The organism is Streptomyces sp. NBC_01198 (assembly GCF_036010485.1).
Classification (GTDB): Bacteria; Actinomycetota; Actinomycetes; order Streptomycetales; family Streptomycetaceae; genus Actinacidiphila.
In genome coordinates this window covers 6,597,989-6,710,434 of the sequence record NZ_CP108568.1, presented here as the reverse complement: position 1 = coordinate 6,710,434, position 112,446 = coordinate 6,597,989, and the positions used below count along the sequence as shown (strand labels likewise).

100 protein-coding genes and 1 pseudogene (2 of these 101 only partly in view) are annotated in these 112,446 nt (G+C 73.1%); 28 read left to right on the top strand and 73 right to left on the bottom strand.

Going from position 1 to position 112,446, the window contains the following annotated elements; genetic code table 11:
- From OG702_RS29845 to OG702_RS29835, 3 genes are all read right to left on the bottom strand, one after another.
- Positions 1 to 48, bottom strand: partial view of a phosphotransferase family protein gene (locus tag OG702_RS29845; RefSeq protein ID WP_442814748.1) — the 5' end (the start) only. The gene continues 834 nt to the left of window position 1, outside the view; the window shows 48 of its 882 coding nt (coding positions 1–48); its start codon is at positions 46 to 48; its stop codon lies beyond the left edge, outside the window.
- 406 nt (positions 49 to 454) lie between these two features.
- Positions 455 to 637, bottom strand: coding sequence for a hypothetical protein (locus tag OG702_RS29840; RefSeq protein ID WP_442814747.1), 183 nt, complete (start codon positions 635 to 637; stop codon positions 455 to 457).
- A gap of 245 nt (positions 638 to 882) precedes the next feature.
- On the bottom strand, positions 883 to 1,137 hold the full coding sequence (locus OG702_RS29835) for a hypothetical protein (protein WP_327292043.1): 255 nt from the start codon (positions 1,135 to 1,137) through the stop codon (positions 883 to 885).
- 250 nt (positions 1,138 to 1,387) lie between these two features.
- Between OG702_RS29835 and OG702_RS29830 the strand changes: the two genes are divergently transcribed.
- From OG702_RS29830 to OG702_RS29820, 3 genes are all read left to right on the top strand, one after another.
- Entirely contained in the window at positions 1,388 to 2,611 is a 1,224-nt protein-coding gene (locus tag OG702_RS29830) for a serine/threonine-protein kinase (RefSeq protein ID WP_327292042.1), read from the top strand.
- A 342-nt stretch (positions 2,612 to 2,953) separates the two neighbouring features.
- Entirely contained in the window at positions 2,954 to 4,144 is a 1,191-nt protein-coding gene (locus OG702_RS29825; protein ID WP_327292041.1) for an acyl-CoA dehydrogenase family protein, read from the top strand.
- Positions 4,141 to 5,292, top strand: a complete 1,152-nt coding sequence (locus tag OG702_RS29820; RefSeq protein WP_327292040.1) for an acyl-CoA dehydrogenase family protein — start codon at positions 4,141 to 4,143, stop codon at positions 5,290 to 5,292. The genes OG702_RS29825 and OG702_RS29820 overlap by 4 nt, the downstream gene beginning before the upstream one ends.
- Positions 5,293 to 5,311: 19 nt before the next feature.
- On the opposite strand, the gene OG702_RS29815 is transcribed toward OG702_RS29820, so the two are convergent.
- The 5 genes from OG702_RS29815 to OG702_RS29795 all read right to left on the bottom strand — a co-directional run bounded on the left by OG702_RS29815 (position 5,312) and on the right by OG702_RS29795 (position 13,623).
- Entirely contained in the window at positions 5,312 to 6,139 is an 828-nt protein-coding gene (locus OG702_RS29815; RefSeq protein WP_327292039.1) for a TrmH family RNA methyltransferase, read from the bottom strand.
- A complete protein-coding gene (cobA, locus tag OG702_RS29810) occupies positions 6,132 to 7,379 on the bottom strand; it encodes a uroporphyrinogen-III C-methyltransferase (RefSeq protein WP_327292038.1) in 1,248 nt (415 codons plus the stop codon). The genes OG702_RS29815 and cobA overlap by 8 nt, the downstream gene beginning before the upstream one ends.
- 450 nt (positions 7,380 to 7,829) lie before the next feature.
- Positions 7,830 to 11,216 carry a nicotinate-nucleotide--dimethylbenzimidazole phosphoribosyltransferase gene (cobT, locus tag OG702_RS29805; protein ID WP_327292037.1) on the bottom strand — a complete coding sequence of 1,129 codons (3,387 nt, stop codon included), beginning with the start codon at positions 11,214 to 11,216 and terminating at the stop codon, positions 7,830 to 7,832.
- 292 nt (positions 11,217 to 11,508) lie between these two features.
- Complete coding sequence (gene cbiE / locus OG702_RS29800; protein ID WP_327292036.1) at positions 11,509 to 12,753, bottom strand: precorrin-6y C5,15-methyltransferase (decarboxylating) subunit CbiE; 1,245 nt, start codon at positions 12,751 to 12,753, stop codon at positions 11,509 to 11,511.
- Between the two features lie 165 nt (positions 12,754 to 12,918).
- Positions 12,919 to 13,623, bottom strand: coding sequence for a GNAT family N-acetyltransferase (locus tag OG702_RS29795; protein WP_327292035.1), 705 nt, complete (start codon positions 13,621 to 13,623; stop codon positions 12,919 to 12,921).
- A gap of 187 nt (positions 13,624 to 13,810) precedes the next feature.
- On the opposite strand from OG702_RS29795, the gene OG702_RS29790 reads away from it, so the two are divergent.
- On the top strand, positions 13,811 to 14,611 hold the full coding sequence (locus tag OG702_RS29790) for a class I SAM-dependent methyltransferase (protein ID WP_327292034.1): 801 nt from the start codon (positions 13,811 to 13,813) through the stop codon (positions 14,609 to 14,611).
- A 61-nt stretch (positions 14,612 to 14,672) separates the two neighbouring features.
- On the opposite strand, the pseudogene OG702_RS29785 reads toward OG702_RS29790, so the two are convergent.
- Positions 14,673 to 14,981: pseudogene (locus OG702_RS29785) on the bottom strand (NIL domain-containing protein); the annotation flags it as partial.
- Positions 14,982 to 15,474: 493 nt separating this feature from the next.
- Here OG702_RS29785 and OG702_RS29780 point away from each other — a divergent pair.
- Positions 15,475 to 15,843: a hypothetical protein gene (locus OG702_RS29780; protein WP_327292033.1), complete on the top strand. Its 369-nt coding sequence runs from the start codon at positions 15,475 to 15,477 to the stop codon at positions 15,841 to 15,843.
- 34 nt (positions 15,844 to 15,877) lie between these two features.
- The gene (locus OG702_RS29775; RefSeq protein ID WP_442814746.1) at positions 15,878 to 16,366 is read left to right on the top strand and encodes a hypothetical protein; all 489 of its coding nucleotides are present in this window, start codon (positions 15,878 to 15,880) and stop codon (positions 16,364 to 16,366) included.
- A 73-nt stretch (positions 16,367 to 16,439) separates the two neighbouring features.
- Here the strand turns inward: OG702_RS29775 and OG702_RS29770 are convergent, their stop codons facing one another.
- The 3 genes from OG702_RS29770 to OG702_RS29760 form a co-directional block, all read right to left on the bottom strand.
- On the bottom strand, positions 16,440 to 16,946 hold the full coding sequence (locus OG702_RS29770) for a GNAT family N-acetyltransferase (RefSeq protein WP_327292031.1): 507 nt from the start codon (positions 16,944 to 16,946) through the stop codon (positions 16,440 to 16,442).
- A 203-nt stretch (positions 16,947 to 17,149) separates the two neighbouring features.
- A complete protein-coding gene (locus OG702_RS29765; protein ID WP_327292030.1) occupies positions 17,150 to 17,680 on the bottom strand; it encodes a sigma-70 family RNA polymerase sigma factor in 531 nt (176 codons plus the stop codon).
- Positions 17,681 to 17,800: 120 nt separating this feature from the next.
- Complete coding sequence (locus OG702_RS29760; protein WP_327292029.1) at positions 17,801 to 18,970, bottom strand: glycerophosphodiester phosphodiesterase; 1,170 nt, start codon at positions 18,968 to 18,970, stop codon at positions 17,801 to 17,803.
- Between the two features lie 188 nt (positions 18,971 to 19,158).
- Between OG702_RS29760 and OG702_RS29755 the strand changes: the two genes are divergently transcribed.
- Entirely contained in the window at positions 19,159 to 19,827 is a 669-nt protein-coding gene (locus OG702_RS29755) for a lysophospholipid acyltransferase family protein (RefSeq protein ID WP_327292028.1), read from the top strand.
- A 36-nt stretch (positions 19,828 to 19,863) separates the two neighbouring features.
- Here OG702_RS29755 and OG702_RS29750 read toward each other — a convergent pair whose 3' ends face one another.
- The 9 genes from OG702_RS29750 to OG702_RS29710 form a co-directional block, all read right to left on the bottom strand.
- Positions 19,864 to 20,010 (bottom strand): hypothetical protein, encoded by a 147-nt coding sequence (locus tag OG702_RS29750; RefSeq protein ID WP_327292027.1) that lies wholly within the window; start codon positions 20,008 to 20,010, stop codon positions 19,864 to 19,866.
- 127 nt (positions 20,011 to 20,137) lie between these two features.
- Positions 20,138 to 21,565, bottom strand: coding sequence for an argininosuccinate lyase (argH, locus tag OG702_RS29745; RefSeq protein WP_327292026.1), 1,428 nt, complete (start codon positions 21,563 to 21,565; stop codon positions 20,138 to 20,140).
- The gene (locus OG702_RS29740; protein ID WP_327292025.1) at positions 21,562 to 22,758 is read right to left on the bottom strand and encodes an argininosuccinate synthase; all 1,197 of its coding nucleotides are present in this window, start codon (positions 22,756 to 22,758) and stop codon (positions 21,562 to 21,564) included. Before OG702_RS29740 ends, argH begins: the two co-directional genes overlap by 4 nt.
- Positions 22,759 to 22,914: 156 nt before the next feature.
- Positions 22,915 to 23,448 carry an arginine repressor gene (locus tag OG702_RS29735; RefSeq protein WP_327292024.1) on the bottom strand — a complete coding sequence of 178 codons (534 nt, stop codon included), beginning with the start codon at positions 23,446 to 23,448 and terminating at the stop codon, positions 22,915 to 22,917.
- Between the two features lie 58 nt (positions 23,449 to 23,506).
- Entirely contained in the window at positions 23,507 to 24,730 is a 1,224-nt protein-coding gene (locus OG702_RS29730) for an acetylornithine transaminase (RefSeq protein ID WP_327292023.1), read from the bottom strand.
- A complete protein-coding gene (gene argB / locus OG702_RS29725) occupies positions 24,727 to 25,674 on the bottom strand; it encodes an acetylglutamate kinase (RefSeq protein ID WP_327292022.1) in 948 nt (315 codons plus the stop codon). Before argB ends, OG702_RS29730 begins: the two co-directional genes overlap by 4 nt.
- Positions 25,671 to 26,825: a bifunctional glutamate N-acetyltransferase/amino-acid acetyltransferase ArgJ gene (argJ, locus tag OG702_RS29720; RefSeq protein ID WP_327292021.1), complete on the bottom strand. Its 1,155-nt coding sequence runs from the start codon at positions 26,823 to 26,825 to the stop codon at positions 25,671 to 25,673. The genes argB and argJ overlap by 4 nt, the downstream gene beginning before the upstream one ends.
- Positions 26,822 to 27,850 carry an N-acetyl-gamma-glutamyl-phosphate reductase gene (gene argC / locus OG702_RS29715; RefSeq protein WP_327292020.1) on the bottom strand — a complete coding sequence of 343 codons (1,029 nt, stop codon included), beginning with the start codon at positions 27,848 to 27,850 and terminating at the stop codon, positions 26,822 to 26,824. The genes argJ and argC overlap by 4 nt, the downstream gene beginning before the upstream one ends.
- An 81-nt stretch (positions 27,851 to 27,931) precedes the next feature.
- Entirely contained in the window at positions 27,932 to 28,387 is a 456-nt protein-coding gene (locus OG702_RS29710) for a winged helix-turn-helix transcriptional regulator (RefSeq protein ID WP_327292019.1), read from the bottom strand.
- Positions 28,388 to 28,468: 81 nt separating this feature from the next.
- Here OG702_RS29710 and OG702_RS29705 point away from each other — a divergent pair, with 81 nt between their 5' ends.
- On the top strand, positions 28,469 to 29,524 hold the full coding sequence (locus OG702_RS29705) for a GlxA family transcriptional regulator (RefSeq protein WP_327292018.1): 1,056 nt from the start codon (positions 28,469 to 28,471) through the stop codon (positions 29,522 to 29,524).
- 39 nt (positions 29,525 to 29,563) lie between these two features.
- On the opposite strand, the gene OG702_RS29700 is transcribed toward OG702_RS29705, so the two are convergent.
- Positions 29,564 to 32,644 (bottom strand): multifunctional oxoglutarate decarboxylase/oxoglutarate dehydrogenase thiamine pyrophosphate-binding subunit/dihydrolipoyllysine-residue succinyltransferase subunit, encoded by a 3,081-nt coding sequence (locus tag OG702_RS29700; protein ID WP_442814577.1) that lies wholly within the window; start codon positions 32,642 to 32,644, stop codon positions 29,564 to 29,566.
- On the opposite strand from OG702_RS29700, the gene OG702_RS29695 reads away from it, so the two are divergent.
- Together OG702_RS29695 and OG702_RS29690 are read left to right on the top strand one after the other, a co-directional pair.
- The gene (locus tag OG702_RS29695; RefSeq protein WP_327292017.1) at positions 32,643 to 33,086 is read left to right on the top strand and encodes a DUF6884 domain-containing protein; all 444 of its coding nucleotides are present in this window, start codon (positions 32,643 to 32,645) and stop codon (positions 33,084 to 33,086) included. The genes OG702_RS29700 and OG702_RS29695 overlap by 2 nt on opposite strands.
- Before the next feature lie 123 nt (positions 33,087 to 33,209).
- Positions 33,210 to 34,418 (top strand): low temperature requirement protein A, encoded by a 1,209-nt coding sequence (locus OG702_RS29690; RefSeq protein WP_327292016.1) that lies wholly within the window; start codon positions 33,210 to 33,212, stop codon positions 34,416 to 34,418.
- Here OG702_RS29690 and OG702_RS29685 read toward each other — a convergent pair.
- Positions 34,411 to 35,127 carry a class I SAM-dependent methyltransferase gene (locus OG702_RS29685; protein ID WP_327292015.1) on the bottom strand — a complete coding sequence of 239 codons (717 nt, stop codon included), beginning with the start codon at positions 35,125 to 35,127 and terminating at the stop codon, positions 34,411 to 34,413. The two genes, OG702_RS29690 and OG702_RS29685, sit on opposite strands and share 8 nt — an antisense overlap.
- 71 nt (positions 35,128 to 35,198) lie before the next feature.
- Between OG702_RS29685 and OG702_RS29680 the strand changes: the two genes are divergently transcribed.
- Together OG702_RS29680 and OG702_RS29675 are read left to right on the top strand one after the other, a co-directional pair.
- Entirely contained in the window at positions 35,199 to 35,789 is a 591-nt protein-coding gene (locus tag OG702_RS29680) for a TetR/AcrR family transcriptional regulator (protein ID WP_327292014.1), read from the top strand.
- A gap of 218 nt (positions 35,790 to 36,007) precedes the next feature.
- Positions 36,008 to 36,454, top strand: a complete 447-nt coding sequence (locus OG702_RS29675; RefSeq protein ID WP_327292013.1) for an SRPBCC family protein — start codon at positions 36,008 to 36,010, stop codon at positions 36,452 to 36,454.
- Between the two features lie 26 nt (positions 36,455 to 36,480).
- On the opposite strand, the gene OG702_RS29670 is transcribed toward OG702_RS29675, so the two are convergent.
- The 5 genes from OG702_RS29670 to OG702_RS29650 all read right to left on the bottom strand — a co-directional run bounded on the left by OG702_RS29670 (position 36,481) and on the right by OG702_RS29650 (position 42,618).
- Positions 36,481 to 37,650 (bottom strand): methyltransferase, encoded by a 1,170-nt coding sequence (locus OG702_RS29670; RefSeq protein ID WP_327292012.1) that lies wholly within the window; start codon positions 37,648 to 37,650, stop codon positions 36,481 to 36,483.
- Between the two features lie 532 nt (positions 37,651 to 38,182).
- Entirely contained in the window at positions 38,183 to 39,697 is a 1,515-nt protein-coding gene (locus OG702_RS29665) for an MFS transporter (protein ID WP_327292011.1), read from the bottom strand.
- A gap of 5 nt (positions 39,698 to 39,702) precedes the next feature.
- Positions 39,703 to 40,170: a TetR/AcrR family transcriptional regulator gene (locus OG702_RS29660; protein WP_327292010.1), complete on the bottom strand. Its 468-nt coding sequence runs from the start codon at positions 40,168 to 40,170 to the stop codon at positions 39,703 to 39,705.
- 121 nt (positions 40,171 to 40,291) lie between these two features.
- Complete coding sequence (locus OG702_RS29655; protein ID WP_327292009.1) at positions 40,292 to 41,191, bottom strand: aromatic prenyltransferase; 900 nt, start codon at positions 41,189 to 41,191, stop codon at positions 40,292 to 40,294.
- Positions 41,192 to 41,352: 161 nt separating this feature from the next.
- Positions 41,353 to 42,618: a glycoside hydrolase family 10 protein gene (locus OG702_RS29650; RefSeq protein ID WP_327292008.1), complete on the bottom strand. Its 1,266-nt coding sequence runs from the start codon at positions 42,616 to 42,618 to the stop codon at positions 41,353 to 41,355.
- 170 nt (positions 42,619 to 42,788) lie between these two features.
- On the opposite strand from OG702_RS29650, the gene OG702_RS29645 reads away from it, so the two are divergent.
- Positions 42,789 to 43,646: a 3-hydroxybutyryl-CoA dehydrogenase gene (locus OG702_RS29645; protein ID WP_327292007.1), complete on the top strand. Its 858-nt coding sequence runs from the start codon at positions 42,789 to 42,791 to the stop codon at positions 43,644 to 43,646.
- Positions 43,647 to 43,666: 20 nt separating this feature from the next.
- Here the strand turns inward: OG702_RS29645 and OG702_RS29640 are convergent, their stop codons facing one another.
- Positions 43,667 to 44,506, bottom strand: a complete 840-nt coding sequence (locus OG702_RS29640) for an ABC transporter ATP-binding protein (RefSeq protein ID WP_327292006.1) — start codon at positions 44,504 to 44,506, stop codon at positions 43,667 to 43,669.
- Positions 44,499 to 45,371, bottom strand: coding sequence for an ABC transporter permease (locus tag OG702_RS29635; RefSeq protein ID WP_327292005.1), 873 nt, complete (start codon positions 45,369 to 45,371; stop codon positions 44,499 to 44,501). Before OG702_RS29635 ends, OG702_RS29640 begins: the two co-directional genes overlap by 8 nt.
- 104 nt (positions 45,372 to 45,475) lie before the next feature.
- On the opposite strand from OG702_RS29635, the gene OG702_RS29630 reads away from it, so the two are divergent.
- On the top strand, positions 45,476 to 46,084 hold the full coding sequence (locus OG702_RS29630) for a TetR/AcrR family transcriptional regulator (RefSeq protein WP_327292004.1): 609 nt from the start codon (positions 45,476 to 45,478) through the stop codon (positions 46,082 to 46,084).
- Here OG702_RS29630 and OG702_RS29625 read toward each other — a convergent pair.
- The 8 genes from OG702_RS29625 to infC all read right to left on the bottom strand — a co-directional run bounded on the left by OG702_RS29625 (position 46,021) and on the right by infC (position 55,156).
- A complete protein-coding gene (locus tag OG702_RS29625) occupies positions 46,021 to 47,229 on the bottom strand; it encodes a PP2C family protein-serine/threonine phosphatase (protein WP_327292003.1) in 1,209 nt (402 codons plus the stop codon). The two genes, OG702_RS29630 and OG702_RS29625, sit on opposite strands and share 64 nt — an antisense overlap.
- A gap of 490 nt (positions 47,230 to 47,719) precedes the next feature.
- A complete protein-coding gene (gene pheT, locus OG702_RS29620; protein WP_327292002.1) occupies positions 47,720 to 50,203 on the bottom strand; it encodes a phenylalanine--tRNA ligase subunit beta in 2,484 nt (827 codons plus the stop codon).
- Complete coding sequence (gene pheS, locus OG702_RS29615; RefSeq protein WP_327292001.1) at positions 50,203 to 51,324, bottom strand: phenylalanine--tRNA ligase subunit alpha; 1,122 nt, start codon at positions 51,322 to 51,324, stop codon at positions 50,203 to 50,205. Before pheS ends, pheT begins: the two co-directional genes overlap by 1 nt.
- A 161-nt stretch (positions 51,325 to 51,485) precedes the next feature.
- On the bottom strand, positions 51,486 to 52,667 hold the full coding sequence (locus tag OG702_RS29610; RefSeq protein ID WP_327292000.1) for a sensor histidine kinase: 1,182 nt from the start codon (positions 52,665 to 52,667) through the stop codon (positions 51,486 to 51,488).
- 42 nt (positions 52,668 to 52,709) lie between these two features.
- The gene (locus OG702_RS29605; RefSeq protein ID WP_327291999.1) at positions 52,710 to 53,570 is read right to left on the bottom strand and encodes a TrmH family RNA methyltransferase; all 861 of its coding nucleotides are present in this window, start codon (positions 53,568 to 53,570) and stop codon (positions 52,710 to 52,712) included.
- Between the two features lie 141 nt (positions 53,571 to 53,711).
- Complete coding sequence (gene rplT, locus OG702_RS29600; protein WP_033178180.1) at positions 53,712 to 54,095, bottom strand: 50S ribosomal protein L20; 384 nt, start codon at positions 54,093 to 54,095, stop codon at positions 53,712 to 53,714.
- Between the two features lie 98 nt (positions 54,096 to 54,193).
- The gene (gene rpmI, locus OG702_RS29595; protein ID WP_327291998.1) at positions 54,194 to 54,388 is read right to left on the bottom strand and encodes a 50S ribosomal protein L35; all 195 of its coding nucleotides are present in this window, start codon (positions 54,386 to 54,388) and stop codon (positions 54,194 to 54,196) included.
- 108 nt (positions 54,389 to 54,496) lie between these two features.
- On the bottom strand, positions 54,497 to 55,156 hold the full coding sequence (gene infC, locus OG702_RS29590; protein ID WP_327293428.1) for a translation initiation factor IF-3: 660 nt from the start codon (positions 55,154 to 55,156) through the stop codon (positions 54,497 to 54,499).
- Between the two features lie 355 nt (positions 55,157 to 55,511).
- On the opposite strand from infC, the gene OG702_RS29585 reads away from it, so the two are divergent.
- Positions 55,512 to 55,862: a DUF1844 domain-containing protein gene (locus OG702_RS29585; RefSeq protein ID WP_327291997.1), complete on the top strand. Its 351-nt coding sequence runs from the start codon at positions 55,512 to 55,514 to the stop codon at positions 55,860 to 55,862.
- Positions 55,863 to 55,931: 69 nt separating this feature from the next.
- Here OG702_RS29585 and OG702_RS29580 read toward each other — a convergent pair whose 3' ends face one another.
- The 4 genes from OG702_RS29580 to OG702_RS29565 form a co-directional block, all read right to left on the bottom strand.
- Complete coding sequence (locus OG702_RS29580) at positions 55,932 to 56,726, bottom strand: MIP family channel protein (RefSeq protein WP_442814745.1); 795 nt, start codon at positions 56,724 to 56,726, stop codon at positions 55,932 to 55,934.
- 139 nt (positions 56,727 to 56,865) lie between these two features.
- Positions 56,866 to 57,600 (bottom strand): SseB family protein, encoded by a 735-nt coding sequence (locus OG702_RS29575; RefSeq protein ID WP_327291995.1) that lies wholly within the window; start codon positions 57,598 to 57,600, stop codon positions 56,866 to 56,868.
- The gene (gene mycP / locus OG702_RS29570) at positions 57,591 to 58,832 is read right to left on the bottom strand and encodes a type VII secretion-associated serine protease mycosin (protein WP_327291994.1); all 1,242 of its coding nucleotides are present in this window, start codon (positions 58,830 to 58,832) and stop codon (positions 57,591 to 57,593) included. The genes OG702_RS29575 and mycP overlap by 10 nt, the downstream gene beginning before the upstream one ends.
- Positions 58,829 to 60,334 (bottom strand): hypothetical protein, encoded by a 1,506-nt coding sequence (locus OG702_RS29565; protein WP_327291993.1) that lies wholly within the window; start codon positions 60,332 to 60,334, stop codon positions 58,829 to 58,831. Before OG702_RS29565 ends, mycP begins: the two co-directional genes overlap by 4 nt.
- 131 nt (positions 60,335 to 60,465) lie before the next feature.
- Between OG702_RS29565 and OG702_RS29560 the strand changes: the two genes are divergently transcribed.
- Positions 60,466 to 61,668, top strand: a complete 1,203-nt coding sequence (locus OG702_RS29560; protein ID WP_327291992.1) for an amino acid deaminase/aldolase — start codon at positions 60,466 to 60,468, stop codon at positions 61,666 to 61,668.
- A 115-nt stretch (positions 61,669 to 61,783) separates the two neighbouring features.
- Here the strand turns inward: OG702_RS29560 and OG702_RS29555 are convergent, their stop codons facing one another.
- A complete protein-coding gene (locus OG702_RS29555) occupies positions 61,784 to 62,761 on the bottom strand; it encodes a DUF2510 domain-containing protein (RefSeq protein WP_327291991.1) in 978 nt (325 codons plus the stop codon).
- 86 nt (positions 62,762 to 62,847) lie between these two features.
- Positions 62,848 to 63,606, bottom strand: a complete 759-nt coding sequence (locus OG702_RS29550) for a helical backbone metal receptor (RefSeq protein ID WP_327291990.1) — start codon at positions 63,604 to 63,606, stop codon at positions 62,848 to 62,850.
- Positions 63,607 to 63,681: 75 nt separating this feature from the next.
- Between OG702_RS29550 and OG702_RS29545 the strand changes: the two genes are divergently transcribed.
- From OG702_RS29545 to OG702_RS29535, 3 genes are all read left to right on the top strand, one after another.
- Entirely contained in the window at positions 63,682 to 64,575 is an 894-nt protein-coding gene (locus OG702_RS29545; protein WP_327293427.1) for a 5'-3' exonuclease, read from the top strand.
- Positions 64,576 to 64,726: 151 nt separating this feature from the next.
- Positions 64,727 to 65,539: a polysaccharide deacetylase family protein gene (locus OG702_RS29540; RefSeq protein ID WP_327291989.1), complete on the top strand. Its 813-nt coding sequence runs from the start codon at positions 64,727 to 64,729 to the stop codon at positions 65,537 to 65,539.
- 90 nt (positions 65,540 to 65,629) lie between these two features.
- Positions 65,630 to 66,331 (top strand): FadR/GntR family transcriptional regulator, encoded by a 702-nt coding sequence (locus tag OG702_RS29535; RefSeq protein ID WP_327293426.1) that lies wholly within the window; start codon positions 65,630 to 65,632, stop codon positions 66,329 to 66,331.
- A gap of 49 nt (positions 66,332 to 66,380) precedes the next feature.
- Here OG702_RS29535 and OG702_RS29530 read toward each other — a convergent pair whose 3' ends face one another.
- The 4 genes from OG702_RS29530 to OG702_RS29515 all read right to left on the bottom strand — a co-directional run bounded on the left by OG702_RS29530 (position 66,381) and on the right by OG702_RS29515 (position 75,383).
- Positions 66,381 to 70,529, bottom strand: coding sequence for a carboxypeptidase regulatory-like domain-containing protein (locus tag OG702_RS29530; RefSeq protein ID WP_327291988.1), 4,149 nt, complete (start codon positions 70,527 to 70,529; stop codon positions 66,381 to 66,383).
- Between the two features lie 169 nt (positions 70,530 to 70,698).
- Positions 70,699 to 71,697, bottom strand: a complete 999-nt coding sequence (locus OG702_RS29525) for a helix-turn-helix transcriptional regulator (protein WP_327291987.1) — start codon at positions 71,695 to 71,697, stop codon at positions 70,699 to 70,701.
- 170 nt (positions 71,698 to 71,867) lie between these two features.
- Positions 71,868 to 73,559, bottom strand: a complete 1,692-nt coding sequence (locus OG702_RS29520; protein ID WP_327291986.1) for an MFS transporter — start codon at positions 73,557 to 73,559, stop codon at positions 71,868 to 71,870.
- A gap of 174 nt (positions 73,560 to 73,733) precedes the next feature.
- A complete protein-coding gene (locus OG702_RS29515; RefSeq protein ID WP_327293425.1) occupies positions 73,734 to 75,383 on the bottom strand; it encodes a cellulase family glycosylhydrolase in 1,650 nt (549 codons plus the stop codon).
- Between the two features lie 356 nt (positions 75,384 to 75,739).
- Here OG702_RS29515 and OG702_RS29510 point away from each other — a divergent pair, with 356 nt between their 5' ends.
- A complete protein-coding gene (locus OG702_RS29510; RefSeq protein ID WP_327291985.1) occupies positions 75,740 to 76,588 on the top strand; it encodes a siderophore-interacting protein in 849 nt (282 codons plus the stop codon).
- A 113-nt stretch (positions 76,589 to 76,701) separates the two neighbouring features.
- On the opposite strand, the gene OG702_RS29505 is transcribed toward OG702_RS29510, so the two are convergent.
- From OG702_RS29505 to OG702_RS29495, 3 genes are all read right to left on the bottom strand, one after another.
- On the bottom strand, positions 76,702 to 77,481 hold the full coding sequence (locus tag OG702_RS29505) for an ABC transporter permease (protein ID WP_327291984.1): 780 nt from the start codon (positions 77,479 to 77,481) through the stop codon (positions 76,702 to 76,704).
- Positions 77,478 to 78,512, bottom strand: a complete 1,035-nt coding sequence (locus OG702_RS29500) for an ATP-binding cassette domain-containing protein (protein ID WP_327291983.1) — start codon at positions 78,510 to 78,512, stop codon at positions 77,478 to 77,480. Before OG702_RS29500 ends, OG702_RS29505 begins: the two co-directional genes overlap by 4 nt.
- Positions 78,513 to 78,702: 190 nt before the next feature.
- Complete coding sequence (locus OG702_RS29495; RefSeq protein ID WP_327293424.1) at positions 78,703 to 79,401, bottom strand: PadR family transcriptional regulator; 699 nt, start codon at positions 79,399 to 79,401, stop codon at positions 78,703 to 78,705.
- A gap of 315 nt (positions 79,402 to 79,716) precedes the next feature.
- On the opposite strand from OG702_RS29495, the gene OG702_RS29490 reads away from it, so the two are divergent.
- Positions 79,717 to 81,273: an amino acid permease gene (locus OG702_RS29490; protein ID WP_327291982.1), complete on the top strand. Its 1,557-nt coding sequence runs from the start codon at positions 79,717 to 79,719 to the stop codon at positions 81,271 to 81,273.
- A gap of 218 nt (positions 81,274 to 81,491) precedes the next feature.
- Here OG702_RS29490 and OG702_RS29485 read toward each other — a convergent pair whose 3' ends face one another.
- Both OG702_RS29485 and OG702_RS29480 read right to left on the bottom strand, forming a co-directional pair.
- Positions 81,492 to 82,019, bottom strand: coding sequence for a GNAT family N-acetyltransferase (locus tag OG702_RS29485; RefSeq protein ID WP_442814575.1), 528 nt, complete (start codon positions 82,017 to 82,019; stop codon positions 81,492 to 81,494).
- Positions 82,016 to 82,378: a hypothetical protein gene (locus OG702_RS29480; protein ID WP_327291980.1), complete on the bottom strand. Its 363-nt coding sequence runs from the start codon at positions 82,376 to 82,378 to the stop codon at positions 82,016 to 82,018. The genes OG702_RS29485 and OG702_RS29480 overlap by 4 nt, the downstream gene beginning before the upstream one ends.
- 489 nt (positions 82,379 to 82,867) lie before the next feature.
- Here OG702_RS29480 and OG702_RS29475 point away from each other — a divergent pair, with 489 nt between their 5' ends.
- Positions 82,868 to 84,928 (top strand): alpha-L-fucosidase, encoded by a 2,061-nt coding sequence (locus OG702_RS29475; RefSeq protein ID WP_327291979.1) that lies wholly within the window; start codon positions 82,868 to 82,870, stop codon positions 84,926 to 84,928.
- A gap of 91 nt (positions 84,929 to 85,019) precedes the next feature.
- On the opposite strand, the gene OG702_RS29470 is transcribed toward OG702_RS29475, so the two are convergent.
- From OG702_RS29470 to OG702_RS29460, 3 genes are read right to left on the bottom strand one after another with little or no spacing between them, the layout of a single operon-like run.
- The gene (locus OG702_RS29470) at positions 85,020 to 85,634 is read right to left on the bottom strand and encodes a TetR/AcrR family transcriptional regulator (RefSeq protein WP_327291978.1); all 615 of its coding nucleotides are present in this window, start codon (positions 85,632 to 85,634) and stop codon (positions 85,020 to 85,022) included.
- A 26-nt stretch (positions 85,635 to 85,660) separates the two neighbouring features.
- Positions 85,661 to 86,095, bottom strand: a complete 435-nt coding sequence (locus OG702_RS29465; protein WP_327291977.1) for a hypothetical protein — start codon at positions 86,093 to 86,095, stop codon at positions 85,661 to 85,663.
- Positions 86,096 to 86,110: 15 nt separating this feature from the next.
- Positions 86,111 to 86,236, bottom strand: coding sequence for a hypothetical protein (locus OG702_RS29460; protein ID WP_327291976.1), 126 nt, complete (start codon positions 86,234 to 86,236; stop codon positions 86,111 to 86,113).
- Positions 86,237 to 86,377: 141 nt separating this feature from the next.
- Here OG702_RS29460 and OG702_RS29455 point away from each other — a divergent pair, with 141 nt between their 5' ends.
- The 5 genes from OG702_RS29455 (at position 86,378) to OG702_RS29435 (ending at position 93,707) form a co-directional block, all read left to right on the top strand.
- Positions 86,378 to 87,172: an urea amidolyase associated protein UAAP1 gene (locus tag OG702_RS29455; RefSeq protein ID WP_327291975.1), complete on the top strand. Its 795-nt coding sequence runs from the start codon at positions 86,378 to 86,380 to the stop codon at positions 87,170 to 87,172.
- Positions 87,172 to 87,798 carry an urea amidolyase associated protein UAAP2 gene (locus OG702_RS29450; protein WP_327291974.1) on the top strand — a complete coding sequence of 209 codons (627 nt, stop codon included), beginning with the start codon at positions 87,172 to 87,174 and terminating at the stop codon, positions 87,796 to 87,798. Before OG702_RS29455 ends, OG702_RS29450 begins: the two co-directional genes overlap by 1 nt.
- The gene (gene uca, locus OG702_RS29445; RefSeq protein WP_327291973.1) at positions 87,795 to 91,343 is read left to right on the top strand and encodes an urea carboxylase; all 3,549 of its coding nucleotides are present in this window, start codon (positions 87,795 to 87,797) and stop codon (positions 91,341 to 91,343) included. The genes OG702_RS29450 and uca overlap by 4 nt, the downstream gene beginning before the upstream one ends.
- 79 nt (positions 91,344 to 91,422) lie before the next feature.
- On the top strand, positions 91,423 to 93,054 hold the full coding sequence (locus tag OG702_RS29440; protein ID WP_327291972.1) for an allophanate hydrolase: 1,632 nt from the start codon (positions 91,423 to 91,425) through the stop codon (positions 93,052 to 93,054).
- A 74-nt stretch (positions 93,055 to 93,128) separates the two neighbouring features.
- Complete coding sequence (locus OG702_RS29435; RefSeq protein ID WP_327291971.1) at positions 93,129 to 93,707, top strand: hypothetical protein; 579 nt, start codon at positions 93,129 to 93,131, stop codon at positions 93,705 to 93,707.
- Positions 93,708 to 93,740: 33 nt separating this feature from the next.
- Here OG702_RS29435 and OG702_RS29430 read toward each other — a convergent pair whose 3' ends face one another.
- The 12 genes from OG702_RS29430 to OG702_RS29375 all read right to left on the bottom strand — a co-directional run bounded on the left by OG702_RS29430 (position 93,741) and on the right by OG702_RS29375 (position 105,843).
- The gene (locus OG702_RS29430) at positions 93,741 to 96,566 is read right to left on the bottom strand and encodes a DEAD/DEAH box helicase (protein WP_327293423.1); all 2,826 of its coding nucleotides are present in this window, start codon (positions 96,564 to 96,566) and stop codon (positions 93,741 to 93,743) included.
- Positions 96,567 to 96,663: 97 nt separating this feature from the next.
- Positions 96,664 to 97,551, bottom strand: coding sequence for a diacylglycerol kinase (locus OG702_RS29425; RefSeq protein WP_327291970.1), 888 nt, complete (start codon positions 97,549 to 97,551; stop codon positions 96,664 to 96,666).
- A gap of 17 nt (positions 97,552 to 97,568) precedes the next feature.
- A complete protein-coding gene (gene tatC, locus OG702_RS29420; protein ID WP_327291969.1) occupies positions 97,569 to 98,492 on the bottom strand; it encodes a twin-arginine translocase subunit TatC in 924 nt (307 codons plus the stop codon).
- 96 nt (positions 98,493 to 98,588) lie between these two features.
- On the bottom strand, positions 98,589 to 98,873 hold the full coding sequence (gene tatA, locus OG702_RS29415) for a Sec-independent protein translocase subunit TatA (RefSeq protein ID WP_327291968.1): 285 nt from the start codon (positions 98,871 to 98,873) through the stop codon (positions 98,589 to 98,591).
- A gap of 238 nt (positions 98,874 to 99,111) precedes the next feature.
- The gene (locus OG702_RS29410; protein WP_327291967.1) at positions 99,112 to 99,315 is read right to left on the bottom strand and encodes a hypothetical protein; all 204 of its coding nucleotides are present in this window, start codon (positions 99,313 to 99,315) and stop codon (positions 99,112 to 99,114) included.
- A gap of 11 nt (positions 99,316 to 99,326) precedes the next feature.
- Positions 99,327 to 99,572: a hypothetical protein gene (locus OG702_RS29405; protein WP_327291966.1), complete on the bottom strand. Its 246-nt coding sequence runs from the start codon at positions 99,570 to 99,572 to the stop codon at positions 99,327 to 99,329.
- Between the two features lie 10 nt (positions 99,573 to 99,582).
- Positions 99,583 to 100,539, bottom strand: a complete 957-nt coding sequence (locus OG702_RS29400; RefSeq protein WP_327291965.1) for a helix-turn-helix transcriptional regulator — start codon at positions 100,537 to 100,539, stop codon at positions 99,583 to 99,585.
- Between the two features lie 66 nt (positions 100,540 to 100,605).
- Positions 100,606 to 101,544: a helix-turn-helix transcriptional regulator gene (locus OG702_RS29395; RefSeq protein ID WP_327291964.1), complete on the bottom strand. Its 939-nt coding sequence runs from the start codon at positions 101,542 to 101,544 to the stop codon at positions 100,606 to 100,608.
- 79 nt (positions 101,545 to 101,623) lie between these two features.
- The gene (locus OG702_RS29390; protein ID WP_327291963.1) at positions 101,624 to 101,995 is read right to left on the bottom strand and encodes an FKBP-type peptidyl-prolyl cis-trans isomerase; all 372 of its coding nucleotides are present in this window, start codon (positions 101,993 to 101,995) and stop codon (positions 101,624 to 101,626) included.
- A 40-nt stretch (positions 101,996 to 102,035) separates the two neighbouring features.
- Positions 102,036 to 103,064, bottom strand: a complete 1,029-nt coding sequence (locus OG702_RS29385) for an FKBP-type peptidyl-prolyl cis-trans isomerase (RefSeq protein ID WP_327291962.1) — start codon at positions 103,062 to 103,064, stop codon at positions 102,036 to 102,038.
- Positions 103,065 to 103,224: 160 nt separating this feature from the next.
- Positions 103,225 to 104,586 carry a Pup--protein ligase gene (pafA, locus tag OG702_RS29380; RefSeq protein ID WP_327291961.1) on the bottom strand — a complete coding sequence of 454 codons (1,362 nt, stop codon included), beginning with the start codon at positions 104,584 to 104,586 and terminating at the stop codon, positions 103,225 to 103,227.
- 9 nt (positions 104,587 to 104,595) lie between these two features.
- Positions 104,596 to 105,843 carry an MFS transporter gene (locus tag OG702_RS29375; protein WP_327291960.1) on the bottom strand — a complete coding sequence of 416 codons (1,248 nt, stop codon included), beginning with the start codon at positions 105,841 to 105,843 and terminating at the stop codon, positions 104,596 to 104,598.
- Between the two features lie 117 nt (positions 105,844 to 105,960).
- On the opposite strand from OG702_RS29375, the gene OG702_RS29370 reads away from it, so the two are divergent.
- Positions 105,961 to 107,013: a LacI family DNA-binding transcriptional regulator gene (locus OG702_RS29370; protein WP_327291959.1), complete on the top strand. Its 1,053-nt coding sequence runs from the start codon at positions 105,961 to 105,963 to the stop codon at positions 107,011 to 107,013.
- Between the two features lie 237 nt (positions 107,014 to 107,250).
- Here the strand turns inward: OG702_RS29370 and prcA are convergent, their stop codons facing one another.
- The 5 genes from prcA to arc all read right to left on the bottom strand — a co-directional run.
- Positions 107,251 to 107,997, bottom strand: a complete 747-nt coding sequence (gene prcA, locus OG702_RS29365) for a proteasome subunit alpha (protein ID WP_327291958.1) — start codon at positions 107,995 to 107,997, stop codon at positions 107,251 to 107,253.
- Between the two features lie 65 nt (positions 107,998 to 108,062).
- On the bottom strand, positions 108,063 to 108,908 hold the full coding sequence (gene prcB / locus OG702_RS29360) for a proteasome subunit beta (RefSeq protein WP_327291957.1): 846 nt from the start codon (positions 108,906 to 108,908) through the stop codon (positions 108,063 to 108,065).
- A 107-nt stretch (positions 108,909 to 109,015) separates the two neighbouring features.
- Positions 109,016 to 109,234 carry a ubiquitin-like protein Pup gene (locus OG702_RS29355; RefSeq protein ID WP_327291956.1) on the bottom strand — a complete coding sequence of 73 codons (219 nt, stop codon included), beginning with the start codon at positions 109,232 to 109,234 and terminating at the stop codon, positions 109,016 to 109,018.
- Positions 109,235 to 109,356: 122 nt separating this feature from the next.
- Complete coding sequence (gene dop / locus OG702_RS29350) at positions 109,357 to 110,868, bottom strand: depupylase/deamidase Dop (RefSeq protein WP_327291955.1); 1,512 nt, start codon at positions 110,866 to 110,868, stop codon at positions 109,357 to 109,359.
- A gap of 93 nt (positions 110,869 to 110,961) precedes the next feature.
- Positions 110,962 to 112,446 carry the 3' portion of a proteasome ATPase gene (gene arc, locus OG702_RS29345; protein WP_327291954.1) on the bottom strand. It continues 282 nt past the right edge of the window, so the window shows 1,485 of its 1,767 coding nt (coding positions 283–1,767); the start codon falls outside the window, past its right edge; it ends in the stop codon at positions 110,962 to 110,964.

Here is a 112,446-nt window from a genome sequence, read left to right as displayed (position 1 = left end):
GACGCCGCCGACCCTGACCACCGTCCCGTCGGGCCGGTCGGCCAGCACGGTGGTGGCGGCGGGCACGGTGGGCGGGGCGGCGACGGGGTCGGCCGCCCCGGCGGGGCGGTCGCCGCGCTGGACGCGGCGGGCCGCCGCGGCCGCGGCGGCGGCCAGCGCGGTGACCAGGGCGTCGTCGGCCGGCGGCCGGGCCGTACGGCGCACGGTCTGCGGGTCGATGCGGACCGTGCCGCTCGCCTGAGTGCCGGACTGCTCCCCCGTGGTCGTCATCGGGCCAGTCAAGCATCTGTCCGGCCGCCCGGCCCTTCGGGCAGCCGGACGGGGTCCGGACAGCGCAATGCCCGGGCGTCGAGTGACACCCGGGCAAACGCAGTCGTCCGCCGTACCCCCGTCCCCACGGGGTTCTACCGGTGAGTCCCTGGCCCGGACCGCTCTTCCAGGCCTGGCACGCCTCTCAGCGCCCCATCAGGCCGGCCACGGACGACGCTTGTGTGACCACCGCATCCACCCCTCCGAAGGCGTAGGCGAGCAGTGCGGCCAGCGGCAGCACCATGGCCGCCGCCACCAGCGGATGGCGGGTCCCGGGCCGCCCTCCGCCGCGCATGGCTCGTGCGGTGCGGGTCACCGTCTTCGCCATGCTCGCCATGTGCCTCTCCCTGAGGTCCTGAGGTCTGCTGTGTGGTCGCTCTGATGTGCAGTTGTGGGGCGGCGGGCGCTTGACCTCGGGGGGACGAGTGCTCCGCCCGCCGCTTGATCTCTACGTTAGGTGCGCGTCGGGCCCGGGTCGTCAGGCCCTGGTACCCCTTTGCAGGCCTCCCGGAGGATGACGGCGGCCGTCCCGGATACTCCCCTGGGTGGACGCCGCCGCCCGTGTCCCCAGGGTCATCCCTGAGCCGCCGGCAGCCGCCCGGCCTGCTCGTCGTCCCGCGGGATCGGCTGTTCGACCAGGGCGAGCACCCGGGTGGCCATGAAGCGGGCGGTGCGCACGACGGTGCCGCTGCGGGTGACTTCACTCACTTCCACCACCCCCCGGCGCACTGCCGTCTCGACCCGGCGGCCGGCCCGGGTGGCGATGACCTCATAGGTGCGGGTGGTGTCCCCCGCGTCGACGACTATTTCCACTCGATCACCTTTCACGGCGTCATTCCCCTTTGGCAGACGGACCGTTGGCGGATCGGGGCGCGGTAGTGACAGCCCGTCGGACGGGCCCCTCGCCACACCTCCAGGATCCCACCGGGCACTGACAATTCACGGCCCGTCGCCTGCGGGCCTTCACCGCGCGGCGGGACTTGAGTCCGTAAGCTGTGGGCGGCCGACCACCCGGCCGTCGGTGCAGGCACCGGAAGCAGCAGTGGGGTACTCGCCCACCGGAGGTAGGGGAACGGACATGGCGATGATGCGGCTCCGGCGCGAGGATCCGCGGGTCGTCGGCGCGTTCCGGCTGCACCGGCGGCTCGGCGCGGGCGGCATGGGCGTGGTCTACCTGGGCGCTGACAAGCGCGGCCAGCGGGTGGCGCTCAAGGTGATCAGGCCCGAGCTGGCCGAGGACCAGGAGTTCAGGTCGCGGTTCGCCCGCGAGGTCTCGGCGGCCCGCCGGATCCGCGGCGGCTGCACCGCCCGGCTGGTCGCGGCCGACCTGGAGGCCGACCGCCCCTGGTTCGCCACGCAGTACGTCCCCGGCCCCTCGCTGCACGACAAGGTCGCGGAGAACGGCGTGCTGGCCGCCGCCGAGGTCGCCTCGATCGGGGCGGCGCTCGCCGAGGGCCTGGTCGCGGTGCACGAGGCCGGTGTCGTCCACCGCGACCTCAAGCCCTCGAACATCCTGCTGTCGCCCAAGGGCCCGCGGATCATCGACTTCGGCATCGCCTGGGCCACCGGGGCGAGCACGCTGACCCACGTGGGGACCGCGGTCGGCTCGCCCGGCTTCCTCGCGCCCGAGCAGGTCCGGGGCGCGGCCGTCACGCCGGCCACCGACGTCTTCGCCTTCGGCGCCACGCTGGCGTATGCCGCGACCGCCGACTCCCCCTTCGGGCAGGGCAGTTCCGAGGTCATGCTCTACCGGGTGGTGCACGAGGAGCCCGACCTGGCCGGGGTGCCGGACGCGCTGGCGCCGCTGGTCCACGCGTGCCTGGCCAAGGATCCGGAGGAGCGGCCGAGCACGGTGCAGCTGTCGGAGCGGCTGGCCGAGATCGCCGCGCGCGAGGCACGCGGCATCGGGGCGCCGCGGCGCGAGGCGCTGCCGAAGACGGCGGGACCGCGGCCGGAGCGCCCGGTCGGGCGGCGGGCCGAGGAGTACGCTCAGCAGCGGACCCGGCGGACCGCGCAGGGCGCCGACCCGTCCGGCACCGGCGGCGGGCGGACCGCCTCCTCCCGCAGCCCCGCGGTGCCCCCGGCCCGGACGCCGGTGCGTACCGGCGGGGCGCGGCGGCCCGGCGCCCAGGCGCGGGGGCGGCGGCTGCTGCGGCAGCGGCTGGTGGTCTTCGTGATCGTCACGCTGCTGGCGGCGGTCTGCATCGCGGCCGTGCAGGGCTGCCACCGTTTCTCCCGGGGCACGGGCTCCCCCACCACGCCTTCGGTGGCCCCCCTGACCCCGGGCGTCCCGGGGCCCTGAGCCGGGCCGCACGGCTGTCCCGTCACCGGCTGCCCGGGGCGCGACCACGGAGCGGCCCGGGCGTCCCGGGGCCCTGAGCCGGGCCGCACACCGGCCGGCCGGGGCGCGGCCCCGGAGCGCGCGGCCGCCGCCCCACTTGACCGCGGCGGCGAGGTCGAACACGCCTGCCACCCGGGCCTCCCGCCTGGCGAGTACGCCGGCGTAGCGGCCTGGCCACGCGTCGCCCTCTGCGAGCCGGCTGCCCGGGACCACCGCGTACCCGCCGAGGGCTGGCGGAGGAGGCGGCGGGTCGGTAAGTTACCAAGCGCTTGCTTAGGGCTCGACAGAGGAGGGCGCGCGGGTATGGGAAGCGTGAGCGCGGCGGATGTGCGGGGGCGGGTGCGGGTACTGCTCGCCGAGCACGACCCGGCCGGGACGGAGCCGCTGGAGTTCCTGCGGGCCCGCTTCGACGCGGGCCTTGCGTGGGTGCACTTTCCGGTGGGGCTCGGGGGGCTCGACGCGCCCCGCGCGCTGCAGGCGGACGTGACCGCCCGGCTGGCCGCCGCCGGCGCCCCGGACAACGACCCGCGCCGCATCGGCATCGGCCTGGGCATGGCCGCGCCGACCATCCTGGCGTACGGCACCGCCGAGCAGCAGGCCCGCTTCCTGCGGCCGCTGTGGACCGGCGAGGAGGTCTGGTGCCAGCTGTTCAGCGAGCCGGGTGCGGGCTCCGACCTGGCGGGCCTGCGCACCAGGGCGGTGCGCGACGGGGACGACTGGGTGGTGGACGGCCAGAAGGTGTGGACGTCCAGCGCCCACACCGCGCGCTGGGCGATCCTGATCGCCCGCACCGACCCGGACGTGCCCAAGCACCGCGGCATCACCTACTTCGTCTGCGACATGACCGACCCCGGCGTGGACGTCAGGCCACTGCGGCAGATCACCGGTGAGGCGGAGTTCAACGAGGTCTTCCTGACCGGCGTCAGGATCCCCGACGCGCACCGGCTGGGCGCGGTCGGCGACGGCTGGCGGGTGGCGCAGAGCACGCTGATGAACGAGCGGGTCGCGATCGGCGGCGGCTCCTCCGTGCCCCGGGAGAGCGGCATGATCGGCCCGGTGGCCGCGACCTGGCGGGAGCGCCCGCAGGTGCGCACCCCCGAACTGCACGACCGGCTGCTGCGGTTGTGGGTGGACTCCGAGGTGGCCCGGCTGACCGCGGAGCGGGTGCGCCAGCAAATGGCCGCGGGCGCGCCGGGCCCCGAGGGCTCGGGCCTGAAGCTGTCGCTGGCCCGGCTCAACCAGCAGCTCAGCGGCCTCGAAGTGGAGATGCTCGGCGAGCAGGGACTGCGCTACGGCGACTGGACGTTGGTCCGCCCCCGCAGCGTCGACTTCTACGGCCGCGACGCCGGCTACCGCTACCTGCGGGCGAAGGGCAACTCGATCGAGGGCGGTACGTCCGAGATCCTGCGCAACATCGTGGCCGAGCGGGTGCTCGGGCTGCCCGGGGAACCGCGCAACGACAAGGACGCCGCCTGGAAGGACCTGCCCCGATGACCACGCTGCCATCCCCCGCCATCCCCGACCTGCTCTACTCCGACGTGGAGGACGACCTGCGGGCCGCGGTCCGTTCGGTGCTCGCCGACCGCTGCGGCCCCGCCGCGGTGCTGGGCCGGATCGAGACCGCGGAGCCGTACGACCCGGCGCTGTGGCGGGTGCTGGCCGTGGAGCTCGGCCTCGCCGGGCTGCTGGTGCCGGAGAAGCTGGGCGGCCAGGGCGCCTCGGCCCGGGAGGCGGCCGTGGTGCTCGAGGAGCTGGGCGGCGCGGTCGCCCCCGTGCCCTTCCTGGGCAGCGCGGTGCTCGCCACCTCCGCGCTGCTGGCCTGCGACACCGCGGCCCCGGCGACGGCCGCGCTGCTCGGCCGCCTCGCGGCCGGCGAGGCCACGGCCGCGCTCGCCGTGCCGCTGTCGGCCGCGCCCGGCGACGGCTTCCCCGAAGGCGTACGCGCGGACGCCGGCGGGCGGCTGACGGGTGCGGTGACCAGCGTGGCGGACGCGCTGACCGCCGACGTCCTGGTCGTTCCCGCGCTCGGCCCGGAAGGGCCAGGCCTCTACGAAGTGGCCGCGGAGCAGGCGGTGGTGGAGCGGCCGGTGTCGTTGGACCTGACCCGCCCGCTGGCCGACCTGCGGCTTGAGGGCGCGGCGGGGCGGCTGCTCGCGGACGGCGAGGCGGCGGCCGCCGCCCTGGAGCGGGCGCTGCTGACCGGGGCGGGGCTGCTGGCGTCGGAGCAACTGGGGCTGGCCCAGTGGTGCCTGGACGAGACGGTCCGCTACCTCGGGCAGCGGCGGCAGTTCGGCCGGGCCGTCGGGTCGTTCCAGGCGCTCAAGCACCGGCTGGCCGACCTGTGGCTCGAAGTGGTCTCGGCGCGAGCCGCGGCACGCAACGCCGCCGGTGCGCTGGCGGGTTGGCCGTCGGATCCCGCCGAGGCGGCGCTGGCGGTGGCCGTGGCGCAGGCGTACCTGTCCCCCGTCGCGGTGCACGCGGCCGAGGAGGCGGTGCAGTTGCACGGCGGTATCGGCATGACCTGGGAGCACCCCGTGCACCTGTACCTCAAGCGCGCCAAGGCCGACGAGATCGCGCTCGGCACCGCCGGCCGGCACCGGCGGGCGCTGGCCGACCGGGTGGAGTTGCCGGCCGCCGGGTGAGCTCCTCCGCCGGGTCGGCTCACCCGCCGCCGGGGCCGCCTCCCGCGGCGACCGAGTAGAAGGCGACCGCCGCCGCCGCGCCCACGTTCAGCGAGTCGATGTCGTGCGACATCGGGATGCGGACCAGGGTGTCTGCGGCGGCGAGCGCCCGCGGGCTCAGGCCCGGGCCCTCGGCGCCCAACAGCAGCGCCAGCCGCGGGATCTCCCGCACGGCCAGGTCCGGCAGCGGCACCGCTCCGGCCGCCGGGGTGAGCGCGAGCAGCTGGAAGCCGGCCTCCTTCACCGTCCCGTACAGGTCGCGCGGCCACGCGGTGAGCCGGGCATAGGGCACCGAGAAGACCGCGCCCATCGAGACCTTCACCGAGCGGCGGTAGAGCGGGTCCGCGCAGTCCGGCGACAGCAGCACGGCGTCCATGCCGAGCGCGGCCGCGCTGCGGAAGATCGCCCCGATGTTGGTGTGGTCGTTGACCGCCTCCATGATCACCACGCGGCGGGCGCCGGCCAGCACGTCGCCGGCTTCCGGCAGCGCCTTGCGCTGCATCGCGGCGAGCGCGCCACGGTGGACGTGGTAGCCGGTGACGCGCTCGGCCAGCTCGTCGGTGACGACGTACACCGGTGCGGGCACCTCGTCGATCACGTCCCGCAGCGCGTCCACCCACTTCTCGGTGAGCAGCAGCGAGCGCATCGCGTAACCCGCCCGCAGGGCACGCCTGACGACCTTCTGGCCCTCGGCGATGAAGAGGCCCTCGGCCGGTTCGCGGCGGCGGCGCAGCTCCACGTCGGTCAGCGCGGTGTAGTCGCGCAGGCGCGGGTCGTCCGGGTCGCCGACGGCGACCGGCTCAGCCACCGTAGGGGCCGGTCACGCCCGGCCGGCCCACGGTCACGACGTCGCCGACGACGATGACGGCCGGCGGGCGCATGCCCTCCTCGGTGACCGTGCGCGCCACCGACGCCAAGGTGGCGTCCACCCGGCGCTGGGCGGCCGTGGTGCCCTCCTGGACCACCGCGACCGGGGTGCCGGCCTGGCGGCCGCCCGCGATCAGGGTCTCCGCGATCGCGCCGATCCGCTCCACGGCCATCAGCAGCACGAGGGTGCCGCGCATCCGGGCCAGCGCGGACCAGTCGACCAGCGAACGCGGGTCGTCCGGCGCGACATGGCCGCTGACCACGGTGAACTCATGGGCGACCCCCCGGTGCGTGACGGGGATGCCGGCCGCGCCCGGCACGCTGATCGAGCTGGAGATGCCCGGCACGACGGTCACCGCGATGCCCGCGGCGGCCAGCGCCTCCGCCTCCTCCATGCCGCGGCCGAAGACGTACGGGTCGCCGCCCTTGAGCCGCACGACGGCCTTGCCGGCCTTGGCGTGCTCGATCAGCGCGGCGTTGATGGCCTCCTGGGCCATCGCCCGGCCGTACGGGATCTTCGCCGCGTCGATCACCTCGACGTGCGGCGGGAGCTCGCCCAGCAGGTCGCGCGGGCCGAGCCGGTCGGCGATCACCACGTCCGCCTCGGCGAGCAGGCGCCGGCCGCGGACGGTGATCAGGTCCGGGTCGCCGGGGCCGCCGCCGACCAGCGCGACGCCGGCCGTACGCGCCCGGTGCTGCGGCGCCACCAGGCTGCCGTCCCGCAGCCCCTCGACGACCGCGTCCCGCACCGCGGCGGAGCGGCGCGGGTCCCTGCCGGTCAGTACGGCCACCGTCACGCCCTCGGTACGGCCGGTGGCCGGCGTCCACGCGGTCGCCGCGTCGGCGTCGTCGCTGCGGACGCACCAGACGCGGCGCTGCTCCGCCTCGGCGGATGCCGCCGCGTTCGCGGCCGGGTCGGTGGACGCGACCAGGACGTACCACGCCTCGGCCAGGTCGCCCGGGCGGTACGCCCGGCGCTCCCAGCGCAACTCGCCGGCGTCGGCCATCGCCTCGACCGACGCGGTCGCCTCCGGCGACACCACGATGATGTCCGCGCCCGCGGCCACCAGCGCGGGCAGGCGGCGCTGGGCGACCTGGCCGCCGCCGATCACCATGACCTGGCGGCCTTGCAGGCGCAAGCCGACGGGGTAGGCGGGGGGGTCGACGTCCTTCCGATCCATCCGGCTCGGGCTCCCTCTCGACGGTTTCCGATTGCTCGGCCTTGATCCTACGTTCCGCCCGGTCCGGTCCCCCGGGGGTCGGGGTGCGCCCCCGGGCGCCGGTTCGCTGCCGCGTGGCTGTGGCCTCGTCCCTGGCCCAGTCGTGGCTGGTCGCGCCGTTCCCCGCGCCCCTGGGTGGCTGCCACTTGCGGTGGGCCGTCGCCTCCCGCGCCGATGTGGCTGAGCGCGCAGTTCCCCGCGCCCCTGGGTGGCTGCCACCTGCGGTAGGCCGTCGCCTCCCGCGCCGTCGTAGCTTGGCGCGCCGTTCCTCGCGCCCCCAGGTGGCTGCCACCTGCGGTGGGCCGTCGGCCGCCGCGCCGTCGTGGTTGCGCGCGCGGTTCCTCGCGCCCCTGGGACGCTCACCCTCTCCCCCGGGGCTCGGGGGGCTGCGAATCGGTGAGCGGTGAGGGGCTAGGCCTTTTCTGTGACGCCCGCCGCGTCGAAGGTGGCGACCTCGTGCATCACGCGGGCGGCGCTTTGGACCAGGGGGAGGGCCAGTAGTGCGCCCGTGCCCTCGCCGAGGCGGAGGTCGAGGTCGACCAGGGGGCGCAGGCCGAGGGTGGTGAGGGCGGCCACGTGGCCCGGTTCGGCGCTGCGGTGGCCGGCGATGCAGGCCGCCAGCACCTCGGGGGCGATCGCGCGGGCGACGAGTGCCGCCGCACCCGCGCTGACGCCGTCGAGGATCACCGGCGTGCGGAGGGCCGCCGCGCCGAGCAGCAGGCCGACCATCGCGGCGTGTTCGAGGCCGCCGATCGCGGTGAGGACGGCGATCGGGTCGGCCGGGTCGGGCCGGTGCAGGTCGAGCGCGCGGCGGACGACCTCCACCTTGCGGGCGTGCATCTCGTCGTTGATGCCGGTGCCGCGGCCGGTGACCTCCGCCGGGTCGGCGCCGGTGTAGACGGCGATCAGGGCGGCCGACGTCGTGGTGTTGGCGATGCCCATCTCGCCGGTGAGCAGCGCCTTGTTGCCGGCGGCCACCAGATCGCGGGCGGTCTCGATGCCGACGTCGATGGCGCGCAGCGCCTCCTCGCGGGTCATCGCGGGGCCCGTGGTGAAGTCGGCGGTTCCGGCCCGTACCTTGCGCGGCAACAGCCCGGGGGTGCTGGGCAGTTCGGAGGCGACGCCGACGTCGATCACGCAGATCTCCGCGCCGACCTGGTTGGCGAAGGCGTTGCAGACCGCCCCGCCGCCGAGGAAGTTGGCGACCATCTGCGCGGTGACCTCCTGCGGCCACGCGGTGACGCCCTGGGCGTGCACCCCGTGGTCGCCGGCGAAGATCGCCACCGCCGCGGGTTCGGGAATGGGCGGCGGGCACTGCCGCGACAACCCGCTGAGCTGCGCGGAGATGATCTCCAGCATGCCCAGCGCGCCGGCCGGCTTGGTCATCCGCTTCTGGCGTTCCCACGCCTCGCCGAGCGCCTTGGCGTCCAGCGGGCGGATGCCGCGCAGCGTCTCCTCCAGCAGGTCGTGCGGCTCCTCGCCGGGCAGTGCCCGGTTGCCGTACTCCTCGTCGTGCACGACCCAGGACAGCGGGCGGCGCTGGGACCAGCCGGCCTGCATCAGCTCGGGCTCTTCCGGGAATTCGTCGACGTAGCCGACGCAGAGGTAGGCCACGACCTCCAGGTGCTCGGGCAGGCCGAGTTCGGCGACCATCTGGCGCTCGTCGAAGAAGCTGACCCAGCCGACGCCGAGTCCTTCCGCGCGGGCGGCCAGCCACAGGTTCTCCACCGCGAGGGCCGAGGAGTACGGCACCATCTGCGGCTGGGTGTGCCGCCCGAGGGTGTGCCGGCCGCCGCGGGTCGGGTCGGCGGTCACCACGATGTTCACGGGGGTGTCGAGGATCGCCTCGATCTTGAGCTCGCGGAACTGCCGGGCGCGGCCCTTCGGCAGGGACTTCGCGTACGCCTCGCGCTGGGCCGTCGCCAGCTCGTGCATCTTCTCGCGGGTCTTCTCCGAGCGGATCACCACGAAGTCCCACGGCTGCGAGTGCCCGACGCTGGGCGCGGTGTGCGCGGCCTCCAGGACGCGCAGCAGCACGTCGTGCGGGATCGGGTCGGAGCGGAAGCCGTTGCGGATGTCACGGCGCTCCCGGATGACCCGGTGCACCGCGTCGCGTACGGCGGGCTCGTAGGCCTCGGCGGGCTCCGACACCTCGGCCTCGGCTGCTCTGGCCTCTGCGCGGCGGGCCGCGCGGCGGCCGGTCGGCGGGGTGTCCGCTGCTGCCGCTTCCGCCTCGGTGTCGGCGGGCGTGCCGCCGTCCTCGGTCTGCGGCGGTGCGGCCGCGTGCGCGCGCGCTGCGCGCCTGACCGTACGGCCGTTGGGTACCGCGGTCGGCGGCGCCTGCGCGGCGGCGATGCCCTCGGCGGGCGTGCCGGCCGGCAGGGGCACCTCGGCGGGCACCGCGGCGGGCGGCTCGACGGTGCTCTCGACGGGGGGTTCGGCCACCGGCGGCGTCGGGGCGACGGCGAGCGCTTCCCCGGCAGGCGTCTCGGGGACGGCACTCTCGGGGACGGCACTCTCGGGGACGATCGGCGAAGGGACGCTCGGTGCGGGGACGCTCGGCAGGGGCGACGGCGAACCGGCGCCCTGGCTGTGGTCGTTGCCCGCGGCGGCCACCAGCGCGGCGAGGTTCGCGGTACCGGTCGCGGACACGAAGGCGTCGTCGCCCGCGGCGACCGGGTCGGCCGGGTCGCCGAAGGCCGGTCCCGACGGCGGGCTCGCCAGGTCGAGGCCGATCGGCGGCGGCGGGGCCACCGCCTGGAGGGCGCCAGCCAGTGCGGCCGCGGGGCCCGACAGGGCAGGCGCCGCCGGGTCCTGAGACGCGGGGGGGCCGGCGGTCTGGCCGGACTCCGCCACCGCCACCGCAGGCGCGGGCGGCGCGAAGGTGTCCGCCGGCACGGCGGGGTGGGCCGGCTGGTCGGCGCCGGACGCAGGGCTGACCGTATCGACGGCAGGAGGCACCGGCTCGGCGGCCGGCAACTCGTCGCCGGGCAGCGGCGGGCCCGCGGGCTCGCCGGCCGGGGCCGGCGGGGCCGGGTCGCCGGCGGACTCCGGCGGCAGCGGCGCGGGCGCCGGCGCGACCGGCTCAGCGGCCGGAGGCGCGGCCTGCGCCGGCGGGAAGGCCAGGATCGGCTCGGGCGCGTACTGCGCGGGCATCACGCTGTCGGCGTGCGGGATCAGCGACTGCTGGGAGGGGGTCTGCGCGGCGGGCCAGGCGCTGCCCGGGGCCGGCGTCGCCGGTTCCGCGGGCTCGCCCGGCTGCTGGGCGGGGATGCCGGCAAGGTCGTCCTGCGGCACGTCGAGGTATTCGGGACCCGAGGTCGGCGGCCCCTGGAGCCTGCCGGGCGGCGGGACGGGACCGCCGCCCTGGGCGGGGCCGCGGTCGGCCAGGGAGCGTACGGAGACGCCGCCGCTGGGCGTGTCGTGGACCGGCGGGCCCATGTGCAGCGGGCGGCGGGGCGCGGCGGGTGACGGCGCGTCAGCTACGGTGCCGTAGTCGGGCGCTGCCACGTCCGGCACCGGGGACGGCTGCGGCGGCACCGGCTGCGGGTCGCTCCAGGTGCCCTGCGGGCCCGGCATGAGCAGCACGTCGTCGTCATCGTCGAGCCCGGCGTCGGGAGAGGCGGGCTGGTCGAGGTAGGTGTAGGCGGGGGCGCCGAGTTCGGCGGGCGCCTCCGTGCCCCAGCCGGGGGCGGTGGCCTGCAGTGCGCCGAGTGCGTCGGTGTGCGGCTGCGGAGCCGCGTCACCGACCGCGTTCTCCGGCAGCCCCTCGCCGGGGATCTGACCGGTGTCCGTCATGCGTGCCCCTCGCCCATCGGTTTCGCTCCTTCCAGCCGCTGCACCGCGCGCAACCCACCCCCCACGGACTCCAACGAGCGTGCATGGGATGCGGCACGTCGGCCGCGGGACGCCGGAGGTTTCGACGGCCCGTCAACGCACGACGACGGCACAACGATCCGTCAGCCTACCCCCCGGGGCACCGGCGGCCGTGCCGAAGTCCGCACCTCGGGACGTATCTCACACGGCCTGCCGCGACGGCGCTCCGACGTGCGCGAACACCGCCGGGCGCGACTCTTTGATCATGGACAGGTCAGTGCCGGGTGCCGCACAGCACGAAGTCGTACGAGCGGTCCCGCTCGTCCCACCCGGCGTCCAGCGCGACGGACTGGAGCAACATGCGTTCGACGGTGTAACCGCCCTCGGTGAGCGCCCTGTCGACCGCTTCCGCGCCGTCCCTGGTGGCCGCCGCGGCGACGATCCGCTCGGGGCGGCGGGCGGCGCAGGCGGCGACCACGGCGGCGTCCGCGCAGCCGATCCTGACGACGTCGGGTTCCGGCAGGTCCTCCAGTGCCTGCGGGGCGGTGCCGTGCACGACCTGGAGTTGGACGCCGCTGCGGCGGGCGGTGGCGGCTATCCAGTCGCAGGCGTCGGCGTTGCTGTCGACGGCGATGACGGCGGCGCCGAAGCGCGCGGCCTCCACCGAGACCGCGCCGTCGGCGGCGCCGATGTCCCACAGCAGGTCACCGGTTCGCGGGCCGAGCCGGGCGAGTTGGACGGCGCGGACCCCGGCCGGGACGTGGCCGCCGTAGTCGGCGGCGGGAAGTGCCCAGCCGCGTACGGGTCCGGGGAAGCCGGGGTCGCGGCCGGCGATCCAGCCGCCGCCGTCCGGCCTGGTGGTGCCGACCGACGGCAGCGAGGCGGCGCCCAGGCCGGCGATCCCGGGGATGGCCGAGGTGCCGCCGACGACGAGCACGACGTTGGGGTCGCGCCATATGTGGTCGGCGACCTTGTCCGAGGTCAGGATGGTGATCTGCTCCTGCTCGGTGCCGAGCGCCTCGCAGATGACGAAGGTGCGGTGCACCCCGGTGAGCAGCAGCGCCACTTCCGCGGGGCCCGCGCCGGGCGCGGTGAGGACCGCGACCTTGGGGTAGGAGCGGCAGACGTTGACCGCGCGGCGCAGGGTGCGGCTGGTGGCGACGACCACCCGGGCGTCGTCCCAGGGCATGCCGGCCCGGGCGAAGGCCCGGGCGACGGCGGAGACGCCGGGGATGACCTCGACCTCCAGGCCGTGTTCCGGGTGGCGCAGGGCGCGGACCACGCCGAAGAAGCCGGGGTCGCCGTCGGCGAGTACGACGGCGGTGCCGCGGTGCCCGGCGATGCGGCGGGCGGCGATGTCGATGCTGCCGAGCACGATGTGCTCAGCCTGCGCGGGGACGTAGGGCAGGGCCAGGTGCTGCCGGGTGCCTGCCACGAGGGTGGCGGCGTCCAGTGCGGCACGGGCGGCTTCCGACGGGGGTGAGCCGTCCCATCCGATCACGGTGACCCGGTCGGCCATCGTTGTCTGCCCTCCATGCCGTGGGTCGCTGGGGTCCCGGTGGAGCCCTCGCGGCGGGGGCGGAGGGAAGGCCCGGGTGAGAACCCTAACCCGGCAGCGTGTACGACGGTGTGCCGAGTGCGGAGCGTATGTGCGAACGCCCGGTTGCGGGGCGTTCGGCGCTGGTCAACGGCGGTGGGCGGCCGCGCTGTAGCCGGCGTAGTCGCGGTAGGCGGCGTATCCGGTGTCGTAGCCGTCACCCACGGCGGAACGGGCCGCAGGGTCGTCGGGATCGTCGGCGTCGTCCACGTCCTCGGGGAGCAGACTCCACACCAGCAGATCGGTGCGGGTCTCGGCCCAGCGGCCCTGCGGTTCGTCGTCGGGGCGGCTGCGGATGATCCCGGCGTTGCGCAGGACGCCTTCGCTGATGCAGCCGACCTTCTGCGCGACCTGCTGCGAGGCGGTGTTGTCCGCGGCGGTGCGCACCTCGACGCGTTCGAAGCCCTGGGTGCCGAACAGCCAGCGGACCACCGCGAGCACCGATTCGCCGGCGTATCCCTCGCCGCGCGCCCAGGAGGCGGTCAGGTAGCCGATCTCGGTGCCGCGGATCCGCCAGTCGGTGTTCTGCAGTTGAACGGTGCCGACCAGCCGCTGGGTGAGCAGTTCGGTCACCGCGAGCACCAGGCCGCGGCCGCTGCGCCGTTCCGCCGGGCCCGTGGTGGTCACGAACGTCCGCGCGGAGGACTCGGTGTACGGATACGGCACACCGGTCCACGCCGTCACCAGATCGTCGTTCATCATCTCCACGAGCTCGGGGATGTCGGCCTCGTCGTACGGGCGCAGCACCAGCCGCTCCGTACTGAGTGAGATGTCCGGAAAGGTGGAGGTCATTCACTGCTCCGTAACCAGGGCATGGGTGGATTGCACAGCATGCAGCATCGCGCGCGGCATCCGCCGGGCAGGGTCGCCGCGGGCGGCCGCGGGCGCACCGAGCGGCGAACGCCCTTCCAGAGTAGGGCGGATGCCGGTCAGGGCGGGTATCCGTGGACGCCATCCGATCCTGCTACCGTCAGCCCGCGTGACGGTGCACCACGCAGCAGGAGTCGGTTATCAGCGGGCCGCGGGGGTCTACGAGCGCTCCCGGCCCTCCTATCCGCTCGCCGCGCTCGCCGCGCTCGCCGACGCGCTGCCGCTTGAGGCGGGCCGTACGGTGGTCGATCTCGGCGCGGGGACCGGCAAGTTCACCCGGCTGCTGGCGCTGACCGGCGCCGAGGTGCTCGCGGTGGAGCCGGTCGCGGAGATGCGCGAGACGCTGGCGGAACTGCTGCCCGGGGTGGCGGTGACCGCGGGCACCGCCGAGGCGACCGGGCTGCCCGACGGTTGTGCGGACGCGGTGGTCGCCGCCCAGTCCTGGCACTGGTTCGAGGAGGGGGCGGCGCTGGCGGAGGTGGAGCGGCTGCTGCGTCCGGCCGGCGCGCTGGCGCTGGTGTGGAACACCTACGACACCTCGGTGCCGTGGGTGCGGGACTTCCAGGACATCTACTTCCGGCTGGCGCCGAGCGACCTGCCGAGCCCGCCACTGACCTCGGCGCTGGGCGACGCCGGTCCGGGCGGCGGCTGGCGCAAGGCGTTCGAGGCGCGGACGGCGGGCTGGGGCGAGATGTCGGAGCGGCACTGGCCGAACCCGTACTCGACGACGGTGGCCGACGTGGTGGAGCGGATGATGTCGTCCAGCCACATCGCGGTGCTCGACCCGGACGCGCAGGCCCGGGTGCGCGCCGAGGTCGAGGCGGTGCTCGGCGCGCACGACGCGACCCGGGTCAGCGGGGCGATCGAGATGCCGTACACCACGGACGTCTACTGGGTGCGGCGCGGCTGACGCCGGTGCGGGACGCGGGCGCCCGCCGCCGGGGCCGGCGGACGGGGTGTCCCCGGCCTGGTCACTCGGTCACCGCCACCGGTGCCCGGGCGGGCTCGGCGATGTCGACCTGGAGGCCCTGCTCGCGCAGGAAGCCGATGGGGACGACGTTGTCCTCGAAGCAGCCGGGCAGTTCGATCCGCATCCGGCCGATCTGCCGGCCGTCGTAGGTCTCCATGGCGGCGCCCAGGATGGACACGTCGACGTTGTAGGTGCGGGCCAGCTGGGAGATGATCGGCCGGGTCACGCTCTCGCCGTGGAAGGTGAGGTCGACGACGGTGCGGTCCGGGCCGGAGGCCAGGCCGCCGATCGGGAAGAGCTCGTCTGCCAGTGCGGCGACCTCGCGGTCGCGGGGGCGGGAGGCGTTGCGCAGGTCGGTGGTGGTGATCACAGGCGTGTCCATCGTGGTCGGGCGGGCGGCGCGGGCCGTCGCACCAGGCGTGTGCGGGGGAAGCGTGGGGCGGGGCTGTGTCCGTACATCGCTTCGGATCTCGGCGGCGCGACGCGGCGCTGCACCGGGGTGGTGACGCGGGGCACGGCGGTCCGGGTGGGACCTGCCGCTCAGGGCCTCGGGTCAGGCACGCATTCGACACATACGACGGACACCGGGCGTGGTCGCCTCGGTCGCGCGGATGCGGCGGTTCGTCGTGGTCATGGATCCCAGTAAAGCAGACATCCCGCCCGGTTCCGAAATCCGGCAGGACCGTCCACCATGCGGACGCCACTGTCGTCACGGCGGCCGCGGGATCAGGGCCGCAGCCGGTGCGGCGGCCGGGGGCGGGGGTGGCGGACCGGCGGCCGGGGGCCCGTAATAAAGTCGGCGCATGCTCGACGCGGTCACCCTCACGGTCACGGTCACAGCGCTGCTGCTCGCGGCGTGGTGCGCCTTCGCCGCGTATCGTGACGAACCGACCAACGACCACCACTTCATCGGCATGGCGGTGGTGACGCTCGCGGCGCTGGTGCAGCTGGTGGTGTCGCTGGTGCGGCTCGGGCACGGCGACCGGCCGGACCACGGGGTGGCCGTCTTCGTCGGCTATCTGGTCGGCGCGGCCTGCACGATCCCGGCGGCGGCCTTCATGTCGCTGGCCGAGCGCAGCCGCTGGGGTTCGGCGATCGTGGCGGCCGGCGGGGTGATCCTGGCCGTGCTTGAACTGCGGCTGCACGAGATCTGGGGAGCCGGACATGGCTGAGGACCGCACCACGGACGGCACGGAGGACACGGCGATGGCACAGCAGCAGACACCGGCGCAGGCGGCTGCCGCTGCGGGGACATCCGCCCCGGCCGGCGGCCGGCCGCTCGGGCAGGGGCCCGGACGGCTGCTGCTGTGGTTCTACGGCGTCTTCACGGTGGCCGCGCTGTCCCGCTCGATCGTGCAGATCAGCACCAAGTTCAGCGACGCGCCCCTCGCCTACGTGCTCTCCCTGGCCGCCGGCGTCGTCTACGCGGTGATCACCGTCGCGCTGTGGCGGGGCGGCGACCAGGCACGCAAGGTCGCGCTGGTGTCCTGCTCGGCGGAACTGCTCGGGGTGATCGCGGTCGGCGTGCTGACGGTGGCGGACTCCTCGGCCTTCCCGGACGCGACGGTCTGGTCGGACTTCGGCGTCGGCTACGTCTTCCTGCCGCTGATCCTGCCGGTCATGGGCCTGCTGTGGCTGCGCAGGGCGGGACAGCCGGAACGCGGCACCGCGGAGGGTGCCGCGCCCCGGCCGTGACGCCCGGGCCGCGAGGCTCAGGCCCCGACGGTCACGCCCTGGTCCGCAGGACGTGGAGGTCGGGCCGGGCCGCTCACGCGGTGGCGGCGTAGCGGGTGGTCTCCGCGGACTTCTCCATGGTGACCAGGCTCAGCCTGCGGCTGACCGGCTCGGCGACGCCGACCTGCTCGTAACCGAGCTTGCGGTACATCCGCAGGTTGACCTCGCTGCGGTGGCCGGTGAACAGCCGGTACCGCTTGGCCTCCGCCTCGGCCGCGAGCCGGTCCTCGACGGCGTGCAGCAGCCGTCCGCCGAGGCCGTGCCGCTGCAGGCGCGGATGGACGATGAGCTTGCCGATCCTGGCGGTGCCGTCATCGTCGACGACCCCGCGCACCGAACCGACGACCTCCTGGCCGAGACGTGCCACCAGCACGCACCCCTCGGACAGTTCGGCACGCAGATGGTCCAGGGTCTGGGTCAGCGGTTCGATGCCGTAGTCGCCGTAGAGCTCGGCTTCGCTTTGATAGCAGAGGTATTGGAGTTTCAGGATCTTCTCGGCGTCGCTCGACTCCGCCGTAGAGATGGTCACGCTCATGCCCATGCGCGCAGGCCTCCCCTTCGAATCCGTCCGGGCAGCTTGAGGGTGAGGTGTGCCCGGGACGCGTGCCTGACCGGAGTTGGTGCGGGTGTGCGCCGCCTCCGTGGCGCCGATGATCGCACATGCCTTCCGGTCGGGTACCGCCTGCGCGCTACCCGTGCCAGACCTGTTCCGGCGTGCCGAAGGTGCCCACCGCCGCTGACTGTTTACCGTGCATTACCCCGTCCCACCGGGGATCCAACCCTCGAATTCAGCACGGATCGCAGACATCCCAGGCACCGCGAGCGCAGCGGGCCGACGCTGCCCTGTGAGATTCCCAACTCCCGCGAGATCTCGTGGTAGGTGGGGTCGGCACCGGACAGCAGCGCCCGCACCAGTTGCGGGCAGCGTCCCGGCAGCGCGCGGACCGCCGCCAGCACCGCGTGCCGGGTGTCGGCGGCGATCACCTGGTCCTCGATGTCCCGCGCGCCCTGCGGCGATCGGGGCGGCGGTCCGGCGTCCTGGTCGGCGTAGGGCCGCTCGCGTCGGGTGCGTACGTCGGGGCCGAGCGCCTCGGCGCGGACCGCGGCCCGCGTCCAGCCGGCCGGGTCGGCGGGCGGCCCGTCGCGTTCCAGCAGCCGCAGCCACACGGCCTGTTCGAGGTCGGCGGCCTCGATGCCGGTACCGGGCAGGGCGTAGGCAGCGGCCTCCGCGGCCAGCAGCGAGGCGTAACCGGCGGGCAGCGTGGCGGTGTCCATGGGTATCTGCATAGGCGCAGGCCGCGCCGGGAGGTTGCCCGGCGCGGCCGTATGTCACCTCATGGAGTGCACGGCGACCGCCAGGTTCACGCGGGCAGCCGTGTCAGGCGGGCGCCCGCCTCACGAGGCCCAGTAGTCCTCGCGGGCCAGCACCGCGGTGTCGGCGTTGTCCGTGAACAGGCCGTCGATACCGGTGGCGAACCAGGTCCTGAACGCGGCCAGCGGGTCGCCGTAGGCGTTCGGGTCGGTGCCGACCTGGAAGTCGGCCGGCAGGAACTGGTTCTCGTTGCGCGCGGTGAAGGGGTGCAGGACCAGGCCCGCCCGGTGCGCGTCCCTGACCACGGCGGTCGGTTCGAGGAGCTTGCCGGACGCGTCGCGCGGGATGATCACGTCGGTGGTCGGGCCGATGCCCTGCGCGAAGCCGGCGATCCAGCGCAGGCCCGCCGGGGTGACCAGGTCGGCCACCGTCCGCTTGTCGCCGGACACGACGAAGTCCCAGGGCTGCGAGGTCAGACCGTTGAGCAGGAAGATCTTGCTCGCGGTGGCGCCGAGCCGGCCGAGCCGCTGCAGGCTCTGCGCCTCGAAGGACTGCAGGAACTGCGGGGCGTCGGCGCGGTGCCTGCCGTACGGCTTGAGCAGCGTCACCAGCCGCTCCTCCAGCGGCAGGCCGATGCCGCGGAAGTAGGTGGGGTGCTTGGTCTCGGTGTGCAGCCAGACCGGCTTGCCGCGCTTGCGGCCCTCCTGCTCCGCCCACTCCAGCACCTCGGCGAAGGTGGGGATGTCCCAGCGGCCGTTGTAGATCGCGTTGTGCGGCCGGACGGCGGGCAGCCGTTCGACGGCACGCAGCCGCTTGAGCTCGGCGAGGGTGAAGTCCTCGGTGAACCATCCGGTGGTGGCGGTGCCGTCGATGGTCCTGGTGGTCCTGCGCCCGGCGAACTCCGGGTGGTCGGCGACGTCGGTGGTGCCGCCGATCTCGGGCTCGTGGCGGCACACCAGGTGGCCGTCCCTGGTGGGCACGACGTCCTGCTCGACGACGTCCGCGCCGATCGCCAGTCCGTACTCGTACGATCCGAAGGTGTGTTCGGGGCGGTAGCCGGCGCTGCCGCGGTGGCCGACGATGGTCGGCACCGGCAGCCGGGGCGCGCCGCCGTGTCCCCTGCCCGCGCTGCCGGCCGGGGACTGCGCCTGCGCCGCGCCGGCGGTGCCGATCACCGCGCCGCCCGCGCCCAGAGCCGCCGCGGACAGCAGGGCGCGCCTGCCGGGGCCGGTCTTGTGCTGGTCATCCGTCATGCGCGCATCGTGCCGTGAAGAGCTTGCGCGCGCCCGACGAAAGCCGGAACACAGGCGTAACCCAGGTCAACACCACGTGCCGTTTCCGTGAACCCGACGTGCGGGAGCGCCCCTCGCAGAAGTATCGTCCTCGTGTACGTACGGGCCGGTAGGTCCGGCCGCCCCACCGCGTGAACCGGAGGAATGCGTTGTCCCGCAGCGTGCTCAAGGCGATTCTCGGACTGCTGATGCGGGTCCTGTACCGCCCCCGGGTCGAGGGCCTCGCGAACATCCCTGGCGACGGGCCGGTGATCGTGGCGGGCAATCACGTCACCTTCGTCGATTCGCTGTTCCTGTCCCTGGTGGTGGAACGGCAGGTCTACTTCATCGGCAAGGACGAGTACGTCACGGGCAAGGGCGTCAAGGGCCGGCTGATGGCCTGGTTCTTCACCACCTGCGGCATGATCCCGGTGGACCGGGACGGCGGGCACGGCGGGGTGGCGGCGCTGATGACCGGCCGCAGGGTGCTGGAGGCGGGCCGGATCTTCGGCATCTACCCCGAGGGCACCCGCTCCCCCGACGGCCGTCTCTACCGCGGCCGTACCGGCGTCGCCCGGCTGGCCCTGATGACCGGCGCCCCGGTCGTGCCGTTCGCGATGGTGGGCACCGACAAGGTGCAGCCCGGCGGTTCCGGCATGCTGCGGATCGCCCCGGTCACCATCCGCTTCGGCACCCCGCTGGACTTCGCGCGCTACGAGGGCATGGACCGCGACCGCTACGTGCTGCGGGCCGTCACCGACGAGGTGATGAGCCAGGTGATGCGGCTCGGCGGCCAGGAGTACGTGGACATCTACGCGACGAAGGCCAAGGCCGCCTGACGCCACCCGTACGGACGTGCCCGTCCCCCGTACGGTTCAGCGTGCGCTGCTGGTGCCCTTCGACTCGGCCGCGAAGTCCATCGACGACCCGGGCGGCAGGAAGGTGTGCGCGGCGTCCGGCACCACCTCCATCGGCACCCTCAGGAGGCTGAGGAAGCACCCGGTGGTGGCGGTCGGCGTCAAGGCAAGGACTGGACGGACTGCCTGATGCTGGTGCAGCTGGGCCGGGTGGACGCGGTCTCCACCGACGGCACGACCTTCGGGCCGCCTCCCGCCGCCTACCGGGACTGAGCCCCGGCGGCGGCCGCCGCTACCTCCCGGCGCCCGCCCACTCGTGCTGGACCGCCAGGTCCGCCTTGACCTCGGCGAGCTGGACGGCGACCGCGCTCGGCGCCGTCCCGCCGCGGCCGCTGCGGGAGGCCAGCGCGCCCGCCACGTTCAGCACACCGCGGACCTCGGGCGTCAGGTGCTCGGAGATCTTGCCGAACTGCTCGTCGGACAGCTCGTGCAGCTCGATGCCCTCGGCCTCGCAGACCTTGACGCACTCGCCCGCGACCTCGTGCGCGACCCGGAACGGCACGCCCTGCTTGACCAGCCACTCGGCGATGTCGGTGGCCAGCGAGAAACCGGCGGGCGCCAGTTCGGCCAGCCGTTCGGTGTGCACCGTCAGGGTGGCCATCATCCCGGTGAACGCCGGGAGCAGGACCTCCAGCTGGTCGCAGGAGTCGAAGACCGGCTCCTTGTCCTCCTGGAGGTCCCGGTTGTACGCCAGCGGCAGCGCCTTGAGGGTGGCCATCAGCCCGGTGAGGTTGCCGATCAGCCGCCCGGACTTGCCGCGGGCCAGTTCGGCGATGTCCGGGTTCTTCTTCTGCGGCATGATCGACGAGCCGGTGGAGAAGGCGTCGTGGAGGGTCACAAAGGAGAATTCCTTGGTGTTCCAGATGATCACCTCTTCGGCGATCCGCGACAGGTTGACGCCGATCATCGCGGTGATGAAGGCGAACTCGGCCACGAAGTCCCGCGAGGCGGTGCCGTCGATGGAGTTGCCGGCCGAGCCGTGCTCGAAGCCCAGGTCGCGGGCGACGGCCTCGGGGTCAAGGCCGAGCGAGGAGCCGGCCAGCGCGCCGGAGCCGTACGGCGAGACGGCGGTGCGCTCGTCCCACTGGCGCAGCCGCTCCGCGTCCCGGGACAGCGACTGGACGTGCGCCAGCATGTGGTGCGCGAACAGCACCGGCTGGGCGTGCTGGAGGTGGGTGCGGCCCGGCATCGCGGCGGCCGGGTGGGCCTCGGCGAGGCCGACCAGCGCGTCCTGCAGGTCGGCGACCAGGCCGCCGATGACGCGGGCGTGGTCGCGCAGGTACATCCGGAAGAGGGTGGCGATCTGGTCGTTGCGCGACCGCCCCGCCCGCAGCTTGCCGCCGAGGTCGGCGCCGAGCCGCTCCACCAGGCCGCGTTCCAGCGCGGTGTGCACGTCCTCGTCGGCGATGGTGCCGGTGAAGTCGCCGGCGGCCACGTCGGCTTCGAGCGTGTCGAGTCCGGCGATCATCCGGTCGAGCTCGTCGGCGGTCAGCAGTTCGGCCCGGTAGAGGGCGCGGGCGTGCGCGCGGGACCCGGCGATGTCGTAGGGCGCGAGCCGGAAGTCGAAGTGCACGGAGGCGGACAGCCGCTCGAGGGCGGCCGACGGTCCGTCGGCGAACCGGCCGCCCCAGAGCTTGGCGCCCTGCCGCTGGTCGGTCACTGCGCCAGGTCCCGCTTGGCGGCGATCTTGCTGGACATGCCGAAGATCTCGATGAAGCCCTTCGACAGCGACTGGTCGAAGGTGTCGCCGGTGTCGTAGGTCGCCAGGTTGAAGTCGTACAGCGACTCGCCGGACTTCCGGCCGTTGACGACGGCCCTGCCGCCCTGCAGGACCATCCGGATCTCGCCGGTGACGTGCTCGTTGGCCTCGGTGATGAAACCGTCCAGCGCCCGCTTGAGCGGCGAGAACCACAGGCCGTCGTAGACCAGCTCGCCCCAGCGCTGCTCGACCTGCCGCTTGTAGCGGGCGAGCTCCCGCTCGACGGTCACGCTCTCCAGCTCCTGGTGCGCGGTGATCAGCGCGATGGCGCCGGGGGCCTCGTAGATCTCCCGGGACTTGATGCCGACCAGCCGGTCCTCGACCATGTCGATCCGGCCGATGCCCTGGGCGCCGGCCCGCACGTTGAGCTGCTGGATCGCCTCCAGGACGGTCACTTCCCGGCCGTCGACCGCGACCGGGACGCCCTTGTGGAAGCTGATGACGACCTCGTCGGCCTCCCGCGGGGTCGCCGGGTTCTGGGTGTACTCGTAGACGTCCTCGATCGGCGCGTTCCAGATGTCCTCGAGGAAGCCGGTCTCGACGGCCCGCCCGAAGACGTTCTGGTCGATCGAGTACGGCGACTTCTTGGTGGTGGCGATCGGCAGGTTGTTGGCCTCGCAGAAGGCGATGGCCTTGTCCCGGGTCATCGCGTAGTCGCGGACCGGGGCGATGCAGCGCAGCTCGGGGGCGAGCGAGGAGATGCCGGCCTCGAAGCGGACCTGGTCGTTGCCCTTGCCGGTGCAGCCGTGGGCGACGGTGTCGGCGCCGTGCTTGCGGGCGGCGGCGACCAGGTGCTTGACGATGGCCGGCCGGGACAGCGCGGAGACCAGCGGGTAGCGGTCCATGTAGAGCGCGTTGGCCCGGATCGCCGGCAGGCAGTATTCGTCGGCGAACTCGTCCTTGGCGTCCGCGACCTCGGCCTCGACGGCGCCGCACGCGATGGCGCGCTTGCGGATGACGTCCAGGTCCTCGCCGCCCTGGCCGACGTCCACGGCCACGGCGATGACCTCCGCGCCGGTCTCCTCGGCGATCCAGCCGATGGCGACGGAGGTGTCAAGGCCGCCTGAGTAGGCGAGTACGACGCGCTCGGTCACGGGTCTCTCCTTACGGTGCATACGCTGATAGGTATAAGTATGCACTCCACCGTATGATTGGTCAAAGCCACAGGTCAGCGTGTCCTGCGGGGGGTATGTGGAGTGTCCTGCGGGGGTCCGCGGCGCGCTGCCGCGGGAGGGGTGGTGCGGGAGTGGCTAGACCTCGCCCTGGGCGAGGCGCAGCAGGTGGTCGGCGAGCTTCTGGCCGCCGGTGGGGTCCCGGCTGATCAGTACGACGGTGTCGTCACCGGCGATCGTACCGAGAATGTCGTGCACCTCGGCCGTGTCGACGGCCGACGCGAGGAACTGCGCGGCGCCCGGCGGGGTGCGGACCACCACCAGATTGGCCGAGGCCTCGGCGGAGATCAGCAGCTCGGCGGCCAGCCGCCGCATCCGCTCCTCCTTGACCGACTCGCCGAGCGGCGCCTGCGGGGTGCGGAAACCGCCCTCGGAGGGGACGGCGTAGATCAGCTCGCCGTCGTTGGTACGGATCTTGACGGCGCCCAGTTCGTCCAGGTCGCGGCTGAGCGTCGCCTGGGTGACGCTCAGCCCGTCGTCGGCGAGCAGCTTGGCGAGCTGGCTCTGGGACCGCACCGGCTGCCGGCCGAGGATGTCCACGATCCTGCGGTGCCTGGCCGTACGGGTCTGCGGTACGGCCTGGCCGCCGCCCTGCTGCTGCGCGTCGCTCATCGTCGCGTCATTCTCCGTCCGTCCCCCGGACTCCGGCGGTGCCCCGGGCTGCCCGGTTCTACTGGTTCGCCTGCCACACCTGGTCAAGGACGCCGGGGAGCACCCGGAGGAACGTGTCCGTGTCGTCGTCGCCGACGACGAGCGGCGGCGCGAGCCGTACCGTGTCGGGCACGGCGGCGTTCACCAGGAGACCGGCGTCCTGAGCCGCCTGCTGGATCGGTGCGGACAGCGGCTCGGTGAGCACGATACCGATCAGCAGGCCCGCGCCGCGCACATGATCGACCAGCGGGTGCCGCAGCGCCTCGATCCCGTCCCGCAGCTTCTCGCCCTGCCGCTTGACGTTGTCGAGCAGCCCGTCGGCCGCGATGGTGTCGAGTACGGCGAGCGCGGCGGCGCACGCCACCGGGTTCCCGCCGAAGGTCGTCCCGTGCGCACCGGGGGTGAGCAGGTCGGCGGCGGGACCGAAGGCGACGGTGGCGCCGATCGGCAGCCCGCCGCCCAGGCCCTTGGCCAGCGTCACCACGTCGGGCTCGACGCCCTGGGCCAGGCACTCGAACCAGTGACCGGTCCTGCCGACGCCGGTCTGCACCTCGTCGAGCACCAGTAGGGCGCCGGCGGCGGCGGTGATCTCCCTGGCGGCCCGCAGATAGCCGGCCGGCGGCACGATCACGCCGTTCTCGCCCTGGATCGGCTCGACGATCACCAGCGCGGTGTCGGTGTCGACGGCAGCCCGCAGCGCCGCCGTGTCGCCGAACGGCACGTGGGTGACCTCACCGGGCAGCGGGGCGAAGGCCGCCTTCTTCTTCGGCTGGCCGGTCAGCGCGAGCGCGCCCATCGTCCGGCCGTGGAAGGCGCCGTCGGTGGCGACCATCCGGCCGCGCCCGGTGAGCCGGCCGATCTTGAAGGCGGCCTCGTTGGCCTCGGCCCCCGAGTTGCCGAAGAAGACCCGCCCCGGCCGGCCGAACAGCTGCAGCAGGCGCTCGGCCAGCGCGATCGGCGGCTCGGCCATGAAGAGGTTGGAGACATGGCCGAGGGTGCCGATCTGCCGGGTCACCGCCTCGACCACCGCCGGGTGGGCGGTGCCCAGCGCGTTGACGGCGATGCCGCCGAGGAAGTCCAGGTAGACGCGGCCCTCGGCGTCCCAGAACCTCGCGCCGTCGCCGCGCACCAGGGGCAGCCGGGGCAGCCCGTAGGTGTCCATGAGCGCGCCCTGCCAGCGGCCGGCCAGCGCCTGGTTGCCGGTGGTCCCGGTGCTGTCGGTGGTGTCGGTGGTGGTGGTCACCGTGCTGCCCCTTCTGCGGTTGCCTGCCCGGGTAGGTGTTCGGCCGCGGGCGGCCGCGGGTCGTCGGGGACGACCATGGTGCCGACGCCCTCGTCGGTGAAGATCTCCAGCAGGATCGCGTGCTGGACCCGGCCGTCGATGACCCGGGCGGTGTGCACGCCGTTGCGTACCGCGTGCAGGCAGCCGCGCATCTTCGGGACCATGCCGCTGGACAGGTCGGGCAGCAGCTCCTCCAGCTCGGTGGCGGTGAGCCGGCTGATCACGTCGTCGCTGTTCGGCCAGTCCTCGTACAGCCCCTCGACGTCGGTGAGCACCATCAGCGTCTCGGCGCCGAGGGCCGCGGCCAGCGCCGCCGCGGCGGTGTCGGCGTTGACGTTGTAGATGTGCCCGTCGTCGGCGGCCCGGGCGATCGAGGAGACCACCGGGATACGGCCGTCGGCGAGCAGCGCCTCGATCGCGCCGGTGTCGATGGCGGTGATCTCGCCGACCCGGCCGATGTCGACGGCCTCGCCGTCGATGGTCGGGAAGTGCTTGACCGCGCTGATGGTGCGGGCGTCCTCGCCGGTCAGGCCGACCGCGAGCGGGCCGTGCTGGTTGAGCAGCCCGACCAGCTCGCGCTGCACCTGCCCGGCGAGCACCATGCGGACCACGTCCATCGCCTCGGGCGTGGTGACCCGCAGGCCGGCCTTGAACTCGCTGACCAGGCCGTGCCGGTCGAGCTGCGCGTTGATCTGCGGTCCGCCGCCGTGCACGACGACCGGCTTGAGGCCGGCCTGCCGCAGGAAGACCACGTCCTGGGCGAAGGCGGCCTTCAGGTCCTCGTCGACCATGGCGTTGCCGCCGAACTTGATCACCACGACCCGGCCGTTGTGCCGGGTCAGCCAGGGCAGCGCCTCGATGAGCACCTGCGCCTTGGGCAGGGCGGAGTGCTTGCGCGCGGTCATGAGCTGTACGCGCTGTTCTCGTGGACGTAGTCGGCGGTGAGGTCGTTGGTCCAGATCACCGCCGACGCGTCGCCCGCGGCCAGGTCCGCGGTGATCACGACCTCCCGGAAGCGCATATCGACCAGGTCGCGGTCCTCGCCGACCGAACCGTTCCTGCACACCCACACGCCGTTGATGGCCACGCCGAGCCGGTCCGGCTCGAAGACCGCCGAGGTGGTGCCGATGGCGGACAGCACCCGTCCCCAGTTGGGGTCCTCGCCGTGGATGGCGCACTTGAGCAGGTTGCTGCGGGCGACCGACCGGCCGACCTCGACCGCGTCCTCCTCGCTGGCCGCTCCCACGACCTCGATCCTGATGTCCTTGCTCGCGCCCTCCGCGTCGCCGATCAGCTGCCTGGCCAGGTCGGCGCAGACGGTGCGGACCGCGTCGGCGAAGTCGTCGTGGCCGGGGGTGACGCCGGACGCGCCGGAGGCCAGCAGCAGCACGGTGTCGTTGGTCGACATGCAGCCGTCGGAGTCGGCCCGGTCGAAGGTCACCCGGGTGGCGTCCCGCAGCGCCTTGTCCAGCGTGGCGTCGTCCACGTCGGCGTCGGTGGTGAGCACCACCAGCATGGTGGCCAGGCCCGGGGCGAGCATGCCCGCGCCCTTGGCCATCCCCCCGACGGTCCAGCCGCCGGCGCCCTGCGCCACCGCGGTCTTGTGCACGGTGTCGGTGGTCTTGATGGCGATGGCGGCCTTCTCACCGCCGTGCTCGGACAGCTCGGCCGCGGCCTTCCCGATACCCGGCAGCAGCTTGTCCATCGGCAGCAGCACGCCGATCAGCCCGGTGGAGGCCACCGCGATCTCGCCCGCGCTGTGGCCCAGCACCTCGGCGGCCCTCTCGGCGGTGGCGTGGGTGTCCTGGAAGCCCTGCGGTCCGGTGCAGGCGTTGGCGCCGCCGGAGTTGAGGACGACGGCGGTCACCGCGCCGCCCTTGAGCACCTGCTCCGACCACAGCACGGGTGCGGCCTTCACCCGGTTGGAGGTGAAGACGCCCGCGGCGGCCCGGCGCGGGCCCGAGTTGACCACCAGGGCCAGGTCCGGGCCGCCGTTCGCCTTGATCCCGGCGGCGATGCCCGCCGCCTGGAATCCTTTCGCTGCGGTCACGCTCATGGGGCGACTCCGATCGTGGTGAGCCCGGTCGTCTCGGGCAGTCCGAGGGCGATGTTCATGCTCTGTACCGCCCCGCCTGCGGTGCCCTTGGTCAGGTTGTCGATGGCGCTGATCGCGATGATCCGGCCCGCGTCCTGGTCGTACGCCACCTGGAGGTGGACGGCGTTGGAGCCGTGGACGGACCCGGTGGCGGGCCACTGGCCCGCCGGCAGCAGGTGGACGAACGGCTCGTCGGCGTACGCCTTCTCGTAGGCCGCACGGACGTCGGCGGCGGTGACGCCGGGGCGTGCCCTGGCGGTGCAGGTGGCGAGGATGCCGCGGGGCATCGGCGCGAGCGTGGGGGTGAAGGAGACGCCGACCCGCGCGCCGGCCGCGGCGCTGAGGTTCTGGATCATCTCCGGGGTGTGCCGGTGGCCGCCGCCGACGCCGTACGGGGTCATCGACCCCATGACTTCCGAGCCCAGCAGGTGCGGTTTGGCGCTCTTGCCGGCGCCCGAGGTGCCGGACGCGGCGACCACGACCGCCTCGTGCTCGGCGAGTGCGGCGGCGTAGGCGGGTACGAGCGCCAGCGAGACGGCGGTCGGGTAGCAGCCGGGCACCGCGATCCGCCGGGTCCCGGCCAGGGCGGCGCGCGCGCCGGGCAGTTCGGGCAGCCCGTAGGGCCAGGTGCCGGCGTGCGGGGAGCCGTAGAAGCGCTCCCAGTCCGCCGCGTCCTCAAGCCGGAAGTCGGCGCCCATGTCGACCACGAGCACGTCGTCGCCCAGCTGCTGCGCCACGGCCGCGGACTGGCCGTGCGGCAGCGCGAGGAAGACCACGTCGTGGCCGGCAAGCACCTCGGCCGAGGTGGCCTGGAGTTCCCGGTCGGCCAGCGGCAGCAGATGCGGCTGGACCGCGCCGAGCCGCTGCCCGGCACTGGAGTTCGCGGTCAGCGCCCCGATCTCGACCCCGGGGTGCCCGACCAGCAGCCGCAGCACCTCACCGCCCGCATATCCGCTCGCCCCGGCAACCGCCGCACGCACCGCCATCGAACCCTCCTCGTCGACGGCATGACTATACGGCGAGCCGCACTTTTATGCAAAGGTCCGCATCCGCGGCGGCGGCCCGGCTCACCCGCTCCCGGAGCCCGCCTCCTCCAGCACGGTCACCAGTCCGCCGCCCTCCAGCGGCTCGCCGCACTCAGCGCAGACGACGCGGGTGACCACGTCGGCGCCGCAGGTGTGCAGGAAGCGGGGCGCGGGCGGCGGGTCCCGCAGATACCGCATACCCCATTCCCGCAGCCCGATGAGCACCGGTTCCAGCGCCTGCCCGGCAGGTGTGAGGTGGTAGTCGAAGCGCGCAGGACGGTCCTGGTAGCGGCGGCGCTCCAGGATCCCCGCCGCCTCCAGCGACCGCAGCCGCTTGGTGAGGACGTCCCGCGGCGCCCCGGTGTTGGCACGGATGTCGGCGTACCGCCTGACCCCCATGAACACCTCGCGCAGCACCAGGAGCGACCAGCGCTCCCCCACCAGGTCGAGGGTGCCCGCGATGGGGCAGGCGCGCGGTTCTGTCCCGGTCTCGGTCATGGGGACAGTGTAGTCGGTTTGTTTTGCGAACTGACCCTGGCTAGCATGGCGGGGACATGCACGGCAGGTCCGGAGGCATCGATGAACCATCCACCCACCGGCCCCGGCGCACGTCTCGTGGCGGTTCTCGTCTTCCCCGGCGTGCGGCTGCTGGACGTGACCGGCCCGATCGAGGTCTTCGCCTCGGCGAACGACTTCGGCGGCAACTACCGGACGATCATCGTGTCCGCCGACGGCGACGAGGTGACGACCGCCGCGGGCACCCGGCTCAGCGTCGACCTGCCCGTCGCGGACCTGCACGAGACCAGTGACGTCCTGGTGATCCCCGGCGGCCCGGGCTGGGACCGGCTGACCAGGGACGACACGCTGCTCGACCATGTGCGGCAGCTCGACGCGAACTCCCGGTGCACCGCCTCCATCTGCACCGGCGCCTTCCTGCTGGCCGCCGCCGGCCTGCTGGACGGCCGGCGCGCCGCCACCCACTGGCGGACCTCCGAGCAGCTCGCACTGCGGTTCCCCGCCGTCGAGGTCGAAGCTGACGCCCTCTTCGTCAGGGACGGCAAGATGATGACCTCGGCCGGCGTCAGCGCCGGCATCGACCTCTCGCTGGCACTGGTGGAGGAGCACTACGGCGCCGAGGTGGCCAGGGCCGTGGCCAAGGACATGGTCGTCTTCATGCAGCGGCCCGGCGGGCAGTCCCAGTTCAGCGTCCGCGCCCGGGTCCCGCACACCCGCCAGGCGATGCTCCGCCGGGTGCTCGACGCCGTCGCTGAGGACCCCGGCGCCGACCACACGCTGTCCGCGATGGCCCGCAGGGCCGGTGTCAGCCCCCGCCACGTGGCCCGGCTCTTCGGCGACGAGGTGGGCACGACCCCGGCACGCTACGTCGAACAGGTCCGGCTGGAGGCCGCGCAGACGATGCTGGAGACCGGCGACGACCCGATGGCGGTGGTCGCCCGGCGTACCGGTTTCGGCTCCCCCGAGTCGCTGCGCCGGGCCTTCGTCCGCAACCTCATGGTCACGCCGGGGGCGTTCCGCGCGCGCTTCCACAGCACCGGGGTGACGCACGCGGCGCCCTTCGACCCGCCCGCCGGCGCCCGCCGGGCCGGGACCGTACCCGCCCCGCGGCGCGGCTGACCCGCGGGCCGGGGCGGCTGGGCCGCCCCGGCCGCGCTGTCAGGCGAAGGCCCGGCGGACGAGGTCCTGCTGTTCCGCCGCGTGGCGGCGGGCGGACCCGACCGCGGGCGCGGAGGCCGCGGGGCGGCTCACACAGCCCACCGGGGCGGCGAGCAGCTCGGCGACCCTCGGCCCGGCGAAGGTCCAGGCACCCTGGTTGGCCGGTTCCTCCTGCACCCAGCGCACCTCGACACCCGACGGGTACGCCGCCAGTTCGGCCCGCAGTTCGTCGGCGGGGAAGGGATACAGCTGCTCCAGGCGGACGATTGCGGTCCCGTCCTCCCCGGCGGCGCGGCGGTGGGCGTCCAGGTCGTAGAAGACCTTGCCCGAGCAGAGCAGCACCCGCTCGGTCCTGCCGCGGTCCCGCGCCGCGTCGGGGATCACCGGACGGAAGGAACCGCCGGTGAACTCCGCCAGGCCCGAGACCGCGGCCTTCAGCCGCAGCATGGACTTCGGCGTGAAGACCACCAGCGGCCCGGACCGCCGTGCCAGGCCCTGACCCCGCAGCAGGTGGAAGTAGTTGCCCGGCAGCGAGGGGTTGGCCACCGTCATGTTGTCGTTCGCGCACAGCTGCAGGAAGCGCTCCAGGCGGCCGGAGGAGTGGTCTGGCCCCTGCCCTTCCAGGCCGTGCGGCAGCAGCAGCGTGACGCCGGAGCGCTGCCCCCACTTCTGCTCCGAGGAGGAGACGTACTCGTCGACGACCATCTGGGCGCCGTTGGCGAAGTCGCCGAACTGCGCCTCCCACAGCACCAGGCCCTCCGGCCGGGCCAGCGAGTAGCCGTACTCGAAGGCGAGCACGGCGAGTTCGGACAGCTGCGAGTCGTACGGCGTGAAGCGGGCCGCGCCCGGGCCGAGGGTGTTGAGCGGGGTGTGCTCCTGGCCGGTGCGGCGGTCGGTGAGGACGGCGTGCCGCTGGCCGAAGGTGCCCCGGCGGGAGTCCTGGCCGGCCAGCCGCACCGGGACGCCGTCCAGCAGCAGCGAGCCGACGGCGAGTGCCTCCGCGGTGGCCCAGTCGACGTTCCCCGCGTCCAGCATGGCCGTGCGCCGCTGCAGCTGCGGCAGCACGCGCGGGTGCGCGGTGAAGTCCGGCGGCAGGTCGGTCTGGGTGGCAAGCACCCGCCGCAGCGTCGCCTCGCCGACCGCTGTCGCCGCCGTCCGGGACGCGGGGTCCGCGGCGGCGGGGCCCGGCTGCGGCCCGCCGCGGGGCGCGGCGGTCCCCGCGGTCTCGGCGAAGGCCCGGTCGAGCTGGTCGCGGTAGTCGCGCCGGGCGCGTTCGACCTGCTGCTCGTCGATGACGCCGGCGCCGAGCAGCGCCTGGACGTACAGCTTCCGCACCGAGGGCCGCTCGGCGATGCGGTCGTACATGTCCGGCTGGGTGATCGACGGGTCGTCGACCTCGCTGTGCCCGTGGCGCCGGTAGCAGACCAGGTCGACGACGACGTCCTTGTGGAAGGCCAGACGGTAGTCGAAGGCCAGCTGCGCCACCCGGGCGACCGCCTCCGGGTCGTCGCCGTTGACGTGCAGGATCGGTGCCTCGACCATCCGCGCGACGTCAGTGGCGTACATGCTCGACCGGGCGCCGGCCGGCGCGGTGGTGAAGCCGAGCTGGTTGTTGATCACCACGTGGACCGTGCCGCCGGTGCGGTAACCGGCCAACTGCGACATGTTCAGCGTCTCGGCGACCACTCCCTGCCCGGCGAAGGCGGCGTCGCCGTGCACCACGACCGGCAGCACCGAGGAGGGCCCGGGCCCGTCCGCCGCGGCGTCCTGGCGGCCCCGCACGACGCCCTGCGCCACCGGGCCCACGATCTCCAGGTGCGAGGGGTTGGCCATGACGGAGACGGCGACGGTGCGGCCGTCCGCGGTGTGGAAGGTGCCGGCGGAACCCAGGTGGTACTTCACGTCGCCGGAGCCCTGGGCGGAGCGGATGTCGACCGCGTCCTCGAACTCGTCGAAGATCTGCGCGTACGGCTTGCCCACGATGTTCGCCAGCACGTTCAGCCGCCCCCGGTGCGCCATCCCGATGACCACCTCGCGCGTGCCGAGGCGGGCGGCGCCGGACAGCAGCGCGTCCAGCAGGACGATCGCGGACTCCCCGCCTTCCAGCGAATACCGCTTCTGCCCGACGTACTTGGTGTGCAGGAACGTCTCGAACGCCTCGGCGGCGCCCAGCCGGTGCAGGATCCGCAACTGCTCGGCGCGTACCGGCCGCGGCTGCGGCCCCTCCGCGCGCTGCTGGATCCACAGCCGCTCCTGCGGGTCCTGGATGTGCATGTACTCGATGCCCGTGGTGCCGCAGTACGCCGCCCGGAGCGCGTCGCGCACCTCGCCCAGCGTCATGGTCTGCCGTCCGGCGAAGCCGTTGACGGGGAATTCCCGCGCGGCGTCCGCGGCGACCAGGCCGTGGCCCGACGGCTCCAGGTCCGGATGGCCGGACGACGGTTCCGCCGCGAGGGGATTGGTCGCCGCCGCCAGGTGCCCGCGGACGCGGTAGGCGTGGATCAGCGCCGCGACCCGCACCGCCTTCGCCACGACGTCGGAGTCCCCGTCACCGGCCGCCCCGCCATCGCCCGGCTCCCGCCCTGGCGCCTCGCCGGGTGTCGTCGCGGCGGCCTTGAAGTACGCCTGCCACACCGGATCGACGGAGTCGGGGTCGCGGAGGTACTGCTCCCGGAATTCGTCGACGAACCACTCGTTGATACCGAATTCCCCGAGATACGGGACGGAGGGAGCACTGTCTGATGGTGACAACACGGCGCGGAACGCCTTCTTTCCTCTTGCGGAGACCGTCGCGGACGGCGTGGCCAGCCAGCCGTCGCCTGATCCGGGGCGGCCCGCGGCGCTGAGGACCGTCGACCTCGTCAGCGTCTTCGAGGCTACGTCGGCCCCCGAGCCGGCGGGCGGCGCGGCCGTGCCGGGGATGCGGCAGATCAGGACATCGTCCGTGGGGCGGGTGGCATGTCCTGATGTGAGGGTCCGATGTCCTCGCGCCCGGCCACCGGTGCCGCCCCGCGCCGCGTTCCCCCTGCCGACAGGGGTGCGGCGCCGACCGCACCCGGAAATCCGGAAGGGGCCCTGCATGGCTGCGAACGACTACGCCGACTGCGCCGCCGCGGAACTGATCGTCGTCCCGTGCGGCGCGCGCAAGCTGGACCACCGCGCACGTGCCGGGGAGATGTACACCGGCTCCTACCATCGCGCGTGCCGCCGGGCAGCCGAGGCGCTGCGCCCCGACCGGCTGCTGATCCTGTCCGCCCGCTACGGCCTGCTCGGCCTCGACGAGGAGATCGAGCCGTACGACACGCCGCACGGCGCCGAGGGCGCGGTGACCGCCGCGATCCTCCGCGCACAGGCCGCCGAACGCGGAATCGCCGACCTCGACCCCGTCGTGCTCCTCGGCGGCGCCCGCCATGTCGCGCTCGCCCGGGCCGTGTGGCCGCACGCCAGGACCCCGCTGAGCGGGACACGCGGCATGGGCGAGCAGGTCGCCCGGCTCGCGGTGATGGCGCGCACCGCGGGCTGACCGCGGCGGGACCTTCCCCCGCGGAGGCCGGACGCCCGCGTTGATCTCGGCGAGAATCACCTGCGACGCCGGGGTCGCGTGCTGGGCGCGGGCCGGTGCTGACGCGAAGGAGCGGGCACACCGATGGACGAGACGACCACCCCGACGGGAGCAGGTCACGGCAGGGAGGTCGTCACCCGGGTACGGATGCGGGCGCGCAGCAGGTCCGAGCCGCACCGGGCCTCGACGCCGCTGGAGCTGCTGTTCGACCTGTGCTTCGTGGTCGCGGTCGCCCAGGCGGGGACGCGGCTGGTGCACGCGCTCGTGGAGGGGCGTCCCGGGCACGGGATCAGCGGCTACCTGCTGATCTTCTTCGCCGTCTGGTGGGCCTGGATGAACTTCACCTGGTTCGCGTCGGCGTACGACACCGACGACATCCCCTACCGGATCGCGACCCTGGTGCAGATGTCCGGCGTCCTGGTGCTGGCGGCCGGCGTGCCGCGCGCCTTCGACGACGCCGACTACGGCGTCGCCGTCGCGGGGTACCTCATCATGCGGCTCGCGCTGACCGGCCAGTGGCTGCGGGCCGCGTGCGGAGAGAGCGGGGCGGGGCGCCGGGTCGCACTGCGCTACGTGGCCGGTCTGGTCCTGGTGGAGTTCGGCTGGGTGGGCCTGCTGCTGCTGCCCGGTTCGCTGCGGACCGGCGGGTTCCTCGTCCTGGTCGCCGCCGAGCTCGCCGTGCCCGCCGTGGCGGAACACGGCCACGGGACGTCCTGGCATCCGGAGCACATCGCGGAGCGGTACGGCCTGTTCACCCTCATCGTGCTCGGCGAGACGATCTCGGCGGCCACGCTCGCCGTCCAGTCCGCGTTCGACGAGTCGGCGGCGCTCGATCTGCTGCTGCCCATCGCGGCCGGTGGCCTGCTCATCGTCTTCGCCGCCTTCTGGAGCTATTTCGCCGTGCCCATCCACGAGTACCTGACCTCCAACAGGCAGGCGTTCCAGTGGGGCTACAGCCACTACGCCGTGCTGGGCTCGGCTGCCGCGATCGGTGCCGGCATCGAGGTCGCGGTGGAGCAGGTCACGCGTCACACCGAGCTGTCCGCGCGTGCCGCGGCCGCCTGCGTCACCGCGCCCACGGCCGTCTTCCTGTTCACGGTGTGGGCGGTGCACACCCGGCCTTTCAAGCGCGGGCCCGCGGAGCACCTGGTGCTGCCGGCCGGCGCGGCGGCGGTGCTGCTCTGCACGCTGGCCGGCCATCTGGCGGTCCCACTGGCCGGCGCCGTCTCGGCGGCCACGGTCGCGGTCGGCGTAAGGCTGGCCGCGCGCCGGGCGGCCACGGCCGCTATCTGACCGGCCCGGACGCCGGGAGGCGGGTCGCCGCGAGCACGACGGCGGCGTAGTCCATCGTGAAGCCGCCGCCCACCGCGTCGACAGCCTCGCCGACGCCCGCGAGCAGCGCCGCCAGCGTGGCCGGCGGGATCAGGCTGTGGCCGCCGTGGGTGGGCACCTGGTCCAGCCACTCGTCGCGGGTGTAGTGGCGCTGCCAGTCGAAGCGCCACTGCTCGGGCTCGGCGAAGGCGCCCGCCTGCCGGATGCCGTCGGCCGCGGTGGCCAGGATCGGCGTGTACGCGTCGAGGCCGGGCGTAAGCCGACGGTAGACCGGCATCTCGGGCAGCACGCGGGCGTAGACCGCGCGGACGGCCTCGGCCAGGCTGTCCGGCATGCAGGCCACGTTCCAGAACGGGGCGAGCAGGCCGCCCGGCCGCAGCACCCGTGCGGCCAGCGCCGCTCCGGCGGCCGCGTCCACCCAGTGCCAGGCCTGGCCGGCGACGACCGCGTCGAAGCGGCGGCCTGCCGGGTCCCACGTCTCGAAGGCCGCCACCTCGGTGTCGAACGCGCTGCCGCGGGCCGCCTCGGCCATCCGCGGGTCGGGGTCCACCCCGAGCACCCGGCAGCCGGGGCGGGCCCGCTCGTAGCGCTCGGTGTCCGAGCCGAAGGACTCGGCGGTGGCGCGCTGGCGGTGCGGCGGCTCGGTGCCGGCGAACGGTAAGGTGGGCATGCGCCCACTATGAGTGGGCGCATGCCCACTCGTCAACCGGTGGGCCTGGCCGGACGAGAGGCGGACCCGGGGTGCCGACAGGTGTGGCGCTGCGCGACGTGCGCGAGCAACTGTTCGACGCGGCGGAGCGCATCCTCCTCAGGGACGGGCAGAACGCGCTGACCAGCCGGGCCGTCACCGCCGAGGCCGGCGTCGCCAAGGGTGTGCTGCACCGGCACTTCGCGGACTTCGACGCCTTCCTCGCCGACCTCGTCAGGGACCGGATCGCCCGGGTCGGGCAGCAGGCGGCCGCGCTGCGCGGATCCGCCGGGAGCGGCACCGTGGCGGCGAACCTCGCCGACGCGCTGACCATGCTCTTCTGCTCGATCGCGGTGGCGATCGTCGGCCTGGTGACCGCCCGCGACGGCCTGCGCGCCAGGCTGCGCGCCGCCGGCAGCACCGGGGTGCCGGTGCTCTCCGAGGCCACCGCCATGATCACCGCCTACCTCGGCGCCGAGCGCGACCTCGGCCGCCTGGCGCCGGACGCCGACATCGACACGCTGGCGCTGATGCTGATCGGCACCGGCCATCTGATCTTCGCAGGCCGCCCGCCTGGCACCGCGCCGGAGGCGGCGGAGATCCGTACGGTCGTCAGCACGGTCCTCGTCGGCGTCCTGCGGTAGCGGGGCGGCGCCGTCCTCCGGTGGCGGGCGGCGCGTCCTCCGGTGGCGGGCGGCGCGTCCTCCGGTGGCGGGCGGCGCGTGCGGCGCGATCCGCCGGTATGACCGCCGACCGGAGGAACCGGCGCCCGGAAGCGGCCGCCCTTCTCGCGTGGCGGCCACCGGCGGCCGTTCGGTTCTGCGACGATGCGCGCACGCGTACTTCCCGCACAGGAGGAGCCATGGCCGGCAAGTTCGAGGGAACAGCCGTGATCGACCGCCCCATCGAGGAGGTTTTCGCCTTCCTCGCCGACGGCACCAACGACCCGAAGTTCAGCCCGCGGGTGCAGGAGATCACCAAGACCACCGACGGCCCCACCGCCGTCGGCACGGTCTACGCGAGCACCGTCAAGGACGCCGGCATGACCACCAAGCGCGAGTTCCGGATCACCGAGTTCCAGCACCCGACCAGGATCCGCTGGACGGAGCTGTCCAGGAACACCGTGACCTCGCGGGAGGGCGGTTACGACCTGGAGTCGCTGCCCAGCGGCGGCACGCGGGTCACGATCTTCAACCTCCTTGAGGGCCACGGCGTCGGCAAGCTCCTGGTGGGCCTGGCCCTGATGGGCGCCCGCCGGGACGCACCGGCCTTCGCCGGCCGGATCAAGGCGGCCGTCGAAGCCGGCTGACCCGGCGTCCGGCCGCCCCGCGCAGATCAGTGCGCCCGGGGCGGTCGCCTGACCGCGCGCAGCACCACGAACTTCGGGTCCGACGCCACCACCTCGCAGTTGCCGAACAGCCGCCGCAGCCGCACGTGATAGCCCAGGTGGCGGTTGCCCACCACCCACAGTTCGCCGCCGGGGCGCAGCGCGGCCCGCGCGGTGGCGAACATCCGGCGCGCGCTGCTGTCGCTGGTGGCCCGGTGGGAGTGGAAGGGCGGGTTGTTCAGTACGAGGTCGGCGCTGCCCGCGGGCACGCCCGCCGCGGCGTCGGCGACCAGGAACTCCACGGCCGTGGCCGGATCCGCGTTGTCCCGGAAGGTCGCCTCGGCCGACGCGACCGCCTGGTGCGACTCGTCGGTGAAGACCAGGTGGGACGCCGGGTTGGCGACCGCCGCCGCCGTACCGACGACACCGTTGCCGCAGCCCAGGTCGATCACCCGGTCGGGTCCCTGCCGCCGGGGCAGCTGGGCGAGCAGCAGCCTGGTGCCGACGTCGAGCCGGTCGGCGCAGAAGACGCCGGCGTGGTTGGTGACCGTACGCCCCGACATCGGGCCGATGCCGTCCGGCAGCGCGTAACGCAGCGGCCAGGGACCGGGAGTGCGGGGCAGGCCGGGGTCGGGCGTGCACAGGATCAGCCGGGCCTTGCGGACCGCGAGCGAGGTCACCGTCGGCCCGAGGATCCGCTCGAACAGCGCAAGCGTGGAGGTGTGGATCTCGGTGACCATGCCGGCGCCGACCACGACGGTGTCCCGGTGCACGGCGGGGGCGATCGCGTGCAGCTGGTCCTCGAGCAGCGCCAGGCTCCTGGGCACCCGGACCAGCAGCAGGTCGACGCGTTCCGGTACGCCCTCCCGCGGCGACAGCAGCCGCACCTGGTCCTCGGCGCCGATCCTGCGCAGATTCGCCCGGGTCGCCTGCTGACCGAGGAAGGAGTCGGAGATCTGCACCGGGTGCCGGTCCGCGAGCGCGGTCGCCAGCGCGCCCCAGCGGTCGCCGAGCAGCACGGTCGTACCGCCCCCGGTCGCGCCCCCGGCCGGCGCGGTCTCGGCCACGTGCCGCAGCAGGTAGTCGTCCGCCGCGTCCCACGCCCGCAACTGCTCGCGGGGCTCCGCCGGGTAACGGGTCAGATCGAGGTCGCCCCACGGCGTACTGAATCGGTGCATGATCCCTCAAGCCTAGGCCCTGTCCAGGCCCCACCGATCCGCCCGCCCGACCTGCCCGACCCGCCGATCAGGCCTGCGCCCGCGCGGGGGCGTGGCGTTCGATGCCGGCGGCGAGCAGCGGCGTCTCGCGGCGGCAGCGGTCGCCCGGACGCGCTCATCGCCGGCCTTCCGCGTCGAAGTCGGCGCGGTGGGACCAGGCCGTTTCTTACTGATCGTAACTTGCCGACAGGGAGACACCGTCACGACCGAGGACCGAGACCGTACGACGCAGCAGGCCGGCGGCACCGCGCCGGAGCCGCCTCCCGGCGGGGTGCTGCACGACACGTTCCGGGTGGCACTGCACCTCTCGGTGCCTCCCGGGGAGCCTGAACCACCGACCCCGGCGTCCGGCGGCGGTGGTTCAGGCTCCCCGGCCAACGGGGCCACGTACGAGCACGACCCGTCGGCCCGGCAGGGCGCCGCACAGCCCGACGCGCCATCCCCGACCAGGTCGGGGTGGCGCGTCGGGCGTGCTCCAGGGGTCGGGCCCCGGTCAGCTGCCGGTGGTCGCGGGGGCGGGTGTCTCCGCCAGCGCGCCGGCGGCCTCCGCATGGATGTCCCGCGGTTTGGCGTTCACCTTCCCGAGCAGGAAGAGTGCCAGCAGACCCGCGGCGGCCAGTACGCCGGCCGAGACGCGCAGCACCAGCGTGTACGCGTCGGACGTGACCGCAGGGAGGTTGCCGTCCGCCGCGTGGTCGTTGACGTAGCGCAGGGCGATCGGCACCAGGACCGCGAGGCCCAGGGCCGCACCGATCTGCTGCATCGAGGTCTGCACACCCGAGGCCAGCCCCGAGTCCTGCCCGGTGACCTCGTGCAGGCCGCCGTTGATCAGGACGGGGAAGCCCATGCCGTTGAAGAACGCGAACACGATGAGGCCCGGCATGACCCCGCCCACGTAACTGGCATGGGGGGCGAAGCCGCTGGCGGCGATGAACTGCCCCAGGGCGCTGCCGAAGAAGGCCACCACCACGAGGGGTTTGACGCCGATACGGGGCATCAGCGCGGTGGACAGGCCCATGCCGACACCCGTGGCGAGGGTGAGCGGGATGTAGGCCAGACCCGTCTTGATCGGCGAGTAGTGCAGCACGTGCTGGAGATACAGGGTCGCCACGAAGGCGTAGGTGTAGAACGACGCGAACGACATCATGCTGACGACGTTGCTCGTCACCCGCGTGCGGTTCCTGAAGAACCGCAGCGGGATCAGCGGTTCGGGTGCCCGCGCCTCCCACACGACCGTGACGGCCAGCAGGGCGACGCCGCCGAGCAGCGGCAGCAGCACCCGCGAGGACCCCCACGGCTTGTCGGCCGCCTCCAGCAGGCCGTACACGGCCGCCGTCAGCCCGCCGGTGATCGTGAACGCCCCGACCAGGTCAAGCTGCTGGCTCTCGCGGCGGGCCATCCGGCTCTCCGACATCAGGCGCGGAATCAGCACCAGTGCCAGCAGCACGACGGGCACGTTGATGTAGAAGATCCAGCGCCAGTCGATGTAGTCGGTCACCAGACCGCCGACGACCGAGCCGACGGCCCCGCCGAGCGCCGCCATCCCGCCCCAGATCCCCAGGGCCTTGCCCCGCTCCTTGCTGTCGGTGAACAGCACGGCGATGAGGCCGAGCGCGGCCGGTCCCGCTAGCGCCTCACCGAATCCCTGGAGGAACCGGCCGGTGACCAGCAGGCCGGAGGTGTTCGCGGCGCCGCAGACGACCGAGGAGACACCGAAGACCAGCAGGCCCGCGATGAAGACCCGGCGGCGGCCGAGCAGGTCGGCGATGCGCCCGCCCAGCAGCAGGAACCCGGCGGCGGTCAGCAGGTAGCCGTTGACCACCCAGGCGAGGCCCTCGGTGGAGAAGTTGAGGTCGTCCTGGATGTTGGGGAGCGCGATGTTCACCACGGTGACGTCCAGCATGAGCATGAACTGCACCGCGGTGAGCACGGCCAGGGCCTTCCAGCGCATGGGGTTGCCGCCGGTGTGGCCGTCAGAGATGTCCTGTGGTTCTCGAAGGTTGCTCATGTCCGCTAGCCGACGATGTAGCGCTGGATGGTGGGCGCGACGATCTCGACGATCTGGTCCACGGACGCCGAGGCGATGGGCTGCACGCCGAGGACGTAGCGGAACAGGAACACGCCCCAGAGCTGCGCGGCCGACGAGTTGATCCGCAGCGGATTGATGCCGAGCTTGTCCGCGAGCTCGTCGAGGCTCAGCGGGGCGTCGTTGAGCGCCACGCCCGCCTGCGCGAAGACCTGGGCGGAGAACAGGTTGCCGAACTGCTCCGCGCCCTCCTTGCTGGTGTTGGCCGTACGCAGCGTCTGGATGAGCTTCGGCTGCCACTCGGCGTCCTCGAAGAATTCCAGAGTGAGCCTGACTATCGTCTCGCCGAGCTTGTCGCGCGGCCCGTTGAAAGCCGCCGCTCCGGCCTTCGCAAATGCCTGTCCGTACGCCGTGATGACGGCCGACGACTCTTCCACTTCAATGGCTGTGGACATGCGTGTTCCCCTTCCGGATTCCAAAATGGGATTCTGCCGGGACGGTCACCCGTCCCGCTTGACATCAACTTGCCAGGCGTGCGACGCCGGCCCCGGCGTCAGTTCGGCCTGTCACGCACCATCAGTGCGGTTTGGCCGCGAAGGCGGCCTTCGACGACTCGCGCGCCTTCTGGAAGTAGGCGGCGAGCTTGTAATACGCCTCGCCCGACGGCGTCAGCGCCACGGCGGAGACGAACTCCCGGTCACCGGAATACACCTGGGGTACGCCGGACGCGAACTTCTCGATCCCCGGGTCGGAAGGAGCGGGCAGCTCCTTCGGGTTCTGCGTCTTCACGGAGAAGCAGATCCGCTCGGCGGCCGTCGAGTCCCAGTTGAAGGTGGGATATATGGAGAAGGACCGCTCGACGAACTCCGAGACGGCTGCGTCCGGCTCGGGGAACCCGAACGCGCGCAACACCGAGAGCTTGGCCTCCGTCTCCAGGGCTGCCGCGGCGAAGTACACGTTCAGCGTCCGCTTGGCGTAGTTGAGCCCGATGATCGACACCTTGTCGTCAAGACCCAGTCCCGTCAGCATGTCCACGTACTCGGCAAGGGCAGGCGGTACGGACGGGACGTCGGCGAACTTCGCCAGCGGCGGGAGATCGTCGAGCGGGAAGAAGGCATAGGACTTCTTGAAGCCGCCGACGACTCCGTACTCGACTCCATAACTTGCGATGCCGAAGCGGTCCTGGACTTCCGACAGCAGCGAGCCGACGGGGTGGTCGGTCTCCGTGACAAGGCCTTCCGCCAGTGCGGTGGCATACGGATTCGCCCCCCTGGGCGGCACCGAGAAGTCGAAGTCGAGCTCCCCGCCGTGGCGTTCGCCGCCCGCCATACTGAAAACCAGGTGCGCGTCGGGGAGATCGTCCCCGAACGCCTTCAGGTCCTGCGATATCCGGTCGGGTGAACACGGCACATCCAGGAGCCGGGCCGTTTCTTCTATCGCGGAACAGACCTTGTCCAATCCAATGGCTTCTGGCATAAACTCCTCCGTGAGTCAGCCGGCGTACACGGCGTGCGCCACAAATTTAGCCCACTCCGCTTGGCATCGGCTTGGTGACGAGGAGGCCCTGACTAAGGCTGCTTTCTGTGAAGTGGTGTACGGATTGGACCTGATCCGAGGGCTTGCTCCCGGCGTGCGTTCTAACGGACCCATTGCCCGCCGCGCCGCGCATAGCGGTCCTGGATGAGGGTCATGGCCCCCAGGGGGTCGGCGCGGACCTGCGTGGCGGAGAAGTAGACGTTCCCCCAGACCTCCGGATATCCGGCGCAGAGGTCCAGGTGCCTGAGCAGTTCCCCGGGGTCCTGCCAGGCCGCGGGCTGCGCCGGATCGCCGACCTTGTACAGCGCCTCCCCGATGTGCAGCCGCACCCGGGTGCCGGCGACGACATCGGCCCACCACGGGACGAGCACGCCGTAGTCGGCGGCGGCGAAGCCGACGTTCCAGTAGACCTGCGGCACGATGTAGTCGATCCACTCCCGCCGGACCCAGCCGCGGGTGTCGGCGTGCAGGTCGTCGTAGGTCTGGACGCCCGCGGTGGTGGCCGAACCGAGCGGGTCGGTGGCGGCGTTGCGCCACACGCCGAAGGGGCTGATGCCGAACTGGGTCCGCGGGCGGATGGCCTTGATACGCACGGCGGTCTCGCGCACCAGCAGGTCGGTGTTGTGCCGCCGCCAGGCGTCGCGGTCGGTGAAGCCGGCGCCGTACCGGACGTAGGCGTCGTCGTCGTCGAAGACCTGGCCGGCGACCGGGTAGGGGTAGAAGTAGTCGTCCCAGTGGACCGCGTCGACCGGGTAGCGGCGGACCGCGTCGAGCATCGCGTCCTGCACGAAGCGGCGGACCTCGGGCAGCCCCGGGTTGTAGTACAGCTTGCCGCCGTAGACGACCGTCCACTCCGGGTGCACGCGCGCCGGGTGGGTGGGGGCGAGCAGGCCCGGGTCGGCGCTGTTGGCCACCCGGTAGGGGTTGAACCAGGCGTGCAGTTCCAGGCCGCGGCGGTGTGCCTCGCGCACCGCGGTGCCCAGCGGGTCCCAGCCGGGGTCGCGTCCCTGGACCCCGGTCAGATACACGGCCCACGGCTCGTAGGGCGAGGGCCAGAACGCGTCGGCGGTGGGACGCACCTGGAACATGACCGCGTTCAGCCGCCGCTCGACGGCCAGGTCGAGCAGGTCGATCAGTTCCTGCCGCTGCACGTCGGGCGGCAGGCCCGGGGCGGACGGCCAGTCGGTGTTCGCGACCGTCGCGATCCACATGCCGCGCAGTTCCCGGTGCGGCCGCGGCCGCCCACCACGTCCGGCGCGGGCGCTGCCGGCCGCCGCCTTTGCGGTGGCCGGCGGCAGCGCCGTCGCGGCGGCCATGCCGGCGGCCGCCGCGGTGAGCGCTCTGCGCGAAAGCCTGTCCCTGTCCATTCCTGCCTCCTGACCATGGGTCACCACCGCCCATCCCTGCCCGCCCCGCCCGCCGCCGAACCGGCCGGGGACGGGCGCCCGCCCCCGCCGGCCGGCGCCCCCGGGGATCCCGGGGTCCGCACACCGGTAACGTCTGTCCGGTCAACGGGAAGCTGCGAAGGGCTGGTCGAGTGAGTGACATCGAGCGCGTCGGAGTGGTCGGCGCGGGCCAGATGGGGTCGGGCATCGCCGAGGTGTGCGCGAAGGCAGGGCTCGACGTCCGGGTGGCGGAGACCACGGGCGAGGCGTTGGAGCTGGGCAGGACCAGGCTCACGCACTCGCTCGACAAGGCAGCCGAGCGCGGCAAGATCACCGCGGAGCAGCGCGATGCCGCGCTTGGCCGGCTGAGCTTCACCACCGACCTCGGCGAGTTCGCCGACCGCGATCTGGTGATCGAGGCCGTGGTGGAGAACGAGCAGGTCAAGACCGACATCTTCCGGGTGCTCGACCAGGTGGTGACCCGGGAGGACGCCATCCTGGCCTCCAACACCTCGTCGATCCCGCTGGTCAGGCTGGCGGTGGCGACCTCCCGCCCGGACCATGTGCTGGGCATCCACTTCTTCAACCCGGCGCCCGTGCAGGCGCTGGTCGAGCTGATCCCGGCGCTCACCACCGGCAGCGACACCCTCAAGCGGGCCGAGCACCTCGTCACGGAGGTGCTCGGCAAGCACGCGATCCGGGCCCAGGACCGCTCGGGTTTCGTGGTGAACGCCCTGCTGGTGCCGTATCTGCTGTCCGCGATCCGGATGTACGAGTCGGGCATCGCGACCCGCGAGGACATCGACAACGGCATGGAGATGGGCTGCGCCCACCCGATGGGCCCGCTGAAGCTGTCCGACCTGATCGGCCTCGACACCGTCGCCGCCATCGCCGACTCGATGTACACGGAGTACAAGGAGCCGCTGTACGCCGCCCCGCCGATCCTGCAGCGGATGGTGGACGCCGGGCGGCTCGGCCGTAAGTCGGGCGCGGGCTTCTACCCGTACTGACGGCCGGTGGCCCCGCGGGCTCAGCCGCCGCCGGTCTCCGCCTCGTAGGCCTTGATCACGGTGTCGGTGGGCCCGTCCATCAGCAGCTCGCCCTTCTCCAGCCACAGCACCCGATCGCAGGTGTCGCGGATGGAGTTGTTGTTGTGGCTGACCAGGAAGACGGTGCCGGCCTCCTTGCGCAGCTCCCGGATGCGTTCCTCCGAGCGGCGCTGGAAGGCCCGGTCGCCGGTGGCCAGCGCCTCGTCGATCATCAGCACGTCGTGGTTCTTGGCCGCGGCGATCGAGAAGCGCAGCCGGGCCGCCATGCCGGAGGAGTACGTGCGCATCGGCAGCGAGATGAAGTCGTCCTTCTCGTTGATCCCGGAGAAGTCGACGATCCCCTGGTAGCGCGAGCGCACCTCCTCCTGCGACATGCCCATCGCCAGGCCGCCGAGTACCACGTTGGTGGCGCCGGTGAGGTCGTTCATCAGTGCCGCGTTCACGCCGAGCAGCGACGGCTGGCCGTCGGTGTAGACCCGGCCGCGGTCCGGCGGGAGCAGGCCCGCGATGGCCTTGAGCAGGGTGGATTTGCCCGAGCCGTTCGAGCCGATGATGCCGATGGCCTCGCCGCGGTAGGCGGTGAAGCTCACGCCCTTGACCGCGTGCACGTCGTGCACGCTGGGCGAGCCCTGCCGCAGCACCATGCGGCGCAGCGCGGCGGTGGCGCTGCCGTGGCCGGCGCCCGCGGCGTAGATCCGGTAGACGACATGCAGGCCGTCGACCACGACGGTCGGCACGCCCGGCGGCAGCGCGGGCCGCGCCGCGGTCTCCCGCTGGGCCTGCGACTGCTCTGCGGCCTCTCCTGCGGACTGTTCAGCCACGTCCGTACTCCTCCTCGGACGACCAGAAGAACGTGTATCCCGCACACCCCGCCACCGTCGCCCAGATCAGCGCGAGCGGCCACACGTGCGCCGGCAGTCGGCCGGGGGTGACGCTGTCGATCAGGGCGTAGCGCATCAGCGCGACGTAGACCTGTGCCGGGTTGGCGTCCAGCGCCAGCGCCACCGGGTGCGGGACGCGTGCGGTGATCCGGGAGAGGTCGTAGAAGATCCCGGACGCGTACATCCAGCTGCGGACCGCGAAGGGCAGCAGCTGGGCGAAGTCGGTGGTGCGGGCGCCGATGCGGGCCACGGCCAGCGCGCATCCGGCGGTGAAGACGGTCTGCAGCGCCAGCGCGGGCACCGCGAGCAGCCAGCGGACGGTGACCGGCACGCCGCTCACCACGATGATCACCGCGAGCACCCCGAGGGACAGCAGCAGCTGCCGCAGCTGCATCAGGGTGACGGCCAGCGGCAGCCCGGCGCGCGGGAAGTGCAGGGCTCTGACCAGCCCGATGTTGTCGGTCAGCGAACGGGCACCGGCCAGCACCGCCGACTGGGTGAAGGTGAAGACGAAGATCCCCGTGCACAGGAAGGGGATGTAGTCGGGCACTCCGCGGCCGGATCCGAGCAGCGCGCCGAAGATCAGGAAGTAGACCGCGGCGTTCAGCAGCGGCGTCCCGACCTGCCACAGCTGGCCGAGCCTGGCCTGGGTGTACGGGGCGGCGGTGCGCGCCCTGGCGAACTCGTCGATGAAGTGCCGGCGGCCCCACAGCCGCCTGGTGTACTCCACCAGGGTGGGCCGGGCGCCGCTGACGCTGAGCCCATGGGCGGCAGCGAGGGCGGCGAGGGGGGTGGGAGCGGGCATGGGCGACCTCCGTGAGTACGACGGAACGGGTCCGTATCGTCGCGTCGACCCTAACGGCCGCACGCGCCGGAACGCAACCGTTCCGTCGCGATAGGCTCGCCCGCATGACCGCAGCCGATCCCGCTCCCCGCAGGCCCCCCGCGGGCGCCGCCGTCCTCCGGACCGACGTCACCGAGGCGATCAGGGCCGCGGTCCTCGCGGAACTCGCGGAGGTCGGCTACGCGCGGATGTCCATGGAGGGCATCGCCCGCCGGGCGGGCGTGGGCAAGGCCGCGGTCTACCGGCGCTGGCACTCGAAGCTGCCGCTGGTCCTGGACGTGGTGCCCGCGCTGGCCGCGCAGGGCCTGCCAGTGCCGGACAGCGGGTCCCTGCTCGGGGACGTACGCGCCATGCTCGACGTCAGCGCGCGGGCGCTGCGGCATCCGCTGGTCGCGCAGATCCTTCCCGACCTGCTGGCCGAGGCCGCCCGCAGCCCCGAGCTCGCCCAGGCGCTGCACAACGCCCTGCGGGAGGCGCACGGCGGGATCGTCGCCGCCGTGCTCGGGCAGGCCGCCGCCCGCGGCGAGATCCCCGCCGGTACGGATCCCGCTCTCGCCGTCGACCTGCTGGCCGGCCCCCTCTACTGGCGGCAGGCCGTCCTCGGCGGCACCTACAGCCCGGCCGGGCTGGACGCGCTGGCGTCGGCCACCGTCGCCGCGCTGGCGTCCGGCTGACGGGACGGCGGCGACGTCACCCGACCGCGGATCGCCGCGGCCTGCGGGGCGCGGCTCAGCACGAGGAGAGCGACGTCGTCGGCGCCGCGGCCGCCGGTGTGGTCGACTATCTCCGCGCGTAGCCTGGCGGCGACCTCGGGTCCGCACACCCGGGAGGCCGCCAGCGCGGCCAGCGTGTCGGGCAGCGGGAAGAACCGGCCGGCCCGGTCGCGCGCGTCCTCCACGCCGTCGGTGTAGAGGAGCAGTCCCTCCCCCGGGTCCAGCCTGCCGTGGCACACGGAGACCTCCGTACGCAGCGGGTCGAAGAGGCCCAGCGGCGGCAGCGGCTCGCCCAGCGCCAGCTGGCCGCTCCGCGGCCCCAGGAGATACGGCGGCGGGTGGCCGCAGTTGACCGCCAGCAGGTCGCCGTCCTCGGCGAGCTGCACCAGCTGGACGGTGGCGAACTCCTCCGCGGTCACGTCCTCGCCGGGCGCGCGCCCGCTCAGGTGGCGGTGCATGGCACCGTCCAGGCGGTGCACCACGCCGGACAGCTCCGCCTCGTGGTGCGCGGCCTCCCGGAAACTGCCCAGCAGCGCCGCGACCAGGCCGATCGCGGGCAGGCCGTGCCCCCGCGCGTCCCCGATCAGCGCGCGCACCCCGAACGGGGTGGCCAGCACCTCGTAGAAGTCGCCGCCGACCCTGGCGCCGTGGCTCGCCGACAGGTACTCGCCGCTCACCGCGACGCCGCCCACCTCCTGCGGCAGCGGCCGCAGCAGGACGTGCTGCGCGGCGACCGCGATCTCCCGGGTCCTGGCCAGCTCGGCGGACATGGTGCTGCGGCGGCCCGCGATGGACATGCCCGCGGCTATCACGGCCAGCACGGTGCAGGCGGCGCCGGCCGCCGGGCCCGAGATGCCGACGGAGTCGTCGGCGAGGTCGGTGCACAGCGCTGCCAGCGCGAGGGTGCCGCTGGCCAGGACGGCCCGGCGGCGCGCGCCGCTCGCGGCGCTCAGCGCCGGGGTCACCGCGAGGGCGGGCAGCACGTCGGTGCCGTGCGGCACCTGCCAGGCGAGGATGCCGGTGGCGGCGACCCAGGCCGCGCACAAGGGCACCCAGCACGTGCGGCTTCTGCGGCTCAGGCCGCGGATGGTTCGCATCAGGCTCATGCGGCCGGCTCCCCTTTGCGGCTCTTCGCGTCCCCCCGATTCTTACCGGGCGGCTCGGCGCCGCGCCCATCGCGTTCGGACGGGTCACCCGATCGAGCGAATTCCCTCCGGGGATGCGCCGAATTTCCCCCTCCCGCCGGCCGCCCGCCGGCCGCCCGCCGGCCGCCCTGTCGTGGCTGGTCGCGCCGTTCCCCGCGCCCCTGAGGGGTTGCCACTTGCTGTGGCGTTGCTGCCCTTGCCGCCGTCGTGGCTTGGCGCGCAGTTCCTCGCGCCCCTGGCGGGGCGTCTGCCGTCGCCGAAGGGTGGCGGCGGCCTCTCTGGCGCGGAGGGCAAGCCATCAGGGGCGCGGGGAACTGCGCGCTCAGCCACCGGCGACCGACAGGTACAGGACGGCAGCCACCACCCCGGGGGCGCGGGGAACTGCGCGCTCAGGCACGACTGTGGCGCAGGGGGCCGGGGAGGGGGTCGTCCCCCTCCCCGGGGGGTGGGGTCAGGCGCCGCGGAGGGTGGCGTTCGTACGGCGCGTCGCCGAGGCGATGGCCGCGTCACGCGCCCCGGACGCCTCCTCCGCGGTCAGCGTGCGGTCGGCCGCGCGGAAGCGCAGCGCGTACGCCAGGGACTTGCGGCCCTCGCCGATCTGCGGGCCGGTGAAGATGTCGAAGAGGCGGGCCGATTCGAGCAGTTCACCCGCTCCCGCGCGCAGCGCCTCCTCGACCTCGGCGGCCGGCACGTCCGCGGCGACCACCAGGGCGACGTCCTGCGTGGCGACGGGGAAGGTCGAGACCCGCGGCCCGCCGGCGCGTTCGCCGCCGGCCCGTTCGACCAGGTCCAGGTCGATCTCCATGGCGCTGGTCCGCTCGGGCACCCCGAAGGCCTTGGTGACCCTCGGGTGCAGTTCCCCGGCGTGGCCGACGACCTGCTCGCCGGCCAGCAGGACGGCGCACCGCCCGGGGTGGAAGGGCGCGTAACGCCCGGCCCGTACGGTCAGGGTGACGCCCGCCTCGCGGGCGACGGTCCGCGCGGCCTCGATCGCGTCGGCCCAGGTCGCGGGGTGGCCGGCGCCCCACCAGCCGGGGAGTTCGCGCGCTCCGGCCAGCACCGTGCCGACCCGCAGGGGCTGTTCGGGCAGCGCGGCCTGCAGCGCGCTGATCTCCTCGTCGGTGGGCCGCCGGTCGACCGGCAGCCGCGGCGGCACTGTCTGCTCGCCGGTGGGCAGGAAGACCAGGCCCGTCTCGAAGAGGGCCAGGTCGTGCGCGCCCCGCCCCGCGTTGCGGCGCAGCGTGCCGAGCAGCCCGGGCAGCAGCGTGGTGCGCAGCGCCGGCTCGGTGTCGTCCAGCGGGTTGGCGAGCCGTACCGTACGGCGCCGCTCGTCGTCCTCGTCCAGGCCGAGCTGGTCGAAGGACTCCGCGCCGAGGAAGGGGTAGCTGGGCGCCTCGACGTAGCCGGCGCCGGCCAGTGCGCGGCCGACGCGGCGGTGCAGCCGCTGCGACTCGGTCAGGCCGCGCCCTGCGGGCGGCTGCGGCAGGGTCGACGGCAGGTTCTCGTAGCCTTCGAGCCTGATGACCTCTTCGGCCAGGTCGTTGGGGTAGCTGAGGTCGGGGCGCCAGGACGGCACGGTGACGGCCAGCTCGTCGCCGCCCAGCACGTCGCAGCCGATCTCCTGGAGGCGGCGTACGACGGTCTCCCGGCCGTATTCGGTGCCGGCCACCCGGTCGGGGTGGTCGGCGCGCATCGCGATGACGCGCGGCTCGGACGGCGCGACGATCTCGGTGACGCCGGGCTCCGCGGTGCCGCCGGCCAGGCCGACCAGCAGGTCGACGGTGCGCTGGGCGGCGGCGGAGGTGGTGAGCGGGTCGGTGCCGCGTTCGAAGCGGCGGGACGCCTCGGAGCCGAGCTTGTGCCGCCGGGAGGTGCGCGCGATCGGGATCGGCGCGAAGTGCGCGGCCTCGATGACGACGTCGGTCGAACCGCCGTCGGCGATCTCGGTGTGCGCGCCGCCCATCACGCCGGCCAGCCCGATGGGGCCGGACTCGTCGGTGATGACCAGGTCCTCGGGGTCGAGGACGCGTTCTGCGCCGTCCAGGGTGGTCAGCTTCTCGCCGGGCTGTGCGCGGCGTACGCCGATCGGTCCGTCGAGCCGCGACCGGTCGTAGGCGTGCAGCGGCTGGCCCAGCTCGAACATCACGTAGTTGGTGACGTCGACGGTGAGCGAGATGGGCCGCATGCCGACCTTCTGCAGCCGCCGCTGGAGCCAGATCGGCGAGTGGGCCTCGGGGTCGAGACCGGTGACCGTGCGGGCGGTGAAGCGGTCGCAGCCGGCCGGGTCGGCGATCCGTACCGGGTAGCCCTCGCCGTTGTGCGCGGGCACGTCGAGCAGCGCGGGGTCGCGCAGCGGCACCCCGTAGGCGATGGCGGCCTCGCGGGCCACCCCGCGCAGCGACAGGGCGTAGCCGCGGTCGGGGGTGACCGCGATGTCCAGCACCTCGTCGACCAGTTCGAGCAGCTCGACCGCGTCGGTGCCGGGCTCGGAGCCGGGCGGCAGCACGATGATGCCGTCGTGGTCGTCGCCCATGCCCAGCTCGCGGGCGGAGCAGATCATGCCGTGCGAGGTGTGGCCGTAGGTCTTGCGGGCCGAGATCTGGAAGTCGCCAGGCAGCACGCCGCCGGGCAGGATCACCACGACGTCGTCGCCGACGGCGAAGTTGCGGGCGCCGCAGACGATCTCCTGCGGCTCGCCGCTGCCGTTGGCGTCGGCGACGTCGACGGTGCAGAAGCGGATCGGCTTCTTGAAGCCCTCCAGCTCCTCGACGGTCAGCACCCGGCCGACGACCAGCGGGCCCTTGAGGCCGGCGCCGAGCTGCTCGACGGTCTCGACCTCCAGGCCGGCGGAAATGAGCTTGGCCTGGACGTCGCGGCCGGTGACTCCGGCGGGCAGGTCGACGTACTCCCGCAGCCAAGAAAGCGGGACCCGCATCAGATCTCCATCCCGAACGGGAGGGTGAAGCGCACGTCACCCTCGACGATGTCTCGCATGTCCTCGACGTTGTGGCGGAACATCAGCATCCGCTCGATGCCGAAGCCGAACGCGAAGCCGCTGTACTTCTCCGGGTCGACACCGCAGGCGGTGAGCACCCGGGGGTTGACGACACCGCAGCCGCCCAGCTCGATCCAGCCCTCGGAGGAGCAGGTACGGCAGGGGCGGTCGGGGTTCCCCACCGAGGCGCCGCGGCAGACGTAGCAGAGCATGTCCATCTCGGCGGAAGGCTCGGTGAAGGGGAAGTGGTTGGGCCGCAGCCGGGTGGTCATGCCCTCGCCGAACAGCGAGACCACCATGTGGTCAAGCGTGCCCTTGAGGTCGGCCATGGTCAGGCCCTCGTCCACCGCGAGCAGTTCGACCTGTGCGAAGACCGGGGTGTGGGTGGCGTCCAGCTCGTCGGAGCGGTAGACGCGGCCCGGCGCGATCACGTACACGGGCAGCTCGCGCTCCAGCAGGGCGCGGACCTGCACCGGCGAGGTGTGGGTGCGCAGCACGACGCCGGATTCGCTGCTGCCGCCGGGGCCCTCGACGAAGAAGGTGTCCTGGGTCTCGCGGGCCGGGTGGTCGGGGGGGAAGTTCAGCGCGTCGAAGTTGAACCACTCGGCCTCGACCTCGGGGCCCTCGGCGACCTCGTAGCCCATGGCCACGAAGATGTCCTCGATGCGCTCCGACAGCGTGGTGAGCGGGTGCCGGGCGCCGGCCGGGCGGCGGTCGTAGGGCAGCGTGACGTCGACGGCCTCCTCGACCAGCACCCGCGCGTCGCGGTCCGCCTCCAGTTCCGCCTGCCGGGCGGCCAGCGCCTGGTTGACCGCGCCGCGGGCCTGGCCCACCCGCTTGCCCGCCTCGGCCTTGGCCTGCGGGGGCAGGGCGCCGATCTCGCGGTTGGCCAGCGCCAGCGGCGAGCCGCCGCCGGTGTGCGCGGTCTTCACGTGCGCGAGCGCTTCGAGGTCGCCGGCGGCCGCGATGGCGGCGAGTGCGTCGGTGCGCATCCGCTCGATCGCGTCGGGCTTGAGCGCCTCGACCTCGACAGGGTCGTACGACTTATTCGGTGCCGACATCTCTTCCCGTTCCGAAATGGATGATGTGGGGGCGCCTCGCGCGCCGACCTTCCGGTGGAGGCTCTGCCCGACCGGACACATGCCAGGGCACGAGTCTACTGGGGCCGCGAGGACCGGCGGTTTACGGTGAGCCCGACCGGGGCCTGCGCGGTGCGGCCGTCTCAGGCCATGAACGCGGGCGCCCCGACGGGCAGGATAAATCGGAATTCGGCGCCGCCGCCCGCGGCCCTGCCGACCGCGATGGTGCCGCCGTGCGCCTCGACGATGCCCTTGACGATGTAGAGGCCAAGGCCCGTGCCACCGCGCTTGCTGCCCCGCCAGAAGCGGGTGAACACGCGGCTCATGGACTCCTCCGGGATGCCTGGCCCCTCGTCGCTCACGGTGACCGCCGTGCCGGTGGACCGCCGGTCGCCGGCTGCGTACGAGGGTCCCACCTCGATGATGACAGTGCCCTCGCCGTGCCGCACCGCGTTTTCCAGCAGGTTGCCGAGCACCTGGTCGATCTTGTCAGGGTCGGCCCACAGCGCGGGCAGCGGCTGCCCGACCCGCACGCTGAACCGGTCGGGCCGCTGGCCGGCCGCGACGTGCGCGTCGACATGCCGCTGCACGGCGGCGGCCAGGTCCACGGGCTGGCGGCGTACTTCGAGCCGGCCGGAGTCGATGCGGGAGATGTCCAGCAGTTCGGCGATCAGCCGGGTGACGCGGTTGGCGTCGGCGTCGACGGTCTCCAGCATCAGCTTCTTCTGGTCGTCGGTGAAGCGCTCCCACTTCGCCAGCAGCGTCGCGGTGAAGCCCTTGACCGACGTCAGCGGCGAGCGCAGTTCGTGGGCGACGGTGGCGATCAGCTCGGCGTGGCTGCGCTCGGTGCGCCGCCGGGCGTCGGTGCCGCGCAGGGTGACCACCAGCCGGCGCACCGGCCCGGTCGGCCGCTCGCGGACGTAGCGCGCGGCGACCAGCACCTCGCGACCGCCGGGCAGCAGCAGATTGCGCTCGGGCTGGCCCGCCCGGATCGCCAGGCCGCCGTAGGGGTCGGTCAGCGCCCACCAGCGGCGGCCTTCGAGGTCCTCAAGCGGCAGCGCCTGCTCCACGGGCAGCCCCAGTACGTCCTGCGGCCGCAGCGCGGTGATGCGGGCCGCGGCGGCGTTGAAGCAGACCACCCGTCCGGTGTGGTCGGCGACCAGCAGCCCGTCGGGCAGGTCGTCGGGGTGCAGGCCGCACCATTCCGCGGTGGTGGCGTACGGTTCTGCCGCCTGGTCCTGCCCGGTCCCCGGTGGCTCCCGGCGATCCGCGGGCAGGACGGCCGGCGCGCTGTGCGCGCCGTTCCTTCGCGCCGTGACACCCATGCGCGCCACCCCCTCTCAGGGTCCCCCAGGGCCGCCACCCTACTAGCTGGAGGTCACGCTGCGGCACCCTGCGGGCGCACGCTGCTCACGAGCGGAGGCGTAGAGGCACACAGCGGCGGCCGTAGCGAGGTTGAGACTTTCCGCGCGCCCGTGAATGGGGACGCGCACCACCTCGTCGGCGAGCGCCCTGGTCTCCTCGGGCAGGCCCCACGCCTCGTTGCCGAAGAGCCAGGCGGTGGGGGCCCGCAGCGTGCCCGCGTCCAGCTCCGCGTCCAGGTCACGCTGCCCGGCGCCGTCGGCGGCCAGTACGCGTACGCCCGCGGCCCGCAGCCCGGCCACCGCGTCCTGGACCGGCACCCCGACCGCGACCGGCAGGTGGAACAGGCTGCCGGCCGAGGCGCGCACCGCCTTGGGGTTGTAGAGGTCGACCGAGGCGTCGGTGAGCACCACCGCGTCGGCGCCGGCCGCGTCCGCGCAACGCAGGACGGTGCCGGCGTTGCCGGGGTCGCGGACGTGGGCCAGCACGGCGACCAGCCGGGGCCGGGCGCGCAGGACCTCGGCGAAGGGGGTGTCCAGGAAGCGGCACAGGCCCACGACACCCTGCGGGGTGACGGTGTCGGAGATCTCCGCCATGACCTCGGGCGTCGCGGTCAGCACCGGCGCCCCCGCCTGCCGGGCCGCCGCGAGCAGGTCGGCGTGCCGCTCGGCGGCCTCGGGCGTGGCGTACAGCTCGACCAGGGTGCGCCCGGCGGGTCCTCCCGGGTGCGCGACGGCCTCCCGTACGGCCTGCGGGCCCTCGGCGAGGAAGCGCCGCTCCTTGCCGCGGAAGCTGCGCCGGGCCAGCCGGTGGGCTGCGGTGACCCGCGCGGAACGCAGCGAGGTCAGCTCGGGGGTAGTGCCCATCAGGGTGCCTGCTCCTGGGTCTTTCCGACGCCGCGTCCGGCGGAAAGACGGAGCGGCTGCGGGGTGGCGGACAGCGAAGGACCCGCGGGCGTCACGACCACCCGCGGGTCCGGAGAACCGCACTGCGCTCGACGCGCAGCCTCACGCCGCCTTCGGGGCGTTCACATCTGCGGGCAGCGCCTTCTGCGCGACCTCGACCAGCGCCGCGAAGGCGTTGGCGTCGTTGACGGCCAGCTCGGCGAGGATCTTGCGGTCCACCTCGACGTTGGCGGCCTTCAGGCCCTGGATGAAGCGGTTGTAGGTGATGCCGTTCGCGCGGGCAGCGGCGTTGATGCGCTGGATCCACAGCTGACGGAAGTCGCCCTTGCGCTTCTTGCGGTCGTTGTAGTTGTAGACCAGGGAGTGGGTGACCTGCTCCTTGGCCTTGCGGTACAGGCGCGAACGCTGCCCGCGGTAACCGCTGGCCTGCTCCAGGATCGCCCGGCGCTTCTTCTGGGCGTTGACTGCCCGCTTGACGCGTGCCACTTGATAACTCCTTCTAGGGGACCGCGGTCGTACTCACGCGGCCCGAAAGCGAATGGACTCCCGGCCAGGGACGGTGCGCCCCGGCGGGGGCACGGCCGTCACTTGCCGAGCAGCTTCTTGATCTTCTTGGCGTCGGACTTGGCCACCTCGACCGTGCCGGTCAGGGCGCGCGTCTTGCTGGACGGCTTGTGCTCGAGCAGGTGGCGCTTGCCGGCACGCTCGCGGAGCACCTTGCCGGAGCCGGTGATCTTGAAGCGCTTGCTCGCACCGCTGTGCGTCTTGTTCTTCGGCATGGCGCCGTCGTCTCCTCGTCGCTGGCCTCCCGTCCGCCCGAGGGCGCACGGAGAGCGTCAGTCCTGCATTACCGACCCGGAGCCGGGGGCTCCGGGATGTTCTTCGTCTCAGCCGGCGTCGGCCGGGGCCTCGACCTGCGCGTCCGCGTCCACGTCCGCATCCGTGTCCGTGTCCGTCGCGTCACCCGCGGCGTCGCCCTGACGGCTCGCCTTGCGGGCGGCCTGCGCCTCGCGGGCCTCGGCCATGGCCTCGGTCTTCTTCTTGTGCGGACCGAGAACCATGATCATGTTCCGGCCGTCCTGCTTCGGGTTCGACTCGATGAAGCCGAGGTCCTGGACGTCCTCCGCGAGCCGCTGCAGCAGCCGGTAGCCGAGCTCCGGCCGGGACTGCTCGCGACCACGGAACATGATCGTGATCTTGACCTTGTCGCCCTGCTTGAGGAACCGGACGACGTGACCCTTTTTGGTGTCGTAGTCGTGCGGGTCGATCTTCGGCCGGAGCTTCATCTCCTTGATGACCGTGTGCGCCTGGTTCTTGCGCGCCTCACGGGCCTTCATGGCCGACTCGTACTTGAACTTCCCGTAATCCATGAGCTTGCACACGGGCGGACGTGCGTTCGCCGCTACCTCGACCAGGTCGAGGTCGTACTCCTGCGCAAGCTCCAGGGCCTTGGCAAGCGGCACGATGCCGACCTGCTCGCCACTGGGACCGACAAGTCGCACCTCGGGAACGCGAATCCGGTCGTTGATGCGGGGCTCGGCGCTGATGGGGCCTCCTCGGTTGCACCACGCGGCTGACTGGCCGACAGCCGCGCTTGAGTCTGTCTTCGTCCGACCGACCCGTACCCAAGGCGCAGAAAACGCCCCGTACGGGACACAGGCGGGGCTCCTCACAACCGGGAGCACCGCCGCGTTATTCCGCGGGGCGCATCGGACGATGCCCATCGGACTGCTGCCGATGCTCACCGTCTGACCGGAACCCGTCGGCCTTCCGGCCGACCAGGTGGGAGATCGGAGCCTCCACTTGATGGTCGGACACACTGATGTCCGACCGGTCGTTCCCCCAGCATACCAGCGCGGGGCCGAGGGCCGTAATCGGCCGGACGGGGCATATCGTGTCGGCATGAGCGACGCACCAGCCCCCGGCTTCGACGATATGACCCGCGACATCGCGGACGTGCCCGCCGTCGAGGTGATCACCACGGTGGCCGTCCACCTGATGAGCGCGGCGGCGGTGAACCTCGGCCTGGCCGAGGAGGGCACCCAGCACAAGGACCTCGACGAGGCCCGCAAGCTCATCCAGGCGCTGGCCGGCCTGGTCACCGCGAGCGCCGGCGAGATCAGCACCTTCCACGCGGCGCCGCTGCGGGACGGGCTGAAGTCGCTGCAGCTGGCCTTCCGTGAGGCGTCGGTCGTGCAGGACGAGCCCGGCAAGGGGCCGGGCGAGAAGCTCACCGGCCCGGTCTTCGGCTGACCGCCGGGGCTCCGGCCCCCGCGCACCGCACCGCAGGTCGGCCCCGCTCGCCCGCGCCATGCCCCCTGGTCAGCCCTGCTCGCCGACCGCCCGGGCCGCCGTCTCCGCTTCGGCCGCCGCCGCCCTGGCCGCCTGGACCGCGGCGATCGCCGGGTGGGTGACCTCGTGGATCAGGGCCGCGAGCACCGCCCCGACCAGCGGCGCGACCAGGAACAGCCACACCTGTGTCAGCGCCGGAGCGCCGGCGAAGAGTGCCGGCGCGAAGCTCCTGGCCGGATTGACGCCCGTGCCGGTCAGCGGGATGCCGATCAGGTTGGCCGCGGCCAGCGCCATGCCGATGGGCAGCCCGGCGAAGCCGATCACCGCGATCCGCTGGGTGACCGCCAGGAACACGTAGACCAGCAGGAACGTCAGGATGATCTCGGCCACGAAGGCGCCGAAGATGTTGATGCCGACCGCCGAACGGTAGCCGTAGCCGTTGGTGCCGAAGGCGGCGTGGGTGCGCAGGTCGGGCACCTGCTCGGCGACCAGCAGCAGCAGGGCGGCGCCCACGATGGCGCCGAGGAACTGCGCGATCCAGTACTCGACCGCGGTGCGCAGGGTGATCCGGCGGGCGACCAGCATGCCCAGGGTGACCGCCGGGTTGACGTGGCTGCCCGAGATCGGGCCGATGGCGTAGGCGATGGCCAGCAGGACCAGGCCGAAGGCGAGCGAGATGCCCAGCGTGCCGATGAACTGGCCGGAGAGGACGGCCGCGCCCACCGCGAAGAAGACCAGCACAAGGGTGCCGAGGAATTCGCAGGCGAACGCCCGCTCGTCCTGGGGCGTCCGATTCTCGGTGATCTTCTCGGTGATCGTTCGCATGTCCATCCGGACCTCCACGGCGATGATCTCGGGTCTGCTCTCGCATTCTCGGCCTACCGGGTGAGACGCACATCTCGGGTGGAGGCCGTTTCGGTGCGGGAACAGCGTGCCGTGCAGGTCCGGGCGGTCCGGCGGCCGGTCAGCGGGTGAAGAGCGGTTCGCCCGGCAGCGTGGCGTCCGGCGGCAGCAGCGCCAGGTCGATGCCCTGCCGCAGGCCGGCCCGCAAGGTGTCGTCGGCGGCGAGGGCGGCGGCGAGCGCCTGCCCGGTGCGTGCCACGTCTGCGCCGGGCGCGAGGACCACCCCGAGGGTGCCGTCGCTGCCGGTACCGGGTGTCAGGTGGGCCCGCGCCACGCCGGGCTCCGCGGCCACCGCGGCCCGCAGCGCCGCCCGCACCGCGGGGTCCTCCAGCGGTGCGCCGCAGCCCGGGCCGAGGGCGGCGGTCCGCAGGGCGGACCCGGTCAGCTCGTACGCGACCGGCCCGGCGAGGTCGATCAGCAGGGTGTCAGCCTGCTCGTGCGCGAGCGCCTGCAACGCCTGGTGCAGCGGTACGGCGACCGGCCGGGCGTCGGAGCGCCAGCGGGCCAGCGCCGCGGTGGAGGTGAAGGCGGGCAGCGCCCGCCGGCCGTCCGGTGCCTGGATCGTCGGCACCGCCATGTCGCTGCTCTTCTCCCGGCGCAGCCCGTCCGCACCGGTCTCCGCCTCGCCCAGCACGGCGATCACCGGGACCAGCAGCCTGGCGGTGTGCAGCGCCTCGACCACCGCTGCCTCCGCCCCGCGGTCGGCGGCCCATGCGGCGAGGGCCGCGGCCAGGGCGGGGTCGGCGGAACCGTCGTCGTCGGCGTAACCGGGGTCGGGGATGTTCTTCAGCGCCACTGAGGCACCCTATCCGGCTGCGGCACGGCGGCCTCCGCCGCGGGCGCGGGCCGCCGCGGCCGGAACCAGAGCAGCGCGGCCAGCGCGACCAGTACCGCCCCGGCCGCGCCGAACGCGGCGGCGACACCGTTGCCGAGGACGCTCGACCCGGGGGCCGGCACCGCGGCGGGATCCGGCCCTGAGCCGAAGTAGCGGTGCGGATAGCTCACCGCGGCGGGCTTCAGCGGGCCCGGTGTGAGCTTGGCGGCCGCGGCGAGCGCGGCGGCCGGGTCGATCTCGCCGGTGCCCAGCTCGTCGCTCCTGCCGCCCTTCGGCTTGTGCCGGGTGGTCTCCTGGAGCACCTGCTTGATCTGCAGCGGGCTCAGCTTGGGGTAGGCCGACCTGAGCAGCGCGACCGTGCCGGAGACGTAGGCGGAGGCGGCACTGGTGCCCACGCCGTCGTAGTACTTGCGGTTCGGGTCGGCGATCACCACGTCCTCACCCGGCGCGGCGACCGAGGCGTACCAGCGGTGGGTGGAGAAGGCCGGGTGGCCGCCGCTCTCGTCGACCGCGGCCACCGCGATCACCCCCACGTAGGCCGCGGGGTAGGAGGAGCGGTCCGCCTTGTCGCCGCTGTTGCCCGCGGAGGCGACCACCACGATGCCCTTGTCCAGGGCGTACTGGATGGCGTCGGCCTCGGCGGCGACGGGTGCGGCGGTCGCGCTGTCGTCGCCGAGCGAGAGGTTGATGACGTCTGCGCCGTGGTCGGCGGCCCACCGGATGCCCTCGGGCAGGGCGCTGCCGCGGCTCTTCCTCGCCTTGTCGCGCTGCGGGTCCTTCTCCTCCAGGATCACCCGTACGGGCAGGATCCTGGCCTCGGGTGCGATGCCGAGCACCCCCCGGCTGTCGCCGGGGCCGTGACCGTGGCCGGCGATGATCGCGGCCATGCCGGTGCCGTGGTTGGCCCATGCGCTGTCGCCGCGGGCGGCGCCGAAACCGACCAGGTCCTTGCCGGTGAGGACCTGGCCCGTCAGGTCGGGGTGGGTGGCGTCCACCCCGGTGTCGAGCACCGCGACGGTGACGCCCGCGCCCTTGCTGGTCTGCCAGGCCTTCTGCGCGTGCAGGGCGGCCAGCGCCCACTCGCGATCCCTGATGGTGTCCGCGGCGGCGGGCCCGCCGCCGACCGCGAGGAGGGCGGCGGCGGCCGTGACGACGGCCGCCAGCCGGACCGGCGGGGTGGTGCGGCGGGTCATCGGTGCGTCTCCGTCCCGGAGCCGGGGGTCTTCTTCCTACCGGGGGTCTTCTTCGCGCCGGGGGTGGACGGTGTCCCGGCGGTGGGGGCCGGGCGCAGCTCGGCGGTCACGGTCGCGGTCAGCCGGTCGTCGACGGCCCTGGCCAGGCCGCCGGCGTCGTTGCCCAGGCCCGCCTGGGCGACGGCGGTGGTGGCGCCCGCGGCCGTGGCGAGGGACGCCGGCTGCGGGCTGGACACCGCCCGGCCGTCGGCGAAGCCGCTCACGGCGTAGACCACGAAGGGCCGGTCGGCGGAGACCTGGACGTCCCAGCTGCCGCGCTGCGCGGTGCCGAAGCGGGCGGCGGGCGTGCCGGGGAAGGCCACCGGACGCGGTATCAGGTCGACGCGGTCGCCGAGGTGTTCCGCGGTCCAGCGCCGGCTGAGCGCCTGCATGACGGCGGCGTCGGCCGACGTGACGAGCAGGCCCACCGTGGTGACGGTGGTCGAGGTGCGGTCGACGTAGGTCGCCCGCAGCAGGCGCAGGCAGCCGGCGGACGACAGCACCTGGTCGAGCAGCGGGTCGAACGCGCCCGTGCAGCCGCTCGGCGCTGCGACCCCGATCCGGGTCCACGTCCGGTCCGCACCGCCCGGTCCTGCGCCCTTGCCGGTCACGGCCGGCGGGAAGAGCGTGTCGACCGGTGCGCTGTGCCACACCTGCCGCGCCTTCCCGAACTCCGCGGCGCTGCCCGGCGCCGCCTGCGGGACGGCGTGCGGGCCGTGGTCGATCGCGGCGCCGGCGATGGCGCCGCCGATCAGCCCGAGCCCGAGCACGACGCACACCGCCACGGCGCCCCTGGTGGCGCGCGTCCGCCGCGGCGCGCCCTGCGGGGGCGCGGCGGACGGCGGCGCCAGCGGCGCCGTCCGCGCAGGCTGCGCCGGCGGTACTGGCCCGGGCGGCACCCGGGGCGGTGGAGGCGCGGCAGCGGGCGGCGGGGTGACCGTCACCGGCAGCGGCGGGTGCGCCGGCGGCGGCGGGACGGGGGGCGCGTCCGGCGCCGCCGCCCGGGCCCCGGCACGCGGCCGGGGCGGGGCGATGGGCGGCGGCTCGGGCGGGGCGACGTGCGAGGCCGACGACGCGGCGGTACGTGGCGGCGGGGTCCGCGGCGGAGGCGGCGGCGACGCCGGCCGCGGGGGCACCGCGAGGGGATCCCGCGCCATGGCCGGGCCCGAAGTCGGGGGCGGCGCACCGGCGTCGGGCGCGGCGGCAGGCGGCGGCACCGAGGGCGGCGGCGGGACGGCAGGCGCCCCGGGCGGCAGGTCGCCCCGCGGGTCCGGGTCGGGGTCCGTGTCGGCCGGGTCCGACAGGCGGGTCGCCGGGTTGGGCGGCGGCGGGACGGGCCGGTGCCGCGGCGGCGGCGGGGTCGTACGGTCCGCGTCCCGGCCCTGGTCCTGCCGGGGCGTACGCGGGGGGAGGGTGGGGAAGGGAGACGCCGGGGGTTCTCCGTTGTCCACTCCGGTGCTCACCCGGGGCCCCCTCGTATGACCTGTGCTTGCGGCTTCCGCGTCACTCTACGGGGTGGCTGGGGCCTATGGTTCCCGCGGGCGGGGCGCCGCGGGCCTACCGCTCGGTAGGCCAGGTCTGGCAAGCTGCGGCCATGTCAGAGCGCGCAGCCGACCGCACCCGGTACGACCGGGCCACCGCCCATCTCGACGCCCCTCTCGCCGTCGTGGACCTCGACGCCTTCGACACCAACGCCGCCGACCTGGCCCGACGGGCCGGGGGCAAGCCGATCCGGATCGCGACCAAGTCGGTGCGGTGCCGCGCCCTGCTGGAACGCGCCCTGGAGCACGACGGTTTCGCCGGCCTGATGTCGTACACGCTCGCCGAGTCGCTGTGGCTGGCGAGGGCCGGCTTCACCGACGTGCTGCTCGCCTACCCCTCGGCGGACCGCGCCGGTTACGGCGAACTGGCGGCCGACCCCAAACTCGCCGCCGCGGTCACGGTGATGGTCGACGACGTGGCGCAGCTCGACCTGATCGACGCGGCCCGCGGGGCGGGCACCGAGACGGTCAGGGTCTGCCTCGAACTCGACACCTGCCTGCGCAAACTGGCCGGCCGGCTGCGTATCGGGGCGCTGCGCTCCTCGCTGCACGACCCGGAGGCGCTGGCGGCGCTGGCCCGCACGATCACCGCCCGGCCGGGTTTCCGGCTGGTCGGCATCATGGCCTACGAGGGTCATGTGGCCGGCGTCGGCGACGCGGTGTCGGGACGCCCGGTGCGCTCGCTGGCCATACGGCTGATGCAGTCCGCGGCCCGCAAGGAGCTCGCGGTGCGCCGCGCCGAGGCGGTACGGGCGGTGCGGGCGGTCGAGCCGGGTCTGGAGTTCGTCAACGGCGGCGGCACCGGGAGCGTGCAGCACACCGCCGCGGAGTCCGCGGTCACCGAGATCGCGGCGGGTTCCGGTCTGTACCTGCCGCGGCTGTTCGACAACTACTCCTCCTTCCGCGGCCGTCCGGCCGCGCTCTTCGCGCAGCCGGTGGTACGGCGGCCAGGCGTCGGCGTGGTGACGGTGCTCGGCGGCGGCTACCCGGCGTCCGGTGCGCCGGGCCGCGACCGGCTGCCTGAGCCGTATCTGCCCGAGGGGCTGCGCTACGACCCGCAGGAGGGCGCGGGCGAGGTGCAGACCCCGCTGCTGGGGTCGGCGGCCGACGACCTGCTGATCGGCGACAAGGTGTGGTTCCGGCACGCGAAGGCCGGGGAGATGTGCGAGCGGTTCGCCGAACTGCACCTGATCGACGGCGACACGGTGACAGCGGTGGTGCCGACCTACCGCGGCGAGGGCAAGACCTTCCTGTGAGCGTGGCGCGCGCCGGACTCCGGCGCGCGGCCACGCGGGGCCCCGCCCGCCGCCGCGGTCGGGCGCGACCGCTGGCGACGGGCAGGCAGGGTGGCGGCCGGCGTGACGGCGGCACTCAGACGCCGGTGCCGGTGCCCCCGGTGCTGCCGCTGCCCTTGCTGGTGTCGGACTTGATGCCCTGGGTGATCTGGTCGATCACGTCGGCCCCCGGCGCCTTCGCGGTGATGTCGAAGCCGAAGCGGACCAGCACCAGTTGCTTGGTGGTGGGCGAGGGGAAGACCAGCGACTCGACGTAGCCGTTGGTGCCGGACTTCGTCACGACCTTCCAGCGCACCAGGTAGCCCTGCTGCCCGGCCACGGTCACCGCACCGGCCTTGACCTGCTCGTGCGAGGTGGTGGCGCCGTAGGTGTCCTCGTTGTAGGAGTCCGAGGCGTTCTTGGTGATGTCCTGCTTGGCGGCCTGCTCCGCCGAGGTGGCGGTGATCTCCTCGGCGATCGTCGGCTCCGCCGAGACGCCGCCGAGCGAGCAGGTGCCGCCGGCGCTGCCGGGGCAGGGATAGGGGCCGATGGACAGGTTGGCGCCGGTGGAGCCCGACGATCCCGTCCAGCCGTCGAGCACCGGAAGGCTGATCGCGTCGTAGGCGTCGATGGCCGACTTGCCGTCGCCGCGGGGCGAGTCGTCGGAGCCGCCGCTGCCGCCGTCCGACGGCCGCGGTGCCGGTCCCGGCACCCTGCCACCGGTGTGCGTGGGCGTGGGCGCGGACTTCGCGTCGCTCTTGCCGTCGTCCTTGCCCAGGACCAGGACACCGGCGACGATCGCCGCTATCAGGACCAGGGAGGCGACCAGCGCGATCACCATCGTCCCGGTGCGCTTGCCGCCGGGGGCGCCCTTGCCGTCGCCCGGGTATCCGGGATACCCCGGGTAGCCGGGATCGCCCGGGTAACCCGGGTACACCTGCGGCGCTGCCTGCTGGACCGGGGCGGTCCTGGTGTACTCCGTCCACGCGGATCCGTCCCACCAGCGTTCCATCGCCGGGCCGTTGCCTGTGTGCCCGGGTTCTGGATACCAGCCGGGCGGGGTCGTCGTCGTCACGGCGGTCACCCTATGGCCCCCGCATGAGAATCCCGTAAGCGGGCGACGCCCCGTCCCGCGCCCGCCCGCCGCGGCCGCGGGGTCGCTCAGCCCGCGGCCGCCGCGGCGAGCGCGCCGCCCAGGACCGCGGGAGCGGTGCCGAGGGAGGGGCCGTACCAGGTCAGATGGCGCCCGCTCAGCAGGGCGGCGGGGAGGCCGGGGAAGGCCTCGGGGCCGTCGTCGGCGGTGAAGCGGTAGGGCTCGTCGGGGAGCACGACCAGATCCGGGCGCGCGGCCAGCAGATCGGGCAGTGCGATACGGGGGTAGCGCTCGGCGTGCCCGGCGTACGCGTTGGCCACGCCGAGCCGGCCGAGCAGATCGCCCGCGAAGGTGTCGCGGCCCAGCACCATCCACGGGCGCCGCCAGATCGGTACGACCGCACGCAGCGCCGGCGCCGGCGCCGCCAGGTCCCGCCAGGCAGCCTCGGCCGCGTCGAGCCAGCCGGGGCGTTCGAGGCCGCAGCCCTCGGTGAGCATCCGGTCCAGCTCGGTGAACGCCTGCGGCAGCGAGCGCACTTCGGTGACCAGTACGGCCAGGCCGGCCGCACGCAGCGCGTCCAGGTCGGCCGGGCGGTTCTCCTCCTCGTTGGCCACCACGAGGTCGGGCTCCAGCGCGGCGACCGCCGCCACGTCCGGGTTCTTGGTGCCGCCGATCCTGACGACGTCCAGGTCCGCCGGGTGGGTGCACCAGTCGGTCGCGCCGACCAGCAGGCCCGGCGCGGTCACGGCGACCGCCTCGGTGAGCGAGGGCACGAGCGAGACGACACGGCGTACGGCGCAGCCGCGCCCCCGGTTCAGGTGAGCCATCGGCCCACCGTACGGCCCGCTGTCGGTGGTGCGTGCGATGCTGGCGCGGTGACCGACCAGAACCCCGGCAAGCTGCTGCTGCTCGACACCGCGAGCCTGTACTTCCGTGCGTATTTCGGCGTGCCCGAATCGGTGAAGGCGCCCGACGGCACGCCGGTCAACGCGGTGCGCGGGCTGCTGGACTTCATCGCCCGGCTGGTCACCGACCACTCCCCCGCCGGCCTCGTCGCCTGCATGGACGCGGACTGGCGCCCGCAGTGGCGGGTGGACCTGATCCCGTCGTACAAAGCGCATCGCGTCGCCGAGGAGACCGAGGGCACGGAGGAGGTGCCCGACACGCTCTCCCCGCAGGTGCCGGTCATCGAGGCGGTGCTCGACGCGGTCGGCATCGCCCGGGTCGGCGTTCCCGGTTACGAGGCCGACGACGTCATCGGCACGCTGGCGACGGCGGCGGCCGGGCCGGTGGCCATCGTCACCGGCGACCGTGACCTCTTCCAGCTGGTGGACGACGCGCGCGGGGTGCGCGTGCTCTACCCGCGCAAGGGCGTCGGGGACTGCGACGTGGTCGACGAGGCGGCGATCGAGGAGCGGTACGGCGTAAGGGCCGGGCAGTACGCGGATTTCGCCGCGCTGCGGGGGGACCCGAGCGACGGCCTTCCCGGCGTGAAGGGGATCGGCGAGAAGACCGCGGCGCAGCTGGTGACGGAGTACGGCGACCTCGCCGGGGTCCGGGCCGCGGCCGTCGACCCCTTCTCCCGCCTCACGCCGGCGCGGCGGCGCAACATCATCGCCGCGGCGGGCTATCTCGACGTCGCCCCGGAGGTCGTCGCCGTCGCGAAGGACGTCCCGCTCCCGGCCTTCTCCCCGGCCCTCCCCCGCACCCCCGCGTCCCCCGACACCCTGGCCTCCCTCGCCACCCGCTGGGGCCTCGGCGGCTCCCTCTCCCGCCTGGTCGCCGCGCTGGCGTAAGGCCGGTCCCTCGCGGTGCGCCTGCTCGCGGGGGCTCCGGTGCTGTTCACCCGCTATACGCGGCATGTATAGCGGGTGTGTAGAGTGGTCAGCCGCACCCCAGGGTGCACAGCGTTCACACAGCCCGGCGCCGACCTCCGGAGGATCCGCCATGCCGAAAACACCCCGACCGGTCCGGCGGACCGCGCTGACCGCCACGCTCGCGGCAGCCGCTCTGGCCTTCTCGCTGAGCGGCTGCGCCACCTATGACGCGCAGTCCCCGAAGAGCGCCCGCGAGGCCGCGTACAAGGCGGCCGCACACACCGACGGCAAGGCCGGGGCCGGCGGGCAGGGGGCGCTGCCGGCCGGTGCGGTGGACTGCCGCAAGGCCAAGTGCATAGCCCTGACCTTCGACGCCGGGCCGAGCGAGCACACCCCCGCGCTGCTCAAGGTGCTGGCGCAGAAGAAGGTACGGGTGACCTTCTTCCTGCTCGGCCACAACCATGTCGACAAATACCCTGAGCTGGTGCGGCAGATGGGGCAGAACGGCAACGTGCTCGGCAACCACTCCTGGACCCACCCCCGGCTGACCGACCTCAAGCCGGCGCAGATACGCGCCGAGCTCGACCACCTGGACAGCGAGGTGAAGCGGCTGACCGGCACGACGCCCACCCTGATGCGGCCGCCGCAGGGGCGCACCGACAAGAAGGTGTCCGAGGTGTGCAAGGAGCTGGGCCTCGCGCAGGTGCTGTGGAGCGACACCGCGAGCGACTACGCGACGACCGACTCGGCGCTCATACAGAAGCGGATACTCAAGGACGCCGGCCGGGACGGCATCATCCTGCTGCACGACCTGTACAAGGGCACAGTGCCGGCTGTTCCCGGCATCATCGACGCCCTGCGGGCGCAGGGCTACACCTTCGTGACGGTGCCGGAGCTGCTCGCGCCCGCGGCGCCGGAGCCGGGGAAGGTCTACCGGCCCTGACCGGCCGGGTGCCGCTCCCGCCGGGCGGCGCGGGGGCACCGCGGTTACCGTGGAATCGAGTCCTCAGACAACCTGAGAGGTGACATGGTGATGCCCCTCGGTTCGCTGCGGCCCAGCCCGCTGGTCGAGCAGGCCACGGAGCATCTGCGCGAGCAGATCCTCGGCGGGCAGTGGCCGGTGGGCGGCAAGCTGCCCGGTGAGGCCGCGCTGGCCGCGTCCCTGGGCGTCGGGCGGTCGACCGTACGCGAGGCGGTGCGGGCACTCGCCGAGGCAGGCCTGGTCAGGGCGCGGCAGGGCGCCGGGGTCTTCGTCATCGCCACCGAGCCGCACGAGGATTTCGGCAGGCGGCTGCGGAGGGCGGCTGTCGCCGAGGTCTACGAGGCGCGGGCGGTGCTCGAAGCGCAGGCGGTCCGGCTGGCCACGCGGCGGCGGACGGACGCGGACCTGGCGGCGATGGTCTCGGCCCTCGCCGCACGGCGGCTCGCCGCGGGAGCGGACGACGCGGCTTTCGTCGACGCCGAGCTTGCGTTGCACGCGGCTGTCGTGGCCGCGGCCGGCAATCCGGTGCTCACCGAACTCTTCGCCGAGTACGCCCCGGTGCTGCGGGACGCTCTGGCCGAGCTCACCGATCCTCTCGGCCTGCGTGCGGCCGACCCCGCGACGGGGGACGCCGCGCATGCGGCGCTGGTCTCGGCGATCGCCTCGGGCGCGGTGGGCGAGGCGGCGGACCTCCTGGACGCGGAGCTCTCCGCGACGCTGGCGCGGCTGGTCGCGGCTGCGGGCCCGGCCTGAGGGGCCGGCCCGCCCCGGGACTGTCCCGGGGCGGGCCGGCGGAGATGCGCTAGTCCTTCAGGAGGGTGAAGTTCGCCGTGGTCGTCGCCGCCTTGGTGATGCGGATCGTCGTCGTCGTCGGCTGGTAGCCGTCCTTCGCGACGATCAGCTGCAGCGGGTTGTTGCGCACGTCGAGCCAGAGCGCGTAGGTGCCGTCCTTGTCGGTCTTGAGGGTGTAGTGGGTCGCCCAGGTGTTGATCTGGACCGTGGCGCCGGTCAGCGGGGCACCGGCGGCGGACACCGTGCCGGTGATCTTGCCCCAGGTGGCCGGCGGCTTGACGGTGAGGGAGACGCTCACCGGTGCGAGCGGGTACGGCGTGTCCGAGCCGAGTCCGAGCGAGGCGGTGTACGTGCCGGGCTGGCTGATCTCCGGCGCCGAGGCGTCGAGCGTGACCGTGACGGTCGCGCTGGCGCCGGGCTGCACGGTGACCGTCTCGGGGCTCTCGCTCAGCCACCCGACGTCGGCGGTGTCGGTCTGGTCGTAGCCGGGCAGGACTTCCGCGGTCTTCGCGGGGACCTGGCCGGCGAGGCCGCCGACGGAGTAGAAGCCGGTGGCGCCGCCGCCGCGGTAGAGGGAGGCGGTGGCGTTGGGCAGCGCCGTCCAGGTGTTGTCGTCGGGCTGGTAGGCCCAGGTCTGGTTGGTGATGGCGGCGCCCGCGTTCACCGCGCCCCCCTTGACCAGCAGCAGCCCGTTGGCGGCGGTGTAGGCCGCGCCCCACGCGTCGGTGGGCTGGTCGGCGATCGGCGACCAGCTGTCGGCCGCCGGGTCGTAGACGTAGCCGTGCGTGATGCTGCTGGCGTCGGTGGTGCCGCCGGCGCAGTAGAGCTTGCCGCTGACGGCGCCGCAGGACTCCCAGGCCACGTCCTCGGGGTAGGCGGCGGCGCTGGACCAGGTGTTGGTGGCCGGGTCGTAGGCCGTCACGTCCGTGGTGCCGCAGGCGTCCGCGGTGCAGCCGCCGACCGAGTACAGCTTGCCGTCCAGCACCGCGCTGCCGGCGCCCGCGTAGGGCTTGGGTGAACTCGCCCCGGTGCTCCAGGTGTTGGTGGCGATGTCGTAGATCTCCAGCTTGGCGTCGGGGCTGCCGCTGGCTCCCCAGCCGCCCGCCGCGTAGATCTTGCCGTTGATGACGCCGCGGGCCGGCGCCTCGCGGGTGTCGGCGGCGGAGGCGAGCTTCGTCCAGGCGCCGCTGTCCGCGCTGTACGCGTACAGGTCGCTGGTGTCGTCGACCCCGGTGTAGCCGAACGCCGAGTAGACGGTGCCCTGGTAGCTGACGGCCGCGTTGTCGCCGACGGCGACCGGCAGGTCCGGCACCGGCTGCCAGGCGTCACCGGCGGCGGGGTCGGCCGCGGGTGCGGCCTTGGAGGTGGCGCCGGCCTTCGCGCCGTGCGCGGCGAGCGACAGCGGCGAGTAGTGGCCCTTGATGAGGTTGAGCGGGGCGCCGGCCTTCGCCACGACGACGCCGCCCGGGTTCTCGCCCAGGGTCAAAGTCGCCGGGGCGGTACCGGTGTTCTTCACCGTCAGTTTCTGGGTCGCGCTCTTGCCCCAGGCGACGGTCTTGTCGATCGCGGCCGGCGTGACCTTGAGCTGCCCGGCCTTGAGGGTGAGGTTCCGCCGGACGGTGCCGTCGGGCGGGATGTCGGCGGTCGCGGAGGCCGAGGTGTAGTGCGAGGCCGCCGCGCTCAGCGGGTGCTTTCCGGTGAGGTGCGAGAAGGTCCAGTAGAAGCCGTCGCCCAGGTTCGGGTCGTCGGGGGTGGCGCTGGTGGTGGCGTGGTCGGCGGGCTGGTCGGTGCTGGTGACGGTGGCGCCGTTGACGCCGGCCTTGGTGTTGGCGTCGGTGACGTTGCCGACCACCAGGCCGCCGGGCACCGGGTCGTAACTGCGCTTGCCGACGAAGACGTTGTCCAGCTGCCACCAGTAGGCCCAGCTGCCGGTGTAGTGGAAGCGCAGCCGCACGTCGCTCTTGCCCGCGTAGTCGGTCAGCGGGATCTCGACGTGCGCGGGGCCGGCCACCGAGGTGGTGGTGTGCTCCCACACCGTGTCCCAGGTGGTGCCGCCGTCCGCGGAGACGTCCACGTCCGCGGTGGAGTTGGAGAAGGACTTGTAGTCGGTGTCGAAGCCGAGGATCGGGGTGGCCTGGCCGCTCAGGTCGTAGGACGGCGAGAGCAGCGAGCTGTCCTGGTCCAGGTCCTGACCGATGGTGTCGCTGTCGATGATGGCGAAACCGCCGCTGCCGCCGGTCCGGTTGCCGCGGGCTCCGGCGTCGTCGAAGGACCAACCGCCGGTGGTGCCCTCGGCGTTGTCGACGCTCCAGCCGTCCGGCGGGCCGGTGGTGGAGGTGAAGGGCTCGGTGCTGCCGTCCAGGTGCACCGCGTAGCCGGGTGCGTCGCTGGACGAACCGTCCACCGGGACGGCCACGTTGAGCCGCTGGTCGGCCGCGGCGACCTGGACGGTCTTGGTCACCGTCTGGTAGCCGGGGTAGTTGGCCGCGATGTGCAGCGTGTAGGAGGCGTTCTGCGGCAGCGTCAGGGTGTACGCGCCGGTCACCGGGTCGGTGAAGACCGGACCGCCGGGGACGCCGTCCGCGGTGATGGTGGCGTAGAGCGGCCAGCCGTGGCCGGAACCGTCGTTGACCCGCCCGGAGACGGTCTTCGTCGGCACCGCGTCGAGGGCGAAGGACTCGGTGACGGTGGCGCCGTCGGCGAGGTCGACCGAGGCCACGGTGGCGGTGGCGTAGCCGTACGCGGCGGCGGTCAGGTCGTAGCTGCCGGGCGGTACGTCCAGGCTGTAGGTGCCGTCGGCGGCGGTCACGGCGCTGTGGTCGCCGGCCTTGACGGTGGCGCCGGCGATCGGGGCGCCGCCGGCGTGGTCGGTGACGGTGCCGGTGAAGACCCCGTGCGGTCCGCTGGTGAAGGCGGCGAGACCGTTGGGCGTACCCAGGCCGGTCGGGCCGTCCCAGCCGGTGCCCGCGGTGCACAGGGCGTCGGGGCTGCACGAGCCGTTGTCGCCGTCGGTCACGTCGTTGAGCGACCCGGGCTTGGCGTACGGGTAGGCGTTGGGGTACGTGCCGTCGCCGGGGGTGCCGGCCGAGGCGTAGACGCCCGCGATGAGCGGGGACGAGGCGCTGGTGCCGCCGTAGACCGCCCAGCCGTCGTTGCCGTAGGTCTGGTAGACCGCGACGCCGGTGACCGGGTCGGCGACCGCGGCCACGTCGGCCTCGGCGCGCTTGTCGCAGGCGGTGTCGGTCTGGAAGGCGGGCTTGGGCTCGTAGAGCGAGCAGCCCGAGCCGGGGCCGCCGTGGGAGTTGTTCCACACCGACTCGCTCCAGCCGCGGGAGGTGCCGGAGTCCCGGGTGAGCGCGGTGCCGCCGACCGCCGTGACGTACGGCGAGACGGCGGGGTAGCTCACGCCGTAGCCGTCGTCGCCGGTCGACGCGACGACCGCGACGCCCGGGTGGTTGTAGTACGGGTCCATGCTGGTGGCTTCGGACGGGTCCTCACCGCTGCCGGGAGTGCTGTCGTACTGCGTCCCGTAGGAGTTGGAGACGTACTTCGCACCCAGCTCGACCGCCTGGTCCACCGCGGCGCCCAGGTCGTCGAAGAACGATGAGTCGGCCTCGACCAGCAGGATGTGGGCGTTGGGGGCGGCCGCCGACACCATGTCGAGGTCGAGGGAGATCTCGCCCGCCCAGTCGGGGTCGGGGTCAGGCAGGTCACTGCCGCCGCGCTGGCTGACCTTGCTGAAGCAGCCGTTGGCGGTGCTGCACTCCGGCAGCCCGTACTGCTGGCGGTAGACCGCCAGGTCGGCTTCCGCGGTCGGGTCGTCGTAGGCGTCCACGATGGCCACGGTCTGTCCCGCGCCGCCGTCCGGCGGCAGTGCGTACGCGCTCTGCAGATCGGTGGCGCCGAAGCCGTCCGGGGTGGTCGCGTGCGGCTGGACACCCGCCCTGGCCGGAACGTCGGTCCTGCGCAGCGCGAAGCAGGAGAACTGCCCCGGCTTGGCGTCGGCGCACTGGCGTACGACGTCCGGTCGGTGGGAAGGCGCAGCGGCAGCCGGGGCGGCGGTGGGCAGTTGCAGGCCCACGACGGCGAGTGCGGCCGACGCGAGGGAGGCCACCACACCGGCGGTGCGGCGGCTGCGTCTGGGAACGGGTATGCGCAAGGGGTTCTCCCTGGGGGCAGTGGGACCGCGCCGCGGCGGCCTCACGCCGCGGTGGTCACGGTCGATCAGACCGCTGGCGTATACCTGTGCCACACAAGCACCAAGGATTCGTCAAACCCTTGTCGAATACCTGACACCGGGGGTCCCGCTGGGCGGAGTCGCCTTCCCGTCATCCGGACGGCCGGCGTGCGCTTCCGCCGGGCCGGCCGCCGGGTAACTCGCCCGGCAGGTCGTCGAGCCAGCCGTGCCTGGCGGCGTGCCACACCAGCTGGATGCGGTTGTCGACGCCGGCCTCGCGCTGCATCGCGGCGACGTGCCGCTGCACGGTGCGCACCGCCACGCCGAGCGAGCGGGCCATCGCCGCGTCGGTGCTGCCGCTCACCAGCATCGCCAGGATCCGCGACCGCAGGGCGCTGCGCGGCTGCTGGGCGTCCGGGCGGCGTACCAGCGGGACGCCGCCCGCCCACACCGCGTCGAACAGCGCGGTCAGCGTGTCGAGCAGCGGGCTCGGCAGCACCACGAGCATCACCGGGTCGGCGTCGTCCTCGGTGGCCGGCGGCAGCAGGGCGACCTCGCGGTCGGCGATACCGAGCCTGGCCGGCAGCCGGCCCGCCACCCTGGCCGACATCAGCGGGTCGGCCGGCGGCGGCCCGAAGGCCCCGGCCGCTTCGAGCCCGGCCCGCTCGAACACCACCCGCCGCCGCACGCCGCCGGGCAGCGGGTCGCGCGGCGCCACCGCGGGACCCGGCACGAACGAGGCGATCTCCTGCCGGGCCGAACCGCGGAAGTCCTCGACCCGGCGCCGGATCGCGGCCCGGCCGGCCACCACCTGCACGACCTCGTCGGCGCGGTGGCCCTGGTGGACCCGCTGGTACTCGGCGTCGAGCCGGTCGAGTAACTCCGCGCCGAGCCGCAGCTGTTCCTGCGCGCGCGACAGCAGCGGCCGGAATCCGGCGTGCGGCGGGACGGGATACCACCGCCCGTCCCGGCCGCGGCGGGCCAGCCCCCGGGCCGCCAACTCCCCGCAGGTCGCCTGCCCCCGCTCCGCCGGCACGCCCAACTGGCGCGCCAGTTCTGCGGTGCCGACACCGCGGGCGGACACCAGCAGCGAATACGCCCGGTCCGCGTCCGGGCTCAATCCCAGGGCCTCAAACGGCCGTTCGGTCATGCCAGGGCACTGTAGTGCTTGGTGCGTCGCGGTGACGGCCGGTTTCCGCACACCCGGCCGTCACGCCGTTCCCCGCGCCCCAGCGGGTCAGGCCCGCGGAGAACCGCGCGAGCGGCCACCTGCTCGCGGCGGTCCCGGGGACACCGGGGCCGCCCCGAGCGCGGGTGGGGTCAGGTCAGGGAGGCGAGTTCGCGGTCCACCGCGGCCTGGTGGGCGGCGGCGTCCTCGCGGGCGCGGGCCGGGCTCCAGCGGCCGGCCATCAGGAAGACGAAGGGCAGGAAGAGCACCTGGCCCCCGACGCAGATCCACCACCAGGTGCGCCACTGCCCGGGCCCGTCGTGCGCGGCCTTCTGCACCTTCGTGCCGTACTTCTGCAGCACCGCCAGCTGCGGCTGCGCCTTCTGCACGGTCATGAGGTCGGCGGGGCCGACCTCCTGCACCGCCCGCGCGGTGACGTCCGCCGGCGCCTTGCCCGCCGGGTACTTGCCGAGCTCAGCGAAGATGTCCGGGTGCGCACCGACGATCTTGAGCGCCGGCGCCGCCTGCGCCTGCGCTGCGGTGACCTGCGGGCCGTGGTCGACCAGCGGCGTCACCGCGGTGACCAGCACCGGGATGAAGGCCGCGGAGACGGCCACCACGATGCGTATCGTCCAGCCCCACACCGCGAGCCCGGTCGCGGTGGCGGCCGGGTTGTGCTTCTCCACCGTCTCGGTGAAGCCGGCCATCCACGGGCCGTAGGCCACCCCGCTGAAGATGCCGATACCGACGAAGAGCCAGGCGAAGGTGTAGTAGTCGGTGGTCGGATGGGTGGCCCGGGTGGCGAAGACCGCGGTCATCACGATCGAGCCGACCGCTCCGATGATCATGAACGGCTTGCGCACCTTGAGCCGGTCGGACAGCAGGCCGACCACCACCAGGGCGATGGCGTTGGCGGCCCAGTACCAGTTGGCGAGCGCGTTGGCCCGCTGCTCGCTGTAGCCGTAGGTGGTGGCGAAGTAGACGACGAAGTTGCCGACCGCGGCGAAGTAGAGCAGCAGGAAGAGCGCGATGGCCAGGCCGGAGCCCGCGATGTCCAGGCGCAGCATCTGCCGCCACTCACCGCGCCGGGCGGCCTGCGGGTCGATGCCCTTGGCGCGGGCCTCGACCAGCGCGCGGTCCCGCAGGCTCACCATGATCTGGTCGCGCAGGCCGGGCGACAGCTCGCGCAGCGCGAAGATCGCCACCACGAAGACCACCAGGCCGGCGATCCCGGAGTAGCGCACCTCGTCCTGCCAACTGGAGGTGTCCAGGGTCTGGCTGGTGACGGTGGTGACGACCAGGCTGCCGACGACCGGGCCCATCGTCCAGGCGCCCATCGCGGTGGCTCTGCCGAGCTGCGGGGAGAAGTCCCTGATCAGCGCGGGAGTGGCCACGAGAACGATGCCCTCGACGATGCTGACCAGCGCGAACAGCACCAGATACACGGCCTTGCTGCCGGCGTTCGGCAGCCCGAAGAAGACCAGCAGCGAGGCGATCAGCAGGCCGTAGACCACCATGTTGGCCCGGCCCCAGCGGTCGGCGAGCCCGGCCACCAGCGAGGCGAAGGCGCCGACGGCGTTGCCGATCACCGAGACCCACACGAAGTAGCGGTAGGTCATGTCGAAGTGGGTGATGATCGACGTGGCGACCGCGTACTGGACGTAGAGCATGTAGTAGAGCACGACCGTGGTGACCACCACGATGGCCAGATACGCCAGCCGGGGCCCGGTGGCGGGGTACGCGCCCAGGTCGCGGCGGTAGAGCCGCTGCAGCACGGTGCGCGAGTCGCCCGCGGCCTGTGGTCCGGGTCTGTTGGCGTCGAATGACGTCGGTGTGGCCGACATGCGGCTCCTCCTGGAGGTGCGGGAAAACCGGGTGGAGTGACGGAGTGTGGCCAGAGGCTAGTACCGACCAGTCGGTATGCCTAGGGGTCTGCACGAGGTCATTCACACGGCCGCCGGCGGGCCCCCCGCTGGGAGCCCGCCGGCGTGATACCGCAGTGGTGTGTGCGGAGGGTGTCAGCTCGCGACGCAGGTCAGCGTCGGCACGGTGAAGCTGCCGGACGCGGTGCCCTGGAGGCCGAAGCTGGTGGACGCCGTGGCCGCGACGGCACCGTTGTAGGACAGGTTCTTCGCCGTCACGCCGCTGCCGGACTGGCTGACGTCGGCACTCCAGGCGCTGGTCTCCTTCTGGCTGCCAGGCCAGGCCCAGGTCACGGTCCAGCCGTGGATGGCCGCACTGCCCGCGGTGACGGTCACGGTGGCGGTGAAGCCGGCGTCCCACTGGTTGTCCAGGTGCAGGGCCGCGGTGCAACCGCTGCTGCCGGTGCCCCCGGTGGTGCCGCCCGACGTCGTACCGGACGACGTACCGGTGCTCGTACCGCTGGAGGTGCCGCTACTGGTGCCGGACGACGTACCCGTCGTCGTACCGGCGGTGGTGCCGGAGGACGTACCCGTGGTCGTACCGGCGGTGGTGCCGGAGGACGTGCCGGAGGAGGTGCCCGACGACGTGCCGCCCGAGGAGCCGGTGCCGCCGAAGGTCGGGGCCTTGATGCTGCTCAGGTAGCCGTCCTTGACGGTGTCGACGCTCTGCCAGTCGTCCTTCAGGATGCCGCCGGTGTCGCCGGAGTCCGGATTCCACGACCAGAAGGTCCAGCTGAAGCTGTCACCGCCGTTGCCGGAGGTGGGCAGCAGGTAGCTGACCAGGGCCTTGAGCCACTGCTGGTCGACGGTGGACTGCAGGGTGGTGCCGAACTCGCCGACCCACACCGGGGCGATGTTCTGCTTGAACAGGTAGCCCCAGTATTTGTCCCAGATCGCCGGCATGTTCGCCGGGAAGGACGGGTCGGTGAACCAGGTCTGCTGGGCGACGCTGGTGGCGTAGTCGTGGGCCGAATAGACCAGCCGGTTGGCCACGTTGAGCCGCACCGGGTACTGCCCGGCGCCCATCAGGTTGCCGCCCCACCATCCCGAGGTGCCGTTGAAGGTCTGGATGCCCTCGACGAAGATCAGCAGGTTGGGATTGACGCCCAGGACCGCGTTCCCCGCCCGTTCGGCCGCGAGCCGCCAGTCGACCGTGGTGTCGCCGCAGCCCCAGCAGGCGGGGTCGTGCGGCTCGTTGTGCAGGTCGATGCCGACGACGGCGGGGTTGCCCTGGTAACGGGTCGCCAGCGCCTTGAGGTTGGTGATCCAGGTCGTCTCGGGGACGCTGCTGGTGTACCACAGCGCGGACTGGCCGCCGGCGTCCGGGCGGTGCCGGTCGAGGATCACCCGCAGGCCGATCGAGCCCGCGTAGCCGACGATCTTGTCCATCACCTGGAGGGAGTTGAGGCCCTGCAGGTCGGTGTTCATGTTGTAGAAGTTGATGCTGTTCGGCATCGTGCCCGGCTTGAAGATGTCGTCGCTGTACGGCAGCCGGATGGTGTTGTAGCCCAGCGTCTTCATCTGGTCGATCATGCTCTTGTAGTCGCGCGACCAGAGGCCGTGCACCACGTCGTTGCTGGTCTCGAAGCCGAACCAGTTGATGCCCGCGATACGCACCGGCTGGTTGGCGGAGTCCAGGATCTGCCGGCCGCTGGTGTGCCAGTAGCCGCTGCCCGCGGCAGCGGGGGCCGCGGCCGTGGCGGCGCTGGCGTGGGGTTGCCCGGCCAGCGACAGCAGCGCGAGCATCGCCGCCGCGACGGCGGCGGCGAGCACCACCCGCAGCCGGGTCAGGCCTCGCAGCGGACTTCGGGCGTCCGGATAGGGAACCACGGTGCGCTTCCTCTCGGTGGGGGGCGGAACGCTTCAGCTCGTGGTGTGAGGGGTTGCCAGGAGAGCTGTGGGAGCGCTCCCATTCGCAACTGTATGGAAGCGACGTCACCCGAGGGCCGTCAAGGGGTCGCGCAGCCTTCAAGTGGTGAAGCAAGCAAAACCGGTGGCGCCGACCCGTGGGTTAGGCTTACCTAAGTGCGATCGAGGCGCCACGGCGCAGGCACGTCCGCACGTCCACACGATCGCAGCCAAGCAGAGAACGGGGCTCGTCCATGGCCGACCGACCGGCACGCAGAACTCCCACACCGCGGCGCGCCACCGTGGTGCACACCGAGCGGCTGACCCCGCACATGATCCGGGTGGTGCTGCGGGTCGACCCGGACGACCGCCCCGACATCGGCGCCTACACCGACCACTACGTCAAGCTGCTCTTCGCGCCCCAGGGCGTGGTCTACCCCGAGCCCTTCGACCTCGAAGCGGTCCGCAGCGACCTCCCCCGAGAGCAGTGGCCGCGGACGCGTACGTACACAGTGCGGGCCTGGGACCCGGCGGCCGGCGAGCTGACGGTGGACTTCGTCCACCATGGCGACGAGGGCCTGGCAGGACCGTGGGCGGCGGCCGCGCGGCCCGGCGACGGCATCTACTTCCTCGGCCCGGGCGGCGGTTACGCCCCCGACCCGGCGGCCGACTGGCACCTGCTGGCCGGTGACGAGAGCGCGCTGCCCGCCGTCGCGGCGGCCGTGGAGCAGCTGCCGCCCGGCGCGGTGGCCAGGGTCCTCGTGGAGGTCGCGGACCCGGCGGACGAGCAGAAGCTGCTGGTGCGCGGCGACGTGGAGGTCACCTGGCTGCACCGGGGCGGCCGGCCGGTCGGCGAGGCGCTGGTGGCGGCGGTCACCGGGCTGGAGTTCCCGCCGGGCGACGTGCAGGTCTTCGTGCACGGCGAGGCGGGCTTCGTCAAGGAACTGCGCCGCTACGTACGGGTGGACCGCGGTGTCGCGCGCGAGCGCCTTTCGGTGTCGGGCTACTGGCGGCGCGGCGCCGACGAGGACGGCTGGCAGTCGTCCAAGCGGGAGTGGAACGCGCAGGTGGAGCACGAGCAGGAGGCGGGCGAGCAGCCGTAGCGCGTAGGCCTTGTACGTGGGCCGCGTGCCTGCGCGGCGTGCGCTCCGCGTCCACGCGTTCCGCGGCCGGTCACCGTGCGGTTCGACGGTGGCCGGCCGTGGGTCCGGAGGGCTCAGACGGACTGCTGGTAGGAGCGGAAGGTGCGGGTGGACAGCCACACCGCGGCCACCGCGAGGGCCAGCAGCCCGCCGCCGCGGCTGAGCACGTCGCCCCGGTCCGGGTCCGCCGACATCGCCGAACGGCTGGCGACCAGAGCCCAGTTGACCGGGTTGAAGTCGGCGACGTGCCGCATCCAGGAGGGCATCAGGCCGGGCGCCATGAAGGCCGAGGACAGGAACGTCAGCGGCAGCAGCAGGAACGAGTTGATGCCGATGATGCTCTCCCGCTGCCTGACCAGCATGCCCACCGCGTTGGAGGCGGCCCCGAACACCGTGCCGAGCAGCACCGACGCGACCAGGAGCACCAGCAACCCGCCGACGCCGCCCGGGTAGTCGGCGCCGCCGAGCTTGCCGAGCAGCACGATCAGCACCGACTGGGCGGCCGTACTGCAGCCCTGCTGCACCACGTTGGCGTTCATCAGGGCGGCACGGCTGACCGGGGTGGTCAAAAAGCGGTTGAGGGTGCCGCGCTCGATCTCCTCCAACGTGCCCATGCCGGCCCACATGTTGGAGGACACCGCGCTCATCACGACCACGCCGGGCACCAGGTAGTCCAGATACGACCCGGCGCCGAAGCCCGGCAGCTCGACCACCTTCCTGAACAGCGAGCCGAACAGGAAGAGCCAGATGACCGGTTGGACCAGGGTGATGACCAGGAAGACCGGTTGCCGCAGGATCGACATCAGCTGGCGCTGCGTCATGTACCAGGTCTGGGAAAGGGTCTCGGTGCTCATCGGGTGCCTCCCGCACTGGCCGCCGGGACCGCGGCCGGCTTGGCCGCCGCGCCCTCGCCGGTGTCCGCGTCGGCGAACCGCCGTCCCGCGTACCGCAGATAGACGTCGTCCAGCGACGGCCGGGCCACGGTGACCGAGGCGACCGCGGCACCCTGCTGTTCGAGGACGCTCAGCACGTGCGGTACGGCGGCGGGTCCGTCGTCGGCGCGGGCGCTGAGCCGCCGGCCGTCCACCGTCACCTCGCGCACCGCGGCGAACTCGCCGAGGGCGGTGGCCAGCAGATGGGCGTCGACCTCGCCCGGGGTCTCGCGCAGCTCCACGTGGACGGCGTCGCCGCGCAGTTCGCCCTTGAGCTCGTCGGGCGTGCCCTCGGCGACCACCCGGCCGCGGTCGACGATGGCGATCCGCTCGGCGAGCCGGTCGGCCTCCTCCAGGTAGTGCGTGGTGAGCAGGATGGTCAGGCCCTCGTCACCGGCCAGCCGGGATATCTCGTCCCACATCGCGGTGCGCGCCTCCGGGTCGAGCCCGGTGGTCGGCTCGTCCAGGAACAGCACCTGCGGGCGGTGCATCAGCCCGAGCGCCACATCGAGCCGGCGCTGCATGCCGCCGGAGTACGTCCGCACCAGTCGGCCGCCGGCCGCGGCCAGGTCGAAACGCTCCAGCAGCTCGTCGGCCCGGCGGCCGAGCCCGGCCCCGCGGTGCCCGTACAGCCGCCCCTGGAGCAGCAGGTTCTCCCGGCCGGTGGCGACCGGGTCGGCGCCGGACTTCTGCGCGACCACGCCGATCGCACGGCGGACCCGGTCGGGATGGCGCAGCACGTCGTGCCCGGTGACCAGGGCGGTGCCGGCGTCGGGGCGGGCCAGGGTGGTGAGGATCTTGACGGTGGTGGACTTGCCGGCGCCGTTGGGGCCGAGCAGTCCGAAGACGGTGCCGGCGGCGACGGTGATGCCCATGCCGTCGAGCGCTGTCACCCCGCCGGGGTAGGTCTTGATCAGCCCGTCCGCTTCGACGGCGGGCGCTGCGGTGGTCATAGGGGTGGTCCTCCGGGGTCTGGCGTGCGGATGTGCCTGATCACCGGAGCGCCTGCGGGGAGGAGCCGGGCTATCGTGGGTGTGCCGCACCTCGATCGCCCGACGTCCGCTGCCCGCGGGTGTCCGGTCGGTGGTTCGTGCTCCGGCGTCCGCTGTTGCAGCAGCGGGCGCCGTGGTCTGCTCTGTGGGGTCAGCTGGTGGGTCCGGGGCGCTCCCCTTCCGCGGTACGGCTCTCCGCCGGGCTTGATACGGCCGGCCGGCCGGTCTCGCCGGCCGCCGCCTCGGCCGTGTCGAGGTCGCTGAACTGCCCCTCCAACTCCGGCCACCCTTCCGGTACGTCGCCGGTCTCGTGCCAGCTGCGCCACTCGTCGGCGCCGGTCAGGGTGCCCGCGGCGATCTCGGCCAGCAGATCGCGGACCCAAGCCGCCTGCGCCTCGATCATGCGGGCCTTGTAGTCGGTCTCCAGCAGGAACAGCCGCGGCAGTTCGGCGCCCAGCTTGGCCAGCACCCCGCGCAGGCCTGCGGCCTGGATCTCCTGGGCGGCGGCCCGTTCGGTGAGCAGCTCCACGACCTCGTCCGGGTGCAGCGCCGCGATCAGCGAGAGCCCCGCCTCGAACACCGGATACTCCTGCACCGGCACGGCGACCAGGTCGGCGAGCCAGTCGTGCATCTCGACCCGGCCCTCGGCGGTGAGGCCGTAGAGGGTGCGCTCGGGGCGGTTGCCCTGCCGTTGGACGCCGGCGACGGTGACGAAGCCGTATTTCTCGAGATTCTGCACCACCGTGTAGAGCGACCCGTAGTTGATCTTGATGCTGTGTTCCTTGCCGCGTTGCCGCAGCACCCGGGCGATCTCGTAGGGGTGCATGGGCCGTTCGCCGAGCAGCACCATGACCGCCAGGGCGAGCGGGTTGGAGAGCTTGCGCCGCTTCGCCGTCGTCCGCACCCCAGCCGTTCCTCGCCGCCGTATATCCGTGGCCGAACATATCGCGTGTGCGGGTTTCCGGCAACCACGATGTATCGCGAATCTGCGCCGACAGCGTATATCGCGTATAGCGCCCGGCGCCTGCCCCGTGGATCACCGGGGCGCCGCCCGGGACCGCGTGAGCACTTCGGCCCGCGCCGGACATGGCCGCGTCATTCAGGTGAAACACCGGCTCCCTAATTTCTGTCGATCGACAGGAATACCTGACCAGGGGGGCCGGCCATGACCGCCACCGCACCATCGGACGCCCGTTCACAACCGCCTGACCACGGGAACGGCGAGGACACCGCCGGACTCGCGGACTTCGGCTACCGCCAGGAGCTGCACCGCAGCCTCGGCCGCTACGCGTCCTTCGCGGCCGGCTTCTCCTTCATCTCGGTCCTGACCACCGTCTTCCAGTTCTTCGCCTTCGGCTACTCCTTCGGCGGCGCGCGCTTCTTCTGGACCTGGCCCGCCGTCCTGATCGGCCAGCTGCTGGTCGCCGCGTGCTTCGCCGAACTCGCCGCCCGCTACCCGATATCCGGCGCCATCTACCAGTGGTCGAGCCGGCTGAGCAACGCCGTCTTCGGCTGGTACGCCGGCTGGATCATGGTGCTCGGGCAGATCGTGGTCGTCGCCGCGGCGGCCCTCGCGCTGCAGGTCGTCCTGCCCGCGGTCTGGTCCGGCTTCCAGCTGGTCGGCACCGACACCTCACCGGTCTCGTCGGACGGCGCGGCCAACGCGGCCGTGCTCGGCATCGTCCTGCTGGTGCTCACCACCGCGGTGAACCTGCTGGACAACAAGGTCATGTCGCTGGTCAACCGGATCGGGGTGACCGCGGAGATCGTCGGCGCCGTACTGATCATCGTCCTGCTGCTCACCCACGCCGACCGCTCCCCCGCGGTCACCGTGCACACCGGGGGCGGCGGTTCAGCGCTGCTGGTCGGCTCCTTCGCCGCCGCCTACGTGATGATCGGCTTCGACAGCGCAGGCGAGATGAGCGAGGAGACCCGGCACCCGCGCCGGGTCGCCCCGCGGACCATCCTCACCGCGCTGACCGCGGCCGGGCTGCTGGCGTCCCTGCTGGTGCTCGCCGCGCTGCTGGCCGCGCCCAGCCTCACCGACGGCCGGCTCGGCACGGACGGCCTGTCCTACGTGCTCACCAGCCGGCTCGGCAGCGGTCTCGGCCGCGTCCTGCTCTGCGACGTCGCCCTCGCGGTCGCGGTCGCCACGCTGGCGATCCAGACATCGGCGACCCGGATGCTCTTCTCGATGGCCCGCGACAGCGCGCTGCCCTTCTCCCCCGCCCTGTCCCGGGTCTCCCCCCGCACCGGCCAGCCGCCCGCCCCCGCGCTGGCCGTCGGCGTGCTGTCGGCCACGCTGCTGCTGATCGCCTTCGCCTCGCCCGAGGCGTGGCTGGCCATCGGCACGACGTGCATCGTGATGCTCTACCTCGCCTACTCCATGGTCACCGGCCCCCTCCTGCTACGCCGCCTGCGCACCCCCCTGCCACCCGCCACCGACGAGTCCGGCAACCCCGTCTTCTCCCTGGGCCGCTGGGGCGTCCCGGTCAACGCCGCCGCCCTCCTCTACGGCCTGGCGATGACCGTCAACCTCGCCTGGCCGCGGGCCGCCGTCTACGACCCCTCGGGCAAGCACTGGTACTTCCAGTGGTTCACCCTGCTCTTCCTGGCCGCCGCCCTGGCCCTGGGCTTCTCCTGGCGAGCGTTGCGGGCCCAACGCACCCGCCCTGCCCAGGAGTCGCCGTCCACGCCGATCCTCCCGTCCCCCACCCGGTAGCCCCGACTGCCGCCCCGACGGACGAGGGCCGCGGAGCCCGTGGAGCGTCAGCTCCGCGGGCACCCGCACGTCGGACTTGTCCGCGCTGCCGCGGATCCTCGCTGGGCCACCGCCAACAGGGGCCAGCGACCGGCTGCGTGCCCGCGCTACCGCTACCGATTCCCGTCGCGGTTCAACGACGCCGCCCGTACGGCCGGGGAGACCACGGTCAGGAGCCGTCAGGACAGCGGCAGTTCGGCGATCATCACGGCGTACACCGGGGAGTCCGGGAAGGGCTGGCGCTCTCCGACCTTCCGGTACCCCCAGGACTCGTACAGAGCCTGCACGCGGGGGTGGTCCACGTCCACCAGGAGGACCGCGAGGTCCCCATCCCGCCCGTCCATCAGGGTGCGGGAGAGGCGGTCCGCGACGCCCTTCTTCCGCCACTCCGGAATCACTGCCAGCTCCGAGTAGGAGAACGTGCGGTGCTTCTCCGGGGCCGGGTCGAGGTGGTCGCGCCACCACTCGCGCTCAGGGGCCGCCGGGGCTCCGTAGGCGAAGCCGACCGCGATGACGCAGGCGATGACGCAGGCGAACCCGGGGTTGCCGCCCCAGTGGTCCACGAACCACGGGAAGCGCTTCTTGAAGTCGTCGCCCTGCATGGCCTCTTTGCCCTGGGCCGCCGCATGGACGTCGATGAGCGTGCGGCGGATCTGCGGCAGGTCGTCGTGCGTGAAGTGACGGACGTCGAGGTCGTCGGCACTCACACTCGGCTCCATTCGGTCCGGTAGCGGACGCCCCACTCTCGGGCGACGGCAGCCTTCGGCCCAAGGGTGATCAAGTCGCGGTAGTAGTCGCCGAGCAGAGATCGCATCCGGCCCGGAATCGGGGCACCCGACATCAGCACGAACACCGTCGAGGCCGTGGCGCACGCCTGGTCAACCTCATGCTGGTGAAGCTGAGTCAGGGCGAGCCGTGTGGTGGCCAGGGCGCGGTTGCGGCGGAACTCCGGGGCGATGCTCGCCAGTGCCCGATGCGACGCGGCCTCGGCCTGCGGGGCGTCCCCGATCTTGTCCCTGACGATGGCGGTGACGGCGTTCAGCTCGGCGGATCCGTAGAAGGTCACCCAGCTCGGCAGAGGCTCCTGCGGTGGCGCCTTCGCCAGCGCCTCCTGTGCGTACCCGAGGGACCGCAGGGCGGCCTGGCGGTCACCGAGGTCGGCTTGGGCTGCGGCAAGGCGAGCGTGCGCCAGCGAGGCATAGAACGGGTCGCGCCACGATCACCGCCGAGCCCCTGGGCAGTCGCCTGCGGGCAGCTCTTCGGCTCTGATCCCCCTACGGCCCCGGCCGTCCGGGTCCCCCCTCGCGGGCGGCCGGGGGCCTTCTGCTGTCCACAGGCAGCTCTGAGGGAAGAGGGCACGCGCCGGCGGGCGGTCGGCGGTCGAGACGGGCAGAGACCCGATCTCTGATGGGTCGAGGTACCGGCTGCCGTGTCGCGAGGAAGCGCCATACGTTGCAGTGTTTGCCGCTCCCCTGGACACCTCCCGCGCTCTCGTCTATACATTCATCCGATGTAAGGCCCGCGCTACTCCACCCCCACCGCAGGAGTCGCCCCCGTGTCCTCTCTCCCCATCAGCAGAAGGTCCCTCGTCAAAGCCGTCGCGCTGGCCGGCGGCACCGTAGCGTTCGGGCTCCCGCAGATCCTGCGGGCCGCGCCGGCGCAGGCGTACACCGTCCCCGCGAAGATGGACTGGTGGTACCAGGCCCGGTTCGGCATGTTCATCCACTTCGGGTCCTACTCCTACCTCGGCCACGGCGAGTGGGCCTTCACCAACGAGAGCTGGACGAAGGCGAACTACCAGAGCCAGGTGTCCTCCCACTTCAACCCGACCTCTTTCAACGCCGCCACCGTCGCGAGCCTGGCCGCGAACGCCGGGATGAAATACCTCGTGATCACCGCCAAGCACCACGAGGGCTTCGCCATGTGGGACTCGGGCGTCGCGGGCTTCACCGACACCGGCGGCAGGGCGTACAACCTGCACGACTACACCGCCTACCAGGGCGACCTGCTGGCGTCGCTCAAGACCGAGTGCGAGGCGCGAGGCGTCAGATTCGGGCTCTACTACTCCATCCTGGACTGGAACCACCCCTCCCAGACCGACCGGGGCGGCCTCACCACCATGTCGTCGCTCGCCGCGCGCACCGGCTACATCGCCGACATGAAGGCCCAGCTCCAGGAGCTGCTTGACCGCTACGACCCGGCAGTCCTGTGGTTCGACGGCGACTGGTTCGGCGAGCCGGCCAGCCCCACCCTGAACGACTGGTGGCTCAAGTCCGACGGCGCCGACCTCTACAGCTGGCTGATCGCCCGCAAGCCCGGCCTCATCGTCAACGAGCGCGTCAAACGCAACCTCGGCCTCGGCGACTTCATGTGCCCGGAGCAGACCGTGCCCGGGGCGCCGCTGTCCCGGCCCTGGGAGACCTGCGCCACCATGAACGGCGCCTGGGGCTACAACTCGGGCTCGGAGAACTCCTACCGGTCCGTCACGGACATCATCCGCGAACTGGTCACCGTCGTCTCCCGGGACGGCAACTACCTGCTCAACATCGGCCCCAAGGGCGACGGTACGGTCACCCCCGGCTCCGTGACCATCCTGCAGGGCCTCGCCTCGTGGATGTCGACCTACGGCGACAGCGTGCACGGCACGACCGCAAGCCCCTACCCGGCCGACCCCTCCTGGGGCCGGGCCACGAAGAAGGACGGCACGCTGTTCGCCCACGTCTTCAACTGGCCCACCAACGGCCGGCTCCAGATCCCGGCCCTCACCAACACGATCAGCCGGGTCTACCTGATGAACAACCCGTCGGCCTCGCTGGCCTACACCGTCAGCGGCGGCCAGATCAGCGTCACCGTGCCGGCCGCCGCGCCCAACGGCAGCGACTCCGTGGTGTGCGTCGCGGTCACCGGTGTGCCCGCGAGCAGTGGCGCCGGCGCCGCCGGCACGACCGTCTTCCAGGACACCGACTACGCGGGCAGCAGCGCCGTGCTGCCACTGGGGGGCTACACCGGCGCCCAGCTGTCGGCCGCCGGCGTGGGCCCCTCCCAGATCTCCTCGCTCCGCGTCCCCGGCGGCTTCCGTGTCACGGGCTACTCCGGCGACAACTTCACCGGTACGGCCTGGGTGTTCACCGCCGACGCCGCCGACCTGCGGCAGACCGGCAACAACGACGCGATCGCCTCGCTGAAGGTGGCGTTCAACCCCGCCACGTACTTCCGGCTGGTCAATGTCACGGACGGCCTCGCCCTGGACAGCGGCGGCAACGTCGCCTCCGGGTCGACCATCAAGCAGTGGACGCCCGTCGACAGCGGCAACCTCCAGTGGCAGGTGATCGACCTGGGCACCGGCTACTACCGCCTGGTCAACCGCACCAACGGCATGGCGGCCGACGGCTGGGGCACGACCACCGCTGGCGACCCGGCCCGCCAGTCCGCCTGGAACGGCAGCACCAACCAGCAGTGGCTGATCACCGACCGCGGCACGGGCCGGTACTCGATCGCCAACCGCGCCACCGGACTCGTCCTGGACGGCGGGGGCTCGGTCGCGTCCGGCTCGCCGTGCAAGCAGTGGCCATGGCAGGACAGCCCCAACCTCCTGTGGACCGCCCAGCCGACCTGACCTCCCCCGCCCCGGACCGCGGCCGACGATCTACCGGCACCCGACCGTGGAGCCGACGGTAGGGGCACCGGGGGCCGGGGGCGCGCGGTGGTCAGGAGGCTGCCGACAGGCGGAGTGCCGCGTCGGCTGTCGCGGTGGGGAGGGCAGGAGCCGGGGGGCGGGGGATGAGGATGACGCCCTCGATCAGCGCGAAGAGCAGGTCCGCCCGGACGGCGAACTCGTCCGGGGGAAGCGCCGCCCCCGCCTCCGTCGCGGCGAGCAGCGCCGCGTAGGCCGACTTGAGGTCGGCACGCGCGGCGCGGAAGGGCGCGAAGCGCGGGGCCCGCACCTCGGGCAGCAGGTAGAGGGCGCCCAGATTGTGCGGCCCGGCGCACAGCAGCTCCACGTCGAAGCGGCACAGCTCCCACAACCGCCGCTCGGCCGGCCGGGATCCGTCGACGAGCAGGGTCCTGGCCAGCGCGAGGGACGGGGTGACCGTGCCTTCAAGCAGCTCGGCGAGCAGGTCCTCCTTGCCGCCGACGTAGTGGTACATCGACGCCTGCCGCATGCCGGCGCGTTCGGCGACCGCCCGGGTGGTGGTCGCGGTGTAGCCGTGGGTGGTGAAGAGCTCGGCTGCCGCGGCGAGCAGCTCCTGCCTGGGGCTCAGCCCGCTGTCGGGCCGCGGTTGGGCCCTGGGCCGGCCGACCCGCCGTCCGCTCGTACTCATCCGGTGATCGTCGCACATGCGGAATGTCAGGCAGGAGCCTGATGCGCGCGGCGCCGGCGCAGAGCCCGGACGGGGAAGGTCCAGAGCCAGGCGGCGGCGACGATGCCGGCGACGGCCGCGCCCGCGGGCTCATGCCACCAGCCGGGATCCCCTGGTGGGTAGACCTCGTCCCCGCCGGAGTCCACGGCGTTCCGTGCTGATCCGATCGGCGCGCTCTCGGAGCCCGCCATCTGTACCCGGTCCCGGTGCTCCGTCCCGTCAGCGGAGCGGAAGTCGCCGACCTCCCCGCAGCCGTGATGGCTGCACAGCACCTGCGCGGCGGTCCACGTGCCGGCCCGCCCCCCGCCGTGGTGGGCGTCCCAGCGCGGCCCGGTGGCGAAGGCAAGGGCGAGGCAGACGATCAAGGCCGCGGGCCCGGCGATGTAGCGCCACAAGAATCGGCGCCAGCCTGGGATGTACATGGTGAGGACTGTACGTCAGGGTCTCGCGCCGAAGTCGAGGAGCCGGGTCGCCGCGGCGTAGCGGCCGACCATCGCGTCCGGGACCATCCGCCGGGTGAGGCCGCGGGTGCTGCCGCGGCCTGCGGCCCGGAAGCGGCCCACCAGGAGGAGTACGGCCCGCCGTCACCAGCACCGGCCGCGGCCGGTGAGGGGCCGGTAACGCGGGCGCAACACCCGGGCAATCGGGCGGAATCCGCTGCCGCCTAATTTCTGTCGGACGACAGAAATGGGAGGTGCACCGTGGTGGCGACAGGGACGACGCACGGCGCCCGGGACCATGCCCGGGCACAGGGCGGTAAGCGCGCGCCCGCGATGCCGCAGGTGCCCGCGCCGGACGGACTGGTGTGGGCCGAGACGGTGGCGGGCGGCAACTACACGCACAAAGCGCTGGCCTGTGGCACCGAGTTGCGGCTCGCCGACCCGACAGGCACCGCGTGCGCGCACCTGCTGCTGTTCGTCGAGGGCCGCCCGTGGGAGCGGCTGAACGTCGCCGACACGGTGAAGGTGCAGTGGAACGCCTACCTCGGCGCGGGGCGGCTGCTGCTGTCCGACCAGGGTCGGGTGCTGGCCTCGCTGATCGCGGACACCAGCGGCCGGCACGACACCCTGTGCGGTACGTCGACGGCGGCGCGCAACACCGCGCGTTACGGCGACGGTTCGCCGCAGGGCGGCACCCCCGCAGGGCGCGAGCTGTTCAAACTGGCCGCGGCCAAGCAGGGGTTGGCGCCGCGGGACCTGCCACCGTCGCTGTCGTTCTTCCAGGGCCTGCGGGTCGACCCGGACGGCTCGCTGGAGTTCATCGGTTCCGCGGGGCCCGGCACCGCGGTGACCCTGCGGGCCGAGCAGCCGCTGACCGTACTGCTGGCGAACGTGCCGCACCCGCTCGACCCGCGGCCGGCGTACGTGTGCGGGCCGCTGGAGGTACGGGCCAGGGCCGGGGCGCCGACCGGTCCTGACGACCCGCTGTGGGACGCCACCCCGGAGGGCCGCAGGGCGTTCCTGAACACCGCCGAGCACCTGACCGCCAGGGGGCTGTGATGACCGCCGCGACCGTACCCGCACGCGCCCCCTGGTCCGCGGTGATACCCGCCGGCGGCCTGCTCACCATCACCGACCTGCACGGCAACCAGGCGGTGGACTTCCTGGTCTACGACGCCGCCGACACCGCCGTGCGCTACAGCGCCCCCGACACGATCCAGGCGCAGGGCAACCTCTTCCTGACCACCGGCAGCGTGCTGATGTCCAACGAGCACACCGCGCTGATGACCGTGGTCGCCGACGGCTGTGGCGGCCACGACACCATCGCCGGCGCCTGCTCGAAGGAGTCCAACACCCTGCGCTACGGCCACCACACCTGGTCGCAGCACGCCTGCGTCGACAACTTCCTTGCCGAGGGCGCCCGTTGGGGGCTCGGCAAGCGCGACCTGGTCAGCAACGTCAACTGGTACATGAACGTGCCGGTCGAGGACGACGGCACCCTCGGCATCGTGGACGGCCGCTCGGCGCCAGGACTCGAAGTGACGCTGCGGGCCGAGACCGGGGTGCTGGTGCTGGTCTCCAACTGCCCGCAGATCAACAACCCCTGCAACGGCTTCGACCCGACCCCGGTCCGGATGACGGTCGTCGGCCCTGCCGTACCGGACGGCGTGGAGGCCCGCGGATGACCTTCGACACGCTGCTGGTCGCCAACCGGGGCGAGATCGCCGCCCGTATCATCCGCACCGCCCGGCGGATGGGGCTGCGCACCGTCGCGGTCTTCTCCGACCCCGACCGCGGCGCCCCGCACGTGCACCTCGCCGACGACGCCGTCCGGTTGGGCCCGGCCCCCGCCGCGTCCAGCTATCTGGAGGTCGACGCGGTGCTCGCCGCGGCCGCGCGGACCGGCGCGGGCGCGATCCACCCGGGGTACGGATTCCTCTCGGAGGACGCGGACTTCGCCCGCCGCTGCGAGGCGGCCGGCCTGGTCTTCGTCGGCCCCGAGCCGCGGCACCTCGACGTCTTCGGCGCCAAGCACACCGCACGGGCGGCCGCGCAGGCGGCCGGCGTGCCGCTGCTGCCCGGCACCGGGCTGCTCCCCGACCTGGACGCCGCGCTGGGCGCGGCCGGAGAGCTCGGCTATCCGGTGATGCTCAAGGCAACCGGCGGCGGTGGCGGCATCGGGATGCGCGCCTGCCGCTCGGCCGCCGAACTGGCCGCCGCCTGGGAGCCGGTGCAACGCGCGGCCGCCGCCGGATTCTCCTCCGCCGGGGTCTTCCTCGAACGGCTGGTGGAGCGCGCCCGGCATGTGGAGGTGCAGGTCTTCGGTGACGGCCACGGCCGGGTGGTGACCCTCGGCGACCGCGACTGCTCGCTCCAGCGCCGCCACCAGAAGGTGCTTGAGGAGGCACCCGCACCCGGGCTGCCCGCCGCCGTACGCAGCCGACTCGCCGCCAGCGCACAGGCGTTGTGCGCCTCCGTTGGCTACCGCTCGGCGGGGACGGTGGAGTTCGTCTACGACGCCGAGCGCGCCGAGGCGTACTTCCTCGAAGTCAACACCCGCCTCCAGGTGGAGCATCCGGTCACCGAGGAGACCCACGGGGTCGACCTGGTCGAGTGGATGCTGCGGCTGGCCATGGACGGAACCGGGCCGGGCGAGCCGCCCGAGCCCGCCGGGCACGCCGTGGAGGCGCGGATCTACGCGGAGGACCCGGCGCACGGGCACCGCCCGAGCGCCGGGGTGCTCACCCGGGTCGACTTCCCGGCCGGCGTACGCGTCGACACCTGGGTGGAGACCGGCACCGAGGTCACCACCTCCTACGACCCGATGCTCGCCAAGGTGATCGCCCGCGGCGCCGACCGCGCGGAGGCGCTGGCCCGGCTCGCCGGCGCGCTGGCCGCGACCCGGATCGACGGCATCGAGACCAACCTGGGACTGCTGCGGGCCGCCCTGACCCACCCCGACCTGCTGGCCGTCACCCACAGCACCGCCACCCTGGACGGCGTCACCGACGGCTCACGGCGGATCGACGTGGTGCGTGCGGGCACCATGACCACCGTGCAGGACTGGCCGGCCCGGACCGGCCTGTGGCACGTCGGGGTGCCGCCCTGCGGGCCGATGGACGACCTGTCCTTCCGGCTCGGCAACGCGGCGGTCGGCAACGCCGAGGGCGCCCCGGGGCTCGAATGCACCTTGCAGGGACCGGCGTTGCGCTTCAGCCACCCCACCACGCTGTGCGTCACCGGGGCGCCCGCACCGGTCACCGTGGACGGCCGGCCGGTGCCGCAGTGGGAGCCGGTGACCGTGCCGGCCGGGGCCGTGCTGGACGTCGGGGCGCCGCAGGAGGCCGGGCTGCGCACGTACGTGCTGCTGGCCGGCGGGCTCGACGTGCCGGCGTTCCTCGGCAGCGCCGCCACCTTCACCCTCGGGAAGTTCGGCGGCCACGGCGGCCGCGCCCTGCGGGCTGCCGACGTGCTGCACGGCGGCGGCACCGCGCAGGGCCGGCCGGTACCACATGCGCTGCGACCCGCCATCGGCACCGAGTGGACGATCGGCGCGGTCGAAGGGCCGCACGCGGCACCGGAGTTCTTCACCGAGGACGACATCGAGGACTTCTACGCCGCCGCGTGGAGCGTCCACTTCAACTCGGCCCGCACCGGCGTACGGCTGGTCGGCCCCAAACCGCGCTGGGCACGCGGCGACGGCGGCGAGGCGGGCCTGCACCCGTCGAACATCCACGACACGCCCTACTCGGTCGGCGCCGTCGACTACACCGGTGACATGCCGGTACTGCTCGGTCCGGACGGCCCGTCGCTCGGCGGCTTCGTCTGCCCCGCCACCGTCGTCACCGGACAGCGGTGGAAGCTGGGCCAGTTGCGGCCCGGCGACTCCGTGCACTTCGTGCCGGTCACCGAGGACGCGGCAGCGGCGCTGCGGGCGGCGCCCGCGACCGCGCCGGTGCCGTCCCGGCCGGTACTCGGCGACGGGGGCGTGCTGGGACGCGCCGAACCGACCGACGCGCGGCCGGCGGTGACCTACCGGCGCAGCGGCGACGACAACCTGCTGGTCGAGTACGGGCCGATGCATCTCGATCTCGCCCTGCGGATGCGGGTGCACGCCCTCGCCGAACACCTCGCCGCGCGGCGGTTGCCGGGGGTCGTCGACCTCACACCGGGCATCCGGTCGCTGCAGATCCATGTCGACCCGGCGGAACTGCCCACCGGCAAGCTGCTCGACCTGGTCCGCGAGGCCGAGGAGGCGCTGCCGCCGACCGACCAGCTGGTGGTGCCCAGCCGTACGGTCCACCTGCCGCTGTCCTGGGACGACCCCGCCACCCGCGAGGCCATCGCCCGCTACATGGCCGGCGTCCGGGACGACGCGCCCTGGTGCCCGTGGAACATCGAGTTCATCCGGCGCATCAACGGGCTCGACTCCGTCGAGGACGTCCACCGCACGGTCTTCGACGCGGAATATCTCGTACTCGGCCTGGGCGACGTCTACTTGGGCGCGCCCGTCGCCACCCCGCTCGACCCGCGGCACCGGCTGGTGACGACGAAGTACAACCCGGCCCGCACCTGGACCGCGGAGAACTCCGTCGGGATCGGCGGGGCGTACCTGTGCGTCTACGGCATGGAGGGGCCGGGGGGCTACCAGTTCGTCGGCCGCACCGTGCAGGTCTGGTCGGGGCGGGCGGGCGCGCGGCAGCCGTGGCTGCTGCGCTTCTTCGACCGCATCAGGTGGTACCCGGTCGGCGCGGACGAACTCCTCGACCTGCGGGCCGACATGGCAGCCGGGCGGCTGCGGTTGCGGGTGGAGGAAGGGGAGTTCGCGCTGGCCGAGCACCAGCGGTTCCTCGCGCGGAACGCGGAGCCGATCGCCGCGTTCCGGCGGCGGCAGGCCGCCGCCTTCGCCGCGGAGCGCTCCGCGTGGGAGGAGGCCGGGGAGTTCGCCCGGGCCGAGGCGGTCGCGCCGCCGTCCGCCGCGCCCGACGCGGTCCCGGTCCCCCCGGGCGGCTGCGCCGTCGAGGCCCCCTTCGCCGCCGGCGTCTGGCGGGTGGCCGTCCGGGTGGGCGACACGGTCGCGGCGGGGCAGCACGTGCTCACCCTGGAGGCGATGAAGATGGAATCGACGCTCACGGCTCCTGTCGCGGGACGTGTCGCCTCGATCCACGTCACCCCGGGCGACCAGGTCTCCCCGGGCGCGGTGCTGCTGACTCTCGCGAGTACCGGGTGACCGGGCACCTCGCCCGCAGGTGAGCGCGAGGCGTGACCGCCCGGAGGGGGGTCACGGGGACGAGGAGAGGTGGAGCGGGATGGGGCAGGCAGAGCGCCGCGTCGTGGCGGCGTACGAGGGGATCGACCGGGCCGGCCGGCCGGAGGTGTGGATTGCCGTGCGCGCCGCCGCGGACGTGGTCGCGGAGGCGCGGGAGGTGGACCGGCGGGTGGCCGGCGGGGAGGCACTGCCACTGGCGGGGACGCTGCTCGCGGTCAAGGGCAACATCGACGTCGCCGGCCTGCCGACGACCGCGGGCTGCCCGTCGTACGGGTACGAGCCGGCGGCCGACGCCCCGGCCGTGGCGGCGCTGCGCGCCGCGGGCGCGATCGTGCTGGGGTCGACGAACATGGACCAGTTCGCCACCGGCCTGGTCGGCACCAGGAGCCCGTACGGGGCCGTGCGCAGCGCCCTCGCGCCGGAGCGGGTGGGCGGCGGGTCGAGTTCGGGATCCGCCGTCGCCGTGGCGCTGGGCCTCGTGGACGTGGCGCTGGGCACGGACACCGCAGGCTCCGGCCGGGTCCCCGCGGCCTTCAACGGCATCGTCGGGCTCAAGCCGACCCGCGGCCTGGTGTCCACCCAGGGCGTCGTCCCGGCGTGCGCGAGCCTGGACTGCGTGAGCGTCTTCGCCCGCACCCTGCCCGAGGCCCGCAGGGCCCTGGCGCTGCTGGCGAGCCCGGTCGCGCCGCCGCGCCGCCCGGGGCCGTGGCGGGTCGCGGTGCCGCCCACCGCCCAGCTCGGCGAGCTGGACGACGGCTGGGCGGCGGCGTTCGAAGCCGCCAAGGACCGGCTGGTACGGGCCGGCGTGGAACTCAGGACGATCGACCTGACGCCGTTCCGCGAGGCGGCGGCACTGCTCTACGAGGGCGCGTTCGTCGCCGAGCGGTACACCGCCGTGGGAGCCTTCGTGGACCGCGGCGGCGCGGATCTCGATCCGACCGTGGCACGTATCATCAGCGCGGCCCGCGATCTGCCGGCGCACCGGCTGTTCGCGGACCGCGAGCGACTGGAGGTGCTGCGGCGCCAGGCGGTGGCGGAGCTGGCGGACGCCGACGCGCTGCTGCTGCCGACCGCGCCGGGCCACCCCACCCTGGCCGAGGTCGTCGCGGACCCGGTCGGCGCGAACAGCCGCCTCGGCCGCTTCACGAACTCCGCGAACCTGCTTGACCTGTGCGCGGTTGCGGTGCCCGCGGGCGAGGTGGCGGGCCGCCCGTTCGGGGTGATGCTGCTGGGCGCGGCGGGCGGCGACGAGCGCGTCGCGGAGGTCGCCGCGCTGCTCGATCCGCCGCTGCGGCTCGCGGTGGTGGGGGCGCACCTGTCGGGGCAGCCGCTGAATCCGCAGCTGCTGGCGCTCGGCGCCCGCCTGGCGGAGACGACCACGACGGCGCCCGCGTACCGGCTGCACGCCCTGGACACGGTGCCGCCCAAGCCGGGCCTGGTGCGGGTACCCGAGGGTGGCGCGGCCGTCGAGGCCGAGGTGTGGGAGCTGGCGCCGACGGCGCTTGGCGCCCTGCTGGCCGCGCTCCCCCGCCCGATGGCGCTGGGCCGGGTGACGCTGCGGGACGGCGCGGAGGTGACCGGCTTCCTGTGCGAGCCGGCCGCGCTCGACGGGGCCGCGGACATCACCGCGTACGGCGGCTGGCGCGGCTACCTGGGCCGGGACCGCACCTGAACCCGGGGGTTCGCGCCCGCGGTACGTACACTGTGCGGCACCACAGACCCACGGGGAGAGGAACCACGGCCACCATGCGCCACCGCACCATACTCACCGCAGGCGCGATCGCGGCCGCGCTGGCCGCCACCGCACTGTCCGGCTGCTCGTCCTCGGACAAGACGTCGGACGACGCCAAGTCCACCACCTCCGCGCCCGCGACCGACGGTACGGCCACCGGCGGTACGGCCACCGACGGCAGCACCCCGAGCGCCAGCGCGTCCGCGCCGGCCAAGCCGGCCGGCAAGTCGTCGGGCCATGTGGACTTCTCCGGTGACGACACCGGCAGCGCCGACTTCACCGGCGGCGTCAAGTGCGAGATCAAGGGCGGGAAGCTGATCGGGGTGACGACGCCCGACGTGCTCTCCAAGACGCAGATCTTCCCCTCGTTCATCGCCACCACGGCCGCCAGCCCCACCCAGGTGGCGCTGTTCGCCGCCCCGGACAAGAAGACCTACTCCGGTCGGGTCTCGAAGTCCGAGGGCGTGACCGCCAGCAAGAGCGGCAGCACCTGGACGGTGAGGGTGCAGGGTCTGAAGATCGCCCAGGACTACGGCGGCACCGGCGGCGTGGTCACCCTGAACGGCTCGCTGACCTGCACCCACCTGGCCTGACCGGGCGCGGGCGAGGCCTCCCGCGCCCGCCGCTCACCCCACCGAGGAGTAGGCGACGACTCCCCGCAGCAGCCCGTCCACGGCCTTGCGCGCATTGCGCCGGACGGGACTGGCGTCGGGTGCCGCGTTGCCGATCTGGCCGAGGACGTCGATGAGCTGCTTGCACCAGCGCACGAAGTCGCCGGCCGGCATGTCGGCGTCGGTGAGGACCGCGTCCAGGTTGTGCCCGGAGGCCCACCGGTAGGCGGGCCAGGCGAAGCCGAGGTCGGGTTCGCGCTGGCCGACGCCTTCGGTCTGGTTGATCCCGTGGTCCTCCTCCAGGGCGTCCAGCCGGCCCCAGATGCGCACCATCTCGCCGAGCGCCGCCTGCGCGTTGCCGCTGGGCAGCTTGGGGGTGGCCGCGTCGTCGGCCTGCCGGGACTCGTAGACCAGCGCCGAGGCGCAGGCGGCCAGCTCGGCGGGGCCGAGGCCGTCCCACACGCCGTCGCGCAGGCACTCGCTGGCCAGCAGGTCCAGCTCGCCGTAGAGCCGGGCCAGCCGACGGCCCTCCGGGGTGACCTGGTCGCCCTTGAGGTAGTCGAGCTCGGTCAGGACGGAGCAGACCCGGTCGAAGGTCCTGGCGATGGTGTTGGTGCGGCCCTCGATCCGGCGTTCCAGCTGCCGGGTGTCGCGGCGCAGCCGGTGGTAGCGCTCGGCCCAGCGGGCGTGGTCCTCGCGCTCGTCGCAGCCGTGGCAGGGATGGGCGCGGATCGCGGCTCGCAGCCGGGCGATCTCGGTGTCGTCGGCCGCAACGGACCGGTCCTTGCGGTGCCTGGAGGGCGCCGCCCAGCCCGCGGTGCCGGCCTTGGTGCGCATCGCCGAGGCGAGGTCGCGCCGGGACTGCGGGCTGCGCGGATTGAAGGACTTCGGGATGCGCATCCGGTCGAGCGCCTCGACCGGCACCGGGAAGTCCAGCTGGGCGAGCCGTTTGACCTGGCGCTCCGCGGTGAGCACCAGCGGGCGCGGCCCGTCGTGGTATTCGCCGTCACGCGGGTGGTGCCCGGCGGCGCGGCCGGCCGGCACGCCGGGTTCGAGCACCAGCGCGAGCCCGGCGTACTTGCCGGCCGGGACGTGGATGATGTCGCCCGGCTTGAGCTTCTCCAGCGCGTCGGAGGCCGCGGCCCTGCGCTGGATGGCGCCCTGCCGGGACAGGTCGGCCTCGCGGTCCTTGAGCTCCCTGCGCAGCCGCATGTACTCGTCGAAGTCGCCGAGGTGGCAGGTCATCGACTCCTGGTAGCCGTCCAGGCCCTCCTCGTTGCGCTGCACCTGCTTGGAGATGCCGACGACGGAGCGGTCGGCCTGGAACTGCGCGAAGGACGTCTCAAGCAGCTCCCGCGAGCGGTGCCTGCCGAACTGGCCGACGAGGTTGACCGCCATGTTGTACGACGGCTTGAAGGACGAGCGCAGCGGATACGTACGGGTGCCGGCCAGGCCCGCGACGGCGCCGGGGTCGAAGGCGCGCTGCCACAGCACCACGGCGTGGCCCTCGATGTCGATGCCGCGCCGCCCGGCGCGGCCGGTGAGCTGGGTGTACTCGCCGGGGGTGATGTCGGCGTGCGTCTCGCCGTTCCACTTCACGAGCTTTTCCAGCACCACCGAGCGGGCCGGCATGTTGATGCCGAGCGCCAGGGTCTCGGTGGCGAAGACCGCCTTGACCAGGCCCTTGACGAACAGCTCCTCGACGACCTCCTTGAAGGCCGGCAGCATCCCGGCATGGTGGGCGGCGATGCCGCGCTCCAGGCCCTCCAGCCATTCGAAGTAGCCGAGGACGTGCAGGTCCTCGTCGGGGATGGCGCGGGTGCGCTCCTCGACGATGGCGCGGACCTGGAGTCGGGCGTCGTCGTTGTTGAGCCGCAGGCCGGCGTAGAGGCACTGCTGGACGGCGGCCTCGCAGCCGGCCCGGCTGAAGATGAAGGTGATGGCGGGCAGCAGGCCCTCGGAGTCCAGCCGGTCGATGACCTCGGCCCGGCTGGGCGTCCAGACCCGGCTGCGCGCCCGGCGCTCGCGCTCGCGGTCGGCTTCCTTGCCGCGCTTGGCCCGCGGGTGGTAGCTGCGCTGATTCTCCATCCGGGCGAGCCGTTCGAGGTCGGCGTTGACCTCGCGGCGGCCGCGGTTGTCGGTGGCGCCGGCCTTCTCCTCGAACAGGTCGTACATCCGGCGGCCGGCCAGCACGTGCTGCCACAGGGGCACCGGACGGTGCTCGGAGACGATGACCTTGGTGTCGCCGCGCACGGTGTCCAGCCAGTCGCCGAACTCCTCGGCGTTGGAGACCGTCGCCGACAGCGAGATCAGGGTGACCGACTGCGGGAGGTGGATGATCACCTCTTCCCAGACGGCGCCGCGGAAGCGGTCGGAGAGGTAGTGCACCTCGTCCATCACCACATAGCCGAGGCCGTCGAGGGCGGCGGAGCCGGCGTAGAGCATGTTGCGCAGCACTTCGGTGGTCATCACGATCACCGGCGCGTCGCCGTTGACGCTGTTGTCGCCGGTGAGCAGGCCCACCTTCTCGGCGCCGTACCGCTTGGCCAGGTCGTTGTACTTCTGGTTCGACAGGGCCTTGATCGGGGTGGTGTAGAAGCACTTGCGGCCCTCGGCGAGGGCGAGGTGGACGGCGAACTCGCCGACGATGGTCTTGCCCGAGCCGGTCGGGGCGGCGACCAGGACGCCGCTGCCGGCCTCCAGCGCCTGGCAGGCCTCCACCTGGAACGGGTCAAGGCCGAACTCGTACAGCTCGCGGAACTGGGCGAGGGCGGTCGCGTTCTCTGCGGCGCGGCGACGGCTGGCGGCGTAGCGCTCGGCTGGCGACATGTCTTCTGTCATCTCGCTCATGAGCCTACCCGGCAGCACCGACACCCCGCGTGATCTTTGGTTTCTTCGGGGCACGGTTGCCTGCCGCCGCGCGGGGTCGGCGGCCTGCTCAGACCAGCAGCCGCAGCGCCCCTGGCACGGTCTCGGCGTCCACCGGCAGCGGGCCGACCCGCTCCCCGTCGGCGTAGGCGGTGACGTCGGCGGCGGCCAGCCGGACCCGGGCGGCGCGGTGCACGGTGACCACCGGGTGCCGGGGGTGGGTGCCGCTGTAGACCAGCGGGAAGACCCGCAGCAGGGTGCGGCGGGAGCACGGGCCGACCACGCAGACGTCGAAGAGGCCGTCGTCCATCTCGGCATCCGCGCACATCCGCATGCCGCCGCCGTAGGAGGAGCCGTTGCCGACCGCTATCAAGGTGGCCTCGATCTCCCGCTCGGGTGCGTCGTCGAACCGCACGCGGTAGCGGATCGGGCGCAGCGCGGCCAGCTCGGCGAGCATCGCCACGTCGTAGCGGAAACGGCCCCTGGGCCAGCGCATCCGGTTGCCGCGGTCGTTGACCCGGGAGTCGAAGCCGGAGGCCATCACGGTGCCGAACCAGCGCTCGCCGATCCTGCCGAGGTCGAGCGAGCGGGTGCGGCCGCCGGCCAGCGCCTCGGCGATGGTGGTGCCCGCGGCGGCGGGCTCGCGTACCGGCAGGCCGTTGACCCGCGCGAAGTCGTTGCCGGTGCCGGCCGCGACGATGCCGAGCGGGGTGCCGGTGCCGGCCACCGCCTGGAGGGCCAGCGAGACCATGCCGTCGCCGCCGACCGCCACCAGGGCGCGGGTGCCGCCGTCCACGGCCTTGCGCGCCGCCTCCAAGGCGTCGGGCGCGTCGGCTCCGACGACGGTGCGGACGGTGAGGCCCGCCGCGCGCAGGGCGTCGGCGGCCGGCATCGCGGCCCGGGCACCGCGGCCGCGGCCTGAGGTGGGGTTGACGAGCAGGGTGATGTCGTGGGTCACGTGCGCGGGCCGACCGCTCAGGTGGCGTCGTCGTAGCCGTCGCCGCGCCCGTCGTCGGGCGAGGACTCGGCGTCGATCTGCTCGGGGATGTGGTCCAGGCTGGAGGCCTGGTCGGGGTCGAGCCCGAAGTCCGGGTCGGCGGCGCGGCGGCGGGCCCGCCGGGAGTCGTTGAAGAAGCAGATGCCCATCGCCAGGAAGTACAGCAGCACGATGGGGGCGGCCAGCAGCGACATGGTCAGCGGGTCGCCGGTGGGGGTCGCGACGGCGGCGAAGACCGTGATGCCGACCACCATGCCGCGCCACCAGCCGAGCATGCGTTTGCCACTGACCACGCCGGTGAAGTTCAGCAGCACCAGCACCAGTGGCAGCTCGAAGGCGAGCCCGAAGACGATGATCATCCGGACGACGAGGTCCAGGAAGTCGTCGAGCGGCAGCAGGTTGGTGGTGTCCTCGGGCACGAAGCCGATCATGATCCTGGCGGTCTGCGGCAGGATCTCGTAGGCCAGCACCGCGCCGCCCACGAACAGCGGCACGCCCGCGCCGACGAAGCCCAGGGTGTAGCGCTTCTCGTTCCTGTGCAGGCCGGGGGCCAGGAAGCCCCAGAGCTGGTAGAGCCAGATCGGGGACGAGCCGACCACGCCGGCCATCAGCGAGACCTTGAGCGCGATGGAGAAGCCGCCCATCAGGCCGCTGACCGTCATCTGGGCGCAGGCCTGGGTGGCCTGGCTGTCCGCCGAGTCGCCGTTGCGGCACAGCTGGCCGTCCGGGATCCGCTGCTGGAGCAGATGGATGATCTGCTTGTAGAAGAACGCTGCCACGATGGTGATGACGATGATCGCCAGCACCGACTTGAACAGCCGGTTGCGCAGCTCTCGCAGGTGGTCCGCGAGCGGCATCCGCCCCTCGGGGTCCTTCTCCTGCTTGCGGGCAGTCTTGAGCACCCACGTCCTCGTCTCGTGCGGATCGGCAGCGTGTCTCGGCTTGGTCGGGTCCCTGAGGCCGGAGGCACCGGCGGGCCGCCGGTGTCCCGCGGCGGATCAGCCGGTGGTCGTGGTGCGGTCCTGCTCAGTGACGGGGCGGGCGCTGGCGGTGTCGCCGGGCGCGGCCTGGATCGTGCGGGCCGGCGCCTGCTCCTGCGCGGCGGTGCCGGGCTGGGCCGGGGGCGTCGGGTCGTCGTTCTTCATCGCCTTGGCCTCGCTCTTGAGGATGCGGGCCGACTTGCCGAGCGACCTGGCCATGTCGGGGAGCTTCTTGGCGCCGAAGAGCAGGACGACGACGAGAAGGATCAGGACGAGCTCAATGGGCTTGAGGTTGCCGAGCATGATGGGTCTACCTTCTCACCGGGTGGGCGACATGGTCCGAGCAGTACGTCTGCGGCGGACGAGGGTGGGACGATTTCCGGCCGTCGCATACGCAAGGATCGTATCGTGCACCGGTGAACGCCGGAATATGCGGCGGAATCCACCGGGTTGCGGCCCCACCGCGGTCCGCTGGGGATACTGCCGGGCCTGGTCGGGTCGCCGGGTCAGCGTACCTTCACCTACGGCCTGAGGGGCAGGCTCAGCTGCGGGTGATCTCGCCGGCCCGCTTGGCCACCGGGGCCGCGGCCCGCTGCAGCCGCTCGCTCGCGGCCGTCAGCGCCTCGGTGCTCGCGGCCACCTGGCCGGCGAGTTCGCGGACCGCGGTGAAGACGCGGACGGCGAAGACCGCGAGGACCGCGAGTCCCGCCGCTGCCAGGCCGACGCTGAGAAAGAGCCACCACATGGACCGGCAGCCTACCGCTGCAACCGCATCGTACGGACGCCGCCGACGGTCAGCAGCTCCACGATCCGCTCCCCCGCCGGCTTGCGGACCGCCGCACCGCACTCGGGGCAGGTGAAGGAGTAGAAGGTGGTGCGGGCGCTGCCGCCGATGGCCAGCCGCAGCTCGTCCGCGCCCAGCTCGAAGCTGGTCCTGCAGTGCGGGCAGCCGGCCCGGAAGAGGACCGGGCCGGCGGTGGACGGTGGAAAGGTCGCCGTCATCGTCGGTCCTTCACTCCCCATAGCCGGCCAGGGCCAGTACGGCGGCGTCGCGTGCGTCACCGGCCAGCGCGGCGGGCGACACGATCCGGCCGTCGCGGCCCAGCCGCAGCGCCAGCCGGCGCAGCGAACCGGGGTCGGGGGTGCGCAGGGTGATCCGCAGTCCGCCGTCCGGCAGCTCCTCGGCGCTGTCGTGCGGGTAGTACTCCGCGACCCAGCGCCCGCCGGGGCCCACCTCGATGATCACCTCGGGGTCGTCGCCCGCGGGCTGCACCAGCCCCTGCGACAGGTCGCGGGGCTCGATACGCGGGGGGTCGGACGGCTCGTCGAGCAGCCGGATCTCCGCGACCCGGTCCAGCCGGAAGGTCCGCTGGTCCTCCGAGAGCCGGCACCAGCCCTCGACGTAGGTGTGGCCGACCGCGAACAGCCGGATCGGGTCGACCTCCCGCTCGGTCAGCGCGTCGCGGGCCGGCGAGTAGTAGCGCATCCACAGCCGGCGCCGCTCGGTGATGGCCCGGTCCACGGTCGCGAAGACGCTGCCCTCGGACTCGAAGGTCACCGACAGCTGCGCGCTGCCGCCGGCCGCCTCGCCGGCCGCGGCCTCCAGCTTGGTGCCGGCCCGCAGCAGGGCCTGCCGGTCGCTGTCCCGCAGCCCCGGCAGGTTCGCCACCGCGCGGGCGGCGACCAGCAGCGCGGTGGCCTCGTCGGCGGCCAGCCGCAGCGGCTGGGCGACGTCGTCTGCGGTGCCGGGGTTGTGCCACCAGATCCGCTCGCCGTCGGTGTCGATGTCCAGCAGGTCGCCGCCCCGGAAGCTGGTGCCGCACAGCGGCAGCACGTTCAGGTCACCGATCAGCTCGGCCTCGGTGACCCCGAAGGCCCGCGCCACCTCGCTGACCCGGGCGCCGGGCCGCTCGCGCAGATAGGTCACCAGCGACAGCATCCTGCGGGTCTGGTCGATCGCGTTGCTCATACGGTGTCCCACCTGCTGTTCCGCCCGGCCATCCGGTCCGCTCCCCCGCTCGCCGCCGCCACCCGCTCAGCCCTTGGCCACCGCGCGCAACCGGTCGAGGACCTCGTTGCGCAGCTCGTCGGGTGCCATCACGACCACATCGGGGCCGAACTCGGCGAGCCAGGCGTCCAGCCCGTGCCCGTAGGGCACTTCCAGGTCGTCCCAGTCGGCGTCGACCGGGGTGGTGGCCACCGCCCTGGCCCGCAGCGGGTAGCCGCTGTCGCGGCGCAGCCGGATCGTGGCCGTGGTGGTGGCGCCCTCACCGGCCCAGCGCGCGACGGTCTCGCGCACGTCCACATGGGCGGGCACCTCGGCGGTGAAGGCGCCGCGCGCCTTGACCCGCCCGCTGATCCGGGACAGCCGGAAGACCCGGACGGCGCCGCGGTCCCGGTCGTAGCCGGCCAGATACCAGTGGCCGCGCCAGCACTCCAGCGCCCACGGCTCGACCTGCCGCGGCTCCGGGCGCACCGCGGTGGCCTTGCGGTAGTCGAAGGCGACGGCCCGCCGCTCGCGGGTGGCCACCATCAGGGCCTCGAAGGCCGGCTCCGGGGTGGGGATCCGCGGCTCCAGCGCGCTGTGGGTGTCCTCGTACGGCACCCCGGCCGCGCGCAGCTTCTGCAGCGCCCCGCTGGCCGCCTCGGCGAGCCTGGCCTGCTGCCAGACCTTCGCCGCCAGCGCGAGGGCGGCGGCCTCCTCCGGGTCCAGGGCGATGTCGGGCAGCCGGTTGCGGTCGCGGCGGGCGAGGTAGCCGAACTCGCCGTCGAGGTTCTCCACGGTGTCGATGACCAGGCCCAGCTCGCGCAGGTCGTCCTTGTCGCGTTCGAACATCCGGTTGAAGGAGTCGTCCGAGGTGACCTCGTGGTAGGCCTCGATGGAGGCGCGCAGCTCCCGCTTGCTGACCGGCCGCCGGGTGTTCATCAGGCACAGCGCCAGATTCATCAGCCGTTCGGCCTTGGCGATCGCCATGCCCCCACCCTCCTGTGCCGTTCGCAGCCAACCGTATCGAAAAGCGGTCCCCCCGGTGGTGTCCGGGGGGACCACTGCCTCAGACCGCGACCAGGTCGCAGACGAAAATCAGTGTCTCGCCCGGCTTGATGGCGCCGCCGGCGCCGCGGTCGCCGTAGGCGAGGCGGGGCGGGATGGTCAGCTGGCGGCGGCCGCCGACCTTCATGCCCTCGACGCCCTGGTCCCAGCCGGCGATGACCTGGCCGGCGCCCAGCTCGAACTTCAGCGGCGCGCCGCGGTTCCAGCTCGCGTCGAACTCCTCGCCGGAGGAGAACGAGACACCCACGTAGTGGACGGAGACGGTGTCCCCCGCCTTGGCGACCGGCCCGTCGCCCTCCCAGATGTCCTTGATCTCGAGGTCGGCCGGCGGCTCGCCGCCCGGGAAGTCGATCTCGGGCTTGTCGATGCTCACTTCGATGCTCCTTGTGCGGTTGCGGGCAACCGGGACAGTCTTACAGAACCGCGATGATGTCCACGGAGAACACCAGCGTCGCGTTGGCCGGCACCGGGCCGTTGGCCTGGTCCTTGTAGGCCAGGGCGGGCGGGGTCACCAGCATCACCCGGCTGCCGACCTTCTTGCCGGTCAGGCCCTGCGTCCAGCCGGGGATGACGCTGGCCAGCGGGAACTGGGTGACCTGGTTGCGCGAGTAGCTGGAGTCGAACTCCTTGCCGGTGTCCCACAGCACGCCCTTGTACTGCACCACCAGCGTGTCGCTGGCCTTGACCTTCTTGCCGTCGCCCTCCAGCACGTAGTTGGAGACCAGCTTGGTCGGCGCCTTGGTCTTGGGCACGGTGAGGGACGGCGCCTTGCCGTCGGTGTTGGTGCCGACCTTCGGCAGCTTGGTGTCCGTCTGCGGCACGACCGTGCCCTTGGCGGAGTCCTTGCCGGTGTAGACGTTGAGCACGTCGATGACGAAGACCAGCGTGTCGGTGCCCTTGATGCCCGCCTGGGAGTTGCCGGAGCTCCCGTACCCGAGGGCCGGCGGGATGGTCATGATGACGCGGCTGTGCGGCTTGGCGCCGATCACGCCCTGCTCGAAGCCGGGGATGACCGCCTGGGTGCCGGTCTGGAAGGCGTAGGGGGCCTTGCCGAAGTTGGTGTCGAACACCTTGGCGGTGCTCCACACCTGACCCAGATAGTTCACCTGAACGATGTCACCCGAGGCCACGGGGGCGCCCTTGCCGGGGATCAGCGACTTGACGGCGAGGTCGGTGGACGGGGTGCCGGTGCCCTTGGCCACAGTCGGCTTGGCGTTGAAGGCGGTGCCCTTGGTGACCGCCGGCACCGGGCCGCTCACGATCTTGGTGCTGGGGGTCGCACTGGGCGTCGCGCTGGGTGTGGCACTCGCCGACGTGCTCGGCGAGCCCGAGGCCGTGGGCGAATTGGAGGCCGCTGAATCGCTCTTCTTGGTGTCCTTGCCGCAGCCGGCGGCGGTGAGCATGAGCGCGGGCACGGCGAGCAGTGCGGAGCGTCGGCGCACGGATTCCCTCGGTTCGGGTAGGTGTCGGGGTCGGAGGTGTCTTGATACCGCCCCACACCCTACGGCGTGCCACAGGCCCCGTACGAGTTGCGTACGGGGCCTGTGGGCGCGCTGTGGCGTCCGGGCCCGGACGGCCGGGCCGCCGCGGAGCCGGTGCCGGCTACATCCCGGCGATCAGCTTCTCCACCCGGTCGTCCACCGACCGGAAGGGGTCCTTGCACAGCACGGTCCGCTGCGCCTGGTCGTTGAGCTTGAGATGCACCCAGTCGACGGTGAAGTCGCGGCGCTGCTCCTGGGCACGGCGGATGAAGTCGCCGCGCAGCCGGGCCCTGGTCGTCTGCGGGGGCACGGACTTGGCCTCGAAGATCTTGAGGTCGTTGCAGATCCTGGCCGCCTGGCCCTTGCGCTCCAGCAGGTAGTACAACCCACGGCGGCGGTGGATGTCGTGGTAGGCGAGGTCTATCTGCGCGACCCGGGGGTGCGACATGGTGATGTTGTCGCGGTTCCGGTAGCGCTCGATGAGCTGGTACTTCATGACCCAGTCGATCTCGGTGCCGATCCTGGACAGGTCACCGCTGCCGATCGAGTCCAGGGTGCGGCCCCACAGTTCGAGCACCTGCTCGATGACGCCGCTGCGGATGCCGCGGCGCTCGCAGAACTCGACGGCCTTGGAGTAGTACTCCTGCTGGATGTCCAGCGCGGACGCCTCACGGCCGGAGGCCAGCCGGACCTTGCGGCGCCCGGTGATGTCGTGGCTGACCTCGCGGATGGCCCTGATCGGGTTCTCCAGGGTCAGGTCGCGCATCACCACGCCGGCCTCGATCATCCGCAGCACCAGGTCGGTGGCGCCGACCTTGAGCAGCATCGTGGTCTCGGACATGTTGGAGTCGCCGACGATGACGTGCAGCCTGCGGTAGCGCTCGGCGTCGGCGTGCGGCTCGTCCCTGGTGTTGATGATCGGCCGCGAGCGGGTGGTGGCCGAGCTGACACCTTCCCAGATGTGCTCGGCGCGCTGGCTCACGCAGAAGACGGCACCGCGCGGGGTCTGCAGCACCTTGCCCGCGCCGCAGAGCAGCTGCCGGGTGACCAGGAAGGGAATGAGGATGTCCGCCAGGCGGGAGAATTCCCCGTGCCTGGCCACCAGGTAATTCTCGTGGCATCCGTAGGAGTTGCCGGCCGAGTCGGTGTTGTTCTTGAACAGGTACACATCTCCGGCGATGCCCTCTTCGTGCAGCCGGCGTTCCGCGTCGACCAGAAGGCCTTCGAGGATGCGCTCACCTGCCTTGTCGTGCGTGACCAGTTCGGTGACGTTGTCGCACTCCGGAGTGGCGTACTCCGGGTGCGAGCCCACGTCGAGATAGAGGCGGGCGCCATTGCGGAGGAAAACATTGCTGCTCCGGCCCCATGACACGACACGGCGGAAGAGGTACCGCGCCACCTCGTCAGGGGACAGACGCCGCTGTCCCCTGAACGTGCATGTGACGCCGTACTCGTTCTCCAGCCCGAAAATGCGGCGGTCCATGTCTGAACATTACGCCTGATGCGTGGCGCTGAAACGGGGTTCGGCGGCACGGTTTGGATCTTTTTCCTGCCGGGTTTCGAGGTTTGGCGCCGTCAGGAATCGGCCGGTCGAGAGGAGTACGGCCGTGGCGACGACCGCGCCGCCGCCCACGACGCCGAATCCGGCGGCCGCGCCGCCGTGCTGCGCGGCCACTCCGGCGGCGGCGGTGCCGAGCGCGGCGCCGACGCCGACGGCGGTCACCACCCAGGAGAAGGCCTCGGTCACCGTGCCGGCCGGGGCGTGCCGGTCGACCACCAGGAAGCCGCAGGCCAGGGCGGGGGCCAGGAAGAGCCCGGACAGGGCGGCGAGCAGCAGCATCCAGGGGACGCCGGGGACCAGCATCAGCGGCGGGTAGCACAGCGCGAGCGCCACGCTCAGCACCCGCAGCCGCCGCTCCGGCTCCCCCGGCCAGCCCCTGGCGCCGTAGGTCACCCCGCCGGCCAGCGCGCCCACCCCGTTGGCGGCCAGCACGTACGCGGCGACCGGGCCGCCGCCGTGCGCGTCGCCGTACGCCACCGCGGCCAGCGAGAGCGCGCCCAGCGCGATGCCGAGGAAGAAGAAGGCGCCGAGCAGCACCGCCAGGCCCACCGAGCGCAGCGCGCCGAGCCAGTGCGCCTCGCGGGGCGCGGCACGCCAGCGGCGCGAGGGGGCAGCGGTGACCACCACCAGGGTGCCGGCCACCCCGAGCAGGCCGGTGACGACCACGGCGGCGGCCTCGGAGGCGGCCGCGACGAGCAGCGTCACCAGCAGCGGGCCGACGGTGAACAGCACCTCCTGGGCGGCGGCGTCCAGCGCGTACGCCCGCTGCACCCGGTCCTCGCGGCCCAGCACGTCGGGCCACAGCGCCCGCAGGCCGCCCTCCAGCGGCGGGGTGGCCACCCCGGCGAGCACGACCGCCGCGGTCGCCAGCGGCAGCGGCTCGGGACCGGTGGCGGCGAGCAGGGCGAAGCCGGCCGCGGACAGCAGGGCGGCGCCCGCCATCACCCGCGGCTGGCCGCGCCGGTCCACCGCCCGGCCGAGCAGCGGCTGCCCCACGGCGACGGAGCAGCCGTAGACCGCGGACAGCGCCCCCGCGAGGCCGTAGCCGGCGCCCTGCGAGCGCAGGAAGAGCACGAGGGCGAGCGCCGCCATGGCGTTGGGCAGCCGCCCGAGCAGCGTGCCGCCCAGCAGCCGGGCGGCGTGCGGCGTGCGCAGCAGATCCGCGTAACCGGTGGCCATGCCGTCCTTTCGACCCGCGCTAGTGTTACGTATAACGTCCGGAACCATACGTACCATGGCGCCAGCCGCGCGGTCCACCCGCGCGGCACCGGGGAACGGCGCAGAAAGGCGGCAGGGGTGCACGACGCCGACGCGGGCCGGCCGCCCGCCACGCGCCGGAGCGCGCCCGTTACGCGGCCCACCTCCCGGGACGTCGCGCACGCGGCCGGCGTGTCGCAGGCGACGGTCTCGCTGGTGCTCGGCGACAAGTGGCGCGGCCGGGTCTCGGAGCGGACCGCGCAGACGGTACGGGCCGCGGCCGGCGACCTGGGCTACCGCCCCAACCTGGCCGCGCGCAGCCTGCGGCTCGGCGCCACCAGGACCGCGCTGCTCGTCGTCCCCGCCCTCACCCACGAATACTTCGCCCGGGTCTACGCCGGCGCCGCCAAGGTGGCCGACGAGCACGGCTTCGGGGTGGTGCTCTACCCCTCGCCGGCCGGTACCGGCCCGGCCCGCGACCCCTTCGGCTCCGCCCGGACCGCGATCGACGGGGTCATCGCCTCGTCGATGGCCGCCGACGCGCTGGCCGGCATCGGCGACGGCGGGCTGCCGCTGGTGATGCTGGACAGCGATCCCGGCGCCGCCAGCGGCCCGCCCACGGTCAACCTGGCCGTCGCGGACGGCCTGCGCCAGGTCACCCGGCACCTGCTGGGCCTCGGCCACCGGCGTGTCGCGCACATCGCGGCGGACGTGGACACCTGGACCTTCCGGGTCCGCACGGAGGCCGTCACGGCGGAGCTGGCCGCGGCGGGGCTGCGGGCCCCGGCGCGGCAGACGGCCGCGCTGAACGTCTCCGCGGCCAGGGACGCGGCGGTGCGCGCCCTGAGCGCGCCCGGGCCCCGGCCGACGGCGCTGCTGTGCGACGACGACATCCTGGCGGCCGGCGCCTGCAAGGGCGCTCGGGCGCTGGGCCTTCGGGTGCCGGAGGACGTGTCCGTGACGGGCTTCGACGACCTTTCGCTGGCGACGGCGCTCGATCCTGAGCTCACGACGGTCCGGCTGCCCGCCGAGTCCATCGGCGAGCACGGCATGACGGCCCTGCTGGCCCTCCTCGCGGGCCGCCCAGCACCACCCGTCGAACTCCCCCTGACCCTGGTCCCCCGAGCATCGACTGCGTCGGCTTCCGGGTGAGGTGGGGTGCCACTTGCTGCGGCGTTGCCGCTTTCCCGCCGTCTTGGCTGGTCGCGCCGTTCCCCGCCCCCCTTCGGGCGCGTTTCCTCCGCTGCCCAGCGTTGGCCCCTGCCAGGGGGTGCCCTCTGCGGAGAGGGTGAGCGTTTTTCAGGGGCGCGGGGAACTGCGCGACGAGCCCCCCGCCGGGGGAAGGTCCCAGGGTGGGGCGCGCCAGGCAGGGCGGGGGCACCCCCGGGGTCAGTCCTCCTCGTCGGAGGGGTCGTCCGTCGTGGTCGTCGCGGCGCTCTCCGCCTCCAGGAGGCGGGTGAGCTGACGCCCGAGGATGCGCTTGAACTTCCGCTGCTGCGGCCTCGTGCGGTCCAGCACCGCGACCTCCAGCTGCTCGGCCGTCAGCTGGCGGTCGCTGCCGTTGGTGTCGCGGCTGAGGGACTCCACCGCCAGCGCCAGCGCTTCCGCCAGGGTCATGCCGTCGCGGTGCCGCTGGTCGAGGTAGGAGCCGATCTGGTCGGAGTTGCCGCCGACGGCGACCGCCCCGTGCTCGTCGACGATGGACCCGTCGTGCGGCAGCCGGTAGATCTGGTCGTCCTCGGGCGCGGAGCCCACCTCCGCGACGATCAGCTCCACCTCGTACGGCTTCTCGCCGACGCTGGAGAAGATCGTGCCCAGCGTCTGGGCGTAGACGTTGGCGAGCCCACGGGCCGTCACATCGTCCCGGTCGTAGGTGTATCCGCGCAGGTCGGCGTATCGCACCCCGCCGATCCGCAGGTTCTCGAACTCGTTGTACTTGCCGACCGCCGCGAAGGCGATCCGGTCGTAGATCTCGCTGACCTTGTGCAGCGCGCGGGACGGGTTCTCCGCGACGAAGACGATTCCGTCGGTGTACTGCAGCACGACGACGCTGCGGCCACGCGCGATGCCTTTGCGGGCGTATTCGGCGCGGTCCGCCATGGCCTGCTGGGGTGAGACATAAAAGGGCGTGGACACCGGCTAACCGTGCCTTTCTGCAGTCGGCGCTGGGAGAGTGCGGAGGGAGGTCGGCTGACCGGGGGTCACAGCACCGGGGCCTGGGGGCCGTCGGGGCGCTCCATCCGCGCGTCGATGACCTCGCGGGCGAGCTCGGCGACCTCGGCCTCGGGCAGCCGGCGGAAGCCCTCCTCGGTCATCACGGTGATGAGCGGGAAGACCCGCCGGGCGAGGTCGGGGCCGCCGGTGGCGGAGTCCTCGTCGGCGGCGTCGTAGAGTGCCTGGATCACCGCGGTGGCCAGCTGGCGTTCGGTCAGGTCCTTGCGGTAGAGCTTCTTGAGGGTGCCGCGGGCGTAGACCGAGCCGGAGCCCGTGGCCGCGAAGCCGGTCTCCTCGCTGCGGCCGCCGGTGACGTCGTAGGAGAAGATCCGGCCCTTCTCGCGGTCGGTGTCGTAGCCGGCGAAGATCGGCACCACGGCCAGGCCCTGCAGGGCCATGCTGAGGTTGCCCCTGATCATCGTGGACAGCCGGTTGGCCTTGCCCTCCAGCGACAGGGTGGCGCCTTCGATCTTCTCGTAGTGCTCAAGCTCCAGCTGGAAGAGCTTGACCATCTCGACGGCCAGGCCCGCGGTCCCCGCGATGCCGACGGCTGAATACTCGTCGGCGGGGAAGACCTTGTCCATGTCGCGCGAGGCGATGATGTTGCCCATCGTGGCGCGCCGGTCACCGGCCAGGATGACGCCGCCGTCGAAGGTCGCGGACACGATCGTGGTGCCGTGCGGCAGCTCGACGGCGCCCTTGACCGCCGGCAGCGTGCGGCCGCCGGGCAGCAGCCCGGGCGAGTGCTCACCGAGGAAGTCGAGGAACGACGAGGAGCCGGGCGTCAGGAAGGCGGCCGGCAGACGCCCGTTGCTGCGAGATGTGGCTTCCACGCGATTCCTTCCACACGATCTTGAGGTCGTTACGGACCCTACCCGCCGGTCCGGAAATCCATCCGCCCCGCGGTCCGGATACCGGCCGCGGGGCGGGGTGAGAGCGGCTACTGCCCGCCCTTTTGGACGAAGGACCTGACGAAGTCCTCGGCGTTCTCCTCCAGGACGTCGTCGATCTCGTCGAGGACGGAGTCCACGTCGTCCGAGAGCTTCTCGTGGCGTTCCTTGAGGTCGTCGGCGGCCTGGGCGTCCTGCTGGACCTCCTCGGCCTCGTCCGTGGAACGCGTTGCCTTCTGCTGTCCGCCGTCGGTGTCCTTGGTTGCCATGTCCCTCACCCCGCTCGGTTGCGTGTCCTACAAGATCAGACCCTACAAGGAGGGCCCGTCCCCGGCTCTCGAATACGTCAACGTCCGAGTGCTACCCCGTTGATTCCCGGTTCTGGCCCGTTTCAGCCGCCGGAGAGGATGCGAACCAGATCTTCGGCCGTACGGCAGCGGTCCAGCAGCTCCTTGACGTGGTTGCGGGTGCCGCGCAGCGGTTCGAGGGTAGGCACCCGTTGCAGTGAGTCACGGCCGGGAAGGTCGAAGATGACCGAGTCCCAGGAGGCGGCGGCCACGTCGTCGGCGTACTGCTCCAGGCAGCGGCCGCGGAAGTACGCCCTGGTGTCCTCCGGGGGCTTGGTGACGGCCCTGAGGGCCTCCTCCTCGTCCAGCAGGCGCTGGATGCGGCCACGGGCCACCAGGCGGTTGTAGAGGCCCTTGTCGGGGCGTACGTCGGCGTACTGCAGGTCGACCAGCTGCAGCCGGGCGGCGTCCCAGCCCAGGTTGTCGCGGCGCCGGTAGCCTTCGAGGACCTGAAGTTTGGCGACCCAGTCCAGTTCGGCCGACAGGGTCATCGGGTCGCTCTCCAGCCGGTTGAGCACGTCCTCCCAGCGGGCCAGTACGTCCGTGGTCTGCGGGTCCGCGTCCGAGCCGTAGCGCTCCTCGGTGTATTTGCGGGCCAGCTCGTAGTACTCCATCTGGAGCTGGACAGCGGTGAGTGTCCGGCCGTTACGCAGCGTGATCAACTGGTGCAGGCCGGGGTCGTGGGAGACGTCGTGCAGGGTGCGGACCGGCTGGTCCACGGCCAGGTCCACCTTGATGAAGCCGTCCTCGATCATCGACAGCACCAGCGCGGTGGTGCCGAGCTTGAGGTAGGTGGAGATCTCCGAGAGGTTGGCGTCGCCGATGATCACGTGCAGCCGGCGGTATTTCTCGGCGTCGGAGTGCGGTTCGTCGCGGGTGTTGATGATGGGCCGCTTGAGCGTGGTCTCAAGTCCGACCTCGACCTCGAAGTAGTCCGCGCGCTGGCTGAGCTGGAAGCCGTGCTCGTGGCCGTCCTGGCCGATGCCGACCCGGCCCGCGCCGGTCACCACCTGCCGGGAGACGAAGAAGGGGGTGAGGTGCCTGACGATGTCGGAGAACGGCGTCTCGCGCTTCATCAGGTAGTTCTCGTGGGTGCCGTAGGAGGCGCCCTTGTTGTCGGTGTTGTTCTTGTACAGGTGGATCGGCTGGGCGCCCGGCAGCTGGGCGGCCCGCATCGCGGCCTCGGCCATGATGCGCTCGCCGGCCTTGTCCCACAGCACCGCGTCCCGCGGATTGGTGATCTCCGGCGACGAATACTCCGGATGGGCGTGGTCCACGTAGAGCCGGGCACCGTTGGTGAGGATCACGTTGGCCAGGCCGATGTCCTCGTCGGTGAGCTGGGTGGAGTCCGCCGCGTCCCGTGCGAGATCGAAGCCGCGGGCGTCCCGCAGCGGGTTCTCCTCCTCGAAGTCCCAGCGGGCGCGGCGCGCCCGGTGCATCGCCGCGGCGTACGCGTTGACGATCTGGGACGAGGTGAGCATGGCATTGGCGTTCGGGTGACCGGGGACGGAGATCCCGTACTCCGTCTCGATGCCCATTACTCGCCGTACGGTCATGCGGCCCTCCTTGCCCGGCTCCGGCCCGTGCGGGCCGGAAAACACACCGGCTGCGGGTACCCGCTGTCGGGACCCGCAGCCGGAGGGTAGTGCTTACAGATACTGTCCGGTATTCGCCACGGTGTCGATGGACCGACCCGTGTCGGCGCCCTGCTTTCCGGTCACCAGGGTGCGGATGAACACGATCCGCTCGCCCTTCTTTCCGGAGATTCGGGCCCAGTCGTCGGGGTTGGTGGTATTCGGCAGGTCCTCGTTCTCCTTGAACTCGTCCACGCAGGCGGCGAGCAGGTGGGCGACGCGCATGCCGCGCTGGTCCTGGTCCAGGAAGGCCTTGATCGCCATCTTCTTGGCCCGGTCCACGATGTTCTGGATCATCGCGCCGGAGTTGAAGTCCTTGAAGTACAGGACTTCCTTGTCACCGTTGGCGTAGGTGACCTCCAGGAAGCGGTTCTCCTCGGTCTCGGAGTACATCCGCTCCACCACGGACTGGATCATGGCGTCCACGGTGGCCGCCTTCGACCCGCCGTGCTCGGCCAGGTCCTCGCCGTGCAGCGGGAGCGTGTCGACCAGGTACTTCGAGAAGATGTCCTTGGCCGCCTCGGCGTCGGGACGCTCGATCTTGATCTTCACGTCCAGCCGGCCCGGGCGCAGGATCGCCGGGTCGATCATGTCCTCGCGGTTGGAGGCGCCGATCACGATGACGTTCTCCAGGCCTTCCACACCGTCGATCTCGGCGAGCAGCTGCGGGACGATGGTGTTCTCCACGTCCGAGCTGACGCCGCTGCCGCGGGTGCGGAAGAGCGATTCCATCTCGTCGAAGAAGACGATGACCGGGGTGCCCTCGCTCGCCTTCTCCCGGGCACGCTGGAAGACCAGGCGGATCTGCCGCTCGGTCTCGCCGACGTACTTGTTCAGCAGCTCGGGGCCCTTGATGTTCAGGAAGTAGCTCTTGCCCTGGGGCTGCCCGGTGACCTCGGCCACCTTCTTGGCCAGCGAGTTGGCGACCGCCTTGGCGATGAGCGTCTTGCCGCATCCCGGCGGACCGTAGAGCAGGACGCCCTTGGGCGGGCGCAGTTCGTACTCCTTGAAGAGATCGGCGTGCAGGTAGGGCAGCTCCACCGCGTCGCGGATCTGCTCGATCTGGTTGCCGAGGCCGCCGATCTGGCGGTAGTCGATATCGGGGACCTCTTCGAGGACGAGTTCCTCGACCTCGCTCTTGGGCACCCGTTCGTAGACGTATCCGGAGCGGGGTTCGAGCAGCAGGGCGTCGCCGGTGCGCAGGGTGCCGTCGAGCAGCGGTTCGGCGAGCCGTACCACCCGCTCCTCGTCGGTGTGCCCGATCACCAGGGCGCGCTCGCCGTCCTCCAGGATCTCCTTGAGGGTGACGATGTCGCCGACCCGCTCGAACTCCATCGCCTCGACCACGTTCAGCGCTTCGTTGAGCATCAGCTCCTGTCCGCGCCTGAGCTCGTCGAGGTCGACCGACGGGCTGACGTTCACCCGGAGCTTGCGCCCGCCGGTGAAGATGTCCGCCGTCCCGTCGTCGTTGGACTGCAGGAAAACGCCGAAGCCCGCCGG

What these genes read in the sequence shown, in the direction of transcription:
- OG702_RS29840 (WP_442814747.1), bottom strand. Translation starts at nt 637, where the DNA reads ATGGCGAAGACGGTGACCCGCACCGCACGAGCCATGCGCGGCGGAGGG.
- OG702_RS29830 (WP_327292042.1), top strand. Translation starts at nt 1,388, where the DNA reads ATGGCGATGATGCGGCTCCGGCGCGAGGATCCGCGGGTCGTCGGCGCG.
- OG702_RS29825 (WP_327292041.1), top strand. Translation starts at nt 2,954, where the DNA reads ATGGGAAGCGTGAGCGCGGCGGATGTGCGGGGGCGGGTGCGGGTACTG.
- OG702_RS29820 (WP_327292040.1), top strand. Translation starts at nt 4,141, where the DNA reads ATGACCACGCTGCCATCCCCCGCCATCCCCGACCTGCTCTACTCCGAC.
- cobA (WP_327292038.1), bottom strand. Translation starts at nt 7,379, where the DNA reads ATGGATCGGAAGGACGTCGACCCCCCCGCCTACCCCGTCGGCTTGCGC.
- cobT (WP_327292037.1), bottom strand. Translation starts at nt 11,216, where the DNA reads ATGACGGACACCGGTCAGATCCCCGGCGAGGGGCTGCCGGAGAACGCG.
- cbiE (WP_327292036.1), bottom strand. Translation starts at nt 12,753, where the DNA reads ATGGCCGACCGGGTCACCGTGATCGGATGGGACGGCTCACCCCCGTCG.
- OG702_RS29795 (WP_327292035.1), bottom strand. Translation starts at nt 13,623, where the DNA reads ATGACCTCCACCTTTCCGGACATCTCACTCAGTACGGAGCGGCTGGTG.
- OG702_RS29780 (WP_327292033.1), top strand. Translation starts at nt 15,475, where the DNA reads ATGCTCGACGCGGTCACCCTCACGGTCACGGTCACAGCGCTGCTGCTC.
- OG702_RS29775 (WP_442814746.1), top strand. Translation starts at nt 15,878, where the DNA reads ATGGCACAGCAGCAGACACCGGCGCAGGCGGCTGCCGCTGCGGGGACA.
- OG702_RS29770 (WP_327292031.1), bottom strand. Translation starts at nt 16,946, where the DNA reads ATGGGCATGAGCGTGACCATCTCTACGGCGGAGTCGAGCGACGCCGAG.
- OG702_RS29765 (WP_327292030.1), bottom strand. Translation starts at nt 17,680, where the DNA reads ATGGACACCGCCACGCTGCCCGCCGGTTACGCCTCGCTGCTGGCCGCG.
- OG702_RS29760 (WP_327292029.1), bottom strand. Translation starts at nt 18,970, where the DNA reads ATGACGGATGACCAGCACAAGACCGGCCCCGGCAGGCGCGCCCTGCTG.
- OG702_RS29735 (WP_327292024.1), bottom strand. Translation starts at nt 23,448, where the DNA reads ATGAGCGACGCGCAGCAGCAGGGCGGCGGCCAGGCCGTACCGCAGACC.
- argB (WP_327292022.1), bottom strand. Translation starts at nt 25,674, where the DNA reads ATGACCGCGCGCAAGCACTCCGCCCTGCCCAAGGCGCAGGTGCTCATC.
- argJ (WP_327292021.1), bottom strand. Translation starts at nt 26,825, where the DNA reads ATGAGCGTGACCGCAGCGAAAGGATTCCAGGCGGCGGGCATCGCCGCC.
- argC (WP_327292020.1), bottom strand. Translation starts at nt 27,850, where the DNA reads ATGGCGGTGCGTGCGGCGGTTGCCGGGGCGAGCGGATATGCGGGCGGT.
- OG702_RS29710 (WP_327292019.1), bottom strand. Translation starts at nt 28,387, where the DNA reads ATGACCGAGACCGGGACAGAACCGCGCGCCTGCCCCATCGCGGGCACC.
- OG702_RS29705 (WP_327292018.1), top strand. Translation starts at nt 28,469, where the DNA reads ATGAACCATCCACCCACCGGCCCCGGCGCACGTCTCGTGGCGGTTCTC.
- OG702_RS29695 (WP_327292017.1), top strand. Translation starts at nt 32,643, where the DNA reads ATGGCTGCGAACGACTACGCCGACTGCGCCGCCGCGGAACTGATCGTC.
- OG702_RS29700 (WP_442814577.1), bottom strand. Translation starts at nt 32,644, where the DNA reads ATGCAGGGCCCCTTCCGGATTTCCGGGTGCGGTCGGCGCCGCACCCCT.
- OG702_RS29690 (WP_327292016.1), top strand. Translation starts at nt 33,210, where the DNA reads ATGGACGAGACGACCACCCCGACGGGAGCAGGTCACGGCAGGGAGGTC.
- OG702_RS29685 (WP_327292015.1), bottom strand. Translation starts at nt 35,127, where the DNA reads ATGCCCACCTTACCGTTCGCCGGCACCGAGCCGCCGCACCGCCAGCGC.
- OG702_RS29675 (WP_327292013.1), top strand. Translation starts at nt 36,008, where the DNA reads ATGGCCGGCAAGTTCGAGGGAACAGCCGTGATCGACCGCCCCATCGAG.
- OG702_RS29670 (WP_327292012.1), bottom strand. Translation starts at nt 37,650, where the DNA reads ATGCACCGATTCAGTACGCCGTGGGGCGACCTCGATCTGACCCGTTAC.
- OG702_RS29665 (WP_327292011.1), bottom strand. Translation starts at nt 39,697, where the DNA reads ATGAGCAACCTTCGAGAACCACAGGACATCTCTGACGGCCACACCGGC.
- OG702_RS29660 (WP_327292010.1), bottom strand. Translation starts at nt 40,170, where the DNA reads ATGTCCACAGCCATTGAAGTGGAAGAGTCGTCGGCCGTCATCACGGCG.
- OG702_RS29655 (WP_327292009.1), bottom strand. Translation starts at nt 41,191, where the DNA reads ATGCCAGAAGCCATTGGATTGGACAAGGTCTGTTCCGCGATAGAAGAA.
- OG702_RS29650 (WP_327292008.1), bottom strand. Translation starts at nt 42,618, where the DNA reads ATGGACAGGGACAGGCTTTCGCGCAGAGCGCTCACCGCGGCGGCCGCC.
- OG702_RS29635 (WP_327292005.1), bottom strand. Translation starts at nt 45,371, where the DNA reads ATGCCCGCTCCCACCCCCCTCGCCGCCCTCGCTGCCGCCCATGGGCTC.
- OG702_RS29630 (WP_327292004.1), top strand. Translation starts at nt 45,476, where the DNA reads ATGACCGCAGCCGATCCCGCTCCCCGCAGGCCCCCCGCGGGCGCCGCC.
- OG702_RS29625 (WP_327292003.1), bottom strand. Translation starts at nt 47,229, where the DNA reads ATGAGCCTGATGCGAACCATCCGCGGCCTGAGCCGCAGAAGCCGCACG.
- pheT (WP_327292002.1), bottom strand. Translation starts at nt 50,203, where the DNA reads ATGCGGGTCCCGCTTTCTTGGCTGCGGGAGTACGTCGACCTGCCCGCC.
- pheS (WP_327292001.1), bottom strand. Translation starts at nt 51,324, where the DNA reads ATGTCGGCACCGAATAAGTCGTACGACCCTGTCGAGGTCGAGGCGCTC.
- OG702_RS29610 (WP_327292000.1), bottom strand. Translation starts at nt 52,667, where the DNA reads ATGGGTGTCACGGCGCGAAGGAACGGCGCGCACAGCGCGCCGGCCGTC.
- OG702_RS29605 (WP_327291999.1), bottom strand. Translation starts at nt 53,570, where the DNA reads ATGGGCACTACCCCCGAGCTGACCTCGCTGCGTTCCGCGCGGGTCACC.
- rpmI (WP_327291998.1), bottom strand. Translation starts at nt 54,388, where the DNA reads ATGCCGAAGAACAAGACGCACAGCGGTGCGAGCAAGCGCTTCAAGATC.
- OG702_RS29585 (WP_327291997.1), top strand. Translation starts at nt 55,512, where the DNA reads ATGAGCGACGCACCAGCCCCCGGCTTCGACGATATGACCCGCGACATC.
- OG702_RS29580 (WP_442814745.1), bottom strand. Translation starts at nt 56,726, where the DNA reads ATGCGAACGATCACCGAGAAGATCACCGAGAATCGGACGCCCCAGGAC.
- mycP (WP_327291994.1), bottom strand. Translation starts at nt 58,832, where the DNA reads ATGACCCGCCGCACCACCCCGCCGGTCCGGCTGGCGGCCGTCGTCACG.
- OG702_RS29560 (WP_327291992.1), top strand. Translation starts at nt 60,466, where the DNA reads ATGTCAGAGCGCGCAGCCGACCGCACCCGGTACGACCGGGCCACCGCC.
- OG702_RS29550 (WP_327291990.1), bottom strand. Translation starts at nt 63,606, where the DNA reads ATGGCTCACCTGAACCGGGGGCGCGGCTGCGCCGTACGCCGTGTCGTC.
- OG702_RS29540 (WP_327291989.1), top strand. Translation starts at nt 64,727, where the DNA reads ATGCCGAAAACACCCCGACCGGTCCGGCGGACCGCGCTGACCGCCACG.
- OG702_RS29535 (WP_327293426.1), top strand. Translation starts at nt 65,630, where the DNA reads ATGCCCCTCGGTTCGCTGCGGCCCAGCCCGCTGGTCGAGCAGGCCACG.
- OG702_RS29525 (WP_327291987.1), bottom strand. Translation starts at nt 71,697, where the DNA reads ATGACCGAACGGCCGTTTGAGGCCCTGGGATTGAGCCCGGACGCGGAC.
- OG702_RS29520 (WP_327291986.1), bottom strand. Translation starts at nt 73,559, where the DNA reads ATGTCGGCCACACCGACGTCATTCGACGCCAACAGACCCGGACCACAG.
- OG702_RS29515 (WP_327293425.1), bottom strand. Translation starts at nt 75,383, where the DNA reads ATGCTCGCGCTGCTGTCGCTGGCCGGGCAACCCCACGCCAGCGCCGCC.
- OG702_RS29510 (WP_327291985.1), top strand. Translation starts at nt 75,740, where the DNA reads ATGGCCGACCGACCGGCACGCAGAACTCCCACACCGCGGCGCGCCACC.
- OG702_RS29505 (WP_327291984.1), bottom strand. Translation starts at nt 77,481, where the DNA reads ATGAGCACCGAGACCCTTTCCCAGACCTGGTACATGACGCAGCGCCAG.
- OG702_RS29500 (WP_327291983.1), bottom strand. Translation starts at nt 78,512, where the DNA reads ATGACCACCGCAGCGCCCGCCGTCGAAGCGGACGGGCTGATCAAGACC.
- OG702_RS29495 (WP_327293424.1), bottom strand. Translation starts at nt 79,401, where the DNA reads ATGGTGCTGCTCGGCGAACGGCCCATGCACCCCTACGAGATCGCCCGG.
- OG702_RS29490 (WP_327291982.1), top strand. Translation starts at nt 79,717, where the DNA reads ATGACCGCCACCGCACCATCGGACGCCCGTTCACAACCGCCTGACCAC.
- OG702_RS29470 (WP_327291978.1), bottom strand. Translation starts at nt 85,634, where the DNA reads ATGAGTACGAGCGGACGGCGGGTCGGCCGGCCCAGGGCCCAACCGCGG.
- OG702_RS29465 (WP_327291977.1), bottom strand. Translation starts at nt 86,095, where the DNA reads ATGTACATCCCAGGCTGGCGCCGATTCTTGTGGCGCTACATCGCCGGG.
- OG702_RS29450 (WP_327291974.1), top strand. Translation starts at nt 87,172, where the DNA reads ATGACCGCCGCGACCGTACCCGCACGCGCCCCCTGGTCCGCGGTGATA.
- uca (WP_327291973.1), top strand. Translation starts at nt 87,795, where the DNA reads ATGACCTTCGACACGCTGCTGGTCGCCAACCGGGGCGAGATCGCCGCC.
- OG702_RS29440 (WP_327291972.1), top strand. Translation starts at nt 91,423, where the DNA reads ATGGGGCAGGCAGAGCGCCGCGTCGTGGCGGCGTACGAGGGGATCGAC.
- OG702_RS29435 (WP_327291971.1), top strand. Translation starts at nt 93,129, where the DNA reads ATGCGCCACCGCACCATACTCACCGCAGGCGCGATCGCGGCCGCGCTG.
- OG702_RS29430 (WP_327293423.1), bottom strand. Translation starts at nt 96,566, where the DNA reads ATGACAGAAGACATGTCGCCAGCCGAGCGCTACGCCGCCAGCCGTCGC.
- tatA (WP_327291968.1), bottom strand. Translation starts at nt 98,873, where the DNA reads ATGCTCGGCAACCTCAAGCCCATTGAGCTCGTCCTGATCCTTCTCGTC.
- OG702_RS29410 (WP_327291967.1), bottom strand. Translation starts at nt 99,315, where the DNA reads ATGTGGTGGCTCTTTCTCAGCGTCGGCCTGGCAGCGGCGGGACTCGCG.
- OG702_RS29405 (WP_327291966.1), bottom strand. Translation starts at nt 99,572, where the DNA reads ATGACGGCGACCTTTCCACCGTCCACCGCCGGCCCGGTCCTCTTCCGG.
- OG702_RS29400 (WP_327291965.1), bottom strand. Translation starts at nt 100,539, where the DNA reads ATGAGCAACGCGATCGACCAGACCCGCAGGATGCTGTCGCTGGTGACC.
- OG702_RS29395 (WP_327291964.1), bottom strand. Translation starts at nt 101,544, where the DNA reads ATGGCGATCGCCAAGGCCGAACGGCTGATGAATCTGGCGCTGTGCCTG.
- pafA (WP_327291961.1), bottom strand. Translation starts at nt 104,586, where the DNA reads ATGGACCGCCGCATTTTCGGGCTGGAGAACGAGTACGGCGTCACATGC.
- OG702_RS29375 (WP_327291960.1), bottom strand. Translation starts at nt 105,843, where the DNA reads ATGGCCACCGGTTACGCGGATCTGCTGCGCACGCCGCACGCCGCCCGG.
- OG702_RS29355 (WP_327291956.1), bottom strand. Translation starts at nt 109,234, where the DNA reads ATGGCAACCAAGGACACCGACGGCGGACAGCAGAAGGCAACGCGTTCC.
- dop (WP_327291955.1), bottom strand. Translation starts at nt 110,868, where the DNA reads ATGACCGTACGGCGAGTAATGGGCATCGAGACGGAGTACGGGATCTCC.